The following is a 110353-nucleotide window of genomic DNA, read 5'->3' on the forward strand; positions in this document are numbered from 1 at the left end:
CTGGCGGGCGTCGTCGGCATCGTCTTCGTCGGCGTGATGGTCGTCGGTGACGCCGGCAACCCCGCGGTGTTCGGCCCGATCGGGCACGGCGGGGCCGAGCGGATGATCGTCTATCCCGTGATGCTCTGGCTGGTCGCGCTCGGCGGCTACCTCCTCGGTGACGGCGAGATACGCCCTCCGACCAGGGTGTCCGAGACGGCCGACTGAACCGCCGGTCGGCGGTCTCTCTCCGGGGTGTGTGACCCTCCTCGAACCCCGTCTACCGACGAGCCTAAGACTCGGTGTGTGGTACGTTCGCTATGGACACTGTACTGCTCGCGACGGACGGGAGTGAGTACGCGACGCGGGCGGCTCGGCGGGCCATCCGGCTCGCCCGAGCGCGTGACGCCGCGCTCCACGTCCTCTGTGTGGTCGACCGGCGGAGACTGGAGGAGCCGGCGCTCGGCTCCGGTGAACTGGCGACCATCGCGGCCGAGGACCACGGCCACGAGTGTATCGCGATGGTCCGGGAGTTGGCCGACGAGGCCGACGTCACCGTGGAGGGCGGACCTGTCACGGGGTCCCGCCGGACGAGATTCTGGCGTACGCAGACAGGATCGACGCCTCGGTCATCGTCGTCGGCGAACACGGCGAACACGCCGAGCACTTCGGCGGCGTGGGCCGCGCTGTGGCCGACCGGGCGGACCGGGAGGTCGTCGTGGTCTCGGCCGCCGAGAACGAGGCGTGAGGAGGGCTGGCCCCGCCCCGCTGGTCCCACCCAGGCCCGACGACTACGTCCGGAGTTCGGCCGGCGTGGCGTCCTCGTACTTGTCCTCGAACTCGCCGATGAGTTGGCCCATCTTCGCGTACCAGTCGTTGAGCATCCGCTGCATCTCGCTCGACACCTTCTGGGCCTCGGCCGGGTGATAGACGTAGGTACCCCCCTGGTCGTAGTTGACCTGCTCCTTCTCGATGAACCCCGCCTCCAGCAGGCGCTGGACGGCGCGGTACGCGGTCGAACGCTCGCGGTCGACGCCTTCCGCCACCTCGTCGACGGTCAGCGCCGACTCCGCCTCGACGAGCGCCTCGAAGCACTCCTGTCAGCTGTTTGAGTCCGTGGAAACACTCCAGCAGTCCCTCGCACTCCATGTCCCGCTGGAGTTGCTCGGACATCGAATCGGGCATCTGTATCACCTGTAGGTACCGTTCGGACGGGTAAAACGTTTGTGCAGTATCCGTACAATCCACACGGACGTCCCTCGTGGGGCCCGACGGCGCCGAGCCAACGGACGGCGACACCGGTGCTGGGGCCGCGAGCGGTGGTCTCTCGACCGCTCGACCGGTCGCCACCGCGGTCACCCGTCCCCTGCACACCCGCGCCGGCACCACGGCACTGACGGCGACTCGGCGGGCGGCGAACCTGACGGCGACGCGACACCCTCCCGGTCCGTAGTTACCCATAACTTACGAGCAACCACCGGTAACCTACGGGGATATAGTATTGCACCCCGGACCCACAACCGTTATTAGCGGGCACTGTTTACCCCTGACTGCGCAGAAATCCATGAATTGCACAAGACTCTACGAGGTGTCGACCGATGTTCGGGATTGAGAGTGCCTCCGGCCCGGAGGGTGCGGCCCTGATAATCGGGCTGGTACTCGTCGAGGCCCTCATCCTCTACGTCGGCTACGGCGCCCTGGAACGACTGCTCGGTCCGACCCTCACCCGCATCCTGCGGGGTGAGTAGTCGTGGAACTGTTCGGCGTCGCCGTCACACTCCTGCTCACGTTCGCCGGGTTCGGCGTCCTCATCGGGCTCCTCTTCGGCTTCTTCGGGATGGGCGGCTCGTTCCTCGTCACCCCCGCACTGCTGGTGATGGGCTACCAGACGGACGTGGCCGTCGCGTCCGGCCTCGCGTTCGTGTTCGGTACCAGCGTCATCGCCACCCTGAAACACCGTGACCTCGGGCAGGTCGACTACAAGCTCGGGGTGTTGATGATCGCCGGGACCACCGCCGGCATCGAGGTGGGGAAGATGGGCCTCCACTGGCTCCAGGACATCGGGCTCGCCGACACCGTCGTCAGCGTCGCGTACGTGGCGCTGCTGGGCGGCATCGGCGTGTTCATCACCTACACCGCGCTCAAGGGCGACGGCGGCGGTGGGGTGAGCCACGACGCCGACGGCGAGATCGACGCGGACGACATCCCCGACATCGCCAAGAAGATACAGAGCTACCGCGTCCCCCCGATGATGAAACTCCGCGGCGGCGTGCGCGTCTCGCTCTGGATGATCCTCGTCGTCGCGTTCCTGACGGGGCTGCTCTCGGGGTTCCTCGGCGTCGGTGGCGGGTTCATCCGCATGCCCGCGCTGTTCTACCTCATCGGCGTCCCCGTCCCCGTGGCGGTCGGGACCGACCTGTTCGAGATCGTCTTCTCGGGCGGTATCGGGTCGTTCCTCTACGCCATCGACGGTGCGGTCGACCTCGCCATCGTGGCACCCCTGCTGGCCGGTAGTGCCGGCGGTGCCCGCCTCGGCGCGGCCGCCACCAGCCTCGTCGACGAGGACGACATCAAGGTCTACTTCGGCGTGATGCTGCTGCTGGGCGCCATCGCCGTCGCCGTCCGGAAGATCGGCGGCGTCATCGAGATGCCCGTCCTCGACACGGTCGCACTGGCCATCATCATCGGCGCGGCGCTGCTCGTCAGTGGCGCCGTCGTCGTCAGCTCCATCCGCGAACTCCGGACCGAGCGTGCAGACACCACGGTCCAGACCGCGGACTGAACTGGACCTCGCCCTCCGGCGCCGTCGAGATTCTCGGCAGGTGATCGAGACGGCGTGCTGACGGCAGCGGACCTCTCTGCCGAACGGACGACATTCAGCGACACCGACGACGGCGGTCCACGATTCGAGGTCGTTCCACGCCGACAGCTCCACGAACACGGGCGGCGCTCCAGCGACGACGTTCTGGTCCCGTAGCGTCGGGAGCTTCGGCGCCAGGCACGGGAGGTCTCCAGCGTCTCGTCGTCGAACCGAGCTCGAAAGCGAGACGCTCCATCCGGTCGCGACCGACCCGGGTCGGACTCAGATGAGCGTGACGACGAACGTGTACGCGACTGCTCCGGCGAAGAAGGAGCGGAACCGTCCACGTTCGGCCTCGGGGAGTTCCTCCTTGATGACGTTGAGGACGATGCCGCCGGAGACGAACGCGAACAGCCCGGTGACGACGAGGGTCGAGCGAGCGTGGCCAAGCCGACGGCTGCGCCGAGGAGGGTGGCACCCGCGAGCACCCACCGCCCCACCCGGTCGTACTGTGCCCCGAGGTGGCGGCGTATCCCGTGGTCGGTGATGCTGAAGTGCAGTCCCATCGCGACGGTGTACAGCAGGAGGTTGACGACGCCTGGTACCTCCTGGTGGAACAGGAGGTAGCCGATGAGCCCGCTGTAGAGGGCGAACACGGAGATGTACCCCCAGAACACGACCGGCGGTAACTCGGACTGTTCGCCCGTGTTCTGCGCGACGAGGGCCTCCAGCCCGTAGAACACGACGAACCCGGTGAGCGCGACACCGTAGATCGCCTCTTCGGTGAGCGAGCCCTCCGAGACCCGCGGGTCCTCGACCACGAAGTGGGCTATCTCCGGGAGGAGCAGGACGAACACGTACGCGACGGCCGCTCCACCGGCGGCCGACAGCGCCGACCGCCCCGCCCCCGTCTCGCTGTCGACTCCCTCGCCGACGAGGAGGTGGACCGCCGCCAGGCCGACGGCTGACAGGGAGGCCACGAGCGGGAGTGACTCGAACGGCATCGTCGGAGCCGATGTCGCGAGCAGCATCTCTGCGGGGGGGAATCGTCGGTCTAGGAGATAGTAGTTGACACTATACTCAGCCGAGCCCCACGCTGAGTGCCCGCTCGCTACCCGAACTGACGCGGCGGGACGAGCAGGACGTTACAGCTCGCCCGGGCGGTCACCTTCTCCGAGGTGCTCCCCAGCAGGAGCCGTCTGATGCGGCTCCGCCCGCGCGACCCCATGAGGATGGACGTCGGGTCGAACTCGGCCTCGGCGGCCAGGATCTCCTCGACGGCCTCGCCCTCGCGGACGACCGTCCGCGTCTCGATGCCCATCCCCTCGAGGCGGTCGGCCAGTTCGGCCAGCCGCGCCTCGGCGTCCTCGACCACGTCCGGTTCGCTCCGTCGTTCCGGCGGGGTGACGTGCAGGAGGGTCGCCTCCTGCGTCGCCTCCTGCAGGTACCGGAACTGCTCGAACGCCCGCTCGGCGTTCTCCGAGAAGTCCGTGGCGTAGAGCACGCGCTGGAACAGGTGTTCGTTGGCGATCTCGTGCTCGTCCTCCGTCTCGACGATGCGCTGGACGAGCAGCGGCCGGACGGCGGTCCGCGCCACGTCGCGGGCCGTCCCCCCGATGAACCGCTCACGGAGCGGGCTCTTCCCGCGCGACCCGACGATGATGAGGTCCGCGCCGACCTGTTCGGCCAGGCCGTTGATGCGCCGGTGGGGCGTCCCCCGGACGACGTGTGTCTCGACGTCGAACCCCTCCTCCCGAGGAGGTCCGCCTGCCGCTCGAGTCCGCGGCGGGTCTGCCTCCCGACGTCGCTCCCCGGCATCCCGGTGGTGACGTTGGGACTGGTGACGTTGAGCAGGTGCACTTCGGTGATGCCGTACCGGCCCAGACACTCGAGACAGATGCGGGACTCGAGGGCCGTCTCGATGGCGTCGGACAGGTCGGTCGCGAATACGGCTCGCATGCTCGAGTGGTCGTGACCGACGGCTATAGTAGTGTTGGTTGTTCCCAATACTCTGGGGGTAGCCGTGGGCAGCTCGCGGCGCCGATTCGGCGCCGCGGGCCGCTCACTCCGCGTCCGGGTCTGCCGCGCCGATGCCGCGTGCCAGCGCGACGAGGTAGCTCAGCCCGCGCCGGACCTCCGGGTCGTCGCGCGACTTCAGCAACGCCATCGCCGACGCCGACTCGGGGTCGGCTCGCTGGGCGTTCCCGACGCCTTCGAGCAACCGCGCGAGGCCGTCGCGGGTGTCCGGGTCGCCGGCGGTGTCGGCCAGTTCACCGACGTTCGACCCCATCCGGGCGAGCGAGACGACCATCTCGTCGGTCATCGCGTCCTGCCCGAGCGCGACCACGTCCAGCAGTTCGTTGACCGAGTCCAGTCGCTCGACGAACGCCGCGACGGCCTCGGGGTTCTCCTCGATGGCCGCGACGAGACGTTCGTCCGCGAGCGCCTCGGTCGGCTCCGGCGTCTCGGTGGTCTCCTCCGGTCGTTCGGTCTCCATCGCCTCGTTGGTGCTTCCGTCTGTCATCTCAGATCAACCCCCGTGCCGTCAGCCAGTACGACTCGTTGTACGCCAGTTTCGCCCAGTGAAGCGACTTCGACGGCGGCTTCGGCGCCGGCGGGTTGGTGTAGTCGAACTCCACGTAGGAGGCCGAGTCCATCCCCGTCTCGACGAAGCAGACCGTCTTGCCGTCGTAGGTGGCCGTCGCCGGCCGGTCGTGGACGGCGCTCGCGACGCGCTGGGCCACGACGCCGGCCTCGTAGTGCGCGACGCTCCCCGCCTTCGGGACGCCCGTGTTCGCCGTGTCGCCGAGCGCGTAGACGTCCTCGGCGTTCGTCGCCGCCAGCGTCTCCTTGTCGACGTCGACCCAGCCACGGTTGCCGAGTCCCGCCGCCTCGATCACCTCGCTCCCCCGGTGGGGCGGGATGGCGACGAGCAGGTCGTAGTCGAGTTCCGTCCCCTCCATCGTCTCGAGCACCTTCGCATCCGGGTCGACCGTCTCCGGGTTGCAGAACGTCTCGACGTTGATGCCACGCTCCTCCATCAGCGAGTGTGCCCACTCGGCGATGTGGGGGTTCCCGTGGACCCGCTGGATGGGGTAGGTGTAGGTTATCTCCACGTCCTCGCGCAGGCCGCGCTTCCGGAACCAGTCGTCGGCCATGAAGACGAACTCGAGCGGCGCCGCGGGACACATGTGCGGCGACCCGATGACCGAGAGCACGAGGTGCCCCTCGGTGAACGAGAGCAGCTCCTCCTGCAGCGCGAGGGCGCCCTCCTCGCTGTAGAAGTCGTGGCCCCCCTCGACGAGGCCGGGGACCTCCTCGCGGTCGAGTCGCGACCCGGTCGCCAGCACGAGGTGGTCGTACCGGCGCGGGCCGTTCCCGTCGCGGTAGACGAGGCGCTTCTCGTCGGTGTCGATCTCGGTCACCCGGTCCTCGACGAGGTGGACCCGTCGGTCGAGCAGTTCGCGGAGCGGCCGCCGGCCGTCCGACGGCTCGCGGAGCCCGAACGGGACGTAGAGCCACACGGGTTTGTAGACGTGGTCGGGGCCGTCGTTGACGACGGTCACCCGTACCTCGCCCGCGTCGATCTCGGGGCCCAGTCGCTCGGCCAGGTCGTTGGCCAGGACGGCCCCGCCGGTGCCACCGCCCACGACGACGATCTCCTCGGTCATGACTTTCGCACCAGTATCCGGTAGTGGGTCCCCTCGTCGTCGGTGGCCACTACCTCGTTGCCCGACTCGGCGGCCCACTCGGGCACGTCGGTCAGCGACTGTTCCTCGTCGGTCAGGAGCGCGACGACCGCCCCGGTCTCCGCCTCACGGAACGCACCGATGAGTTCCATGAGCGGCCCGGGGCAGGCCGCACCCCGCGCGTCGACTGTCGTATCCGCTTCTGTCGTGGCCATCTTCACATCCGAACATCCGCTCCACGGAGGATAGTATTGCGCGCTAATTCCAAGATACTGGGAACTGAGTCGACCCGTCGGTTCCGGGACGTAAGCGCGGCGACTCACCGTGACGGCTCAGGCCGTCGCCGTCGCCCAGACCGCCGGGAGCCGCGTGTAGACCTCGGCGTTCCCGACGAGTGCGCGGAGCGTGGTGTACTCGTCGACGGCGTGGACGGTGTCGGTGCCCAGCGCGAACTCGACGGTCGGGACGCCGGCCTCGCGGAACTTCTTGGCGTCGCCGCCGCCGGTGGCGCTGCGACGGTAGACGCGACCCTCGGTGACGGCCTCGGCCGTCGAGGCGACGCTCTCGACCAGCGGGCTGTCGAGCGGTTCGTAGGTACCGACGGACCAGCTCGCGTCCTCGATGGCGACGTGCGGGTACTCACGCAGACACTCGCGGATGTCGGCGAGCACCGTCGGCGTCTCGACGCCCGCGTTCAGGCGGACGTCGAGCCGTGCGGTGGCCGCCGCCGGCACCGTGTTGACGCTCTCGCCGCCCTCGATGGTCCCGAGGTTGACCGTCGGGGACGAGAACAGCTCGCGCGCGGCGTCGGCCCCCATCGTCGGCCCGTAGTACGCGACGCTCTCCTCGACGATGGGTGCCATCGCCTCGGGACCAGGGAGGGGACGTGCCGGCAGGCGCTCGCGGATGGCCGAGACGGCCGCCCAGAGCCGGTCGATGGCGTTCGCACCCAGCATCGGCCGCGACCCGTGGGCCGCCTCGCCCTCGGCACGGAGCGTGAGCCAGATGCCCCCGGTCGGCGACGGTGACGGAGTGGTTCCCGCCGCTACAGGTCGTCTCCCCGACGACGCAGGCGTCGGCGTCGACGGCGCCCTGGTCGAGTATCGCCCGGACGCCCGCCGACCCGCCCGTCTCCTCGTCGCTCACGAACGCGAACGTGAGGTCGACGGGCGGGTCGGCGTCGGCCGCGACGAACGTCTCGGCGGTGTGGAGCATCGCGGCCAGCGGCCCCTTCATGTCCGTCGCGCCCCGGCCGTAGACGCGGTCACCGTCGCGTTCGCCGAGCGGGTCGTGTGTCCACTCGGCGGCGTCGAACGGCACCGTATCGAGGTGCCCGTTGTAGAGCAGGGTCCGGTCGGCCTCGCCCGGGACGGTGGCGAGGACGTTCGGCTTGGCCGGGTCGACCGCGACACGGTCGGTGTCGAGGCCGAGGTCGGCGAGGAACGACTCCACGTGGTCGGCGAGCGCGCGCACGTCTCCCGGCGGGTTCTGCGTGTCGACGGCGAGCAGGTCGAGCGCGAGGTCGGCGACCCGTTCGGCCGAGAGTCGGTCGGTGGGTGGCTCCATCGTCGTGGTGTCAGGTGGACCGCGAGAGACGTAGGTCTACGTGTCGGTACCGGCGTGGGCCGGCGATCAGTCGTCGCTCGGGACCGCGTCCGCGTCGGTGCTCCGCTGGCTGCGCCAGATGCCCTGGGCGTACGCGCCGATGAACATCCCGGCGATGGCGTACAGGATGGGCCAGTTGCCCACCCCCAGACTGGCGTAGGCCGCGCCGGGACAGATGCCGGCGAGTCCCCAGCCGACGCCGAAGACGACGCCGCCGACGAGGACGTTCCGGTCGAACGACTTCAGGCGCCGTTCGTAGGGTCGGCCCGTCAGGGGGGCGCCGTCCCGGAGCCGCGGGAGCACCCAGAACCCCAGGCCGGCGACGATAGAGCCGCCGAACATCACGAACAGCAGCCCCAGGTCCTCGAACAGGAGGAAGTCGATGACGACCTCCGGGCGCGCCATGTGGCTGTACCCCAGCCCGAAGCCGAAGATCAGCCCGCCGACGACCACGAGCGGGGCGAACAGGGGGTGGCGCTTCACAGGCCACCTCCGAGCGCGGCGATCACGTTCGCCGTGACGATCGCCACCAGGACGAAGGTCGCGACGCCGATCAGCGAGGTCCGAGAGGCGCTCCCGACCCCGCAGATTCCGTGGCCGGAGGTACACCCCTTGCCGATGCGGGTGCCGACGCCGACGAAGATGCCGCCGACGAACAGCCGCCACGGCTCGACCCCGGTCGTCCAGGCACCGCCCTGGAACAGGACGGCGTAGACGGCCGCCCCGAGGACGATGCTGACGGTGAACAGCACGCGCCAGTCACGCGACGGGCGGTACTGCTGGAACCGCGAGGCGTCCGAGACGTACGAGAGGGTCGACTCGAGGAACGTGCTCGCGCCGGCGGCGATACCGGTGCCGGCGTAGACGACCAGCGTCCCCAGGCCGACCAGCAACCCTCCGACGGCGTAGCGCTCTACCCCGTTTGGGAAGAAGCCGGCGAGTCCTTCGAGCATCGGGGCTTAGTCGCTCGTGAGCGCGTCCTGGCTGGCGGCGCAGTTGTTCGGCCCGAGCTCGAGCGTGAACGCCTCGTCGTCGTCGACGGCCTCCTGACCGAGGTTGGTGGCGATGATCTGCTCGTAGTTCGCCGGGCGCGGGGGCATGTCCGCGAGGACGAGGTCGACGAAGTCGTCCTCGTCCATCGTCAGCGCGTCCATCCGCTCGCGCAGGTCGCCGATGGGCGCGGTGTAGGTGGCGTCGTCGGCCGGGTCGGCGGCGTCGCTGAAGTGCGCCCCGCCGACGAGGACGTCGTCGTCGAGCGTCAGCACGCGCTCCTGCAGGCTCTCGTAGAGCATGCGGGCCGCGTCGGGTGCGCCGTCGTCACCCTCCTCGAGGTCCGGGCGCGCGACGCTCTCGATGAACAGCCCGTCGCCCGTCGCGAGCAGGCTGTCCCCGACGAGGTAGGAGGTCATCCCGGTGGTGTGCCCGGGCGTGAACACCGTCTCGACGGTCGCGTCGCCGACGTCGAACTCGTCGCCGTCGGCCGCCAGCGTCACGTCGTCCGTGTAGGTGACCCCGCGGCCGGCGGCGGCCTCGGGGATGACGCCCTCCACGCCCTCCTCGGCGAGCGCGCGCACGCCGGAGATGTGGTCCGCGTGGATGTGCGTGTCGATGGCGTACGTCAGGTCGACGCCCAGCTCCTCGGCGTCCGCGAGGTAGCGGTCGGTGAACGCCCTGAGCGGGTCGATGATCGCGGCCTCCTCGCCGTCGTAGACGAGGTAGCCGAGACACCCGCTAGAGGGGCGCTGGTACTGCAGGACGGTCCCCGGACCGTCGTACGCCGTGACCTCCTCGGCCTCGTAGATGGAGGCCCAGCCGTTCATCCCGTCCTCGAGGTGGTCGACGTCGTAGCCGCGCTCGACGAGCGTCGCGGCGACGTACTCGCTCGCGCCACCCTTCGCGCAGAGGACGGTGACGTGCTCGTCCTCGGGGATGCGATCGAGGACGTCCTCGGGGATCTCCTCGTCCAGGAACTCGAAGTAGGGGACGTTGATGCTCTCGACGTTCTCGCCGTCGATGCGCCACTCCTCGTAGTCGCTGGCCATCCGCGAGTCGAGGATGGTGACCGGCTCGCCGCCGTCGATACGGGCCTTGAGGTCTTCGGGCGTCGTCGATTCGACAGTCACGTCGGGCATCTCCACGCCCAACTCGTCCGGGTTCATGTGCACGCTCCACTACCGGACGGTTCGACTTAAGCGTTCGGATGGTAGTTCTAACTTTCTGCAATACTGGGGCCACCCATCCTCCGTCGAACGTCGCGTGAGAGCGCGCGAGATGTCACTACGCACCTCCTCCGTTCGGTCACGAGTGCCGATAATAGCGGCTCTGGGGCGCTGAAGCGCCCCGTTCAACCCGTGTCTGGCGTCGACATGCAGCCTCGCACAGGTATTGCGTGTATTGGGCAATAATCGATATCCTTATGTCCGCCAGTCCGTTACGCGGTGATAGCCCCCACCGAGGGGAGACAGCAACAATGAGCACCGAGACACCTACCGAGACGCTCGACGTGAAAGGACAGAACTGCCCGATGCCGGTCGTGAAGACGAAAGGCGCGTTCGACGCGCTCGCGCCGGGCGGGACCCTCGAAGTGGTCGCCACCGACTCCGGCAGTGTGAGCGACATCGCCGGCTGGGCGGAGTCCACCGAGGGCGCCGAACTGCTCGACCAGGAGGAGTCGACGGAGGGCGGCGAGGCCGTCTTCAAGCACTACATCCGCAAGGCCGAGTGAGATGAGCACGGACACCCCGACCCCCGCCGACGGCGCCCCCTCGCCAGAGGAGTTCGAGGCGATGCGCACGCGGATGGAGGAACTGGAGGAGGAGCTCGCGTCGGTCAAGGCCGACGTCTCCGACTCGCCCAAGAAGATGGTCATCGTGGCGACGAAGGGGACGCTCGACATGGCCTACCCGCCACTCATCCTCGCCTCCACCGCGGCCGCGTTCGGCTACGACGTGACCGTGTTCCACACGTTCTGGGGGCTCGAGATACTCCACGAGGAGAACTCGAAGGACCTCCAGCTCAGCGCCGTCGGCAACCCGAACATGCCGATGCCCAACGCCATCGCCGCGCTCCCCGGCATGGACCGCGTCACCACCGGCATGATGCGAAAGCGCATCGCCGAGAACGAGGTGGCCAGCATCGAGGAGCTCATCGAGATGTCGCTCGACCAGGGCGTCGACCTGCAGGCCTGTCAGATGACCATCGAACTGCTGGGCTACGACGAGGACGAGTTCTACGACGGCGTCACCACCGGTGTCGGCGCGGCCAGCGCCTTCCAGGAGATGGTCGAGGCGGACATCCAGTTGCTGGTCTGAACCGCTCGCCGCCGACCGTTCTCCGACGTTCCCCCGTCCGCGACCGTCCGTCACCCGTGAGCTTCCCATCAGATGGGTGACACCACCCCGTTATTTGTCCACACGAGTCGTACGGAGCCGTCGGTGAGAGTATGACCATCGATCGACTCACGCGGAAGGACGTCGTGACAGCCACGGGCGACGTGTCGGCGGCCGACCTCGCCAGGACGATGAAAGAGCGCGACGTCGGTAGCGTCGTCGTCGTCAGTGACGACCGGCCCATCGGAGTCGTCACCGACCGCGACCTCGTGTTGTACGTCATGGCGACCGACCGGGACCCCGAGGAGGCGACGGCGCGCGACCTCATGTCCGAGGACCTGTTCAGCGTCGAGGCCGGCGACGGGGTGTTCGCGGTGATGAGCCGGATGGCCGACGCCGGCGTCCGGCGCGTCCCCGTCACCGAGGCGGGCGAACTCGTGGGCGTCGTCGCCCTCGACGACCTGGTGGTGCTGCTGGCGAACGAACTCGGCAACCTCGCCGCGGTCATCGAGGCGGAGATGCCCCCCGTCACGGAGGTGGAGCCGTGAACTTCGACGAGTTCACCGGGCAACTCCAGCACCGACTGGGGACGCCCGGCACGGGAGAGACGGTGCGCGCGGCGCGTGCGACGCTGTCGACGCTCGGAGCGCGCATCCCCGAGGGCGCGGCCGAGGACCTCGCGGCCTCGCTCCCGATGGAGATCGACTGGTACCTCACCGGGGCGCCCCGCGAACACGGCCAGCGGTTCGACTGGCGCGAGTTCGTCCAGCGGGTCGCCGAGATCGAGGGTGCCGAACCGCAGGACGCGGCCTACCACGCCCAGCTCGTGATGGACCTCGTCGCCGAACTCGTCCCGCCCTCGGACCTCGCGGACCTCCGCGGGATGCTCCCCGAGGCCGAGGACGAGGAGAACTGGCGGAAACTGTTCGCCGTGGTGGACGCCGGTGGCTGGGTCGACTCCAGTGCCAGTGCGCCCTGAGCGGCCGGTCGGTCGGCGCCGTCACACCCACCCCGTCCCGCGACGAGGTGAGCGACGTGTTTAGCGACCGGACCGACGCGGGGCACCGACTCGGCGAGCGCCTCGTCGAACTGGGCGTCGAGACGGACGTCGTGCTCGCGGTGCCACGCGGTGGGCTGCCGGTCGGCCGGGCCGTCGCGGACGCGCTCGGCGCGCCGCTGGACGTCGTCGCCGCGCGGAAACTGGGGGCGCCGGGGAACGCGGAACTGGCCATCGGCGCCGTCGCCGCCGACGGCACCGTCTGGCTGAACGACCCGCTCGTCGCGGAACTGGGTATCGGCGAGGCGTACGTCGAGGACGCCGTCGAGCACGAACGGGGGGTCGCCGAGGGGAAACTCCAGCGCTACCGCGAGGGTCGGCCCCCGCTCGACCTGCAGGGCAGGCAGGTCGTGGTCGTGGACGACGGGGTCGCCACGGGAGCGACGACCATCGCCTGTCTCCGGCAGGTGCGCGAGGCCGGGGCCGCACGGGTCGTCCTCGCGGTCCCGGTCGGGCCGCCGGACACCGTCGCCCGCCTCGGACGGGAGGCCGACGAGGTGGTCTGTCTCGCCACCCCCGAGCGGTTCGGTGCCGTCGGACGGTTCTACGATTCGTTCACGCAGGTCAGCGACGAGGAGGCGATGGGGTACCTCGACCCGGCCTGAACGGTCCAGGTCGGTCGGGGTGGTCCGTCGGCGTCGGACCGCTACTCGATCTCGATCTTCCGTTCGTTCTCCGCCTCGGTGCGCGGGAGTGTCACCGTGAGGACACCGTTGGTCATCTTCGCGGTGACCTTCTCGGGGTCGACCTCGCCGGGGAGTCGGACGGAGCGGTCGACGGACTCGTGTCGTCGCTCGTGTCGGACGAACCGGTCGCGCTCCTCGTCGAACGCCTCCGCGTGGTCGCCGCGGATGCGGAGGGTGTGGTTCGTCACCTTGATGTCGACGTCCTCCCGCTCGAAGCCGGGCATGTCGATGGCGACGACGAACTCGTCGTCGCGCTCTATCATGTCCATCGCGACGGGCTCGTACTCGCGGAGGAAGCCGGGGACGTCCGGCTCCCAGACGTGGGCGGTCCCTCGAACTGCTCGCTCATTCGCTCGAAGAACCGTTCGAGCTCCTCGAACGGGTTGCGTGTGCTCATTGTCGTGTACCTCGGTTCCGGAGACGACGAGACGGGACGTAGTTACACGCTGCCGAACACGGTCACGGTCGCGTGACCGTCACGACGCACGAGCGTCTGCCCCCGTGGAGCCGCGTCGGCCGAACCGACGTGTGGCCCCGGTTAGACGGGGCGTAACGTCCGACGCCGTGACGCTCGCTGCCGGCGGACCGTCACGGTCGCCGAGCGTTCAGACGGCGTCGGCCTCGAGGGCGCGCCAGAGCCGCTGGGCCTTCAGCGCCCCCGACTCGGAGGCCGGTTCGGTCCGGTAGTAGAATCGTACCGCGGGGTCGTCGCTTCCCTCCTCGGGGGTCAGGATGGCCACCAGCGTCCCGTCGGGGTGCGGAACTTCATCCCCTCGTCGGTCCGGGTGGCGCTCACGTCGCCGAGCGTCTCGTGGACGCGGGCCGCGACGGTCTCCACGTCGAGGGCGAGTCGCTCGCTGGCGAAGCCCGGGTGGTCCGTCTCGCCGCCGGTCGTCGGGGTCTCGTCCGTGGGAGGCATCGAGACGCTGTATGTCGTGCGCTGGCATATCGCTAGCCTGAGCGGACGGGACACTCCCGATTCAGACGACGAGTCCGAGTACCTCGACGACGAGGAACAGCGTCGCCACGGCGCCCACCGTCGTCGCCACCACGGTGGCGCTCGCGAGGTCGCGGTCCCCGCCGAGTTCGCTGGCGTAGATGTACGTCGAGACGGCGGTGGGCATCGCGAGCATCAGCACGCCCGCCCGGAGCGTCGACGGCGACGGACCGAGCCCGAGGAACACCGCGAGCGCCAGCGCGGGCATCACGAGCAGTTTCACGCCAGCGACGGCGCCCACCGCCGGCGGGTCGACCAGCCCCGTCTCGACCGTGAGCGACGCCCCGACCGAGAGCAGGGCGATGGGGAGCGCGAGCGTCCCCACCGCGTCGAGGGCGGTGGTCGCCGTGTCGGGCACTGCGACGCCGAGCGCGGCCCCGAGCAGGCCCAGTCCGAGCGCGATCAGCACCGGGTTCCGGGCGACGCCGAGCAGCTCCGCGCGGAGGTCGGCCTCGGCGCTCGTCAGGCGGGTGAGCAGGAGCACCGTCAGGGTGACCTGCACGAGCGACCCGACGCCGAGGACGATGCTCGCCTTCGCCGCGGTCAGCCCGCCGAACGCCGCGGCGACGAACGGCACGCCGAGGAACCCCATGTTGCAGTGGTACGACTGGACGACGGCGACCCCCGCTTCGCGGGGTCCGCACGGTGCCGGTGGAGCGCGAGACTCAGGCCGGCGACGGCCAGCAGGACGACTGTCACGCCGAGCAGGAGGCGCCACGAGAGCACGTCAGAGAGCGACTGCTCGACGGTGGAGGCGAACACGAGCGCCGGGAGAGCGACGTAGAACGCGAGCGCCGTCAGCCGGTCGCGCCGCGTCGGCGTGAGGACGCCGACGGCCCGGAGCGCGGCCCCGACGGCCAGCACGCCGAGCATCAGGCCCAGTTGGTCGACGACACTCATCTGCCCGTGAGTGGCGGGTGTGCGGGGTTGTGGCTTGTGGTTCGCCCGCGGACCGCTCAGAACGGGTGGCGGTCCGCGAGGGTGAACAGGTGGTCCACGTCGGCAAGCGTGTAGTCGGTCAGGACGGCCTCCAGCGTGCTCGCGTCCGCGCCGGCGTCGAGGGCCGCGAGGTACACCTCCCCGGCAGCGGCCACGTCGGCGCTCGTGACGTACGACTCTCGCGCCCGGTCGAGGACCGTGTCCATCCCGGCCACGTCGAGCGCGTAGTCGGCCCAGTGGGTGCGCCCGACGGCGAGGTCCTGGTGCGCGCAGAGCTCCTCGAGGCTGGTGTAGTTCCCGTACGCGCTCCACGCGCTGTGTTTCAGGTCGAGGTGGTCGACCGACTCGAGCAGCGCGTCGAGCGCCGTCGTGGCGTCGGCCGCCCCGGTCCGCTCGAGCCGGCCGGCGGTCACGGGGAGGTCGAACCGGTCGCCGTTGAACGTCACCAGCGTGTCCGGGTCGGCGTCGGCGAGAGCGTCGACGAGGCGGGCGCCGAACGCCGCTTCGGCCTCGCGTGACGCCCCCTCGCGGAACAGCACCGTCGCCTCGTCTGGCGTCTCGCTCGGGCGTGTGCCGGGCCGCTGGACGGCGACGGCGGCCGCGAGCAACTCGAAATCACCGGGGTCGTCGAAGTCGGGGTACTCGTCGGCGGGGACGTCGGGCGAGACCGTCTCCAGGTCGAACGCGAGGAGGGTCCGGCCGGTGAGGGCGCTGCCGGTGAGCGTCTGCTGGGTCATACCCTCCCGCCGGGCCGGGGAGGCAAGAAACCGCCGCCTCCGACTGTCCCCCGGGCCGTGGTCAGTCGTCGAGTTCCGCGCGGTTGAACCGCGAGAGCGGCAGGCGCAGGTCGTCGAGGCCGGGTAGGTGCTTGACGTTGAAGACGATCTTCGCCTCCTGCGAGGTGGGCGCGGTGAGACAGGAGAGGCGGATGCCGCGGTCGGTCATCGACGAGGGGAGGATGTGGTTCGAGGACATCGGCATCTCGCCCTCGATGATGGCGACCGCACAGTTCGTGCAGGCGCCCCCGCGGCAGGCGTACGGCCAGACGAGGCCGTTCTCCTCGGCCGCCTCCAGCAGGGTCTGTTTCGGCTCGATGACGAACGTGCCGAACTCCTCGCTCCCCAGTCCGGCCTCGGCGGCCTTCTCGAACAGGTCCTCGTCGGTGAGTTGCCAGCCCTCCTCCTGCAGGACCTCGTAGTCGAGGTAGTGGATGCGGGTCTGGTCGGGTTCGAGCGTCCCGGCCTCCTCCTCCTCTTCGGGGACCTCCGGGTCGGCCGTCTCCTCGGCGTGGTCGGCCGCGTCGTAGCCCGCCTGGATACGCTCGTAGGCGTTCCTGACGGTCTGGAACTCGCGGACCGACCCCCCGTGGTCCGGGTGTGCCTCCTTCACCCGAGCGCGGTAGGCGTCCTCGACAGTCTCGTCGTCGGCGTCGGGGTCGATGCCGAGGACGTCGAACGGGGATGCCACACCGACCGGTAGGCGTCTCGGGGAGTAAAGTCCACCCTTCCGTGCCGGGACTGCCGGGTTCGCCGGCCAGCGCGCTGCCGGCGAACCACGCCCGCCCGCCGACCCCCGTTCACGCCGTGAACGGCCGTTCACGCCCGCTGTGGGGTTCAGAACACCGGTCGACCCCGTTGATTTATGCCAACGACTCGCAAACTCCGGGTCGTGATGTCGGACGAGAACGACGAATGGGGGGTGGACCGGCGGACGCTCCTGCTCGGGGCGACGGCCGGGACGACGGCGCTCGCGGGGTGCAGTTACCTCGCGGGCGTCTGGCCGTTGGGGGACGACGATGACGACGGTGGGGACGGGACGCCGACACCGACCGTGGGGTACGGGGGGCAACCGACCTCGACGCCGCCCGCGACGCGAACGCTCACGGCGACGGCAACGGCGACCGCCACCGCGACGCGGAGCGGAGGCGGTGGTGACGGGGGGACCGCCACGCCGAACGAAGACGGCGAGGGGTCGACGGCGACCACCACGGCGACGGACACGCCTGGCGGGACCGATTCGCCGACTGCGACCGACACGCCGACCGATTCGCCCACGCCGGGGGGGACGGACTCCCCGACGGCGACGGACACCCCGACCCCGATCCCGGCATCGGTACCCGAGGACGACTACGGGGACCAGCACTACGGCGACGACAGCTACGGGAGCGTCGACAACTGACGATTCACGACTACTATGCCCGAGACACCAAACCACGACTACAACGTCCCGAACGCGGGCGCCGAGGACTGGCACGTCCCGCTGAACGAGAACTTCGAGCAGTACGATACGGACATCGAGATACGCGACGAGGCGTCCAGACGAGGGGACTACGACCCGAAACAGGGGGCGAAGTTCCTGGAGACGGATACCGGACTCGTCTATCAGGGGGACGGCTCGGCGTGGGTTCCCGCGCTGGCGTACGGGCGGTACGTGCCAGCGGATTCGGCCGACCAGACGGGAAACATCGTCTTCGGACACCCGGCGAACAGTGTCGGCTCCGACGCTGTCGGGGCCACCATCGGCGGGGGTGGTACTGCTGCCAATCCGAACACTGTGACAGGCACTTTTGCGACCATCGGTGGCGGGCGGGTCAACACGTCGGGCGGAGCGAATTCGACAGTCGGTGGCGGGGTGATAAATAGGGCCAGTGGATCGAATTCGACGGTCGGTGGTGGGAGAGGAAATACGGGTAACGGAGAGAACTCGACAGTTGGGGGAGGAATCTCGAACGACGTGGTGGGCCGAGGAGCGACTGTCGGGGGTGGGAGTGGAAATCTTGCCCAAGAGGAGCACGCCACCATTGGAGGCGGGCTGGATAACCGTGCGCTCAAAGCTGATGCTACCGTCGGGGGCGGGAATGCAAATGTTGCAAGGGGTTTCGGTACCGTAGTGTCTGGTGGTGACACTAACCAGGCCGACGAAGCGTATTCGACGGTCGCGGGGGGTGAGGCCAACAGTACGTCTGCTCCGTATTCGACCGTCGGCGGCGGGCACATCAACGTCGCGAGTGCGGAGAAATCGACCATCTCGGGCGGGGTCCGAAACGAGGCGACCGGCGGGTACGCGACGGTCGGCGGGGGCGAGGAGAACACGGCGGAGGATTTCGGCGCGACCACCGCCGGCGGGTACCAGAACCGTGCGTCAAGCCAGGGGTCGTCCGTCGCCGGTGGCACAAAGAACGTCGCGAACGGCTCCGATGCGGCCGTCGGCGGCGGGCACCTCAACGGTGCGAGCGGCTACCGGTCGACCGTCGGCGGGGGGACCAACAGCAGCGCGTCGGGTCGTGAGTCGACCGTCGCGGGCGGGTCGAGAAACGAGGCCGACGCGGACCGTTCGGCGGTCGGGGGTGGCTACTCGAACTTCGCTAGAGGGGAGGCCTCGACCGTGCCTGGCGGCTCCGTGAACGCCGCGAACGGCGACTACGCGTTCGCCGCCGGCCGGAAGGCGAACGCCGAGGGGAACGGCACCTTCGTCTGGGGTGATTCATCCGACAACGGGGTCACCGCCACCCAGGACGACGAGTTCAAAGTACAGGCCGGCGGTGGCGCAGTCATCTTCTCGTCGAGCGACCACTCGTCCGGGGTCAATCTCCGGTCGGGATCGGGGTCGTGGTCGGCGTGGTCCACGCGGGCCAGCAAGGCGAACGTCGAGGCCGTCGACCCCGAGACGGTGCTGGACGGGGTCGAATCGCTCGACATCTCCACCTGGAACTACCGGGCACAGGGCGCCGAGACCCGACACATGGGGCCGATGGCCGAGGAGTTCGCCGAGGCGTTCGGACTCGGCGCGGACGACGAGCGCATCAGCAACGTGGACGCCGATGGAGTGGCGTTCGCCGCGATACAGGGGCTGGCCGAGCGACTGGACGAGCGAGAGGCGCGCGTCGAGGAACTGGAATCGGAGAACGAGGAACTGCGCGACCGGCTCTCGGCGCTGGAAGCGCGTGTCGAATCGATGGCGACGACCGACGGAGCGGCGAGCGACCCCGCCCTTGCGGACGACTGACGCGGAGACGGACCCACGCCCGAGACACGCACGCTGAGCACCGACCTGACCGAACCCCTGCTGGTGCAGGTGACGCCGCACGCCCGCGAGCGGGCCCTCCCGCAGGTGATCGAGCGCTCGACCCACCGTATCGTCGTCGAGGAGTTCGAGGGCGAGACCGGGAGCTACGAGGTGTCCTACACGGTGAAGGGGACCCGCGAGGGGTTCGCCGGCGAGGAGGTCGTCCGAGACCCCGCCGCGCGCTGACTCAGCCGAGCAGGTCGTTCGTGTAGAGCGTGCCGGCGTCGAGTTCGCTCGCGGGCAGGTGGTCGCCGTCCAGCGTCCGCAGTATCTCGTTCTTCGCCAGCCAGTCGACGAACGTGGCCCACCGCTCGTGGGCCATCCGGCCCCACTCGCCGTCCTCGGTCAGGAACGCGCCGGAGAGCCGACGGGCACTCTCGACGAGGAACTCGTGGTCGTCGAGGTTCGGCCCGTCCTCGCCGGAGAGCGCGTCGGCCGCTCGCTCGGGGTCGGCGGCGGCCTCGCGGTAGCCACGGGCGGTGGCGTCGAGGAACGACGCGAGCGTCCCGTCCGGGTCCGCCAGCGCGTCCGGGTGGGCCAGCAACACCGGCGTGTACCCGTAGGGCACGTCGTACTCGTCGAGGCCGAAGGTACGGAGCGCGTGGCCCGCGCGCTCGGCGAGGAGGCCCTCCCACGGCTCGAACACCCACGTCGCGTCGGCGCTCCCGTCGACGATGGTGTTCGGGATGCCGAGTTTCGGCGGAGTGACGATGTCCACGTCCCCTTCGCCCCCGTCGTTCTGGACGAGGTGTCGCACGATGTCGTCCTCGAACCGGGCGTCGTAGGAGGCGTAGGTTCGCCCGTCGAGAGCACGGGGTCGCTCGACGTCGCTCGATTCGAGCACGGCGATGGCGCTCGTGTCGCGCTGGCAGAGCGCAGCGACGGCCGTCAGCGACGGGTACGCCGGGTGCGTGTGGTAGCTGATGGCGCTCTCCGAGGGCGCCACCGCGAGGTCCGCGTCACCGGCCGCGACTCGCTTGGCGGGCGTCGTCTCGTAGTCGTCCACGGCGGGCGACAGGAACGAGGCGTCGACGCCGGCCGCCTCGTAGTGGCCGGCCTCGCGGGCGAGGTAGAACCCCACGTGGTTCGTGTTCGGCGTCCAGTCCAGGGCGACGGTCACGCTGCCGGTCATACGTTGGTGGTACTCTTCGGTGGTAGAAAACTCCTCGGGCGGAGGCCGCCGGGTCAGTCCGAGGGCTGGCGCGGGAGCGGTCGCGAGACGCCGGGGTCGAGCGCCGGCGAGACCCTCGGGTGGTCCCGCGATATCTCGATGGGGCACTCGTCGGGCGCCTCCGCGTCGTCCGCCGAGAGCATGTATTGGGGCCACTCGAGATCCGACCCGTAGTCGCCGATGTCGGCGTGAGGGCAGACGCCGTCGTAGTCGACGAGTCGGTCCTGGATTACCCCGCGGGCCTGCTGGCCGGCCTCGCTCTCGGCGGTGACCTCGAGGCGCTCGAACAGTTCGCGGGGCTGGAACGTGATCTCGAGCCCCACCGGGCAGTACCGGCTCCGGCGCTCGTCGTAGAACGGCGCGCGGCAGGTGGGGAACATCGGGTGACCGGCGAAGGAGAACTCCCAGTATGGGTCCTCGGGGTCGGTCGGGATGGCCTCGGGCCACGGCGCCGGGTCGTGGACGTGGAGGAACTGGAGGACGTGCCAGAGCGCCTCGTGGTACTCCCGCTCGCCCCACTCACCCTCGGGCGGGGCGAAGAACGTCACCAGCGACGCCCGCTCGGAGTGGGCCGGCCACACGTCGAGGTACTCGACCAGCACGTCACGGAGCGAGAGGAGGGCGTCCTTGTCGGTCATGGAGGGGACGACGGTGTAGAGCGGGTCCCCCGCCCGCACCGACTCGGCGCCGAAGAAACACGGGAACGGCGACCCCTCGTGCTCGCCGGTGAGCCCCTCGTGGAACGTCTCCCAGTGCGCACGCACCCAGTCGGGTCCCGTTCCGGATTCGACGCGCTCGGCGAACGTCGACTGGTCCATCAGGCTCTGGAGGCCGGGTTCGTTCATCGTCGATTGGTTCCCGTACGGGCCGGGCGAACCTCAGTACTGCGGTTCCGGAGCGGGCGTGCCGGGCCTCGGGGGACTCGTCCCGCGTCTCGCGTCCGGAAGACTCGATGCGAGCGGCGCCCCCGGTCGCCGGCCGGGGCTGCCCGCAGACACGCGTCTCCGGCTCGGCTTCGAGGCGTCCCGCCACCGTCTGCTCTCTCAGCAAGTGAGGATGGGGACGCACCCGTCCGGTTCCTCCGTCGGTTCTGGCGTGGGTTCTGGGGTCGGCTCCTCGGTTGGCGTCGGAGCCGGCGTCGGCGTCGGTGACGCGGTCGGTGTGCGCGTCGCCGTCGGGGACGGCGTGGGCACGGGCGTCGCCGGCGAGACGCCCCGCGGCTGCCGCGACGGGCCGCGCGGCCCGAGCCAGCAGCCGACGGGGGGCACCGGCCCCCTCCCTGAACCCGACGGCGAGGAGGGCGCCGAGGCGACCGAACACCGCGAGACACGCGACGAGACGGGCGACGACGGCGCGGGCTCCGGCCGTCGCAGCTCGCGCGAGGTAGCCCGGTCGGTCGTCGCTCGACTCCCAGTCGAACTGGTCGTCGAACGCCGCCGGCGCCGCCGCCCAGCGCACGTCCGAGGCGGGCGAGAGGCGTCGGTCGTCGGGGCCGCCCTCGTCGCCGTCGTCGCCAGTCCCGTTCGGTCTCGGGTCCATGCTCCAGGTCACCCGAACCGGGCGGACACACACCGTTCAGTCCGTCGCCGGTGATAGCCGGAGGTACATACGCTGGTGGCGGCGGGAGGTCGCCCCCGGCGTCCCGCGAGCGGTGCGTCGGTCGCTCAGGCTCCAGCGAGGGCCGCCAGCGCTCCCGCCAGCACGCGAGTCGCGTCGGCGCAGTCGTCCCAGTCGGTCCACTCCGCGGGGTTGTGCGAGACGCCGTCGCGCGACGGGGCGAACAGCATCCCGGCGTCGGTGACGCGGGCGACGTACATCGAGTCGTGGGCGGCGCCGGAGTGCATCTCGTGGGTGGCGATGCCGGTCCGCTCGCCCGCCTCGACGAGGGCGGCCCGACAGCGCTCGGCCATCGGCGTCGGTTCGACGTCGAACGCCCGGTCGAACGTCGTCTCGACGCCTCGGTGTGTCTCCACGTCCGTCAGGGCCGCCCGCGTCTCCTCGACGAGGTGCTCCATCGAGTCGCGCTCGACGCTCCGGACGTCGACGCCCATCTCGACCCGGCCGGGGACGACGTTGGTCGCGTTGGGCGAGACGCTCAGGTGCCCCACGGTGGCGACGGCCGCCGGGTCGGTGCCGGTGCGACGCTCGGCCGCGTCCTCGACGGCGAGGACCACCTCGCTCGCGGCGGCCAGCGAGTCCGTCCGCTCGTTCCGACCCATCGGCGTCGACCCAGCGTGGTTCGCCTCGCCGACGACGGTGGCGTCGCAGTGCGTGATCCCCGTCACGTCCGTGACGACGCCGACGGGGACGCCGAGGTCCTCGAGGAGCGTATGCTGTTCGACGTGGAGTTCGAGCCACGCGTCCCACCCGCCCGCGTCGAGACGGCTCTCGCCGGCGAACCCGATGTCGTCGAGGGCCTCGCCGAGCGTCCGCCCGTCGGCGTCGGTCAGCGCGAGCGCCTCGTCGACCGACCGCTCGCCGACGGCCACCGAGGAGCCGAGCAGTCCCGGCCCGAACGTGGCGCCCTCCTCCTCCGTGAACGAGACCACCTCCACGGGTCGGGCTGGCTCGACGCCGGCGTTCTGCATCGCCCGCACGGCTTCGAGTGCGGCGTAGATGCCCAGCGGGCCGTCGAAGATGCCGCCCTCGGGGACGCTGTCGAGGTGGCTCCCCGAGGCGACGGGGGCGGCGACCGGGTCGGCGCTCGCGGGTGTCCACCGGCCGACGACGTTGCCGACGCCGTCGACGCGCACGTCGAGGCCGGCGGCTTCCAGCCGGTCGACGAGGTACGCACGCGCTTCTCGGTTCGCCTCGCTCCCGGTCCGGTTCGTCCGGCCGTGGCCCGGCGCGGACGGGGCCGCGCCGCTGGCCCCGAACTCGCCGTTACGCTCGATGTCTGCCCGGAGTCTGTCGGCGTCGACCGCGTCGGCGAGGTCCATACCGGGGGGTCCGTGGTCCGTCGGCAAAAGCAGGTGGGTGCGAGGGAGCGAGCAGGCCCTACTCCAGCAGGACGGTGAACCCCCAGTCGGCCTGCGCCATCGACTCCATCGAGTCGCCGGCGCCGATGTGGGTCTCGAACCGGAACTCGCCGACAGGGAGACAGCCGTCGTAGTCGGGGAGCGCGTAGAGTTCCACGGCCGCCGCGATGGTCTCGCCGGCGGCGAGTTCCTCCGTGCGGTACTCCATAGTCGTCGCGACGGCCTCCGACAGCCGCCAGCAGTTCCCCTCGGCGACGGGGTACTCGCCCTCGGCGGGGAGCAACTGGAGGACGCGCGCGTCGTCCACGACGTACTGGAATCGCACCGCACGGCCCTCACCGACCGTGATGGGCGCGTCGCTCGTGTTCGTGAGCGTCACGCGGAGCGCGGGCGGGTGGTCAGCCGTGGCGACCGGTTCGAGGACGCTCACGCCGGGTTCGACCGGCAGGTCGGGTGCGGGGTCGGTCCCGACGAGGGTGACACCGGGACCGCCGGTGCCACGGGGGCGGGTGCCGCCGGCGTCGCCGTCACCACCGTCGCTCCCCGGCAGGGGTTCGTCGCCGGAGCCGGGGGTGGCGGTGGGCGTCGGCGTCGGGGAGTCGGTCGGGTTGGGCGACGGCGTCCCGTCCGAGCCCCCGGTGCCAGCGGCCACACAGCCGGCGAGGAGACCCATCCCGAGGAGGCCGGCGCCGGCGAGCAGGGTGCGTCGTGTCGGTTGCATGGAGACTCCCACGTCGGGTGAGAGGATAACGACGCCGTAGCCTCAAAGGCCCGCTTGAACGGTGGCGAACGAGGCGAGACCGGTGCGCCATCGTGAGGTAAGTTCATTGTGTGCGAATCACACGTGACGTCATGGCACGACGGAACTACGACTACATCGTGGTCGGCGCCGGGTCGGCGGGGTGTGTCCTCGCGGACCGCCTGACTCGCGACTCGGAGACCACCGTCCTCCTGCTGGAGGCCGGCGAACCGGACGAGAAACGCGAGATCCACATCCCGGCCGGCTTCCCCGAACTGTTCAAGAGCGAGGTGGACTGGGAGTACTACACCGAACCGCAGGAGCACGCCGCAGACCGGCGGCTCTACTGGCCCCGAGGGAAGACGCTCGGCGGGTGTTCGTCGACGAACGCGATGATCTACATCCGGGGCCACCAGTGGGACTACGACCACTGGGCCGAACTCGGCAACGAGGGCTGGGACTACGCCTCGATGCTGGAGTACTTCGAGCGGGCCGAGAACTTCGAGCCGGCCGGTTCGCCGTACCACGGCCTCGGTGGCCCGCTCAACGTGACCGAACCCACCTCGCCGCGGCCCGTCTCCCGGGCGTTCGTCCGCGCCGCCACGCAGGCCGGCTACGACCGGAACGACGACTTCAACGGTGCCGACCAGGAGGGGTTCGGGCTCTACCACCTCACCCAGAAGGACGGCAAGCGCCACTCCGCCGCCGTCGCCTACCTGCACCCCGCACTCGACCGGAAGAACCTCACCGCCGAGACGGGCGCGCAGGTCACCGAGGTGACCATCGAGGACGGCGTCGCCGCGGGCGTCGAGTACGAACAGGACGGCCGGAGGCGGTCCGCCAGCGCGAGCGAGGAGGTGATAGTCAGCGCGGGTGCGGTGAACTCCCCGCAACTGCTGATGCTCTCGGGCATCGGCGACCCCGAGCACCTCGCGGAGCACGGCATCGAGACCCAGGTCGAGTCCCCCGGCGTCGGCCGGAACCTGCAGGACCACCTGTTCGCGTTCAACGTCTACGAGACGGATGACGACGTGAGCACGATCGACGACGCGGACAAACTGCAGAACGTCGCCAAGTGGTTCGTCCTGAAGCGCGGCAAACTCACCTCCAACGTCGGCGAGAGCGGCGGGTTCGTCCGCACCAGCGACGACGAACCCGCGCCGGACCTGCAGTACCACTTCGCCCCTTCCTACTTCATGGAACACGGCCTCGCGAACCCCGAGGAGGGCCGTGGGCTCTCCATCGGCGCGACGCAGCTCCGACCGGAGAGCCGTGGCCGTATCGCACTCGCCTCGGAAGACCCGTTCGATGCCCCCCGTATCGACCCGAACTACCTGAGCGAGGAGAAGGACCTCGAAGTGCTGGTGGAGGGGCTGAAGCGGGCCCGCGAGATCGCCTCCCAGTCCGCGCTCTCGGAGTACGTCGGCCGCGAAGTGTGGCCCGGCGAGGACGCCCAGAGCGACGAGGAACTCGCCCAGCACGTCCGCGAGACGTGCCACACGGTCTACCACCCGGTCGGGACGTGCAAGATGGGCGACGACGACATGGCCGTCGTCGACGACGAACTCCGGGTCCACGGGGTCGAGGGTCTCCGGGTCGTCGACGCGAGCGTGATGCCCACCCTCGTCGGCGGGAACACGAACGCGCCGACCATCGCCATCGCCGAGAAGGCCGCGGACCTCATCCGTGAGGAGCGGACACGGGCGGAGCGAGAGCCGATCCCGGCCGACGACGACTGAGTCCGAGTCGGCCCCGACTCAGTCCACCTTGTTCACGTAGAGACCGTAGTTGTAGAGCGTCTCGCCGTCCCAGAGGAGGTTGTCGTTGTCGACGCCCGGCTCCTCGACGGAGAGGTCGAGGCGGTCGAGGAGTTCCTCGTAGGTCGCCGAGAGCGGCGTCGTCTCGCGGTACTCCTCGAGTCCTCGCGCCCGCTCGAACAGCTCGCGGACATCGCTCGAGAGGTCGTCCGGGGCGAGCTCCACGTCCACCCGGTCGGCCAGCACGATCTCGTGGAACGCCTCGCGGGAGTCGGCGACCTCGACGGCGTGGGCCGTGTAGGCCGTCTCCAGCAGCGACTCGGTCTCGGTCGTCAGGCGGTAGTTCCACGGCCCGTCCTCGGTCATCGAGACGACACGGCCGTCGAGGTCGCCGCTGGCGAACTGGCCCTCGAGTTCGGCGGGTCGACGGAGGACGTAGCCCCCACCGTCGGTCAGGAGGTCCACACCGCCGCCCTGTCCGCCGCTCTGGATGCCCGAGTGGTGTATCTTGACGACGCGAGCGTCCACCCGCGAGAGCTCGTCGACGAGCAGAGCGTCGTCGGGGACCTCCTCCTCGGGAACCTCCTCGGCGTAGACGACCTGCCGCTCCATCCGCTTCCGGCCGGTGACGAGCACGTCGGTCTGGAAGTAGCGCCCCTCGTGTTCGACGTAGTGGTCGCTCGCGAGGGGCTCGTAGCCGTAGGTGGTGTAGCGGCCGTCGGGGAGGATGGCGTCGAGCGCCTCGCTCGCGGTCCGGTCCAGCGGGTGTGTCCGCTCGTCGTCGCGGAACAGCACGTACTCGACGGGCGACTGGTCGACGTGGATGAAGCTCAGTGTGTACTCGAACCGCGGGCCGGACTGACCGAGGTCGTCGAGGGCGGCACAGCCGGCGAGACCGACCGCGAGACCGGCCGCGCCGGCGCCGAGGAACTGCCGTCTGGAGGGAGGGCTGTCGGAGACCATACGTGGCGGTCGTGTCGCCCCCTGAATAAGTCTTCAGACTCCGGGGGACCGCCACTCAGGCCCGTGTCTCGCTCGGCTCCCCGTACAGCACCGGCGGCGTCCGGCTCGGCGTCACCGCCAGTCGGTCCAGCCGCGTGTCGTCCTCGCGGAAGGCGACGGTCAGTGTGTGGTCCCCCCCGAGCGAGAAGGCGCGTGGCTCGCCGCCGTCGTCCTCCACCGCCTCCCACGCCCAGCCACGGCGGGTCCGCAACCCGTCCCAGCGAATCCACTCGCCGTCGTCCACCCGGAACCAGAAGGAGTCGGCGTCACCGGCGGGTGCCCGGACCCGGCCGAAGACGTGGTACTCGCCCTCGGGGACCGAGAACTCGTGGACGAGGTGGCCCTCGCGCGGGGGTTCGTCTGTGGACTCCACGCCGTCGGTGGTGAGGTAGGCGCCGCCCGACGCGCTCTCGCTCTCCTCTCGGACCCACGGCGACCCGTACTCACCCGCCTCGGCTTCGAGCCAGACGGTCCGCTCGGCCGACGCCTCGCTCCCCAGCCACCCCGCCGTCACCCGGTCGTCCGCGACGGCCGAGTCGGGAACGGGACGACCCTTCACCGCGAAGCCGAAGCGGTCGTAGAGCTCGCGGTTCGACAGACCGACCACGTCACTCGCGTCGGCCCCCTCGCCGACCAGTTCGTCGATGCGGCCGTGGTCGCCGAGTTCGTCGAACGCCGAGCGGTCGGGGACCGGGACGTGGTCGGGCGCCTGTTCCGCGTAGAACACCTCGCGGCCGTCGAGCACGAGGGTCTCGTCGGGGTCGAACAGTTCGCGCGGGCCGATGTCGTCGAACTCGTTCAGGCTGGCGACGAGGTGCCCGCGCGGTTCGGGCCGGCGCTCGTCCGAGTCCTCGACCGGCTCGCCCGCGGGGTCGTCCACCTCGCCGCGCTCGAAGGTCACGTCCCGGAGCCGTACCCGCCGGGTCGGGTGGTGATGGCCGTCCTCGACGACGAGGTTCCGGCGGTTGGCGAGGCGGGTCCGCTCGACGTTCGTCACGCCGCGGACCATCGCGTTGACGCCGCGTTCGAACCCCTCGACGTCGCCCCCCTCGATGGAGACGTGGAACGGGTACGGGACGTTGCGGTTGAACCCGACGCCGTCGCGGCCCCGGCCGGAGACGAGACGGGCGTCCACGACGCGGACGTTGTGGCTGTAGCGCATCGTGATGCCGGCGTTGCCGCCCCGGCGGTTGCCCCGGTCGGGGTCGACCTCCTTGCCCCAGTGGGTGACGAACGGGCCGATGTCGTGGGCGGTGAACCCCTGGATTCGAGACCACTCGCCGAGGCGGGTGTGACCCCAGCCGAACTGGTGCCGAGAGACGTCGAGGCCGCCACCCGAGGCGAACGCGGTGTTGTTCTGGAACGACTTCAGGTTCAGGTAGGCCGAGGAGACGTGGCCGTTCGTGACGTGGTCGGACTCCTTCAGCGGCTCGCGGCCCTCGACGAGCGAGACGGGGAAGTTCGGCACCGTCCCGCGCCGGTCGTCGATCTCCTCGCCGGGGCGGAGTTCCCAGTCGACGAGCGGCCGGTTCCAGTAGACGAACCCGTAGTAGCGGTGGCCGGCGGCGACGTTCCCCTCCACGGCGACGCGGGGCCCCTGGAACCAGAAACCGTGGCCGCCGTGGCCGAAGTCGTCGACCTTCCCCGGTCGCTCCTCGCCGGTCCGGAACCGCCGACTGTCGAGGAACTCGCCCGAGCCCTCGGACCGGAGCGCGAAGTTCCGGCGGAACGAGCCACGCTCGTCGCCCGCTTCGGCGACGAAGCCGCTGCCGACGACCCGGTAGCTCACGCAGTCGACGACGTCGGCGTGGCTGTGGTGGTTGACGTAGCCCCACCCGGGCGAGCCCCAGACGCAACACCCCTCCACGCGGTGCGCGGCGGCCTCGATGCCGGTGATGTGGAAGTGGAGCGCGTACCGGGCCTTGACGTTCGGGTGCTCCTCGGCGTCCTCCGGGGGGACGCCGTGGATGGGGTCGGTGAACGGGCGGGTCTTGTCGGTCCGTCCGAGGTCGTAGACGCCGGTGTAGCGGAGGGTGTTGCCCGGCGCCATGAACATCAGGTGTCCGCGGCGTTTCGTCTCGGCGGATTCGGACTCGAAGCGGACGTTCCGGTCGAGCGCCAGCGCGTAGGCGTCGAGGTCGTCGGCCGCCGGGACGTGGTCGTGTTCGAGTCGTCGGTCGAGGTGGACCGTGGTCCCGTCGACGCGCCGGACGAGTACCTCCTCGTCCTCGTTCGCCTCCGGGTTCGTCCCCGGGACGACGAGTCGGTCGCCCGGGCCCCAGTCGGTCGGGGCCTCCGGGAGCGAGAGGGTCGAGTCGCCGCGCTCGGGGTGGCTCGCCAGCCGGGTCCACGAGGTGGTCTCGGCGCCGTAGGACTCGACCACGCCCATCGCCAGCAGCCCTCGGCTCAGCCGGTTCGGGTCAGAGCCGGTGTCGAGCGGCCCGTTGTCGAGGAAGGTGACGCCCGCGGCGCGGTCCGAGCGGACGGGCCGGTTCTCCCGGCCGATACGCAGGAGACTGCCGGGCGTCGTCACCACCGTCTCGGCCCCGAGGTGGGTGTCGGCGTCCGGCGCGAACTGGAGGACCCCGTCGACCCGGACCCAGTCGAGCCGGGCCGTCTCGCGGTGGTCGAGGGTCACCGTCACGCCGTCCTCGACGACGACGCGGGCGCCGTCCTCCGGCACGTCGCCGTCCCACGTCCCGCCCGCGGCCCACCGGCCCGAACTGGTCGCGCGGTGGGTCGCCTCGGCGTCGGGGACGAGCGCCAGCACGTCCTCGTTCGGGGTGACCGGGACCGGCCGCTCCGTCGAGTCGGCCCCGCCGCCGGCCAGCGAGGTGAGCGCCCCGGCCACCTCCTCCCCCCGTGCGACACCCGCCCCCACGGCGGCCGCACCGAGCAACCCCAGCACGCGCCGCCGGTTCGTGCGCTGGCCGTCGTCGTCCGGGCGGTCACCGTCGTCTGGGGGGTGCGCGTCGGTCATGGTGGTCTGACGCGGGGGTCGCACACCCCCACGCGGTCACCCTGTTCTCACGCCGAATTCGACTTAAAAAACTGGGCGAACTCGGCTCTCGATTCTCGTGTCACGGCGCCGCTCGCCGCGGCTCGGGTGGGTGAGCGGGGCGCAGGCTTATACGAGTGTGTCACGTACTCACACGTCGATGTCGCGCTCGTCGGAGGGAGAGACACGTGGCGTCCGCTACGGCACCGTCGTCGAGGACGGCGAGGTGTACGTCCAGACGGACGACGGTCTGCTCTGGGTGGCCGGGATGGACGACGTCGTCGCCGCGGTGGGCGGCCCGGCGTGGACCATCTCGTACTCCGACTGGGAGCGCGAGCGCTACGACCTCGACACCTCCGACGAGGGACTGACGGTCTCCGTCGTCGACATGGCGGCGGCGATGGAACACGGCGGGCGGTTCGTGGAGACGCTGGCGGCGATGCCGGCGACGACGCGCGACGGCGACCTCTCGCCGCGGGCGGGGCTGTTCGTCGGGAAACTGCTGGAGAACCTCCAGTCCGGCGTGGCCTGACTCAGGCCCGGAACTCCATCCTCGCGCCACAGCCCGGACACGTCGACGCGGGCGTGTTCGTCCGTCTCAGCGGCGGCACGCTGAGTGGGAGCCGCCGTACCGCGCCACAGTTCGGACACTCGAATCGCATGGGCACCGTACACTCCCGAGGGACGGAACCACTCGCTTGGCGGAGGCTAATCCGTCGGTTCCGGCTCGGAGTCGGCCGGCGCGGTGTCGTACGCTCCCTCGCGTTCCAGTCGCATCCGCTCCCGCACGACCGACGGGGTCCGACACGTCCCCGGCAGGCCGGCGGCCTGCGGCACCACGCAGTTGTTGCAGGACTCGCAGACGGCCCGCGCGTCGCCCGTGAGGAGGCGGGCCGGCAGTCGCGGCTCGGCGTAGAACGGCCGGCCCACGCCGACGGCGTCACAGGCGTCGCCGAGCAGCGCGTCCATCTCCGCGCGTTCACGCAGGCCCCCGACGCAGAACACCGGCACGTCCACGCGGTCGCGGACCACCCGACACAGGTCGGCGTTCCACGCCGGCTCGAAGCCGTGGCGCCGGGCGCTCAACTTGGCGAGCGCACGGACCGCGCGGAACCGGACCGGCCCGCCGAACGCCCGTTCGTACCGCGACGTGAGCGAGGCGTCGGCCCACGCGCGCTCTGGCACGGCCCCCTTGATTATCGAGGCGTCCCAGAACGGCGTCGTCCGTACGGGGACGAGGGCGTCGTAGCCTGCCGCCGCGAGTCGCTCGCAGGCCGCCACGCCCTCGTCCCAGTCGACGTGCGGGAGGAACCGGGGGGCCTCGGTCTCGACCGGCACCTTCGTCACCACCGGGAGGTCGGTGTTCGCGCTGATCTCGTCGTGGACCACCTCGAAGAACCGCGCCCGGCCCGCGAGGTCGCCGCCGAACTCGTCGTCCCGGCGGTTGTACAGCGGCGACAGGAACTGGTGGAACAGGCTCGTGTTCGCGCCCGTGAGGTGGATTCCGTCGTAGCCCGCCGCCTCGGCCCACGCCGCTCGCTCGCCGAACTCGGCCGCGAGGGCGTACACCGCGTCGGTCGAGAGCACCTCGACGTCGAACGAGACGACGCCGACGGCGTCCAGCACCCGGAGGGGCCACGGCGGGCGCGAGACGGCCCGCTGGGTCAGGTCGGGGTGTGCGGCACGGTGTTCGTGGTGCCACACCTCGAACGACCGGAGGCCGCCGTGCGCCAGCTGGCAGAAGATTCGCGCGCCCCGTTCGTGGACGGCGTCGGTGAGTCGCCGCATCGAGGCCACCCGGTCCGGGTCGTCGAAGCCGGTCATCCCCGGCGCGGCACAGCCCTCGTACCCCCGGACGGGCGTCGCACCCTGCATCACGAGGCCGGCGCCACTGGCCGCCGCCGGCTCGAGTTCCGCGACGAGCCGGTCGGCCGCCTCGGGTCCGTTGCCGGCGTGTTCGAGCAACGGCGCGCGGTAGAGGCGGTTGCGGAGGCGGAGCCCACCCACCTGCAGCGGGGCGTCGAGCGTGGGGGACACGACACCCCCCGTAGCCCGCCCGCGATAATGAGTACCACGGGCGTGGTGAGAGCGACGCACGGCCGACGCCGGCGGGCCCGCGCCTACCGGAGGCCGAACGGCTTTGGCCCTGCCACCCGCCGTGTCGGTATGTCCGAGACACACGCGCTCGACCTGTTCAGGCTCGATGGCGACGTGGGCCTCGTCACCGGCGCGGCCAGCGGTATCGGCCGCGCGTTCGCCGAGGCGCTCGCGGAGGCCGGGGCCGACGTGACGCTGGCCGACGTGGACACCGAGGGCCTCGAGACGGTCGCTGGCGACCTGCGCGCCCGGACCGACGCCACCGTCCTCACCGCCGAGGCGGACGTGACCGACCCGGACGCCGTGGCCGCCGCGGTGGACGCCACCGTCGAGGAACTCGGCGGCCTGGACGTCGCGTTCGCCAACGCCGGCATCGGCCTGATGCACGGGTCGGTCGACTCCACCTCGCTCGAGGCGTGGGAGAAGGTCGTCGACGTGAACCAGAAGGGCGTCTTCCTCACGAACCGGGAGGCCGCGAAGGCGATGCGCGAGGACGGCGGCGGGAGCATCGTCAACACCGCCTCGGTCCTCGGTCTCGTGGGGAGCGAGACGCCCGGACTGGGCGCCTACGTCGCCTCGAAGGGGGCGGTCGTCCAGATGACCAAGCAGTTCGCCGCCGAACTGGGGCCCGACATCCGGGTGAACGCGGTGGCGCCGGGCTGGGTCCACACCGACATCGGCGGCGGGATGCTCCGCGAGGACGCGCCGGGGATGGAGCCGGTGCAGGAGCAGATGCGCCAGAAGACGCTGCTCGACCGCCTCGGGAAGCCGCAGGACCTCAAGGGCATCGCGGTGTTCCTCGCGAGCGAAGCGTCCTCGTACTGTACGGGGTGTGTCTACCCGGTCGACGGCGGGTGGACGGCTCTCTGAGCTGGCCCGTTACAGCAGGTGCCGCTCCAGGAAGTCCGCCTCCCTCCCTGCCACCCGCTCGAACTGCTCGCCGGTGTAGACGTCGAAGTGGTCGCCGTCGAACCACAGCCGTTCCACGTCGGCCAGTCGCTCGACCGTCTGCTCCACCGCGCTCCCCGGCACGAGCTGGTCCTCGCGCGCCGCCGCGACGAACGCCGGGCACTCCACGTCCGCGGCCGAGGAGACGGGCCGGTACAGCAGGAGCGGCAGGAGGAACCGCGCGGTCACCTTGTTCCACTCGGCCTCGTCCAGTTCGTCGGGGACCATCGAGCGGTAGCCCTCGTCGGAGCCGGGTGTGTTCATCGCCGCGAGCTCGCCCGGCTGTGCCACGGCCGGGACGTACCGCGGCTCACGGCCCAGCAGGCCCCTGACGGTGTCGTCGAGGCCGGCCTTCGTCGCCTCCAGCGCGAACCCGAGGCCACTCTGCTTCGTGATGTGGAGAAGGGTCCGCACGCCGTCGTAGAACGGCGTCTGGCCGACGTAGGCGTCCACGTCCTCGCGGGCGGCGGTGACGAGCGCGTGCCCGCCGGAGAACGAGGTGCCCCAGACGCCGAGTCGGTCGTAGCCGAGCGACCGGGCGTGGTCCACCGCCGCCTCCCAGTCGACGACGTGGCGGAACGGGTCGACGTGGTTCCGCGGTTCGCCATCGCTGTCGCCGAAGGTACGGTAGTCGAACAGCAGGACGCCCAGTCCGCGCTCGGCGAACGTCTCGGCGTAGGCGGGCAGTCGCATCCGGCGGGTCCCCGCGAACCCGTGGGCCATCACGACCACCGCGTCGTCGCCGGGGTAGTGCCACGCGGCGCACTCGGTTCCGGCGCTCTCGAACGTCGTGGGCGCTCGTTCGCTCATACCCGGCGTGTCGCTCGGGCGACGCTTAGTTCCACGGGCGGTCGACGACTCACCGGGGAGTGAGCAAAGCCTAAACAGCACGGCGTGCCTACCCACGGCAGTGAACCGCACCGTCGCGGCCGCCCTCGCCCTCCTCGCGGTGCTGTCGCTCGGGGCGGCCGCCGCCACCCTCGATACGGCCACGGCCGGCGGGAGCGGCGGGGCTGGCGGCGGCGACGCCGAGAGCGTCGGCTCCGGCGGCAGTTTCAGTTTCGGCGGCTACAACGTCTCTGACACGGACAGCGCCACCCCACCCCGCCTGCCACCCATCGTCGGCCAGTTGCTCGGGCTCGTCCTCCTGCTGTTCTTCGGCCTCGGCCTCGTCCAGTTCCTCCGCGAACACGGGGTCCGTGGCCCGCTCACCGTCGCGCTCGTCGGCGCCGTCCTGGTGGGTGGGCTGTGGCTCCTCCTGAACGGTCTCGGCGCCACCGACGGTCTGTTCCAGCAGGGACAGGGTGGGTTCGGGAGCGGTGGCTCGCCGGAACTCCCGGGTGGCGCCTCGCAGGGGCCCGAGGACGCCTCCAGCCCGGTCACGGACCCACCGACGGTCCTGTTCGCGCTGTTCGGCGTCGTGCTGGTGGGTGCCGTCGCTCTCATCGCGCGCTCGACGGGCGACGACCTCTCACAGCCCGACCCGGACGAGGAGTCGAGCGGCCCGACCGACGTGGCCGCCGTCGGCCGCGCGGCGGGCCGGGCGGCCGACCGTATCGAGGAGCGCGACGGCTTCGACAACGAGGTGTACCGCGCGTGGGACGAGATGACCCGGCACCTCGACGTGGCGAACCCCGACGCCTCGACGCCGACCGAGTTCGCCGCCGCGGCCGTCGACGCCGGGATGGCCCGCGAGGACGTCGACGCCCTGACGGACGTGTTCGAGGCGGTCAGGTACGGCGCGGCCGACGCCACCGACGCCCGCGAGCGCGAGGCCGTCGAGGCCCTGCGCCGCATCGAGCGGGCCTACGCCGAGGCCGACGCTCCGGCCGCCGACCACGGGTCGGGTGAGGCGGCGTGAACCTCGGCCGCCTGTTCCTCGCCATGGGGGCGGCGGCGGCCACCGCCGGGTTGCTGATCGCGCTCCGGCCCTCGCTGGCCGGCGGGCTCGCCCCGACGTACGTGGTGGTGACCGCGGTGGGGGTGCTGGGACTGGTCCAGGGTGTCGGCGTGGCCTACGGCCGCCTGCGTGGCGAGCGCCGGGCGGCCGACCTCCCGGCCGTCGAGCGCCCACGGGCGTTCCCGACGCCGGGCGAGGGGTTCGACGCGGGACTGCGGGACCTGCCGCGGGTCTCGAGTGTGAAGGCCGACCGCGAGCGTGCGGTCGTCCGCGAACGCCTCCGGACCGCCGCGGTGGCCGTCCTCACGCGCTACGAGGGGTACGACCGCGACGACGCCGAGCGGGCGCTGGACCGCGGAACGTGGACCGACGACCCGCGGGCGGCGGCGTTCTTCGCGCCCGAGACGGCCGACACCGCGCTGACAGCTCGCATCCGTGACGCGGTGGCGGCCGAGCGCGCGTTCGTCCGCCGAGCGGGCGCCGTCGCGGCCGTCCTCGACGCGCGGGTGACCGAGGGGCGCCCGACGCGAGGTGACCGGGCGGGAGGGAGCGAGCGACCCGTACCGACGAACGGACCGGCCGGGGTCGAGCGATGAGTGGGCCGGAGCCGACCCGGCGCGCGACGCCCGGCGAGCCCCTGGACCGCGAGACGAACCGCTGGCTGGGAGTGAACGCGCTGGCGGCCGGCAGCGTCGGCGTCCTGCTCTCGCGGCCGGCGCTCGTCCTCGCGGCGGTGCTGGGCGTGGCGTTCGGCGCCTACGCCCGCGCCGGTGGCCCTCCAGACGCGCGCGTCTCCCTCTCTCGCGAGATATCAGAGACAGTGTCTCGGCCGGGCGAGTCGGTCCGCGTGACCGTCACCGTCCGGAACGAGGGTGACTCGCTCCTCCCGGACCTCCGGGTGGTCGACGGCGTCCCCGAGGGCCTCACGGTCGTGGAGGGGTCACCGCGCCACGCCACCGCGCTCCGACCGGGGAAGGCCGCCGCGTTCACCTACGAGGTCCGGGCCGTCCGTGGCCACCACACCTTCGCGCCGGCGACGGTGCTCGTACACGGGTTCAGCGGGAGCGTCGAGCGCGAACTCGCGGTCCGTGCCGAGACACCGACGACGCTGGATTGCACCCCCGAACTCGTGGTGGGTGATTCGCTCCCGTTGCGGACCCAGACCACGCCGTTCACCGGGCGGGTCGTCACCGACACCGGCGGCCCGGGCACGGAGTTCCACTCGGTGCGGGAGTACCGTCCCGGCGACCCGCTCTCGCGCATCGACTGGCGCCGGGCCGCCCGCACCGGCGAGTACGCTACGCTCCAGTTCCGGCCCGAGCGGGCGGCCACCGTCGCGCTCGTCGTCGACACGCGCGAGGAGGCCTACCGGGCGCCGGACCCGGACTCGCCCTCTGCCGTCGAGCGGTCGGTGACCGCGGCCGGCGAGGCGTTCACCTCGCTGCTGGCGACGGGTGACCGGGTCGCCCTCGCCGCGTACGGGCCGGCGGAGTTCTGGCTCCCGCCCGGTGCGGGCGACGAACACCGCGCCAGTGCTCGCGAGGCGCTCGGCACTCACCGGGCGTTCGCACCCACCCCCGGCGACGACCCGTTCTTCCCCGGTATCCGCCTGCGGCGCCTCCGCCGGCGACTCCCCGGCGACGCGCAGGTGGTGCTGTTCACCCCACTGGCCGACGACTACGTGGTGAACGTCGCGCGTCGTCTCGACGCCTACGGCCACCTCGTCACCGTCGTCTCGCCGGACCCCACCGCGGGCCGTAGCGACGGCCAGCGCCTCGCGCGTGTCGAGCGGTCGCTCCGGGCCTCGACGCTCCGCGCGGCCGGTATCCGGGTGGTCGACTGGCCCCCGACCGGCCGCTCGCGGCCGCCGTCGCCCGTGCCCGCCGGAGGTGGTCGACGTGAGCCGAGCGGCGGGGACCGAGCGCCCCCGGTCCGAGACGGCCGACCGTGACGAGACGGCCGAGGGCGGCGCCGACGGCGGGGCGCCGCCCGCCGACGCGATGGACGCGCCGATACGGGAACTCGACGACCGGCCGACGGTGGTCGGGAGCGCGCTCGCGTTGCTCGTCGGCACCGTCGCGGTGGGCGCGACGCTCGCGGGCGGGAGCGTCGCGCTGGTGAGTCTCGCGGGGCTGGTGACGCTCGCGGCCGGCCTGCGCCGCGGGGAGCGGCGGGTGGTGACGCTCGGCGCGGCCGTGCTCTTCGGCGGCGTCCTGCTGGCGGGCGTGTTCGGGGCGCCGCCGGAGCCGACGCTGGTGGCCGCCGCCGCGACCGTCGTCGCGTGGGACGCCGGCGAGCACGCGGTCGGTCTCGGTCGGCAGGTGGGGCGACACGCCGAGACGGGCCGCGCGGAACTCGTCCACGCCGCCGGGTCGGCGCTCGTCGCCAGCACCGCCGCGGCCGCTGCGTACCTCGCGTTCCGGACGCTCGCCAGCCAGTCGGTGGTGGCGCTCGCCCTGCTCGCGCTCGGTGGGCTCCTCATCGCCGCGCTGTTGCGCGCGTAGCCGTGTTCGACCCTGGCCACTCGGGGGTCGTAGACGTCCTCGGGCCGTCGGGCCGGTGGCGACGGCCCGCCCGAACAGTTTTACTCGCCCCACCCCCTCGACGACCAGATGCATCCCGTCGTTCGACCGACACCGTGGCCGACGTCCAGGCCGGCCAGCGGACGAAACTCGTCGGGACCGTCGCGGCGGCCGAGGCAGGCACCCCCTTCGACGCCGGGTTCGCGGGCGTTCCGACGCTCGCGGCCCAGTACGTCGTCGTCGAGGTCCGGCCGGACGGCGACGGCGGCACCGAGGAACGCCAGGTTTACGACGGCACCCGCGCGGTCCCGTGTGAACTCACGGACGGTACCGGGAGCGTCCTCGTCGACCCGGACCCGGAGACGGTGGACGCGAGCGGCGATCACCACGACTCCATCCGGGTGGAGAAGGGCGAGGAACCGCCCGAACGGGTGAAGCAGTTCCTCCGGACGACGGCGGACGTCGACGGCGTGTTCGAGGGGGTCGACGTCGGTCCGTTCAACGTCGGCGGCCGGACCCGGTACTACCGTGAGTGGCGGGTCGAACCGGGCGACGAGGTGCTGGTCTACGGCACCGGTGACCGCGACCCGGACGCCGACTGGGGCGAGAGCCTCGTCGTCCGCACGGACGAGGCGGACGACGGCCTGTTCACCAACTACTCGCCCGCCGAGTACGCGAACAAGAGCCTGCTCTCCACCGCGGGGTACCTCGGGGTGGGGTCGCTGTTGCTGGTGTGGCCGTTCGCGGTGCTCGCGTACATGTTGCTGGAGATGGGCGTGTTCTGAGGGGTGAAGGAGAGAACGCTGTCGCGGTTCGGTGGCGGTGCAGTAGCGGCTAGCTCACCCACCCGCGCCGAGCGCAGCGAGGCGCGCCTTTTTGACCCATATTTCTGGAGGAGCGGTGCGCGAGTGAAGCGAGCGCACCCGACGAGAAAAATATGGTTGCTAGTAGTTCTTCGCGAAGTACGCCGTCTCCGTCGCCTCCTCCCCGCACACTCCGCACGTCTCGTGGACCGGCTCCTCGTCCTCGTCGAGCGGGAGCATCACGATCTCGGCGGCGATCTGGTCCTTGATCTCGGTCTCACACGCCTCGTCGCCACACCAGCCGGTCTTGACGTAGCCGCCGTGTCGGCCGAGCGTCCCGAGGATCTCGTTGCGGCCGTGGGCCTCGTGGATCCGTTCCTCGACGGTCTCCTCGGCCGCGGCGTACAGTTTGGCGTAGACGTCGTCGAGCGCGTCCTGCACGGCCTCGCCGATGGCGTCGCGGTCCGCGACCGTGCGCTCGCCGTCCGGGCGCTGGACGAGCGTGGCCTCGCCGTCCTCGACCTCGTTCGGGCCGATCTCGATGCGGAGCGGGACGCCCTTCAGCTCCCACTCGTTGTACTTGAAGCCGGGGTTGCGCTCGTCCCGGTCGTCGAGGTGGACGCGGAACTCGGCGTCGAGCTCCGCGGCGAGCTCGGCCGCGTAGTCGAGTACCTCGTCCTTGGTCTCGGACTGCCAGATGGGGACGACGACGACCTGTTCGGGCGCGAGCGTGGGCGGCAGCACCAGCCCCTGGTCGTCCGAGTGGGTCATGATGAGCGCGCCGAGCGCGCGCCACGAGAGCCCCCACGAGGTGGTGTGTGCGACCTGCTCGTCCTCGTCCTCGTCGGTGTAGTAGAGGTCGTAGGCCTCCGCGAACCGGGTCCCGAGGTAGTGAGAGGTGCCGGCCTGCACGGACTTGCCGTCGGGCATCAGCGCCTCGATGGTCGTCGTCACCTCGGCGCCAGGGAACTTGTCGTGGTCCGGCTTGCGGCCCGTCATCCCCGGGATCGCCAGCACCTCCTCGTAGAGCTTCTCGTACTGGCCCAGCCGGGTGGTCGTCTCCTCCCACGCGCCCGCCTCGTCGCGGTGGGCGGTGTGCCCCTCCTGCCAGAGGAACTCCTTCGTGCGGAAGAACGGCTTGGTGTCCGTGGCCTCCCACCGGATGACCGAGCACCACTGGTTCACGCGCATCGGGAGGTCCCGGTGGCTCCGGACCCACTGGCTGATGTACGGCGTGATGATGGACTCGCTCGTCGGGCGGAAGGCGAGTCGCTCCTCGAGCTCCTCGGTACCGGCGTGGGTGACCCACGCCACCTCGGGGTCGAACCCCTCGACGATCTCGGCCTCCTGCTCGAGGTACGACTCGGGGATGAGCGCCGGGAAGTAGGCGTTCTGGACGCCGTCGTCCTTGAACATCTGGTCGAGGTTCTCCTGCAGTCGCTCCCAGATGGCGTAGCCGCGCGGCCGGGTCACGATGAACCCGCCCATCGGGGCGTAGTCCGCGAGGCCGGCCTTCTGGACCACCTCGGCGTACCACTTGCCTGTCTGTCCCGCCTTGGACTCGGTGATCCCGAGTTCCTGGTCGTCGTCGGTGTCGCTCATAGTCGTTGGTGTCGGAGTGGCGTCCTAAATACGGTGCGTTCCGCTCGCGGCCGGCGTCGGTCGGGGAGGAGTGAGAAGTGGTGGCCTACCGGCCACGCGGCACGCGCGGGCGAACGAGGCGGCGACGGGAGGTGCCCATACCGGGGCGACGGGGCGACCGGACTCGTACGCTCCGGAGGTACGCCACCGACTCGGACGCCGGCGACACGCCCTTCCGTCCGGTCCGCGCACGGCGCGTATGCAGACGGTCGAACTCGGTCCCACGGACGCGGTCGAACTCGCACGGCTCTACGAGGCGTACGACTGGTGGGCCGAGCGGACGGTCCCAGAGGTGCGGGCGGCGCTCGCCGACTCCATCGCACTCGGCGTCCGTGACGACGGCGACCTGGTCGCGTCGGCCCGTGTCGTCACCGACGGCGTCTACTACGCGACGTGTTACGACGTGGTGGTCCGCGAGGACCGGCGCAGCGAGGGCGTCGGCGAGGAACTGCTGGACGCCGTCGTCTCCCATCCCGCCCTCGCGGACGTCTTCCTCTCGCTCACCTGCCGCGAGGGTCTGGTCCCGTTCTACGAACGGGCCGGGTTCGAGCCATACCCGAGTCCGGTCGAGCGACCCGACGGCCCCGCCGAGGAGATGGTCCACCTCTACCGGCCCCGCGCGGACGACTGAGAACGGGGAAGACCGAGAGGAGAGAGACTGGAGCGGGGAGACTGGACGCGGTCAGTCGGCGGAGGCGACGCCCCACGCGACGCGGTCCCAGAGTCGCTCGTAGCCGTAGTACGTCCCGGTCTTGACGAGGTTCGTGACGAGGCCGATGCTCAGCGACTGGCCGACGCTCCCGGTCACCGCGAACGCCACTCCCACCGAGACGAGGACCATGACCACCCGGTAGAGGAGCGTCTTCACCACCGCCCGCGACCGCAGCTGGTTCGGCGTCCGGGTGACGAGGCGACGTGTGAACTCCATACCGACTGCTCGTGACGGCGCTACTTGATAACCACTGATAGTTTACAACAGACAAAAGTGTAGCTAGAAACGGTTACAGCAGGAGGCCGAGGCCGACCAGCGCCACGAGTCCGACCACGATGGTTGCGAGGATGCTCTCGGTGTACCACGCGACGAGGGCGGCGACGACGGCGGCGACCAGTCGGTCGTTCCCCAGCAGCACCACCGTCTCCTCGGGGGCGAGGACGGCGGGGACGACGAGCGCCGAGAGCACCGCTGCGGGCACCATCCCGAGCGCCGTCTGCGCGCGTGAGGGGACGCCGCCGAGTCGCTCGAACAGGAAGAGGAACGACGCGCGGATGGCGTAGGTGCCGACGCCCGCGAGGACGACGGCGGCCCACACCACCGTATCGGGGGCGGTCGTCAATGGCCCACCTCCACGTCGCCCCAGCCGCGTTCGGCCAGCACGGTGCCGGCGACGACGCCCGCGACGGCCCCGACCAGCAGGCCGAGGTTGAACGGGAGTGAGACGCCCGCGGTGGCGACACCGCCACCGACGAGCGCCGCGACCAGCGTCGGTCGACTCTCGACGGCCGGCACCAGCAGGGCGAGGAAGGTGAGCGGCACCGCGAACCCGAGCGGGAGCCACGCGGGCACCTGCGTCCCGGCGAGCGCCCCCGCGACGGTGCAGATCTGCCAGACGACCCAGAGCGGCAGCGCGGTCCCGAGGTAGTACCAGCGCTTGCGCTCTACCCCCTCCAGCCCCTCGGCGTACCGCGTCACCGAGAGCGCGAAGGCCTGGTCGGTCAGCACGTACGCCAGCAGCGCCCGCCAGCGCGAGTCCTCCTCGAGGAAGTGCGGGGCCAGCGACGCCGAGTACATGAACATCCGCGCGTTGATGACCAGCGCCGTCCCGACGACGACGACGAGTGCGGCGTCCCGGCCGAGGAGTTCGATGATGGCGAGCTGGGAGGCGCCGGCGAACACGACCACGGAGAGCGCGGCGGCTTGCAGTATCGAGAGCCCGGCCCCGATGGCGGCGGCTCCCGCGACGAGTCCGAACGGCACGACACCCAGCACCACGGGCGTGGTGGCACGCACGCCCGCACGGAGGGCCTCTCGGCGACTCATTGCGCTCGGCTTCACCGCCCCGGGTGACGGGGTTTCCGGTTCGTCGCTCGGCTCCGACGCCCGCGTCGACTGCCGGCTCGGGCCTCCAGCGCAGTGAATCGGAGGGAGAACGCCGAGTAGTTCTTTAAGTCGTGAGTGTGTTGCCCGAATCGTGCTCTCACTCGACCGCCCCGCGCGGGTTCTCTACGTCGACTCCTACGACGGGGTCGACCGGGCGGCGGCGGCGTTCGACCCTGCTGACGTCGACGTGACCTACGAGACGGACCCGGACCGGGCGCTCGACCTCGTCGAGACCAACCGGTTCGAGTGTGCCGTCCTCGGCCCGGAACCGGCTGGCGGGTCGGGTATCGCGATGCTCGTCGCCACCCGCGAGGTGAGCGACGTCCCGGTCGTCCTCCTCGGGGGGGAGACGCCCGGCCCGACGACGGCGTTCGACGCCGGCGCCGACGAGTACGCTCGCCCGCCGACCGACGAGGACACGGCCGCCGCGCTGGCCGCCCGCATCGTGAACCTCGTGGGTCGGCGCCGCGCCGAGCGGACGGCAACCACCGAACGGGCGCGCTCCGCCGCCCTCGTCGCCGACGAGGGTGAGTTCCGCGACCTCGCCGAGCGCCTCGACCAGGTGGTCTGGATCCGCGACCCTGACGGCGCGTTCCGGTACGCGAACGCCGCGTTCGAGTCCACGTGGGGCGTCTCCGACGAGACGCTCCGAGACGACCCGTCACTGTTCGAGCGTCGCATCCACCCGGCCGACCGGCCGGACGCGGCGGGGTTCGAGGCCGGCGTCCACGAGTACCGCGTCCAGCAGGCCGACGGCCCGGTGCGCTGGCTCCGCGACCACGTCCGCGAGGTGGAGACGGACGAGGGATGCCGCGTCGTCGGCGTCGCCGAGGACGTCACCGCCCGCCAGCGACTCTCCCGTGACCTCGAGGCCAACGTGGAGGCGCTCGGGCGACTCTACGAGATCTCCTCGAACCCCGACCTCGAGTTCGAGGAGAAGGCACCCAGACTGCTGGCGGTCGGCTGTGACCTGCTCGACCTCTCGTTCGGCGCGCTGATGCGCATCGAGGACGGCTCCCAGCGGGTGGTGGCTGCCCACGGTACGGGTGTCGAGGCCGGGCTCGAGACGCCGCTCTCGAGGGCCTACTGCCGACGGACCATCGACTCCGACAGCCTGCTGGGCATCCGCGACGCGCCCGCGGAGGGGATGGCGGGTGACCCGGCCTACGACGAGTGGGGGTTCGCCTGCTACCTCGGCGGGAAGGTGCTCGTCGACGACGAACTCTACGGGACGGTCTGTTTCGGCTCCGAGGAACCACGGGACGAGCCGTTCACCGCGGCCGAGCGGTCCGTGGTCGAGTTGCTCGTCCAGTGGGTCTCCCACGAGCTGACCCAGCGGACGGTCCAGGAACGACTCCGGCGACGCAACGAGCGTCTCGACGACTTCGCGAGCGTCGTCAGCCACGACCTCCGCAACCCGCTGAACGTGGTCTCCGGCAGGGTCGAGATGGCACTCGACGCCAGTGAGGACCCGGCCGTGGTCGACCACCTCGAGATGGCCACCGGCGGTATCGAGCGGATGGAGGACCTCATCGCGGACCTGCTGGCGCTCGCCCGTCACGACACCTCGATCGAGCCCACCTCCGTCGCCATCGCCGACGTGGCCCGCGGGGCGTGGCAGACCGTCCCCACCGGCGACGCGACGCTCACGCTCCGCGACGGCCTCGGGCAGGTGCAGGCGGACCCGCCGCGCCTGCGCCAACTGTTCGAGAACCTCTTTCGAAACGCCGTGGAGCACGGCTCCACCGGCCCCGACCCGCAAGCTCGCCGGGACGCCGTCGAACGCAGCTCCACGAGCCCTGCCTCGCAGGCTCGGCAGGACGCGATAAACCACGCCTCGCCGCCCGACCCGGAGCCGACCGACGGCGGGAACGACCCCGGCCCGACCACGCTGACGGACGGCGGGAGTGGGCCGAGGGTGGTCGTCGGCCCGCTCGACGGCGGCGGGTTCTACGTCGAGGACGACGGGCCGGGACTCCCACGCGAGGAGTCGGTGTTCGCCTCCGGCGTCACCACGGCCGCGGACGGCACCGGCCTCGGCCTCGCCATCGTGAAGCAGGTGGCCGAGGCCCACGGCTGGTCGGTCCGGGCCGGCGAGGCCCCGACGGGCGGCGCGCGCTTCGAGTTCGCGTTCTAGCGGTGCCCATCGCGGTCAGCACTCCAGTACGTCGGCGTGGCGATCCAGTATCGTCTCGAGCGTGAGGTTCTTCTCCTCGAGTTCGTAGCGAACCCGGACGACGGGGACGTCGACGTCGAGTATCCGAGCGAGGTCGTGGGGCGTCCCCGAGACCACGACGTCCGGCGCCGCGTTCCGGATGGTCGCGGCCAGGTCCCGACGCTGTGCCTCGCTGTAGCCCATCGCCGGGAGGACCGTGTCGAGGTGGGGGTACTCCTCGAAGACGCGCTGGAGCGAACCGACGGCCGCTGGCTCGGGGTCGACGACCTCGGCGGCCCCGTACCGTCGGGCCGCGATGAGGCCAGCACCGTAGGGCGCGTCGCCGTGGGTGAGGGTAGGCCCGTCCTCGACGACGAGCACCCGCTTGCCGGCGATCTGCTCCCCGTCGGCCGTGATCTTCGAGTTCGCGTGGACGATCTCCGCGTCCGGGTTCGTCTTCCGGACGTTCGTCTCGACCTCTCGAATCGCCCCCGCGTCCGCCGTGTCCTCCTTGTTGACGACGACGTAGTCCGCGAGTCGGAGGTTGGTCTCGCCGGGGTGGTACCGGAGTTCGGCCCCGGCGCGGTGCGGGTCGGTCACGACGACGTGGACGTCGGGTACGTAGAACGGGAGTTCGTTGTTGCCGCCGTCCCAGACGACGACGTCGGCCTCCGCCTCCACGCGCTCCAGGATGGCGCCGTAGTCGACACCCGCGTAGACGACGTGCCCACGTTCGATGTGCCCCTCGTACTCCTCGCGTTCCTCGATGGTCACGTCGCTCTCGTCGAGGCGCTCGATGGAGTCGAACCGCTGTACCCGCTGGGCCACGAGGTCGCCGTACGGCATCGGCTCCCTGACGACGGCCACCTCCTTCCCCCGGTCGCGGAGCAGGTCGGCGAACTTCCGTGCGGTCTGTGACTTGCCACACCCCGTCCGGACCGCGTCGACGGCGACGACCGGAATCGACGCCCGGAGCATCATCCGGTCCGGCCCGACGAGGCGGAAGTCGGCCCCGGCGGCGAGCGCACGCGAGGCCTGGTGCATCACGTGTTCGTGCGAGACGTCGGAGTACGAGAACACGACCGTGTCGACGTCGGCCTCCTCGACGACGGTCTCCAGTTCCGATTCGGGGTAGATCGGGATGCCGTCGGGGTACCGCTCTCCCGCCAGCGCCGGCGGGTAGCGGCGGGTGGGGAGGGCGTCGAGTTCGCCGATGTTCTGCGAGGCGGTGTGGGTGAACGCGACGACCTCGACCCGTTCGTCGTCCCTGAAGACCGTGTTGAAGTCGTGGAAGTCGCGGCCCGCTGCACCCATGATCAGGATCCGCGTCTGACTCATGCTACTAACTGTCAGCGCGAACAGGGATGAGTATGGACGACGACTCTCAGCGGGCGGGAACCGAGCCGATTGTCGTGGCCCTGGGCGGGAACACGTTGCTCGGGTCGCAGGGGCACTGGACGTTCGATGAACAGCGGGAGGCCGTCGCCCGGACCGCCCGACAGCTCGCGGACGCGATTCACGCCGGCTACGACGTCGTCCTCACCCACGGGAACGGCCCGCAGGTCGGTACCCTCCTCCTGCAACAGGACAACGTCGAGGAGCCCGCACGACGCCCGCTCGACGTGCTGGTCGCCGAGACGCAGGCACAGATCGGCTACCTGGTGCAACAGGCGCTCGACAACGAACTCCCCGACTCGACGGACTCCGTCACCGTCGTGACGCAGGTGGTCGTGGACCCGGACGACCCCGCGTTCGAGACCCCCACGAAACCCGTGGGGCCGTTCTACACCGAGGCGCAAGCGGCCGAGCGAGCCTTCGAGACCCGACGGGTGCGCAGTGGTGACCGTCCCTACCGCCGTGTCGTCCCGTCCCCCGAGCCCATCGAGGTCGTCGAGGACGAGGAGATAACGAGCCTCGTGGAGCGAGGGACCCTCGTCGTCGCCGCTGGCGGCGGTGGCGTTCCCGTGGTCCGTGACGGCACGCTCCGTGGTGTCGAGGCCGTGGTCGACAAGGACAAGACCTCGCAGGTGCTCGCCGCCGAACTCGGGGCCGAGACCCTCGTCGTCCTGACGGACGTCGAGTTCGCGTACGTGGGCTACGAGACGGCCGACGAGCGACCACTCCGTCGCGTCTCACCAGCGGCGGTGCGCGGGCACCTCGAGGCGGGGGAGTTCGGTGAGGGGAGTATGCGCCCGAAGATGGAGGCCTGCTGTCGATTCGTCGAACGGGGCGGCGAGCGGGCCGTGGTGACCACGCCCGACCGGTTGCTGGAGGCGCTGGCCGGTGAGACCGGAACCCAGGTCCGAGCCTGATCCGGCGGTGAGACGGTGACGTCGGGAGGCGTGCCCCCCGGTCGGCCGAGGCTCCCGCCCGAGTGGTGGCGTTCCGGCGCCGGGTCCCGTACCCGCAGGTGAGGTCGCACTGTCTCACGCCCGAGACAGTCCCGAATCCGCCGAACGTTAACTATGCTCCGGAACGGCCTACAGTCTCGGATGCGACCCACGGTGACACGGCGTGAAGCGGTACTGCTCGGGGGCCTCGGCGTCCTGACGTCGCTGGCAGGGTGTGTGGGGGGCGGCGACGCGCCGTCGGACGGTGACGCGCCGGCCGACGGGCCGAGCGGGAGCGGGGACATCGGCGGGGACTCGAACGGTGCCGACGGGGGCGACGGCGGTGGCGAGGGCGAGACGGCTGGTGACGAGGCGGACGCGCCGGCCGTCTCCGTCCAGCAGGCCGTCGTCGGGGACCTGACGGACCTCGGGCCCGTCGCGGTCGGCGTCGTGGGCGCCGAACGGACGCCGACGGCACCGCTGCTCGGCCCCGGATCGGCCATCGGTGCCGCCGAGGGCAACGAGTACGTCGCGCTCGACGTGGGCATCCGGGGCGACGCGTACGTCGCGCTCGCGGCGGACCTGTTCGCCGTCGCCGTCGACGACACGGAGTACGCCTCGGCCGAGAACTTCGCCCAGATCGCCTCGGCCGAACTCGGGGGGTTCCCGTTCGCGCCGGGGGAACTCCGTCGGTTCCGGCTCCACTACGAGGTGCCCGAGGGGACGAGCGGCGAGTCACTCCGGGTGCTGTTGCGGGTCCGGACGCTCCCGGGTGACTCGTTCGAGGCCCTGCAGCCGCTCCAGGTCGACCTCGGCTCGACGGCCGCCTCGGCCGCCACGTTCGAGCAGGCGTTCGACGTGCCGCTCCAACCGTTCGGCGAGACGGTCTCGCACGAGGGCATCGAGGTGACCATCGGCGAGGTGCAACCGGTGGCCGAGGTCTCGGCCCGCCGGCCGCCCGCCGAGGGGACGGAGTACCTCGGGTTCACCATCGCGGCCACGAACGGGGGCGACCGGCCGAACCCCATCCTCCTCTCGCTGAGCGGGCTCGGCGGCCTCTCGCTGGTCGACGGCACGGGTGCGGACGTGGGCCGGAACGTCCAGTTCACGGGCGAGGTGCTGGGCGGGCGGCAGTTCGACCCGTCGAACGGCCTCGCGCCGGGCGAGAGCGAGTCCGGCGTCGTCGTGGGGGAGGTGCCCGCCGGCGTCTCGCCGCTCTACCTCGTCTGGTCGCCCCCGGCGCTCTACTGGCGTGGTGACGTCCACCGCTACGTCTGGCAGGTCCGCTGAGTCGCGGCCGGGCACTCGACCGGTCACTCCTCACTCCTCCGGGTCGAACCGCTCCGCCGCCGTCGAGAAGGCGGTCTCCGCCTGTTCGCGCGAGCGGCGCTCCTCGGCCGCGGCGATGGCCTCGGCGTCGGGGCCGACGTCGTCGTCCACCCGCGCCCACGAACTGTGGACCTTCGCGTGACACCAGCGACAGAGGTAGACCGTCACCTCGTGTTCCATGTCGGCCTCCGGTTCGCCGGCGTAAGAGAGGTGGTGTTCCTCCAGCAGGGGCCGGACCTCGCCCGGCACGCGGCGCTCCTCGAGGCCACAGCGTAGGCACTCCCGGTTGCGCTGGCGTGACCGGAAGTGCGGGCAGTCCGACCACGCCCACTCGCCGTGCGGGTCGGCCGCTGGGCACCGCAGGTCGTCGGCGTGTCGCTCGCGGGCGAACTCGGGGTCGTGGTCGCCCCGCTCGACCGCGAAGCGACACCGCCCGTCGTCGGTGAGGTGGTCGCACCGCTCGACGAACGCGTAGGGGTCGTCCACGCCCACGGTGGTCCCCTTCGGTGTCTTCACGCTCGGCGGTGGGCGTTCCTCGTACGTGAATCCTCGCAACGCTCTTGGCGACCGGCGGCGAGCGGCGGGTGTGCGCGTGCTCCACCGCCCGACGGACGGTCCCGAACGCCCCTCGCCACGGACGTCGAGTTCGCCGACGGCATCGTCTCGCAGGGGCTCGGCCTGATGTTCCGCCGAGCCATCGCGGACGACTACGCGCTCGTCTTCCGGTTCGGCGGGACACGAACGCGGGGACTCCACATGGTCTGTGTCCCGTTCGACATCGACGCCGTGTGGCTGGTCGACGGGGAGGTGACGGGCGTCGAGCGCCTGCGTGCGTGGTGGGGACGGGGCGGGTACCGGGCGGACACCGTCATCGAGATGCCCGCCGGTGCCGCCGACGGGGTGGCGGTTGGCGACCGGGTCGTCGTGGAGTGAGACGGGAGGTGGAAGCGGGAGGGAGTGTCGGAGCCGGCGGCGAACAGGCCGAGGACACGGTCGCGAACCAAGGACAGAGACAGCGCGGACGCTTCCAGGTCACCTGCCCCGGCCTGTTCGTCTACCACTGTGCCGTGCCGGATCTCGACTACCACATCTCCTCCGGGATGTTCGGCTGCATCCTCGTCGAACCCGAGGGAGGCCTCCCGGCGGTCGACCACGAGTTCGACTTCGACTCGATGGCGATGGAGGCGCCCACGTACGTCCTCGTCAACGGCGAGAAGTACGGCATCGGCCCGCAGGGGTACAACGACATGGTGATGGAGACGGACGAGACGGCCCGCGTCTACTACGGCGTCGGTGGCCCGAACCTGTTCAGTAGCTTCCACCCCATCGGCAGCGTCTGGGACGAAGTGTACCCACAGGGCGCCATCATGTCCGACCCCCACCGCTACGTGCAGACGACGCCCGTGCTGCCCGGCAGCGCGATGGTCGGCACGCTCACCTCGCCGGTGCCCCTGCCCATCAAGCTCGTCGACCACGCGCTCTCGCGGGTCGCCCGGAAGGGCTGTCTCGCGGTCATCGACGTACAGGGCGAGGCGGACCCGACCATCTACGACCCGAACCCGGCCTGAGGCGGTACGGTCGTGCTCGGGTCGGTCGGCCCCTCCCGAACGACGTGCGGTGGGGACCGGCCACCGGTGAAAGGACTGGACCGACTCCGGTCCGCGACGGTCGAGTGCCGACTCGTATTCGTCAGAGTATTACTTGGAATGAACTATCATGGAATTGAAAACAATTGCCTGAGGGCTAGAACGAGGCGTAGAGCGGTCGTTGAGCCCCTGAGAGGGGTCCGAGGGGCGTTCGGCAACAAAGGTTTTACCGACGTGAGTGTTAGGTTGACTGACAATGGGGGAGGGAAACACGGAGCGCCACTGGCTGCTCGGGGAGGAGTACCGCTTCGGTATCCTGCTCGGCCTCGCGGGGGTCGGCCTCGTCGTCGCCGGGTTCGCCGCGATGGTCGTCGCCGAGCGTGTCGCACCGGCAGCCCCCTACTGGCTGCTCCGGGAGGCTGCCGGCGTCAGCGGGGCGCTGGGGGCACCGGTCGCGCTACTGGGGGTGACACTCACGCTGGCGCCGCGTCGCCCGTCGGTGGTCGGTGGGGCCGGCGTCCTGATAACCACGCTCGCCACGGGGATGTTCGTCGCGGCCTACCCGTCGCGGTGGAACGTCCACCGGAGCGCCGACCTGACGGCCGAGGTGGGGGCGTTCTACCTCGCCGGACTCGGTGTGCTCGCGCTGGGGCTGGCGATGGCGGTCCGTCGAGCCCGCTACCGGATGGGCGAACAGGTCGCCGACACGGGGACCGGGGCGCGGTACGCCCCCGAGGAGTCCGGGTTCGTCTGGAGCGACGACGGCGACTGAGTGTCGGCCGTCAATCTCGCCCCGACCGCCCCGTTTATGAGCACCGGGCTGAAAGCGGGAGACGACTATGTCGCCACACGACATGGAGGATAGAGGAAGTCGCCGCGAGGCGGCTGGCCGTGAAATTCTACGGCGATGAGACACCCGTGAGTGCGCTTTTCGGTGACCATCCCCAGACCAGACCCCTCAGCGACGCGTCCGTCGAGTTCCTCGACACGACGCTGCGCGACGGTGAACAGGCACCCGGCGTCTCGCTCTCTCCCGCGGAGAAGGCCGACATCGCCCGTGGCCTCGACGCCGCTGGCGTCGACTACGTCGAGGCCGGGAGCGCGTGTACCGGACCGGGCGAGCGAGAGACCATCAAGCGCGTCGCCTCGCAGAACCTCGACGCGACGGTGACCTCGTTCGCCCGCGGCGTGCAGAACGACATCGACCTCGCACTGGAGTGCGACGTGGACGGCGTCAACCTCGTCGTGCCCGCGAGCGACCGGCACATCGAGACGAAGGTCGGCACCACCCGCGAGAGCGTCGTATCGAAGACGGCCGACCTGGTCGGGTACGCCGCGGACCACGGCCTGTGGGTCGAGGTGTTGGGCGAGGACGGCTCCCGCGCGGACCTCGACTTCCTGGTCGAACTCATGTCCGCCGCGATGGACGCGGGCGCCGACCGCGTCTGCGTGCCCGACACGGTGGGTCACGCCACGCCCGACCGGATGCTGGAGATATACGCCGCGCTGAACGACGTCGGCCCGACCAGCACCCACACCCACGACGACCTCGGACTGGCCGTGACGAACGCGCTCGTCGGCATCGCCGCGGGCGCGGACCTCGTCCACGGCACCATCAACGGCGTGGGCGAGCGGGCCGGCAACGTCGCCATCGAGGAGGTCGCCATCGCGCTCTACCACGGCTACGGCGTGGAGACGCTCGACCTCGAGTACGTCTACGACGTGGCCCAGACCATCGCGAACGCGACGGGGATCCCGCTCGCGCCGAACAAGGCCGTCGTCGGCGAGAACGCGTTCACCCACGAGTCCGGCATCCACACCGACGGCACGCTCAAGGACGACGCGATGTACGAGCCGTACCCGCCGGAGACGGTGGGCCGTGAGCGCCGTCTCGTCCTCGGGAAGCACGCCGGCCGTGCGGGGGTGAAGGCCGCGCTCGCCGAACACGACGTGGACGTGAACGACGACGAACTCTCGGCCGTCGTCACCCGCGTCAAGGAACTCGGCGACCGGGGCAAGCGCGTCACCGACGCGGACCTCCTGACCATCGCCGAGGAGGTGCAGGGCCGCGAACGCGACCGCCGCGTCGAACTGCTCGGACTCACCGCCGCCAGCGGTTCGGGCCAGCCGACCGCCTCGGTCCGTCTCCGGGTGGACGACGAGGAACGGACCGCCGCCGGCACCGGGTCGGGACCGGTCGATGCCGCCGTCGAGGCGGTGGAGGCCGCCCTCGGCAGCGCCGGACAGGCCCAGCTCGACAGCTACCACGTCGACGCCATCACGGGTGGCACGGACGCACTGGTGACCGTCGAGGTGCAGATGTCTCGGGGCGACCGGACCGTCACCACCACCGCGAGCGACGCGGACATCACCGTCGCCTCGGTGCAGGCGATGGTCGACGCGCTGGACCGGCTGCTGGCGTACGAGCCGGACCGGGTGCTGGCCGACGACTAACCACGAAACTTTTCTCGTCGGGTTCGCTCGCTGCGCTCGCGAACCGCTCCTCGAAAACTTTCGATTCAAAGGCGCAGCTCGCTTCGCTCGCGGCGGGTGGGTGTACCTGTGGAACCGCACCGCGACAGGCCAGCCACCGCGCCGCCTCCACCAGTCGTCGAGAGGTCGAGAACGCCGAATCAGTCGTCAGCGGGGACCGGTTCGCCCGTCTCTGCCTCACACTCGACGACCACCGGGTGCCGCCGAGTGGCGACCTCGCGCCGGAGCGCCTGCGCGAACGGCGGGACGGCGTTGCCCATCAGGACCACCGGCCAACCGTCCGCGAGGGCGGCGTCGAGCACCTCGGCGGCGGACTCGATCCGCTCGTCGTGGGCGACGACTGGGACCCGGAGCCGGCGGGTCAGCACGTCCCGGTGCGCGCCGACGACGCGCACCTGCTCGACCAGTCCCGCCTCCGCGAGCCAGTTCAGGTACTGGACGTACGTCGCGGTACGGCCGGGGCGGTCCGCCCGGAGGTAGACGACGGGCTGGAACACCTCCGGGGTGTCACCCTGGAGCGCCCGACGGACGAGTTCCGTGCTCTCCACGTCGTTGACGTTCGCGGCGTCGAAGACGCGTCCACCGGGGACCCGTGCCCACGCCATCTCGAACCGACCGGCGAACGCCTCGCGCTCTGCGGTCGTGAGCGGTGTGACGCCCGCGAGCACCAGCGCGGCCTCGAGGAGCGCCACCTGCTCGGCCGCCGGGTCGAGCGGCACCTCGGGGCCGACGGCCCGGACCAGCGTGGCGTCACGGCGCGCGAGTTCGCGCTCGAGGTAGGCCAGCACCTCCGGGTTCCGCTCGCCCGTGACGACCTGCACCCCGGGTGGCACCGAGCGTGCCAGCGAGCGGGCGATGCCGAGGTAGCCCTCCCCGAGCGTGTCGAGGTGGTCGCGACGGACGTTCGTCAGCACGACCAGCGTCGGTTCGACGTAGTCCTCGTTCACCAGTCGGGTGGTGTACTCCCGGATGCCCTGGTTCTCGACGACGAGGACGTCCACCGGCACGAACCGGCGGAGTTCCGCAGCCGTCTCGTAGAGTTTGACGGGTCCGGACCGCTCGATGGGGTGGAGCGTCCCGTTGTACAGCGAGTGTGGCTCCTCGCCGGTGACCTTCGCGTACGTGTCGTACCCGCGGGCCACGAACGCCTCGTGGAGCCACGTCACCATCGAGGACTTCCCACGGGTGCCCGTGACGGCGATGCGAACGTCGATATCCGCCAGCCGCCGGCGGTGGTCACGGCCACGGGTCAGCGCGCGCCGACGCGGCCGACGGTCGTCTCGACCTGGTCGTGGAATCTTCGGGTCATCGTCCAGTCACCTCCGTCGTGAACGGCGACGCGTCCAGCAGTCGCCGCTGGCTCGGTCTGAACCGTTCGAGATCGTACGCCTGCCACGCGGCGGCGGCGAGGACGACGACGCCGGCGGCGACGTGCCAGCCGGTGAGCGGCGTCCCGAGGCCGTCCGGCAGCGGCGTGACCAGCAGTCGGGCCACGGCGAACGAGACGACGAAGATGCCCGCGCTCAGGACGAGCATCGCCGCCCGTTCGCGCCGCGCGGTGGCGTGGACCGCGTAGCCGCCGACCCCACCGAGCAGGCCGACGAACACCGTCGTGAGCCCGCTGGCACCGCCGGTGAGGTCGAGGGCTACCGCCGCCGGGAGCGCCACCAGCACGCCCAGGACCGACCCCAGCGAGAGGAGCGCTCGGCCGTACAGCAGGGTCCGGCGGTGGACGACCTGCACGCCGGCGTAGACGACGGCGACGGTGCCGACGTACAGCGGGAGCACCCACCAGGTCCGGAACGCGAACAGGACCACGAGCGGGATGGCGACGACGCCGACCGACCGGAGCCCCCAGCGGAACCGGACGAACTCCGTCAGCGCCAGCCCGAGACCCACGACGACGGTGACCAGCCCGAGCGTCCCGACCGGCGGCTCGGCCAGCGTCGTCCGGAACCCGAGGATGTTCGCGACGTCCGACCCCGCGTCGAGCAGGACCGGCGTCACGTACGTCGCGGGCGGGCGCGGCAGGAGCCCACAGGTCGTGCACGGCGGCGTCGCCCAGAGGACGAGCGCCACGACGCCGACCACGACGAGGCCGAGGTAGAGCGCCGCGGTCGCGGCGGCGTCCACCAGCCGTCGGTCGGCGTCCTGTCGGTGGAAGTTGTAGGCGGCGATCCCCGGCAGGATGCTCCCGTAGAACAGGAACCCGCTGTCCGGGATGCCGCGGCCGACCGTGGCCGTCACGGCGAGCACGGCGACGACAGGGACGACGGCACCGAGCAGGACGGCCGTGAGCAGGAGACGCCGGCCGTAGAACAGCCAGCGCCGCTGGACGACCTCCAGGCCGACGTACGCGAGGGCGGTGCTCAGGAGGAACACGGGGAGTGCCCACACGCTCAGGAGGGTGTAGACCGCCAGCAGCGAGACGACGACCACTCCGCTGAGCCGGTAGCTACGCGCCGTCGCGGCCCACGCGCCGACGAGGAGCCCCAGGACGACCAGCAGCGTGACGAGTATCATCGCTGGTCACCTCCGTCCCCTCCCGCCACCACCGGAGCGGACTCCAGCGTGGCTCGTGCCCGCGGCGATACCCCGCACGCCGTCCGGTCGCTGGATTCGCTCTTTCATGAGTGACTGTACGAATCCCGTGAGCTTTCGTCCTCGCTTGGCGGAGGCTAACCTCGGGGCGGGGCGCCGAACCCGACCGAGCGGAAGAGTTTGGTCAGGTCACGTCGAACTCCTCCGGCGAGCGCCCGGCCTCCGCCAGCACGTCGTCGCTGACCTGGATGGGACAGTCCAGTCGCAGCGCGACGGCGATGGCGTCGGAGGGGCGAGCGTCGAAGGTGACGGCGCGGCGTTCGCCGTCGCGGTACTGCTCGGCGTCGATCTTCGCGAGGAACGTCCCGCCGGTCAGCGCGTCGATGCGGACGCGGTCGATGGCGGCGCCGAACTCGCCGACCATCTCCACGAGGAGGTCGTGGGTCAGGGGGCGGTCGAACGGGTCCCGGTCGAGCGCGTGCTGGATGGACTGGGCCTGGTCGGTGCTGATGAAGATGGGGACCACCCGGCCGTCGGCCTCGAGCATCACGACCGGGGCGTCGGGTCCACTCTCGGTGACGCTCATGCCCAACCCCCGAACCCTGGCCTCGTGCGTCATCGAACCGAACTCGGACGAGCGGGTATGAAAACTTTTGCCACACCTGCGCCAACCGAACGGCGTGAACGGCGAGTTGTCGGCGTTCGAGGCGGGAACCTCGGACGCCGCGGACGAACAGGACGACGGCACGGCCGACGCGGGGTCGCCCGGCTACCTCGTCGACGTGAAACGCTCGGCCCGGAAGGCCAGCGTCGAGGCCGGCGAGTGGGTCCGTGACAACGGCACCAGACAGCGGTTCGACTCGAAGCCGCAGGCCCGTTCGTGGGCGCGCGACCTGAGCGGCGACCGGACGGTGTGGGTCCAGGACGCCCACCCGAAGGACGACAGCGTCGACGGCTACGTGGTCGCGCGTCGCTGGGACCCGGAGCGGAGTCGGGCGCGCGAGCAGACGGCCGCCACCGCACAGACCTCGCTCGACGCCCACTGAGCCACGGGAGGTCACGGGGCCGCGACGTTCATTCCGTTCAACTCCGTTCAGACGCCCGAATCCGGCGTCGAACGGTCGTCGTCTGCTGAACCGACTGAACGCTCTGGCCCCCTCAAGTGGCCCCGGTCCCTCGTTCCGGGTGCAGCCATGAAGCCGACACGCATCGTGGTCGCGGCGCTCGCGGTCCTCGCGCTCACACTGGGCGTGGGGGCCGCGGCCGCGGCCCCCGACGACGCACCGTCCGAGAACGCGCCCGCCGAGGCCGGCCCCCCGAGTGACCTGCCCGGGCCGGTCCCCGAATTCGTGGGCGACATCCACGAGACGGTACGCGGGTTCCTCGACGGGACCGTCGAGAACCTCGGGCAGGCCGTCAGCGACCTGACACCGGGTGACGGCGAGACGCCCGCGTCCGAGAACGCGGGCGGTGACTGACGCCCCGAGTCCCACGACACGGTGGTCCCAACTGACGCACGCACCCTGCACGCAGTCCTCCGCCGCGGTCCGACCCGAGTCTCCCGTTCTATCCACGCCCGCCAGCGAGCCGTGCGGCCTCCGGCCGCCTTCGGAGTCGCTGCATCGCCAGCGTCCCCAGCACCGGTCCGACGACGAGCGGCGCGAACGCCCACTGCCAGCCGACGGCCCCTTGCAGCACCGGCACCAGCTGTATCGACACCGTCGTCAGCAGGAACCCGACGGCCGTCTGGAGGGTGAGCGCCGTCCCGACGTAGGCCGGGTCGGCGAGCTCGGTGACGGCCGCGGAGAACTGCGCGGAGTCGGCCACGATGGTCACGCCCCAGACGAGCAGGAAGGGGAGCAGCGCGACGAGCGGGAGGCCGAAGAACGCGCCCGCCAGCACCGACGCGGACCCGGAGACGACCATCGCGGCGCTCGTGACCCGCGTCCGGCCGAGGCGGTCGGCGTAGCGTCCCGCGGCCACGGCCCCGACGCCACCGACGGCGATGGTCCCGAACGTCAGCAGTGAGGCGAGGCCGCTCGCGCCGTCGACGGCCCGCGTCGCCACCAGGTAGGCCGGGAGCCACGTCCAGACCGCGTACAGCTCCCACATGTGCCCGAAGTAGCCGAGGTTCGCCAGCGTGGTGGCGCGGTCCGAGACGACCCGCCGGACGGCCGCGGGGTCGAACGGAGCCGCCGGGGCCTGATGCGGGCCGGGGCGGACGAGCAGTATCAGCCCCGCCGCGAGCACGGCGAGGCCGCTCGCCCCGAACAGGACGAGGCGCGGGCGTCCCACGCCGCCGAGCGCCCGCAGGAGGTGCGGGAGCGCGGACCCCACCGTCAGGGCGCCGACGACGGTGCCGATGGCGAGGCCACGCGCCTCGGTGAACCACCCCGCGGCGATCTTCATCCCGGGCGGATAGACGCCCGCCAGCGCCACGCCGGTCAGGAACCGGAGCGCGACGGCGGGGACGAGCGTGTCGACACTGGCGGCGAGGGCGGCCGTCGCGCCCGCGCCGGCGACAGCGCTCGCGGCGAACAGGTAGCGCGGCGGCACCGCGTCCGAGAGCGTGAGCGCGGCCGAGAGGAGCGCCCCCACGACGAACCCGACCTGCACGGCGCTCGTGAGGAGGCCGACCTCACCCGGGGTGAGTCCCCACGCGGCGGCGAGCTCCGGCGCGACGGCCGACGCCGAGAACCAGAGACTCATCGACAGGAGTTCGGCCGTCGCCACCAGCGCCAGCGCCCGCCACTTCGTCGGTCGCACGTCCGGTCCCGAGGTGGGGCGCCGACTTGAACGCCGGTCGTTCTCGCGCGGCGGGTGCATCGCGGCGATGGGACCGTCACCGGCCCGACCGGTCCGGCCCAACGCTTAGGCTCCCTGCCACGAACCCTCGGGTATGAGTGACAGTCGACTCGTGGAGGAGTGGGAGTACGCCCGTCTGGAGGTCGAGGGACACCGCGCGGACGTGACCATGACCCGGTCGGACAAGCGCAACGCGATGAACGAACCGCTGCTGGAGCAGTTGCGCGAGGCCATCGAGGCCGCGGACGCCCACGACGAGGTGCGCGCGCTGGTCCTGCAGGGCGACGGGCCGGTGTTCTGCGCGGGGATGGACCTCGAGATGATGCGTGACCGGAAGGAGTCGGGTGCGACGGCCGAGCGGTTCCCTCGCCTGCTCGAGACCATCGAGTCGGTGTCGGTGCCGACCGTCGCGGCCGTCAAGCGCGCGGCCCCGGCCGGCGCGTTCGAGTTGACCCTCCCGTTCGACTTCCGGGTCCTCGGCAGCGACGCTCGCTACGGGGTGCTGGAGGTCCAACTCGGGACGTTCCCGCACGGCGGGGCGACCCAGCGGCTCCCGCGGCTCGTGGGGCTCTCGAACGCGAAGCGAATCGTCCTCACCGGCGACTGGGTCGACCCCGAGGAAGCGAGGACGATGGGACTGGTCCACGACGTGGTCCCGGACAACGAGGTGGACGCCCGTGCCCGCGACCTCGCGGACGACCTCTGCGAGAACGCGCCGCTCGGGATGGCGAACGCGAAGGTGGCGCTGAACGCGGCGCTGGAGACGCCGCTCGACGAGGGGCTGGAACTGGAGCGCACGCTCGGCGCCCAGCTGGACGACACGTACGACTACCACGAGGGGTTCAGCGCACGCATCGAGGACCGCGAGCCGGAGTTCGAGGGACGCTAGTCGAGCGAGTCGAAGTCGGCCGCGGTCACGCGCGTGGCGGCCTCACGGTACTCGTCCAGCGTCCGGTCGACCCACTCGTGGACGACTGGGTCGCTCGTCTCGAGCAAGGCACAGGGGGTGTCCTCCTCGTCGTACGGGAGGACGAGTGCGGTGTCGTCGACGGTCACCAGCGAGAACGGGACCGACCCCTCGTACCGGTAGAGCCTGACAGCATCGGAATCCAGCAGTTCACGGACGGTCGCGGCCGTCTCGGGGTGCGTCCGAGTCACGTCGACGGCGGCCGCTGCGAGGGTTATCTCGTAGGTCTGTCCCCGACTCACGAGGTCACGCTGCCTCGCGACCGTCTCGGGGTAGACGTTCGCACCGAGGAACCGGACCCTCTCGGCCGTCTGGACGAGGTCGCCGACCCGCCGGAGGTGGGCCGACGGGTCCGGCGAGTGCGGCACCGTGACAGTCGCGTCCCGGAGGTGTGAGAGGTCGAACGGCAGCGCCGCCAGCGGGAGGTGCGGGGCCACCGCCCGGAGTCGCTGCGTGGTCTCGACCGTCTCCAGGAGGTCGCCGAACGCGTCGAAGAGGAGCCGACCGAGCGGGGTCAGCCGGTACTCGCGCCCCGCACGGTCGACCCACCCACGGGCCTCGGCGTCGGTGAGGACGCGCCCGAGCGTCGGCCGACTGATACCGGTCACGTCGTGGAGTTCCGGGCGGGTGGCGGACCGTTCGGCCAGCGTCTCCAGCACCCGCACCCGGTTCGCGGAGCTAGCGAGGAACTCGACGTCGTCGAGCGGCGTGACGGGCATATCGCTCTCTCAGCACGCCGACGAGCAAGAACACGCGCTCGCCGCACGCCCGGACCCGGTCCCCGAGCGGGCTACGCGAGCACCGTGACGGCCCCGCGCATCCCCATCCCGCGGTGCGGGGTGCAGTAGTACCGGTGGACGCCGGGCGTCTCGAACCGGTGTTCGAAGACGTGGCCCGGTCGGTCGGTCAGCGGGCCGCTCGTGAACGACCCGTCCAGTGCGACCACGTCGTGACTGCCACCGTGCCCGGACCACGCGAAGCGGACGGTGGTGCCGGGTGAGACCGCGACCGCCGGGGGCGCGAACTTGAAGTAGCCGAGCGACCCCTTCGACCCGACGATGACCGTGACCGTCTCACGGCCGCGCCAGTCTTCGGTGCCGGTGTAGGTGCTCACGCCGTCGAACCAGGTGCCGTAGTCCGGTTCCGAGCCGAGCGTCGGCTCGGTCGGGGACCGCGTCGGCGTGGGAGTGGGTGTCCGGCCACGCGCGCCACAGCCGGCGAGCGTCGTCGCCAGCACCAGTGCGCCCGTCCCGAGCAGGTAGTCCCGTCGGCTGATGCCGATCCTGTCCATCTCGCACCTCCTACCGCGAGCGAGCGACGAGGCGTCGCTCGTTCAGGAGCAGGTAGACCAGCATCGCGACGAGCGCGAGCTGGACCGCCTTGTCGACGACGCCGAGTGTGAAGTCGGGCATCCCCTGGAGGTACCACATCGCGACCTGACCGAGCGTGAACGGGATACCGAGCGCGTAGAGCGCGCGTCGGTAGACGTTCAGCAGGAGGCCGAGGACGGCCGCGAAGAACACGACCGCCGCGAACCCGAAGGGGAGGAACCCCTGCGTGAGGTAGAGATACGCGTGGATCCCGCCCGTCACGGCCGCGAGCCCCGCGACGACCCAGTGGGCCGTCGTCATCGTCTCGGCCCGGTAGCCGAAGCCACCGAGCGTGCGTCCACCGGTCGTCTCAGTCGCCGTCCGTACAGTCGCTGCCATACCCCCAGAGACGACCGCTCGGAGCATCACGATTCCCGGTGAAAACGTTCCACGACGTGAGCACCTGCCACGCCGCGACTCACCCGGTGAACGCCGTGGCCGTCACCGGTTCGGCCCCCTCGACGTACTCGCGGAGGGTCGTCGCCACCCACTCCCGGACGGTCGGGTCTGTGCTCTCGACGAGACCACGGGGGACGCCGCTCTCGTCGAGCGGGGCGACGAGCGCCACCTCGTCGACGAGACCGAGCATCACTGGCACCGTCCCGTCGTACCGGTAGACGTCGACGCAGCCCGACGCCAGCAGGTCCGCGGCGAGCTGGCGTAGCTCCGGGTCCGACCGGGCCCGCTCCAGCGCGGCGGCAGAGAGGACCGCCACCTGTCGCTGGCCACGCCCGGTCGAGCGCCGGTGCTGGCGTTCGAGCGACTCGTGGAACACGGACCCGGCGAGGACCCACGAGGAGTCCGCGCCGTCCAGCAGTCGCTCGACGCGCCCGACGTGGGCGAGCACGTCCGTGTCCGTCGGGAGCGTCACCGTCGCGTCGGCGAGCAGCCGCAGGTCGAACGGGAACGCGGGGAGCCACTCGGCCAGCGACTGCAGTCGCTGCATCGTCTCGACCGTCTCCAGCAGGTCGGCGAACTCGACGGCGAGGACGACCCCGAGCGGCGTCAGCTCGTAGACTCGACCACGCTTCCTGGCCCAGCGTCGCTCGACCAGGTCGTCGAGCGTCCGCGTGAGCGTCGCCTGCGCGATGCCGGTCCGGTCCCGCAGATCGCCCCGGGTCGTGGCACCCCGGTGGAGTGTCTCCAGTACGTGTACCCTGTGTGCCGAGCGAGCGAGGAACTCGACGTCGTCGAGTGGGGTGGTCATGCCGACTCGACAGGCCACCGGCGGGCAAAAGCGCGCGTTCGCCGGGTGCTCGGTGGCCCTCCGTCTCAGTCGACGTACCGGTCGAACACCGTGGCCGCCCGCTCGTAGGTCGACGGCTCGCGCGGGTCGGCCCCCAACCGCGAGAGCATCGTCACCGAGTCCTCCGTGGCGCCGGTCCGGAGGAAGGTCCGGTAGTCGGCCGGTGTGAGGTCGCCCGCGCGCAGTCCGTCGAAGACGGCGGTCGAACCGGCGGCGCCGAGGACGTACTGGTAGTGGTGGTAGGGCTCGCGGCGGTAGCTCCCGGCCAGCCAGCGGCGGTCCGTTTCCGGCGGCTCGACGGCCGGCTGGAACTCCGCGACGAGGTCGGTGTGCCACCCGGCGAGGCGCTCGCGGCCGAGGTCGCCACCGTCCTCGACGTGGCGGTGGGCCCGGTGGCCGAGGGTGGCGTTCCGGGCCGTGCGGAAGAGGTTGCCGCCGAGGAACTCCAGCAGGCGGTCGCGGGCGAACGGGGCGAGGTCGGGCCGCTCGTCGAACAGGTGGTCGGCCAGCAGGAGTTCGTGGAGGAGGCTCGGCACCTCCTCGACGGGCCGGGGCATCGTCGCGTCCAGCGGGTCGCGGGCCTCCCGGAGGTGTTCGGCGGCCACGGCGTGGCCGAGTTCGTGCGCGAGGATGGAGGCGGCCTTCACCGTCCCGTCGTAGGTGACGAACAGGTACGGGCCGGGGTCGTACCCCCACGGGCCGAACCCCAGCAGGTCCTCGCGGTCGGCGTGGGGCAGCGCGTCGACGCGGCGCTCCGCCAGCAGTCCCGCGAGCGTCTCGCGGTACGCCTCGCCGAGCGGTGCCACGGCGTCGAGGAGGAGGTTGGTGGCCTCGTCGACGGACACCTCGGGGTCCGCGTCCGCCACGTCGTCCCGATGTGTGGCCAGCGGTACCCGGAGGTCCCACGGCCGTAACTGGTCGACGCCGAGCGTCTCGCGTCGGCGCTCGTGGGCGCGGTGCCACGGGTCGAGGGCCTCGTGGACGGTCCCGGTCAGCGTGTCGTGGACCGACTCGGGAAGGGCGAGTCGCCGACCGGTCGAGGGGTAGGTCTCCTTCCGCAGCGCCATCTCCCGCACGGAGTCGTAGTCCCGGGCGTCGGCGCGGGCGACGTGCGAGGCGACCACGTCGGCGATGGCCCGCGTGGCAGTGCCCTCGACACGCCCGAGGCGCTCGTAGTAGGCCTCGAACGCACGACGACGGAACTCGCGGTCGGGGTGTCGGAGTGCGGTCTGGAGACGGAGCCACGTCACCTCGACGGCGTCGCCGCCGCCCGGTCCCGCGACGGTTGGCGCGTCGAAGTCCTCGTTCGTGACGGTCCAGTAGGTCCGCTTCGGCGAGTCGAGTGCGTCCGAGACGGCCGCGAGGACCCGTTCGCCCTCCGGGCCGAGGGTGTGCTCGCGCTCGCGGAGGACGTCTTCGAGCAACCCGGCGAAGCGGTCGCCGACGCCGTCGCGGTGGCGCTCGACGGCGTCGGGGTGGGCCGCGAGGTGGCGGAACAGCGCCCGTCTGGCCTCCTCGAGTGCGGCGCTCGTCTTGCGGGCGCGGGTCGCCCGCTCGGTCCGGGTTTCGTCGCTGGTGTCGGTCTTCTCGCGGAGGCTGGCGTAGAGCGAGACCCGCTGGTCGAGACAGACGGCCCGCTCGTAGGTGTCGAGGGCGTCTTGCAGCGCCGTCGCGGAGTCGGTCGCGCTCTCGGCGCGGGTGTGGAGGTCGTTGATGCGGTCGGTCAGGTCGGCGTGGGCGGCCTCCCAGGCGTCGGCGTCGGCGAAGACGCGAGAGAGGTCCCAGCGGTGCCGTTCTGGGACGGCGGAGCGTGGTCGTGATGACATCTGTCGAAGGGTGTGGCGCGTGTGTCGGACACGCGAGCCGTGGCCACAGAGCGATACCGGCGTCAGAGACGAGTCGTGCTGGGCATCCTTCGACCTCTACCGACCAGAGCCGGCCACCCCACAAGAGCGTTTGGCCGGTGCGAGAGGGAGTCACGTCGTCGCGCAACGACGCGCTCGGTGCCGTCGGCGGTGGGTGACCCGAGACGCGATGTTTTTGTCGGCCGCGCCCCGAGGGTGGGTATGGAGGAGTTCCGGCTGAGCCGCAAACAGGCGTTCCTGGCGATGCTCCCGTTCCTCGGGCTCGGCATCGCCGACGTCGTACTGCTGTTGCTCTGGGGGCTGGACCCGCTCTGGGGGTTCATGATACTCCCGCCCATCCTCGCGGTGAGCGTGCTGGCGTGGGTGGCGTTCCGGGGTGGGCTCGCCCGCGACCGGACCGGCGAACCGGACCAGACCGGGTTCGACCGCGGCTACTGAGCGTCTGACGCTCGTCTGCTGGGTGCTGAAGTGGCCGGCGCGACGAGCCTCGTCCGTGCCCGTCGAACCAGTGATGTGTCCGACCTGTGGGTGGACCGGCACCGAGAGTGACCTCGACGACGACGCCTGTCCGGCCTGTCGCACCGTGGTCGGTGCGACGGTCTGAACTCCACTTCTTCGCCCCGCAGCGCGGTCCCGACGCACGACCAGTTTCACTTCCACCACGGTCGGCCGGCGGACGTTGATACGCCGTCCGCCGGCCCTCCAGTCGTGGACGAACGCGTCAGCAGACACGCCGAGGTACTGGTCGAGCACTGCACCGGGGTCGAGCGCGGCGACGAGGTGCTGATCCGCGCGCCCTCGGTCGCCGAGGACCTCGTGGTCGCGCTCTACGAACGCGTCGGCGAGCGGGGTGCGAACGCGACGACGTGGCTCCGGAGCCCTCGCGCCGGCCGAGCGAGAGCGCGGGCGATGGACGCCGACGACTTCTCGACGAGCGAGCACCGCCTCGCCGCGATGGAGGCCACGGACGTCGTGATACTCGTGCAGGGCGCCCGGAACCGCGCCGCTCAGTGCGACGTCGACCCGGCCAAGGGGTCACCGGCGAGCCGCGCACGCCAGCCCGTCCTCGAAGCCCGACTGGACACCCGGTGGGTCATCACCCAGCATCCGACGGCGGCGGACGCGCAGGCGGCCGAGCGGAGCACCGAGGCGTGGCGCGACACCGTCTACGACGCGGTCGACCGCGACTGGGCAGCGCTGCGCGAGCGCCAGCAGCGCATCGCCGACCGACTCGACGCGACCGACGAGGTCCGGGTCAGCGCGGACGGGGTCGACCTCACCCTCGACGTCTCGGGGATGGACGCGGCCGACGACCACGCCACCCACAACCTCCCCGGCGGCGAGGTGTTCACCGTCCCACGACTCGACGGCGTGGACGGCGAGGCCACCTTCGACGTGCCGGTGCGCCGTCACGGCCGTGAGGTCCGGAACGCTCGCCTCGTCTTCGAGGACGGCCGCGTGGTAGCGCACGACGCCGAGACCGGTCGTGCGGTGCTGGACGAACTGCTGGCGACCGACGAGGGCGCGAGCCGGGTCGGCGAACTCGGCTTCGGGACCAACCGCGGCATCACCGAGGCGACGGGCCGGACGCTGTTCGACGAGAAGATGGGTGACACGGTCCACGTGGCGCTGGGCGACGCGCTTCCGGAGTGCGTGCCGGAGGGGGTGGACACGAACGAGAGTGCGGTGCACGTGGACCTGATCACCGACGTGGGGTCGGGCGAGGTCCGGTTCGACGGCGAGGTGGTGCAGGCGGGTGGCGCGTGGTGGTTCGAGCGCGAGGCGTGAGCGTAGCGAACGCCTCGAGGTGGCGATCGACACGCGAGCCGTTCGTCCTCGGCGTCGCCGATCCGGGCCCGCCGCTCCACGTGAAGACCGACTTCTTCGAGCGGCGCCGCCTGCCGCCATCGACCGGCGGGCGGGGAAGGCACCCACCCGACTGCAGACCGTCGCCGACCGCGACGACGCCGTCTCGCTCGTCCAGGCCGGCGTCCCGACCCGCGAGGTCCTCGTCCCGTCGCTGACCGTCGACGGCACCGGCTACCAACCACACGAGGCCGACTCCCCCGCGACGTACCCGGTCCCGCTCTGCTCGTGGGGCGACCCGGACCCCCGCGAGGCGGCGTTCGTGGCACTGGTGCGGAGCGAGCACGGGCAGTCCAGGTACGTCGAGAACGACCGGGACCTGCTCGTGGTGGGGGAAGTGAACGGGAGACGCGCCGGGGCTCGCGCCCTCGCTACGCTCGGCACGCTCACGAGTCGAGAACGACAGAAGCGCCGAGGGTGAGATTTGAACTCACGTGTCCGTGAGGACAGCAGATTTCGAATCTGCCGCCTTGGCCGGGCTAGGCTACCTCGGCTCGTCACACACTGGGACGCTTTCGAGTTTAGTGATTTCGGTCTCGCCCCGACACGCCTAACACCCACGCGGTCGCCCACCACCCATGGACGTACCCGACGCCGCCGACGCCTGCACCGCGGTCCTCGACGCGGTGAGCGAGGCGGTCATCGCGGACCGGCAGTTCCTCGAAACCGTCCTCACCGGCGTGGTCTCGAAGGGCCACGTCCTGCTGGAGGACGTCCCCGGCACCGGCAAGACCCTCACCGCCCGCTCCGTCGCCACCGCGCTCGGCCTCTCGTTCTCCCGCGTCCAGTTCACGCCCGACCTGCTCCCGACGGACGTGACGGGGTCGAACGTCTACAACGAGCGCGACCGGACCTTCGAGTTCCGGGAGGGCCCCATCTTCGCGAACGTCGTCCTCGCCGACGAGATCAACCGGGCGCCGCCGAAGACGCAGTCGGCACTCCTCGAAGCGATGGAGGAGGAACAGGTGACCGTCGACGGCGAGACGCACGCTCTCCCGGACCCGTTCTTCGTCATCGCGACGCAGAACCCGGTGGAGCAGGAGGGGACCTTCCCGTTGCCGGAGGCGCAGGTCGACCGCTTCGCCGTCAAGACGGCCGTCGGCTACCCCGACGAGGAGGGGGAGGTCGAACTCCTCCGGCGGCGGGCGGGTCGCTCGACCCGGTCGCCGGACGTGGAGTCCGTGCTGTCCCCCGAGGAGGTGGCGGCACTCCGCGAGACGCCCGAGTCCGTCCGGGTCGACGAGGACCTGCTGCAGTACATGGCTCGGGTCGCACGGGCGACCCGGACCGACCGCCGGGTCGAGGTCGGCGTCTCGCCGCGCGGCACGCAGCGCCTGTTCGAAGCGGCCCGTGCCCACGCCGTCCTCGCCGGTCGGGAATACGTCACGCCGGACGACGTCAAGCGGATGGGGCTGCCCGTCCTCGCCCATCGGCTCGTCCTCACCCCGGACGCGAAGGTGGAGGACGTGGACAAGCGGGACGTCGTCGAGGCCATCCTCGGACAGGTCCCGGTCCCGACCGTCTGACCGAAAGCCGGTGTCGTCCGGTGATTCTTGTCACCGGACTGGGGTTCCAGTGGCATTAAATGACCTTAGTTGTGGTTAATCTACCATTAGTCCTTGAGGGGAACCCTCTTATTGGTCTCTCCGACACTCACGCGTATGAAGGAACGAAAGGACACGTTCGCGAGTGGCGCCGGGCTCGCGGACCCTGAGGACTACCGGGGCTCCTGCGGTGTCGGTGTGGTCTTCGACCTAGACGGCGGTGCCGGGCACGACGTGGTAGCGGACGGCCTCGAACTGCTCGAGAACCTCGAACACCGCGGCACGACGGGGGCCGAGGAGAACACCGGGGACGGCGCGGGCATCATGCTCCAGATTCCCCACGCGTTCTTCGAGGTCGAGGTGGAGGCCGACCTCCCACCGGCCCGAGAGTACGCCGTCGGGTCGCTCTTCCTCCCGAAGGACGAGGACGCCTCGGCACACCTCGTCGACCTGTTCGAGTCGGAACTGGCCGAGCGTGGCCTTGAGGTGCTCGAGTGGCGCGACGTGCCCACCGACGCCGCGGGCGCCGACCTCGGTGACACCGCACGGGAGTCCGAACCCCGCGTCGCGCAGGCGTTCGTCGTCCCCGAGGGGACACTCGACGCGAAGGCGTTCGACCGAGCGCTCTACGTGGCCCGTCGCGCCGTCGAGAACCGCATCGAGCGCGACCGACCCGACGGCGCCGAGCGGTTCTACGTCTGCTCGCTCGACCGCAAGACGGTCGTCTACAAGGGGCTCCTGAAGGCCGACCAGCTCACCGCGTACTTCCCCGAACTCGCGGACGAGCGCTTCGGGTCGAACTTCGCGATGGTCCACGCACGCTTCTCGACCAACACGCTCGGCGCGTGGCACCTCGCACACCCCTACCGCCGCATCATCCACAACGGCGAGTTCAACACCATCCAGGGGAACATCAACTGGATGCGGGCGCGAGAGACGGACATCGCGCACCCCGACTTCGGCGACGAGATCGAGGAGATAAAGCCCATCATCGACGACCCGGAGCAGTCGGACACCGCGAGCGTCGACAACGCGCTCGAACTGCTGATGGCCGGCGGCCGTGACCTGCCCCACGCGCTCCGGATGCTCATCCCCGAGGCGTGGCGCAAGGACGCCAACCACGTCTCCGAGGAGCGACAGGAGTGGTACGACTACCACGCCTCGCTCGTCGAACCGTGGGACGGCCCGGCGCTCGTCGCCGCCACCGACGGGGACCGCATCGGGGCGGTGCTCGACCGTAACGGCCTCCGACCCTGCCGCTACGACCTCCTGAAGGACAACACGCTCGTGATGGCCAGCGAGGCCGGCGCGCTGGACCACGACCCCGCGGACCTCGTCGAGCGGGGCCGGCTCCAGCCCGGTCAGCTCTTCCTCGCGGACCCGGAGGAGGGCCGCATCGTCCCGGACGACGAGGTGTTCGACGACCTCGTCGACGAGAAGTACGGCGAGTGGGTGGCCGACCAGCAGGTCGACCTCCGCGACCTCGACGACGGCACCGACCGCGACCCGCGCGACGCGGTGTCGAGCCTGCGTGCCCACCAGGCCGCCTACGGCTACACCTACGACGAACTCGACCACCTGCTGGAGCCGATGATGGTCGACGGGAAGGACCCCGTCGGCTCGATGGGCGACGACACGCCGCTGTCGGTCCTCTCGCAGTTCAACCGCCCGCTGTTCTCCTACTTCAAGCAGCTGTTCGCGCAGGTGACGAACCCGCCGCTCGACTACATCCGTGAGGAGTGTGTCACCTCGATGGAGACGCGGCTGGGCCACCAGCGGAACCTGCTGGACGAGACGCCGGAGCACGCCCGACAGCTCGTCTGTGACTCGCCTATCCTGACGGACGCCGAGACGGCCGCCATCAAGGACCTCGACGAAGCGGGCCTCTCGACGGCGACGCTCGACATCACCTACGACCCCGAGGAGACGGCCTCGCTGGAGGTGGCGGTCCGCGAACTCCGGATGGCCGCCACGAGCGCCGCGAAGGAGAACGAGATCCTCGTCCTCTCGGACCGGAACACCGGTCCGGACCGGGCCGCCATCCCGTCGCTCCTGGCGACCGGCGCGGTCCACCACCACCTCGTCCGCAACGGCCTGCGCAACCACGTCGGGCTCGTGCTCGAGTCGGGCGACCCGCGGGCGGTCCACCACTTCGCCACGCTGGTCGGCTACGGTGCCGGCGCGGTGAACCCATACCTCGCCTACCAGTCCATCGCTGACCTCGTGGCCGGCGAGGACGGCGCGGACCTCGGCGCGGCTGTCGACGCCTACGTCGGCGCCGTCGAGGACGGCCTGCTGAAGACGATGGCGAAGATGGGTATCTCGACCGTCGAGTCCTACCGCGGTGCCCAGATCTTCGAGGCGGTCGGGCTCTCCTCGGACTTCGTCGCCGAGTACTTCGAGGGCACGACCGCCCGCACGGAGGGCATCGACATCGACGACGTGGAGGAGGACCTGCTGAACCGCCACGAGGTGGCGTTCGGCGACGACGCCGACCTCGAACGGCAGGGCGAGTACGAGCACCGCTCGTCGGGGATGTTCCACGAGTGGAACCCGCAGTCCGTCGGCGCGCTCCAGCAGGCCGTCCGCACCGGCGACTACGAGCGCTACGGCGAGTTCGCGGAGATGATGAACGAGCAGACGGAGAACCTCCAGACGCTCCGTGGGCTGCTCGAGTTCGACTCCGACCGCGACCCGGTGGACATCGACGAGGTGGAGTCCATCGAGTCCATCGTGACGCGGTTCTCCACCGCGGCGATGAGTCTGGGGAGCCTCTCGCCCGAGGCCCACGAGAACAACTCCATCGCCATGAACCGCATCGGCGGCAAGTCGAACACCGGCGAGGGTGGCGAACCGCCGGAGCGGTTCGGCACCGAGAAAGAGTGCAACGTCAAGCAGGTCGCTTCCGGCCGGTTCGGCGTCACGTCGAACTACCTGACGAACGCCGACGAACTGCAGATCAAGATGGCGCAGGGCAGCAAGCCCGGCGAGGGTGGCCACCTGCCCGGGAAGAAGGTGAACGAGATGATCGCCTACGTCCGGCGCTCGACGCCCGGCGTGGGTCTCATCTCGCCGCCGCCGCTGCACGACATCTACTCCATCGAGGACCTGAAACAGCTCATCCACGACCTGAAGGCGGCGAACCCGGAGGCCGACATCAACGTCAAACTCGTGAGCGAGGCCGGTATCGGCACCATCGCCGCGGGTGTGGCGAAGGCCAACGCCGACGTGGTCCACATCTCGGGGCACTCCGGCGGGACCGGTGCGTCGCCCAAGACCAGCATCAAGAACGCGGGGCTGCCGTGGGAGCTCGGCCTCGCCGAGGCGAACCAGATGCTGTGTGCGACGGACCTCCGGTCGCGCATCAAGGTGACCGTCGACGGCGGGATGAAGACGGGCCGAGACGTGGCCATCGGCGCCCTGCTCGGGGCCGAGGAGTACGTCTTCGGCACGGCGGCGCTCGTCACCTCCGGCTGCGTGATGGCGCGCCAGTGCCACCAGAACACCTGTCCGGTCGGCGTCGCCACGCAGCGCGAGAACCTCCGCGAGCGGTTCCCCGGTGAACCGGAGCACGTCATCAACTACATGACGTTCATCGCGCAGGAGCTCCGCGAGATCATGGCGGAACTCGGTTTCACCACCGTCGAGGAGATGGTGGGGCAGGTGGACGTCCTGCGACAGCGGACGAACGTGAGCCAGCCGAAGGCGGCGAAGCTCGACCTGTCCTCGGTACTCGCGCCGCTCGCGGGCGAGGCCCGGACGAAGACGGACCCGCAGACCCACGAGGTGGACGAACAGCTCGACTGGGAGATACTCGAGCGGGCGGAGGGGGCCGTCGAGCGCAACGAGCCGACCCACCTCGACGTGGAGATCGGGAACGAGCACCGCGCCGTCGGGGCGACGCTCTCACACGAGATCTCGAAGGTCCACGGCGAGGCCGGCCTCGCGCCCGACACGCTCAGCATCGACTTCACGGGCGTCTCGGGCCAGTCGTTCGGTGCGTTCCTCGCTCGCGGCGTGACGATGCGGCTCGTCGGCTCCGGCAACGACTACGTCGGCAAGGGGCTCTCGGGTGGGAAACTCATCCTCGAGACGCCCGACAGCTCGACGCTCGAACCGGAGAAGAACATCGTCGCCGGCAACGTCTCGCTCTACGGTGCGACGGAGGGCGAAGCGTACATCAACGGGATGGCCGGCGAGCGCTTCGCCGTCCGCAACAGCGGCGTGAAGGCCGTCGTCGAGTCCGTCGGGGACCACGGGTGTGAGTACATGACCGGCGGCTGTGTCGCGGTGCTGGGCGAGACGGGCAAGAACTTCGCGGCCGGGATGTCCGGCGGCGTCGCCTACGTCCTCGACCGCGAGGAGGAGTTCGTCTCGAAGGTGAACCACGAGATGGTCTCCACCTCGAGGGAACTCTCCGAGAAGGACCGGCGGATGCTCCGCCGGCTGGTGGAGAACCACGTCGCCTACACCGACTCCGACCGTGGACGGTACATCCTCGACCACTGGGAGGAGGAGGTAGAGCGGTTCGTGAAGGTGATGCCCGACGCCTACGCGGGCGTCATCGAGGAGCGTCCCGAGGCGGACGTGCGCGACGACCTGCCGACGCCAGCGTACGCCGACACCGCCGCCGACGCGGAGGGGCGTGGCGTCGTGTCGAGCGACGACTGACGTTCTCGTCGTCGTGGCAGCCGGCGAGGGCTGAGGTTCCCGTCGTCGTGGCAGCCGGCGAGGGCTGAGGTTCTCGCCACCCTCTCGTTCTCGGCGGCGGGTACGTCGCCCGTTTCGACCCCTTCCTAGGCCAACACTTATCCCCGGTATCACCCAAGAACAGGTATGCTAATCCCGTTGCAGGGAGCCGCGTTCGCCCTCCCCATCGTGGCACTGGTGATACTGGCCATCGCCATCGTGGCGGTGTACCAGTCGGTCGAGATCGTCAACGCGTACGAGAAGCGCGCACTGACGGTGTTCGGCGAGTACCGCCGACTGCTGGAGCCGGGTATCAGTTTCATCCCGCCGTTCGTCTCCCGCACCTACGCGTTCGACATGCGGACCCAGACGCTCGACGTCCCCCGCCAGGAGGCCATCACGCGGGACAACTCGCCCGTCACCGCCGACGCCGTCGTCTACATCAAGGTGATGGACGCGAAGAAGGCGTTCCTCGAGGTCGACGACTACAAGCGTGCGGTCTCGAACCTCGCACAGACCACGCTCCGTGCCGTGCTGGGCGACATGGAACTCGACGACACGCTGAACAAGCGTGGCGAGATCAACGCCCGCATCCGGCGCGAGCTCGACGAACCCACCGACGAGTGGGGAGTCCGCGTCGAGAGTGTCGAGGTCCGCGAGGTCAACCCCTCGCAGGACGTCCAGCAGGCGATGGAGCAGCAGACCTCCGCCGAGCGCCGTCGCCGTGCCATGATCCTCGAGGCGCAGGGTGAGCGCCGCTCGGCCATCGAGACGGCCGAGGGTGACAAGCAGTCGAACATCATCCGCGCACAGGGTGAGAAGCAGAGTCAGATCCTCGAGGCGCAGGGTGACGCCATCTCGACCGTGCTCCGCGCGAAGTCCGCGGAGGCGATGGGCGAGCGTGCCATCATCGACAAGGGGATGGAGACGCTCGCGGACATCGGACAGTCCGAGTCGACGACGTTCGTCCTGCCGCAGGAGCTCACGTCGCTCGTCGGGCGCTACGGCAAGCACCTGACTGGGAGCGACGTCTCCACGGCCCAGGAGATGCTCGAGAGCGCCGACTTCGACGAGGAGACGCGCGAACTCATCGGCCTGGACGACATCGAGGAGATCCTCGGTCAGATCGACGAGGAGGCCGAGATCGACACGGAGGCGATGGAGAAGGAGGCGGAAGCCATCAAGTCGGGCGCGGACCCGACGAACATCAAGTCCGCCGACGAGGTCATCCAGGAGATGGACGAGGAGATCCCCGAGGCCGACATCCCGGAGGCGGACGGCGACGGCACGGTGAGCGAACCGGACGACGACGGGGCCGGAGCGGAGACGGAGAAGGAACCCGAGCCGGAGTGAGCGTCTCGGTCCGTCCCGCCGGCGGCCCGGTGGGGGTGTCGTTTCCCACGGCTACCCGGACGAAGGTGTTTTACTCCGGAGTCCCGTTCTCCAACTGATGAGCGAGGAGTCCGGGGTGGACGAGTCCAAGCGGGCCACCCTCCGTCGGTTCGCCGCCTTAGGCGCCGCGACGCCGCTCACTCGGCTCTCCGGTGACGGCGACCGGGCGAGCGCGAGCGCCGACTCGGACTCCGACGTGCCCGACGCCGTGCTGGGCTACCTCGCGGCGACGCCGGGTGCACACTTCTCGAAGCTCCGCGACGACCTCAAGCTCGGCACCGGCGAGACGCAGTACCACCTCCGGCGCCTCGAGGAGCGCGGAGCCGTCGAGGTGGCCCGCGACGGCGACTACAAGCGGTTCTTCCTCGCCGGCCGCTTCTCCGAGTTCGAGAAGCGCGCGCTCGGCTACCTGCGGCGCGACACCGCCCGTGGGATGCTGGTGGCGCTCCTGCAGGACCCCGACGTGACGGGCGCGGCGCTGGCCGAGCGCCTCGGCGTCTCGCGGCCCACGGTCTCGAAGTACGCCGCCGAGCTGGAGTCGGCCGGCCTGCTCTCGCGCGACGGGGGATACGCCGTCGAGCGCCCGGAGACGCTGTTGATGCTGGTGGTCCGGTTCGCCGACTCGTTCGACACGGCGGCGGTCGAACTGGCGTCCGTGGCTGACTCGCTGGTACGGTACGGCCACGAGTAACTCTCGGCAGAAAGGTTATTCCCGCCGATAGCCTCCCTGTGGTATGGAATCGTTCGTGACCGGCGGGACCGGGTTCATCGGGAACACGCTCACCCGCCGACTGGTCGACGCGGGCGACGACGTGACCGTCCTCGTCCGCTCGCGCGGGAAGGCCAATCGGGTACTGGGTGACCTCGACGTCCGCGTCGTCGTGGGCGACGTGACCGACGTGGCCGGGTTCGCCGGCGAACTCGACGGCGTCGACCGGGTGTTCCACACCGCGGCGTACTTCCGCGAGTACTACGGGCCGGGCGAGCACTGGGACCGCCTCCGGGCGGTGAACGTCGACGGGACCCGGGACATGCTGGCGGCGGCGGACGCGGCGGGTGTCGACGCCTTCGTCCACGTCAGCTCCAGCGGCACCATCGGGCGCGAGCCCGACCGGTCACCGGGCGACGAGTCGACGCCGCCGGCTCCCGTCTCGTGGGAGAACGCCTACTTCCGGAGCAAACTGCTGGCCGACGCGACGATCGAGGGGTACCTCGCCGGGAGCGACGGCCGGATGCGCGTCGTGACGGTGTGCCCGAGCATCGTCGTCGGGCCGGGCGATCACTCCGGGACGCCCGGTACCGAACTCGTCCGCGAGGCGCTCACCGGCGACCTGCCGGCGACGTTCGACGGCGGGAGCGACTTCGTCGACGTGCGCGACGTGGTCGACGGGATGGTCCGTGCGGCCGAACAGGGCGCCGCGGGCGACCGGTACGTCCTGAGCGCCGAGTACGTCGCCCTCCCCGAGTTCGCCGAGCGTGTGGCCGCGCTCGGGGGTCGTGAACCCCCGCGACTCCTCCCCTACCCGGCCATCTACCTCGCCGCGATAGCGGCGGAGAAGTGGGCCGAGGTGACCGGGTCGGAGACGCTACTCACCCGTCCCGGCGTCGGGTTCCTCCGAGCGCGACTGGCCGTCGACGCGACGAGGGCCCGCGAGGAACTGGGCGTCGAGTTCAGGCCGCTCTCGGAGACGCTCCGGGACACCGCCGAGTGGCTGGTGGCGGAGGGCTACGCGCCCGGCGTCGACCTCGCGCCGGCGGAGACCGGGACCAGGATCTCGATCCGTCCCTAGACCGTGACCTTCCAGGTCGTGCCGGAGGAGTAGCCCCACTTCTCCACCTCAACGTCGAAGTTCCCCTCACAGATGGCGGTCATGTTGGACCCCACCTCCTTCGCCGAGAGCCCGAGCGCCTCGCCGATGAGCCGGGACTTGAAGTACGTCTTCGTGACGCCCTTCTCGCGCAGGTAGTTCAGGATGCGCTCTTGCTTGTCGGTGAGGTCGGTGGTCGGTGCCGCCGTGGTCGCGCTCATGGATGCAGGGAGGACCTATCCGACAAAAGGGGGTTTGGTACGGTGGGCTAACGCCGCGCTGTCTTGCGATTTTCTCTCTCGAACGAGGGTCGCAGGTGCCGCGCTCGGGGGTGGGGTGGCCGGATTGGTACAGCGGGGTAACGGCGAGCATCGAGAGCGATGAGGCGGTGCGGTGGCGGTGTGGTGGCGGTGCGGTCGCGGTCACAGCAGCGTACCGCGGCGAAGCCGCGGTTTCACCCGCCACGAGGCCCGGAGGGCCGAGTGGCGCCTTTTTCACCCATGTTTTTACTCGAGCGGTTCGCCGGAGGCGAACCCGAGAGTAAAAGATGGTCAGCCGATGATACCGGTCACCGTCGCCGCCTCCATCGCCGCCTCCCGACTCAAGCCGTCGCCGAGGATCGTGTAGCGGTCACGGATGGTGTGGGCGGTCGTCGCCGCCTCCACGATGTCCTCGGGGTCGTGGCCCAGTTCCGCGGCCGTCGTCGGCGCGCCGAGGCTCTGCAGGGCGTCGCGGACCTGCTTCCACTCGCCGTCCGCGCCGGAGTGGAGGTACTCGGTCAGCACCGAGGCGACCCCGACCTGGTGGCCGTGGAGGGCGGTGCCGGGGGCGATACGGTCGAGCTGGTGGGAGATGAGGTGCTCGGCGCCGCTGGCGGGCCGCGAGGAGCCGGCGATGGACATCGCGACGCCAGAGGAGACGAGCGCCTTCACGACGATCCACGCCGACTCCTCGAGCCCCCGCTTGATCGAGCCGGCGCTCCCGACGAGCATCTCGGCGGTCATCTGGCTGAGCGCACCGGCGTACTCGCTGTACTCGACGTTCTTCAGGCGGTGGGCGAGTTGCCAGTCCTTCACCGCGGTGTAGTTGGAGATGATGTCCGCACAGCCAGCCGTGGTGAGTCGCCACGGGGCCTCCGCGAGCACCTCCGTGTCGGCGACGACGGCGACCGGCGGGTCGGCGGCGACGGAGTGTCGGGTGTCCTTCTCGGGGACCGACCCGCGCCCGGAGACGATGCCGTCGTGACTGGCGGCGGTCGGGACCGAGACGAGCGCCTGCCCGAGTTCGTCGGCGGCCATCTTCGCGAGGTCGATGGGTTTGCCGCCACCGACGCCGACGAGGAAGCCGGCGTCCTCCTCGCGTGCCCGGTCGATGACGCGCTGGACCTCTGCGAACGACGCCTCCTCCACCACGACCATCGCGGGGTCGAACCCCGCCTCGGCGAACAGGTCGGCCACCCGGTCGGCCGCGATGGCCTTCGGCGTCGGCGAGGTGACGACCAGCGGCCGGCCGTCGAGGTAGAGTCCCTCGACGGCCGCGACCGTCTCGTCGAGGACGCCGTGGCCCACGACCACGTTCCGCGGCAGCCGTATCCACGAGGACTTCTCGAACATACCCGGCAGTCGTGCAGGCGGGGCAAAAGGGTTGCCGGGCGCCGACGACCGGTCCGAGGCTACATCACCTCCAGGATCGAGAGCACGCGCTCCTCGGCCTCCCGGTCCGGGCCCTCCTCGCGCCCGGTCCGGTCCGACTCGCGGTGCTCGGCGACGGTCGCCGGGACCGACTCCTCGTGGGGGGTCGACTCCCACCCGAGCGCCCGGAGCTTCGAGAGCGAGAGCAGGTGCGGCGCCGGCCGGTAGCCGGGGAAGTCGGTGAGTTCGAGCCCGCCGGCCTCCAGTTCGCGCGGCCCAGCGTACACCGCCTCCACCTCCTCGTCGGTGGCGTCGGCGATACGCTCGACCCACTCGCCGAGGGTCGGGGCGTGCTCGTCGCCGACGTTGTAGGCCTCGCCGGGTTCACCCTCCTCTGCGACGATTCGGAGCGCGCTCGCCACGTCCTCGACGTACACCTTCTGCCAGAGGTTGGTGCCGTCACCAGGGACGACGACGCGGTCGTTGTTCAGCACCCGGTCGATCCAGTAGTCGAATCGTTCGGTGTAGTCGTGCGGCCCGTAGACCACGGGCGGGCGGACGCTCATCGCGTTCACGCCGCGCTCGGCCGCCTCGAAGATGGCGCGGTCACCCTCCGCCTTCCGGGGCCCGTAGCTCGCCGCGGAGTCCTCGGTGGCCTGCTCGGTCGTACAGTCGCAGAGGGCGGTCTCGTCCTCGCGCTTCGGAACCCGCTCGGCTCCGTAGGCCGCACCGGAGGAGACGTAGACGTAGGCGTCCACGTCGGCCTCGCCGCAGATGTCCGTGGCAGCGCGAACGTCCCGCGGGAAGTACGCGCAGGTGTCGACGACCACGTCCGGGTCGGCGCGCTCCACGGCCAGGCGGAGTTCGCCCTCGCTGGTCCGGTCACCCTCGGTGTGGCTCACCCGGTCGTCGTCGGCGAACGGGTTCGTGTGGTTCCCGCGGTTGAACAGCGTCACCTCGTAGCCGTGGTCGAGGAACTCCTCGACGGTGTGCCGGCCGATGAAGCGGGTCCCGCCGATGCAGAGCAGGTGTGACATACCCGGAGTGCGAGCGGCCCGAGCAAAAGTTGCGGTGGTCCCTACAGGGTCACCGTCTCGCCGTCCTCGGGTATCGCGACGCGCTCGGCGACGCCAGCCTCCGAGAGCGCCGCGCGCAGGTCCGCGCGGGTCTGCAGACAGTGGTTGATGGCGTCCAGGTGGTCGGCGACGACGCGTGCGTCGGTCGCCTCACAGATGGCCACCACGTCCTCGGCGGTCATCGTGATGGGTCGGCCCTCGGTGAACTGCGCGGCGCCGGCGTTCGCGACGACGACGTCCGGGTCGAACCGCTCCAGCGTCTCCGCGACGCCCTCGTACCACACCGTGTCGCCCGCGTGGTAGAGCGTCGGCTCGTCGGGCGCCTCGAGGACGAACCCCGAGACGGGAGCCATCGCTTCCGCGAGGGCACCGTGGCCGTGCCGTGCGGGCGTGCGGGTGACCGTCACGTCCCCGAGTTCGAGCGCCTCCTCGACCGGACGGACGTCCTCGAACGCCGTCTCGCGGAGTTCGTCGGCGTCCTCCGGCTGGCAGAGCGTCGGCCCGCCGTGGCCCGCCAGCCGTTCCTTCGCGGCGTCGTCGAGGTGGTCGTCGTGGAGGTGTGTCACGAGCAGCGCGTCGAACGCGAGGTCGTCCGGATCGACGTCCCCCGGCAGGTCGACCAGCGGGTTCCGCCGGTCGTTCGGTGAGTTCTGGATGGGCGGCGCCGTGCCCGCCTCGGCGAGCATCGGGTCGATTAGCAGGGTCGTGTCGGCGTACTCGACCAGCAGGGTCGCGTGTCGCAGGAGTCGAATTGCGGTCATACGCGGTCGACGGCTGGCGTCGACATGAGCGTTGGTGCCGGTCGGAAGAACCCCGTCTCTGTCCGGCAACACGGTTATCGCACTGGGACTGGGAGGTGACACGATGAGTTCGAGTGCGCTCGCCGTCGGTGAGGAGGCGCCGGCGTTCGTCGCGCCGCTCGCCCGGCCGAACGGCGAGACCGAGGTGGTCCCGTTCACGTCGTTGCTCGCCGAGCGACCGGTGTTGCTGGTGTTCTACACCAACGACTTCACCCCGAGCTGCGTCGCCGAGTGGTGTTCGTTCCGCGACTACAGCTACCTCGCGACCGAGGATCGCTACCAGGTCGTCGGTATCAGCAAGTCGTGGGCCGCCACCCACCACCGCTTCATCGACTGGCTGGACCTGCCGTTCCCACTCTACTCCGATACGAACCTCGACGTGGCCGAGGCGTTCGGGGTCGACTACCGGACGTTCGGCCTCCTGCGTCGCTCGTGGCGCTCGTGTTTCCTCGTCGACACCGACCGGACGGTCCGGTACCGCTGGCTCGCGGACCACCCCCTCGACCCGACCCGCGACGTCCCCGACGTCTGGGAGATCCACGAGGCGGTCGTCGAGGCGCTCGGCGGTGCGACACCCTCGCCCGCACGGGACACCTGAGCCGCGCTCACTCCACCCAGACCTTCCCGAACGAGTCGAAGAACTCCGCCCCGGTGTCGACCAGCTCGTGGCGCGCCCGGAGCGTGCGGACGCGCTCGGCCACGTCCTCGACGTGTCGCTCCAGTCGCTCGCGGTAGCGCTCGCGCCGCCGGGCCCCGAGGTGGGTCCGGAGCGTGCGCGGTGACTCCATGTCCTCGACGAGCGCGTCGCCGCTGACCGGCAGGTCGCGCTCGGCGGGGTCCATCACCCGCGCCAGCACGAGCTTGTTCCGCGAGAGCGCCTCCAGCCCCCGCTCGATCTCCTCGGGCGGCTCCAGACAGTCGCTGACCACGAGGACGAGCGAGCGCGACCCGATGGTGTCGGCGTACGCCTCGAGCGGGCGGGCCATATCGGCGTCCCCAGTCGGTTCGGTGGCGTTCAGTCGGTCGACGAGTCCCAGCACCTCGCCGCGGTTCGAGCGCCCACGGTCCAGGCGCTCGTAGTCGTCGGTGAACGTGGCGAACCGGAAGTCGTCGTGGGCGCGGGCGACGAGGTACGCGAACCCCAGCCCCAGTTTCGCGCCGTACTCGAACTTCGTCGACAGCCCGTCGCTGGCGAACCCCATCGACCCGGACGAGTCGAGCAGGACGTGGACCGTGAGGTTCCGCTCGGCCTCGTACTCCTTGACGTAGAACTCGTCCGTGCGGGCGAACAGTTTCCAGTCGATACGGCGGGTGTCGTCGCCGGGTGAGTAGCGCCGGAAGTCGGAGAAGGTCAGCCCCTCGCCGCGCTCGCCCGAGCGCTGCTCGCCCTGGAACTGCGAGGCGACGTTGCGCTTCTGGGCGCGGGCGTACCGTTCGAGCTCGTCGAGGAACCCCGGGTCGATGGCCATCGGTGGCGCTCAGCGCTCCTCCAGCAGCCGCTCGACGGCGTCGTCGGGGGTCGTCCCCTCCCGCTCGGCCCGGAAGTCGACGATGATGCGGTGTCTGAGGACCGGGCGGGCCATCCGCTCGACGTCGGCCTCGCTGACGTACGCACGGCCCTCGAGCAGGGCGCGGGCCTTCGCCGTCACCACGAGCGCCATGCTCGCGCGGGGCGAGGCGCCGTACTCGATGTGGTCGGCCTCGCGCGTCGCCCGGACGAGTTCGACCGCTCGCTGCCGGATGTCGTCGGCGATGGGAACCTCGCGGACCAGCTCCTGTGCGGCCCGTATCTCCTCGCGGGCGAACACCGGTTCGACCGGGATGGTCCGGTCGAGCCGACTCGTGTAGCGGTCCACCACCTCGAGTTCCTCCTCCAGCGTCGGGTAGTCGACGAGCACCTTCAGGAGGAAGCGGTCGGTCTGGGCTTCGGGGAGCGGGTACGTCCCCTCCTGTTCGATGGGATTCTGCGTCGCCATCAGGAAGAACGGTTCGGGCAGGGCGTGGGTCTCGCCCGCCGCGGTGACCTGCTTCTCCTCCATCGCCTCCAGCAGCGCGGCCTGCGTCTTCGGCGTCGCCCGGTTGATCTCGTCGGCCAGCACGACGTTCGCGAAGACGGGCCCCCGTTCGAAGACGAACTCGCGGCCTCCGGCGCCCTCGCGGATGATCTCGGTCCCCGTGATGTCCGAGGGCATCAGGTCGGGGGTGTTCTGGACGCGGGAGAACGCGAGGTCCGTGACGTTCGCGAGGGTGCGGACGGTGAGCGTCTTCGCCAGCCCCGGATTGGACTCCAGGAGCGCGTTCCCGTCACAGAGGACACAGACGAGCAGGTCGTCGAGCACGTCGCGCTGGCCGACGAGTCGCTTGCCCACCTGCTCGCGGACCTCGTCCAGTTTCCGCTGGAGGTCGTCCACGTCCATCTCCACGTCCGCGTCGGCGAGCGCCTGCTCGCCTCCGTCGGTGTCGGCACGGTTCGCCGTCGCTCGTCCGTCGCTGCCGTCGGTCGATGAGTCGTCTGTCATTGGTCGCTGTCGTCTCTGATTCGGAGATTGTACTCGCGGATGATGTCGGCGTTCTCCACGTCGTCCGAGCGGGAGAAGCCGGCCTGCTGTGCGTCGTACGAGGCGTCCGAGGAGAACCCGCCGCCGTCGTAGCCCTCGTCGAACTCGCCGGGGTCGCCCTCGCTGCCGGGCGACCCGCCGACCACCGCGTCCAGTTCGTCGTCGCCCGCGTCGGCGTCCGTCTCCTCGCCGAGGATGGCCTCACCGTCGTAGAGCCCGTCGTAGTCGTCGTCCCGGCCCTCGTCGGCGTTCCCGCCGTCCGTCGGCTCCGGAGCCGGCGTCAGGTCGATGCCCACCACGCTCGCCTGCACCGTCGCCAGCGCCAGCCCGAACACGACGAGGACGCTCACGAGGACCCGACCGGTCGAGACGAGGTCCGCGCTGGAGGCCGACTGCAACCCCTCGAGCACGTCGTCGTAGAGCCGCCGTGCCATCCGCGTCTCCTCACCGTCGAGCGCGGCGTCACGCGCGGTGCGGAGCGCCTCGCTCACGTCCGGGTTGACCGCCTCGAACTGCTCGACCGGTGGGGTCCGGAACCGGAGGGCGAACTCTCCCGCGCCGGCGAGCAGGCCCGCGCCGACCGCGATGACCTGCCGCGTGTACGACGGGCCGGGCAGGTCGACGCCGAGGACGGTCACCGCGAGGTTCACCGCCAGCACGACGAGGACGGCATCGACGACGGCGTGGATGGCGGCGGCCTTGACGGTCTCGCGTCGGACCTGTGCGATGGCGCGTCGTACCCGCTCGCGGCCCTCGCTCTCGGCGTCGCCAGCCCGAGTCGACTCGTCGGTCATCAGCACCGGCTCGGGTCCTCCTCACCATCCGGCTTCGCCACCTCGGTCCGGAGGCAGCTCGCTTCGTCCTGGAGGGCGTCGTTCTCCGTCTGGAGGTCCGTGTTCTCGGTCTGCAACTGCGCGTTCTCCGTCTGGAGGTTCGCGTTCTCCTCCTCGAGTGTCGCCACCTCCGTCTCGAGCTCCGCCGTCTCGTTCTCGAGCGCCGAGTTCTGGCGCTCCAGCTCGGCGACCCGGTCGAGGAGTGCGTCCCGCCGGTCCTCGAGGTCGGAGATCTCCTGCTCCAGTTCGGTGTTGCGCTGCTGGAGGTCCTCCCTGTCTCCCCGCAGTTCGGCGAGCTCGTCCTGGAGCTGCGAGCGCTGGGACTCGAGTTCCGTCACCCGGTCGCGGGTCGCCTCGAGCTGTTCCGTGGCGGACTCGAGGTTCTGCTCCGTCTCGTTCAGCTCCGCCCTCGTCGTGCCCAGCTCCTCGAGCGTGTTCGCCAGCTCCTGTTCCGTCTTCCGGAGTTCCTCCTCGGTCTCCCGGAGGTCCGTCGTCACCTGCTCCAGGTCGTCCTGTCGGGTGTCGATGCTCTGGTTCAGCTGCTGGAGTTCCGCTCGCGTCCGTTCGAGTTGTGCACGCGCTGCCGACAGCTCCTCGTCGAGCGCCTCGTTCCGCTGTTCGAGTCGCTCGTTGCGCTGCTGGACGTCCTCGACGGAGTCCTGGAAGTAGAGCGTCGCTCCGCCGGTCCCCGCGACCATCGCGGCCACGAGGAACACCAGCGCGACGTTGATACTTCCACCGAGTAGACCCATGGGCAGAGAGGGTACGTCCGGCGACATATCTCTTGTGCGAAACGACGCTCTCGGATTCGGGAGTGTCGAGACGTGGGCCGGTCAGTCGTCCCCGGCACTGGGGACGGCCGTCGCGTCGGACCGTCGGTACCGCGAGAGCCGCCGGGCACTCACCTCCGCGAGGAAGAGGAGGAGCGCGACGGTCAGCAGGAGCCAGTCCCACTCCTCGCGCACGTCGCGGACCCGCCGCGAGGCACGCTCGACTGTCGTGGCGATCTCGGCGGCCTGACTCGGCCGGAACACCTCGCCGCCGGTGGTCCGGACCGCGCCCTGTAGCCCCGGTGAGAGGCCGAACCCGGCGTCCTCGCGTGGGTAGTTGACCGCGAGCGTGGCGCCGCTGACGTTCAGGAACCCCATCTCGGTGGGCGTGACGGTGGTCTCGAAGCTCCGCTCGCCGACCCGACGGAACGTCGGTGGCCCGTCCGGTCGCTCCTCGCCGACGTAGCGAATCGTCACGCGCTCGCCGACGCGGGTGTCCGGGGCGCTGACGACGCCCGTCGCGCCGCGTTCGGGGTCCCCGATGGCCCAGTTGACGGACTTCGAGAGCAACAGCGAGTCGGGCCGCTCGAGCAGGCCGTCGAGGGTGCCGTCCTCGCCGTAGGCCGTGATGGAGACGACCCGTCCGAGGCCGTAGCGCCACTGGGCGAACGCGGGCTGGCCCTCGCCGCTGGCGACGAGGAAGTCGGCACCCGACTTGACGCTCACGTCGTTGGTGAGCGGCGGGTTCGACTCGGGGTCGATCCCGGCCGTGATGAACTGGTTCCGGTCGACGACGGTGAGTCGGTCGGCCGCGAAGGTGCGGGACTCGCCGCCGAACAGGAGTCGCAGGCGGTCCGTCTCGTCGGCCCGGAGGTACTGCCCCCCGGTGATGCGCGCGACGTCGGAGAGCAACGGGTCGTTGACCCGCTGGCCGACGCCGACGGAGACGACGCGGACGCCCCGGTCGGCCAGTTGCCGGGCGGAGGCACGGGCGCTCGCGCCGCCGTCCTGCCCGTCGCTGACGAGGATGACCGTCCCCGGCCCGTCCAGGAGTTCGGCCGCACCACGGAGCCCCGTCCCGAGGTCCGTGCCGCCGCCGCTGGTCAGCCGCCGCACCTTCCGCTCCAGTTCACCGCGGTTCTCCCCGAGCGTGACGATGTCGTTCACCCGGTAGGCGCGGAAGTTGAAGCCGACGAGGCCGACCTCGTTGGCGTCGCCCAGCTGGTCCAGCACGTCCAGCGAGATGGCCTTCTGGACCTGCATCCCCTCCTCGGCGGAGCCGGAGACGTCGACGAGCAGGACGATACGGGCGGTCCGGCCGCCCCCTTCACCCAGCGTCACCGGGAGCATCGACGCGAGCGAGGAGTCGGCGTAGCCGCCGTTCTCGTAGGCGTTGCGCCCGCCGGCGACGACCAGCCCGGTGCCGTCGATGACCGCCCGCTGGAGGGCCGAGACGTTCCCCGCCTCAGACGCCGGCACGTCCTGTAGCACGACGGCCTGGTACGGGGAGAGGTCGGTCGGTATCGCGGGGGCGCGGTCCACGTCGTAGAGCCGTTCGAGCAGGTCGCCGAACGGGTAGGCGTCCTTCGCCACGTAGAGCACCTTCGGCTTCGGGACGACGCGGACCGTCTTGCGGAACACGTCGTTGCGCTCGACGCCGTCGTCGCTCTCGACGCGGGCGGTCAGCCGGTGCGTGCCCACGTCGTCGAACGCGTAGGTGAACTCCGTGGCGCTCCCGTCCTCGATGCGCTCGGTGTAGACGGGCGTGCCGTCGGCACTGACGGTGACCGTGACCGGCCCGTCGCCGAGGTCGCTCCCGTCGAGCCGGAGGAGGAACGTGTTCTGGATGCCGGCGCTGGTCTTCGTGGGCCCAGCGAGTGTGACGTACCGCTCGGTGCGCGGCGAGAGCGCGACGGCGTGGACCGTCGCGCCGGCCGCGGCGGCCACCTCGGCGGCCTCGGCCAGCGAGCGCCCGCCCGTCACCTGCCCGTCCGAGAGGACGAGCACGGAGCCGTTGCGCTCGACGTTGGCGACGATGGCGTCCCCCACCCGGGAGGTGTTGTCGGACGCGACGACCGAGCGCGTGACGGGGACGCCCTCGTCCTCGATGCGGGTGACGAGGCCGTTCGCGTTCGCGTCGGTGAGCGCCATCGAGTTCGACTCGTCGACGAGCAACCTGACCTGTGGGTCGCCCGCCGTCTCGCGCTCCGTGACCGTGTACGGCCCGGCGGCGGCGGTCACCAGACACAGGACGACGACGAACCGGGTGGCGAACAGGACGAGCCGCCGGTTGCGCCCCCAGTCGCCATCGCCGTCCCGCCGGTAGGTGGCGACGCCCAGCAGGACGAGCGCGACGGGGAGCACCAGCAACACGCCCGGCACCGCGACGCCCACCTCGACGCCACGGACGGTGTAACTGGCCGCCTCGCCGAGCGGGCCGAGCCAGTCGGGGAGCGACTGCAGCACCCACATCAGAGGTCACCCCGGTAGCGCAACAGCGCCACTTCGCCGAAGACGAACGCGAGTGCACCCAGCGCCAGCGCCGGCGACAGGTCGAGCGGGCGGGGAACCTGCTCCTCGCGCGGCTGGACGACGCCGTCCGGCCCCGTCGAGAGCGCGGGGGCCGAGACGTTCGACTCCGGTTCGCTCACGAGCGAGGCCGCCAGTCGCTGGCCGCCGACCCGGTAGTGGCCCGCCGCGTCGAGCGCGACCCGGCCGGAGACGGTCTCCTGCCCGTCGTCCGGTCCGACCACCCGCGTGTCGTTGCCGACGGCGACCCGGGTGCCGGTCTGCAGGTTCGTCGCCCGCAACGGCTGGCGACCCCCCGCCTCGTATACCATGCGCTTCCAGAGGACGGGGTACTGGTAGTTGAACTGGAACTCGGAGGCCGTCGGGAGGTATCCGTAGTAGAGTAGGCGCCCCTCGCCGAGGGTCCCGCGGGCCAGCAGGGGCGAGCCGTCGGCCTGCACGAGCGTCCGGGTCCCCTCGGGCGGTTCGGCGGTCAGGTAGGCGTCCGGCGGCGGGAACCGGATGCCGGCGGTCAGGTCGTCCTCCTGCACCCGGAGCGTGGGATTCTGCTCGCTCCCGGTGGGGTCGACGGCCAGCAGTGAGCCGTACTGGACCTCCGCGAGGTCGTCCTGCGCGACGACGATGGCGCCACCCCCGTCGCGGACGAGGTCCGTGGCCCGCTCGGTGGTCGACCGGAGCAGCCGGTCGCCGTCCACCTCGCTGAACACGACCACGTCGTACTCCTCGGAGACGGAGGTGGGCGGACGCGCGACGGTCAACTCCACCTCGTCGAGCACCTCGAGCGCCGTGCGGAGGAACCGACTCTCGCCGTTGGTCACCAGCAGGACGCGGATGCGCGCCCGGTCCGGGCCGGCGAGGTGGAGGCGGTCGTCCGTCGGGAAGTCGTCGCCGGGCGAGAGCCGCACCTCGGCGTCGCCCGCTGGCACCCCGAACGTCACCGAGGCCACGTCGCCCGGTCGGAGCGTGAGTCGCTCGCGCTGGTCCCCGAGCGCGACGGTCCGCTGGACCTCGCTATCGGCGTAACTCTTGACCGAGACGGTCACGTCGGTCCGGCCGTAGGTGGCGTCGACGATGCCGACGTTGTCGACGCTCCCGCCGACCTGTCGGACGTCGACGGTGTAGCCCCGCCCGCGGGCGGTCTCGACGGCGTTGCGCCACGCGTCGTCGCCGGCGAAGTCGCTGACGACGAGGATGCGGGCGTCCTCGTCGGCGACGGCGATGGCTTGCGAGACGGCGCCCGCGAGGTCGCCCGCGGCGTCGGTCACCGTCACGTCGTCGAGCGCCGCGATGTAGTCGTCCTCGCCGGCCCGCTGGACCCGGACCTGCGGGGCCGGGGACGTGGTGACGAGCGAGGTGGTCTGGGCGCGTGCCTCGCGGGCGGCGGCCCGGGCAGCGACGAACCGCGAGCGTCCGTTCGCGTCCGTCACGGTCATCGAGGCGGAGTCGTCGAGGACGACGACCGTCTCCTCCACCTGCGTGCTCCCGAGGACAGTGACGTACGGGGAGGCGAGCGCCAGCGCCACGCTGACGAGGACGAGCGCCTGCAACAGCAGGAGGAGGTTCCGGCGGAGGCGACTGAGGGCGGGGCGGTCGGTGGCCGTCTCCTCGCTGGCCGTGAGGAACTCCAGGGTCGGCAGCCGGAGCCGGGTCGGATCCGGCCGCACGAGGTAGAGGAGCACCAGTGGGACCACGGCGAGGAGGGCGACCAGACCGAGGGGGCTGAGGAAGACGTCGGAGAGGCCGGCCATCGTCCGTGGGGAGTTCGCCGGTGCGTAAGGGCTTTTCCACGGCGCAGGCCGACCCGCCCCCGGTGGCGACCCTCGCCCGGTCCACCAGTTTCAATACCTCACCCCCCGGCGGTGGCGGTATGAGCGACCGGAGCGTCTGGCTGAAGGCCGACGACGAGGTAGGCGACTGGGAGACACGCAAGCGACGCATCACCGCCGGACTCGAGGCCGGCGTCGACTGGGTACTCGTGGACGCCGCCGACGTGGCGAAGGTGCGCGAACTCGGCCGCGTGAACGTCGCCGCCTTCTCCGGCGACGACGTGCACGTCATGGACGCCGAGGGCGAGGAACAGGCAGAGGCCGACGCCAACGTCGTCGGGAAACACGGCGAGGGCGACGGCACCATCGACCTGCCCGACGACTTCTCCGGCAGCGCCGACCTGACCACGCTCCGCCGGTCGGACGGCCGGGCCGACGGGTCGTACGTCAAGATCCGCTCGCCGGACTACGAGTCGTTCGCCGAGGCGGCCGCGCAGGACGCCGACTACACCATCGTCGTCGGCGAGGACTGGAAGATCATCCCGCTCGAGAACCTCATCGCCCGTATCGGCGAGGAGACCGACCTCGTCGCCGGCGTCCAGACGGCCGAGGAGGCCCGGACCGCGTTCGAGACGCTCGAACAGGGCGCCGACGGCGTCCTGCTGGACACGGACGACCCGGACACCATCCGACAGGTCGTCTCCATCCGCGACGAGTCAGAGCGCGAGACGCTCTCGCTGACCTACGCCACCGTCACGGCCGTCGAGGAGACCGGGAGCGCCGACCGCGTCTGCGTCGACACCGGCACGATGATGGACGACGACGAGGGGATGCTCGTCGGCTCCATGTCCCGCGGGATGTTCTTCGTCCACGCCGAGACGGCCGACTCGCCGTACGTCGCCTCCCGCCCGTTCCGCGTCAACGCCGGCGCCGTCCACGCCTACGTCCGCACGCCCGACGGCGGGACGAAGTACCTCGCGGAACTGAAGTCCGGCGACCTCGTTCAGGTCGTCGACACGCGGGGGAACACTCGCGAGGCCATCGTCGGCCGCTCGAAGATCGAGCGCCGCCCGATGTTCCGCGTCGAGGCCGAGGTCGAGACCGACGCGGGCGTCGACCGCATCGAGACGCTCCTGCAGAACGCCGAGACCATCAAGGTCGCCACGAGCGAGGGCCGCAAGGCCGTCACCGACCTCGAGGTGGGCGACGAGGTGGCCATCTACTACGAGGACACGGCGCGGCACTTCGGGGAGGCGGTGGAGGAGAGCATCATCGAAAAGTAGAATCTTTCTGCTGTCGGGTTCGCGCCGGAGGCGCGAACCGCTCCAGCAAAAAGGCGCTCCTCGCGGCTTCGCCGCTCGAAGCGGGTGAGAACGCTGGTGGCACCGCGACAGCACCGCCACCGCTCCCGAGACAGCACCGTACCGCACTACGGTGCGCCGTCCCGACCGCTACCGCTCTCTCGCCGCTCCGCCTCGCTCAGTCGTCCGCCGCCGCGTCCATGTGCTGTTCCATGTGGTCCCCGATACGGGCGAACTCCTCGCTGAACGTGTCGATGTCGTAGTTCATCCCGTGCAGGATCGCGCTGTAGCGCGCCGTGAAACTCGCGAGGTACGCCACCTCGCGGAGCTCCTCGTCGGTCGCCCCGTGGAGTTTCGCCGCACCCATGTGGAACTCCTGACAGTAGGGGCACTTCAGATTCGCCGCGACGGCCAGGCCGATGAACTCCTTGTACTTCGGTGGGATGGCCGTCTCCTCGATCGTGTGGCGCTTGAAGTTCGGCCACTCGTTGACCAGGTCCTCGTCGTTGAGTTCCCAGAACCCCGGCACGAACCCCAGCGTCTCCTCGATGTCCTCGCGGACCACGTCGACGTCTCGCGTCTCGCTCTTGCTCGCCATGCTCTCGCCCTCGGGACGGAGCCCGGTCCACGCTCGCGGGGCCGGCGCCGCCCCGAGCGCAGTCGTCGCTCCACGAGCATAGTTGTATCGAGAGTATGACACGAGTGGGAGTGTCCCGGTGGGCGTGCCGCGTGCTCAGCGGACCGACTCGGCCTCGCCGCGCGGCCGGCGCTCGGCGTCGCCCTCCCACTCGATGGGGCGGGTACACCAGTGGCAGAACTCCAGGTCGGCGTCCACCTCGTTCCCGCAGTGGGGACAGCGCGGCTCGTCGGCGGTGCGGTAGTGGTTGCGACGCGAGCAGAGCCAGTAGGCGTCGAGCGTGCTGAACACGGTGACGGAGGCGAGCGCCAGCGTCACCTCGAGTGGCTGGTCCGCCATCGCGAGCACCGTCTGCACGAGCGCGTCGAGCGTCCCCGCGCCGCCGCTCGTCGGCACCACGAGCAACACCGTCGCCACCCACAGCCCGAACCAGAGCACCGCGCGGAACCACGCACGCAGGTAGAGGTGACCCAGGCCGGGCTGGAGGAACGAGAGCAGAGCGGCCAGCAGGGGGCTCCGGGGTCGGGACACGACTTCCGTCTCCCTTGTCACTGCGGACTCATATGTCTTCCTTTGACGCGTGTCGAGCGGCGTCCGACCGTCTGACGGACGGCACCGCGACGACGCCGTCACTCGAGCGCCGCGACCAGCGAGGCCAGCGTGGCGAGGTCGTACTGCCCCGGCGCGGTGGCTCGGTCCGGGTCGACCGGCGCGTACCCGATGCGCGAGCCGTAGACGGGCGCGACCGCCCGGGTGTGTCGGCCCGCCTCGCCCATCGCCATCGTCGCCACCCGCAGCCCGTCGTCGGTGGCCGACGCCGTCGCCGACAGGAGCGCCAGCGTGTCCGCCCGGTCCGTCGCGGTGACCGCGACCTTCGCCACGTCGCCCACGTCCGCGGCCCGTTCGAGCAGGCGCGAGAGCTCCTGCTCGGGCGGCGTCGCCTCGAAGTCGTGGACGCTCACGACGACGGTGGCGCCGGCGTCGCGCGCCGCGCGCACCACCTCGCCTCCCTCGCCGTGGGCGACGGCCTCGAGTTCCACGTCGACGGCCGCGACGGCGTCGTGCTCGACGGCCGCACAGAGCGCCTCGATACGTCCCTCGTCGGGCGCCTCACCACCCTCCCACTCGGCGCGGTTCGTCACGAGGAGCGGCAGCTCGCCGTCGTAGTCGGCCAGCGCGGCGCGCGGCGCGTCGGCGAGGTCCATCCTGAACTCCACGCAGTCGGCCTCGTCGCGGGCGGCCGGCTCCTCGGAGAGGTCGGCCGTCGACGCCGCCAGCGTGAACTCGTCGAACGGGAGGTCCATGCGTGAGGGGCGTGGGCCGGCCGAAAACCGGTTTCGGTGTGGTCTGTCCCGCCCCGGTCAGACCGGCGAGTGGGTCGCCCGGTAGGTTCGGGGGTCCTCGTCGGTCCGCTCCACGCTGTCGACCGCTCGCAGGCGGACGTGCCGCTCCTGCTTCGTGACGACGCCGAACGCGTAGTGCTCGGCCTCGTAGTTGGGCGTGCCGTCCCAGTCGGCCAGGAACTGCCGGTGCGCGTCGAGTCGCTCCTCGGCGATGGCGCGGGAGCGTTCGGGCGCCTCCGTCACCCGGTCGTCGAACGCCGCCACGAGCGCCCGCTCGCGCTCGACGCCGACGGAGTCCCGACCCGCGACGAGCGCCGCCAGCGAGGTGGTCCCCGTCCCCCAGAACGGGTCCAGCACCGTCTCGCCGTACGTCGAGAACATCAGGACGAGTCGCAGGGGGACGGTGAGCGGGAACGCCCCCGAACGCTCGCGCAGGTCGTCGTCGAGGGTGTCGCCGTTCGCGTCCGTGGCCGAGAGCCGCTGGCGCGTGCCGGTGAACGCCCAGAGGTCCGAGAACCACTCGTTGCGCTCCTCCCAGAAGTACGCGGACGCGTAGCGTTCCTCGTCACCCGGCGGGTACGTGCGGGTGTCGCCGTTGCGGAAGACGAGGAGGTGCTCGTGTTCGAGCGTCGGGTAGGCGTTCGGCGGGAGCGTGCCGCTACCCATGAACTTCGCGGCGCTGTTGGTCGGCTTCCGCCAGAGCAGCCCGGGGAGAGACGAGAGGCCCGCCTCTCGCACGCGGCTCGTGACCGCGGCGGCGTTGGGGTACTGTTCGAAGGTGCCGTCCAGCCGTCGCGTGGCGTCACCGACGTTCACGACGGCGATGCCGCCCGGACGGAGGACGCGAGCGACCTCGGCCCACGCCTCGGCCAGCAGGTCGTGCATTTCATCGAAGGCGGCCGCGCCGTCGCCCCGTTCGAGCGCCGCGCCGATGGCCTCGTCCTGCGCGGCGAACGACTCGTCCCACATCTCCACCATCGGGTACGGCGGCGAGGTGACGACGAGCGACACCGAGTCGTCCGCGAGGGGGAGCGACCGGGCGTCGCCGACGTGGACCCGGTGTGTCGTCTCCATACTCGCCGGACGGCGCGGGGGTCCTAGTGCGTTGTGGTCGCGGGTCACTCGCTCGCCGGCCGGGGGTAGACCGTCGCCCCGGCGTCGCGGTAGACCGAGAGCCAGCGGTCCGTGACCGCGTCGGTGTCGTACTCGTCCATCGACTCGTCGACCGTGAGCCGGCCGTACTCGCTCGCTGCCTCCAGCGCGTCGGTGATCTCCTCGGGCGAGGTGGCGCGGAAGCCCCGTTCGCGCCGCTCGACGAGTTCGTGGGCGGCGCTGGCGGCCTGGTACTCGACGATACCCACGCAGCCGCAGGCGAGCGCCCAGCAGAGCTCGGTGGCGAACTCCTCGCGCCGGGCCGTGTGCACGAAGACGTGGGCCGCGCGGTACCGGGCGATGCGCTCCTCGCGGGAACACGACCCGACGAACTCCACCCGGTCGCCGATGCGGAGGTCCGCCGCCTGTTCCTCGTACGCCTCGCGTTCGGGGCCGTCGCCGACCACCGTCGCCTGCCAGCCCCGCTGGCGGTACTCCGCGAGGGCCAGCAGGAACGACTCGAGGTTGGCCCCCTCGTCCAGCCGCCGGGCGGCGACGATGTCGGCCTCGCCCGCCGGGTCGACCGAGCGCACGAGGTCCATCTCGACCGACTCGGGGACCACGGTCGTCGCCTCCTCGGTGGCACCGAGTTCACGCACCTCGCGACGGACGAGTTGCGAGGGCGCGACGACCCGGTCGGGGACGCGGGCCGCCCGTTCGCGGTAGCGGTCGAGCGGTTCGTCGCCGTACCAGTCGACGACGAGCGGTGCGCGGGCGATCGAGGCCCCGAGCCGGGCGCTCAGGACGGCCGCCGGCGGGTCCGGCGTGGCGTGGACCACGTCCGGCCGGTCGGCGGCGAGGAGCGCGGGAATCCGGGCGAGGAAGGAGGGCCGGGTGGGTGAGATGGTGACGGCGCGGTAGGTGACGCCGTCGTGCTCGCGGGTCTCGTCGTAGCCAGCCCACCAGCCCGTACAGTAGACGGTGACGTCGTGGCCACGCGCCGCGAGCGCGCGGGCGACGGCCTCGGTCCGGGCGACGCCGTCGCGGTCGACGTAGGGGTCGGTGAACCGGGCGACGACGCCGACCTGCATGACGTCTCAGACCGAGCGGCCGGACATGAACCCTGTGGTCGCAGTGCTCGCCCGCTCAGAGGGCGCCACGCGCGGCCGCCACCCGGACAGAGACGGGCGGTTCGAACGCGTCGTCGCCGGTCGACGCGTACTCCACGAGCGCGTGGACGGCCCGCGTCTCGCCGGAGACGCCCTGCCACGCCACCTCGACGCGGCCCGCGGGTCCGAGTTCGTACGTGTCGGCCGCGAGGCCACCGCCCTCGAGCGGCACCCGCGCGCTCGGACCGCGCTCGTCCAGCGAGACCGCGACCGGTCCCTCGCGGGTAGGGCCGCGCGGGGTCGCAACCGTGAGTTCCCATCCGGGCCCCGGTTCCGTCTCGACGGCGAGACGCGAGAGGTTCGTCCGGCCCAGCCGACCGCTCACCTGCCGGGGGCGCGCCGCGAGCCAGAGCCACACCCGACGGCGCTCGCCGACGCGGTAGACCAGTGCCGCCCCGTGGGCGAGCGCGAACGGGCGGCCACCGTGCTCCTCGGGGACGTCCAGTTGCTGGACGCGTGCACCGAGGTACTCGGTGTCCGCGCCGAGAGCGGGCGAGCGTGGCCCGTCGAGCCCCCAGACGCCGTGGTCGCCGTACTTCTGCCGGAGTTCCACCGCCTCGCTCTCGAAGCCGTCGCGGAACGCGAGCCGGTCCGCACCGAGCGGGATGGACGCGCCCGCGCTGGCGGTGTCGGTGAGGTCGGTGACACAGCCGGCGAGCGAGCCGACGGCGACGCCGGAGAGTCCGGTGAGGAGGGTGCGTCGGGAGGGCACGACCGGGGTTCGGGGACTGTCGAGTATGGGTGTTTCGTCCCCCCGGCCCGGAACGACTTTCCACGCACCCGCCGAGGAGTGGGCAATGCGCGACATCGAGCGGTACCTGAACGTCCGGGCGGCCTACGGCGGGTCGCTGTCGCCGTCCGGCCGACTCGCGTTCCTGATGGACACCACCGGCACGCCACAGGTCTGGACGCTGGACGAACCGGGCGCGTGGCCCGAACAGCGGACGTTCTACGACGAGTCCGTCTCGTTCTGCTCGTACTCCCCCGAGCGGGACCACCTCGTCTTCGGGATGGACGAGGGGGGCGACGAGAACACGCAACTCCACCGTCTCGACCCGGACGGGACGGTGACCGACCTCACCCGGCACCCCGAGGCACGCCACCACTGGGGCGGCTGGAGCGAGGACGGCGACCACTTCGCGTTCACCTCGAACCGGCGCGACCCCGCCGTCTTCGACGTCTACGTGCAGGACTGGGACGCCACGGGCACGGACGCCGAACTCGTCTTCGAGGGCGAGGGCATCGTCGGCGTCAGCGGCTTCTCCCCCGACGGCACGAAGCTCGTCACGAGCGAGGTCCACCACAACTTCGACGCGGACGTGTACGTCCTCGACGTGGCGTCCGGCGAGCGGACCCACCTCACGCCCCACGAGGGGGACGTGCGCTACGGCGGCGTCGAGTGGGGGCCCGACGGTGGGCTCTACCTGACGACCGACGAGGACGCCGACCACCTCTACCTGGCCCGCCTGACGCTGGACGGCGAACTCACTCCGGTCGTCCAGGACGAGGTGTGGAACGTCGACGGCGTCGCGGTCCACCGCGACCCCGACCGCCTCGTCTACTCGCGCAACGTCGACGGCTACACCGACCTCACCGTCGCGGACATCGACGGGCCGGGCGAACTCACGGAGACGGCCAGCCCCGACCTGCCCGAGGGCGTCGCCGGCGGCGTCTCGTGGGGACCGGACGGCGAGACGTTCGCGCTCTCGGCGAGCGGGTCGACGACGAACACGAACGCCTACGTCTTCGACGGTGAGGAGACGACGCGCTGGACCAACGCCTCCACGGCGGGGGTCGACCCCGAGACGTTCAGCGCACGCGAACTCGTCCACGTCGAGTCGTTCGACGACCGCGACGTGCCGGGCTACCTCTCGCTCCCGCAGACGGTGCCCGAGGGTGGCGCCCCGGTCATCGTCGATGTCCACGGCGGCCCGGAGAGTCAGCGACGGCCCTCGTTCTCCGCGCTGAACCAGTACTTCCTTGCCAACGGCTACGCGGTCTTCGAGCCCAACATCCGCGGGTCGACTGGCTACGGCCGGGCGTACACCCACCTCGACGACGTGGAGAAGCGGATGGACTCCATCGCCGACCTGAACGCCTGCGCGGCGTGGCTGGCCGCGCGCGACGACGTGGACGGCGACCGTATCGTCGTGAAGGGTGGCTCCTACGGCGGGTTCGCCGTCCTCGCGGCGCTGACCGAGTACCCCGACCGGTGGGCCGCCGGTGTCGACATCGTCGGCATCGCCAACTTCGTCACGTTCCTCGAGAACACCGCCGACTGGCGCCGCGAGAACCGCGAGGCTGAGTACGGCTCACTGGCCGAGGACCGCGAGTTCCTCGAGTCCATCAGCCCGGTCCACCGCGCCGACCGCATCCGGGCGCCGCTGTTCGTCGTCCACGGCGCGAACGACCCGCGGGTCCCGCTGGGGGAGGCCGAGCAGATCGCCGACGCCGCGGCCGAACACGTCCCGACCGAACTGCTCGTCTTCGACGACGAGGGCCACGGTCTCTCGAAGCGCGAGAACCGCATCGAGGCGTACACGAAGATGGTCGAGTTCCTCGACGAGCACGTCTGAGTCTCAGTCCGGACACGCCTGCACCGCCGCGTTCACCTCCCGCTCGGGGGTGACGAACACGGCCGTCGTCGCCGACCGACACGTCGGCTCGCACTCGAACGTCACCGCGTCGAACGGCGCCCGCGCGGTCACCCGGTAGCGGTCGTTCCCCAGCACCCGGATCTGGCGCAGGGAGCGGGGCGGCACCTCGTAGCTGCCCTCGCTGGTCACCTCGTTCGTCGCCGCGCGCCGCACCGTCACCGAGAGCGTCACCGGATCGTCCAGCCCGCTCTCCAGTTTCAGGAACGGGTTCGCACCACTCGAGGCCGTACAGCCGGCGAGGGTGCCGGAGCCGGCCGTCACGACGAGCGCGAGGAGGCGGCGACGGCTGGCGTTCATCGAGTCGACCAGAGGCGTCGCGGGTGCCTGAACGTTCGGATACGGCCGTGGTCGCGGTGGCTACCGAACCACCGTCACCGGGCAGGGGGCGCGCCGGACGACCTCCTCGGCGACGCTACCGAGCAGGATGCGCGAGACGCCGGTCCGGCCGTGGCTGGCGAGGACCACCTCGTCCACGTCGTGCTCGGCCGCGTACTCGACGATGCGGCGGGCGGGACGGCCGTCCACGCGTTCGGTCCGTATCTCGGCGCCCAGGTCGGCGGCGGTCGCCTCGGCGTCCGCGAGGACGGCGTCGGCGCCCGCCTCGGCGGCCTCGTACAGCTGCTCCCAGTAGCCCGGCGCGGTCACCTCCGGGTCGGCCGCGTGGATGGCGCTCACCACGTCGACGACGTGGATGGCGACGACGTCGGCGTCGGGGTACCGTTCGACGGCGTGGCGTATCGCGGCGGTGGACCGCTCGCTGTCGTCGACCGGGACCAGCACCGTCCGCGTGGACTCGCTCATACCCACCGGTCGACGGGCAGGGAGAAAAACGCCGTGCCCCACGGCGGCTGAAGATTGACAACGTCCGCGCCCCTACCGGGCGACGATGCTCCCGCCGTTCGGTGCCCTCCTCGCGCACCTCTCGCTCGCGGCCGTCTGCTACGCCGCCGCTCGCCTCGTGGCGGTGTCGGCCGGCCCCTCGCCCGTCGTGGCCCGGCGACTCCGTCGCGTCGGCGCCGGCCTCGCCCTCCTGTTCGGGGCCGGCCTCGGTGCCGTCGTCGGCTCCGACGCCCACGTCGCCGGCTGGCTCCACGCGGTGCGTCCCGGTCTCACGCCCGACGTCTACCCCACCGTGGGGACGCTCGCGCTGTTCTGCGGCCCGGTCGTGCTGACCGCGTACGCCGCCTACCGCGGGGCCGACGACGCCGCCCGCGAGGGGTCGCCGGGCGGGTTCGCCCGTGGCTACGCCGTCGCGGTCGGTCCGGCGCTCGTGCTCACGGCGCTCTCGCCGGCCATCCCGGACGGCTGGTGGCTGGCGGTCGGGGTCGCCGCCGTGGGCCTGTTCGTCGCGGCCGGGTCGCCGCTGGCGGTCCGTCGCCTCGTGGCCCACCGCCCCCTGTCGCCGACCGAGGCACGCGGCGCGGCCGTCGACCTGCCGGTGTACGTCCTGCGGACGGGCGTGGACGGGCCGGCGAACGCGCTCGCGGCGGGGCTCCTGCCCGGCCTTCGCTGCGTGTTCGTCACCGAGCGACTGGTCGCGACGCTCTCCGAGCGCGAACTCGCGGCCATCCTCACGCACGAACTCGGTCACCACCGGCGCCACCACGTCGCGCTCCGGCTGGGCGCGGTGGCGGCGTTCGTCCTGCCGTGGCTGGCCGCGACGGCGCTCGAGGTGCCGGGGGCGTTCGAGACGGGGCTCCTGCTGGCGGTCCCGGCGACGCTCGGCATCCTCAGACTGGTCCGCTGGACGGAGTACGACGCGGACGACTACGCGGCTCGACACGTCGGTGCGGGTGCCATGCGCGACGCGCTGGTCCACCTCGCGGGTGGGTATCCCCGCCCGCCCGGCGCGCTCTCGGGGCTCTCGCTGCACCCGACGCTGGCGACCCGCATCGACCGGCTGGACGCCGGTCGGGGGGAGACGCCACGGCCCGAGGGGCACGCGGGGGACTGACTCGACGGGTACCTTCGTCGTATTTATCCGGGCCGGGTGTCTAAACGAAGTAGATGGGGGAGCTGTCACGCGATCGTGTCACCGAGACACTCGAACGGTTGCAAGAGCGGTACTCGTCGTTCGACGTCCAGCAGACGTCGGTGGGGGTGCCGTCGGAGGTGTACGAGCGGGCCGTCGACGGTGGCGTCCTCGACGCTTCGGTCCGGGTCCGGAACGAGGCGGGCGAGGTACTGGTCGCGGAGTCGGAGGACCACGAGGAGACCCCGCGGGTGCGCTACGACCCGGCGTCCGACCCGGCCGCAGAACTCGAGCGGGCACTCCTCGCCGAGACGGGCGTCGGCTGCCGTATCGAGGACCTCCTCGACGTGTCCATCGTCGCGGTCCACGACGAGGACGACGAGGACCGCGACCCCGCGTACCTCCTCGAGGCGAGCTTCGAGGGTCGGTACGAGGATGGCACGCCGGGGGAGCGGCTGGCGTGGCGCGACGAGGTCGAGGAGACCAGCCTCGCGTAGAACCTTCCTGCCATCGGGGTCGCCTCCGGCGACCCGCTCTACCGAACGTTCACGACACGGGCGCGCCTCGCGCAGGCGATGCGAGCTCCGCCACGCTCCTCACCCACTCCGCTCGTGAGGACTCCGCCCGCCGCGGATGAACCCGCTCGCGGTACGTTCCGCAACTCCGCACGGCACGCAGCGGTGTCCGTGTCGTGCCGGACCTCCGCAGCGTACTCACCGGTACGCGTGCGACGCCGAACCCCCGCACGGTACGCAGCGCTACCACCGTACCGACGAAACCGACCGCAGGGACGCGGTTCCACTCGACGGGTGAGCCGCTGTCGTGCGGGGCTGTAACCGCCAGCATACCCACCCGCCGCGAGCGGAGCGGGCGGCGCCTTTTTGCTGAAGCTTTTTGCGCGAGCGGGTCGCCGAAGCCGACCCCGAGCGCAAAAAGGTTCTATTCGAGGATATCGCCCACCGCGAAGTTCGACTTCACTTCCGTGATCTCTATCTTCACGCGCTCGCCGACCTCGCCGCCGGGGACGATGATGACGTAGCCACGCTCGACGCGGGCGATGCCGTCGCCCTGCTTGCCGAGGTCCTCGATCTCGACGTATCGGATCTCGCCCGGCTCGACGGGGGGCTGTGGCTCGTCGGGGGCGGGTCCCGAGTCGTCGTTGGTGTCGGCCGACTCCGCGCGGGTGCTGATGAGGGCGACTCGGAAGGTCTCGCCGGGGGTGACGGACCCCGTGTCGATTTCCCGTTTCGGCACCTCGACCACGAAGCGGTCGCCCTCGTCCTCGACGTCCGCACTGAAAAGACAGAGCAGTTTCTCGGAGATCTCCATGAGACGTTCGTTCCGTACGACTCCCCCCTGTGGCTTAGAAGTACCGCCGCTCAGAGGGTTTCCGTGCCGGAATCGGTGCCCCACGGCCGCCCGTCGCGGTCCTTCGCCCCCTCCGAGTCGTGTACGACCACGCCACCCTCGGGGTCGGTCCGCGCGTAGTTGTCGCGGACACCGATGGCCTCCTCCAGTTCGCGGACGGCCCGCTCCTTCAGCGTCTCGGCGAGTGCCTCGGCGTCCGCACGCGAGATGTCGCGGCCCAGCCCCTCGCACTCGTGGGCGCGGACCGGACCCTCGCGGTCCACCGCGTCGCCCATCGGCTGGGTGCCGAGTTCCTCTCCGTCGAGGACGACGCTGAACGGGTAGGTCTCACAGATGAGCGGCCGGTCGTCGTGGACCGTGCAGGCGCCGGTCCCGTCCGCGGCCTCCTCGTAGAACGTGCAGTCGCCACAGGCGTCCGTCTGGAGCGCCCACTCGAACGTCTCTCCCTCCGGGCCGTCCGGGCCGTCGTGCAGGCCGTAGGGCATCGGACGGGCCACGTCGCGCCAGTCGTACGCGTGGTCGAACGCCGGCGAGTCGGCCGTCGCGGCCTGCAACGCTCGCACCTCGTCCGGGAACACCGTGGCCGTATGTGGGTCCTCGGCCTCGCTCTTGCAGCAGGCGCCACACCGCGTACACTCGAACCCGATGGTCTCGACGGCGTCGGCGAGGTCGTCGACCGAGAGGTCGCGGGCGCGTTCGAGGTCGGCTTCGAGCGAGCGGTGACTCACACACTCGCTTCGGGTCGCCCGGGCAAAAGCGACCCGCTCGCCGTGGCCGTCGCTCGTGGACCAGCGTCGAAAGAAACGGGGTGTGGTCGAACCGAGCGGTTAGCTCGAGGAGATGACGTCGTCGATACGGACGATCATCGTCGCGGCCTCGGTGGCGCTCTCGACGGCCTCGCGCTTGACCGCCGCGGGGTCGAGGACGCCGTGCTCGACGGGGTCGGCGATCTCGCCGGTCTGGCCGTAGGCGACGATGCCGGCGATGCCCTCGCTGTCGTGGCGCTGGCGCAGGTCGACGAGCGCGTCGATGGGGTCCATCCCAGTGTTCTCGGCGAGCGTGCGCGGGACGATGTCCAGCGCGTCGGCGAACGCCTCGACGGCGAGCTGCTTGCGGCCGCCGATGGAGGCCGAGGAGGCACGGATGTGGTCGGCCATGGCGATCTCGCTGGCACCGGCGCCGGGGACGACACCGCCCGCGTCGAGCGCGGCGGTGACGACGTCGAGGGCGTCCATCAGCGCGCGCTCCAGCTCGTCCGCGACGTGCTCCGTGCCGCCGCGGGCGAAGACGGTGACGGCCTCGGCGGCCGCGCCCCCCTCGATGAACGTGAGTTCGTCGTCGCCGAACCGCTCGACGCGGATGGTGTCGGCGCTGCCGAAGTCGCTCTCCTCGAGGTCCTTCAGCGAGCCGACGGTCTTGGCGCCCGTCGCGCGAGCGATGGACTTGGCGTCGTCGTCGCCGACGGAGTCGAACGCGAGGACGCCGTGCTTGGCGAGGTAGGAGGCGACGCGGTCCTCGATGTCGCCGGTGACGAACGCGACGTCGACGCCGGCGTTCGCGATGGAGTCGGCGTACTCGCGCAGCTCACCCTCCTCGGCCTCGATGGCGGCCTCGAGCTGGTCGACGCTCGTGATGTCGTACTCGGCGTCGATGTTGGCCTCGCGGACCTCGAGGTCGAGGTCGAGGACGGCGATGGTGGCGTCCTCGACGGTGCGAGGCATGTCGTCGTGGGCGGGCTCCTCGTCGAGGATGACGCCCTGGACGAGCTCCGTGGCCGACGAGGAGGCGCCGGTCTGCGTGCGGATGGTGATGGAGTCGCGGTCCACACCGTCGTCGCCGGTCACCTGCTGGACGGCGGCGACGACCGTCTCGGCCAGCGCGGCGGCCTCGATGTCGCCCGTGCCCTTGCCGGTCATGGAGGACTCGGCGACGGACTCGAGGAGGTCGGTGTCGAGCTCCTCGTCGAGCGTCATCTCCTCGATGGCCTCGAGTGCGAGGCTGGCGGCCTCGTGGTAGCCCTCGACGATGGTCGTCGGGTGGACGTCGTCCTCCAGCAGGTCCTCGGCCTGCGCGAGGAGCTGGCCCGCGAGCACGGACGCCGTGGTCGTCCCGTCGCCGACCTCGTCCTCCTGTGACTCGGCGACCTCGACGATCATCTGGGCGGCGGGGTGCTCGATGTCCATCCGGTTCAGGATGGTCGCCCCGTCGTTCGTGATGGTGACGTCGCCGGAGTCCGAGACGAGCATCTTGTCCATCCCGCGCGGGCCGAGCGTGGTGCGTACGGCCTCGCTCACGGCCTTCCCGGCCTGGATGTTCGAGGACTGTGCGTCCTTGCCACGTGTGCGCTGGGTGTCCTCCGCGAGAATGAACATCGGCTGGCCACCCATGCGGCCCTGACCTCGTTGTGCCATAATCACCTGAAATGTCGTTTGCGGTTCTATATAAAACTGACTGAACCGTTCCCGCAGACCGCCGTACGGAGGCGTGTGTCGAACGTTCACACGCGGCGGGTCCTGGTGGGTGTCGTTCGGCTCTCCCGCCGCGGTGCCGGGCGGGTCTCCCGCCGCCAACGCTTATACTCGGCCCCGACTCACCACCGGCCGTGCTGGAACTGGAACACGACTTCCGGGTCGTCGACGTCGGTGCGACGCTGGACCCGGACGGCGTCGACCGCCGCCGTGGACGGGAGGTGGCCCCCGAGCGACTGGAACGCGAGTTCCTGCAGGCCGGCATCGTCCGCGCCGTCGTCGCACCCGGTCCCATCCCGGCGGCGGGTCGGCCGGAGGAGGGTTACCTCGCGGCGAACAACGCCGTCGCCCGGCGGTGCGTCGAGCGGCCGTTCGTCCCGTTCGCCCGCCTCGCCGGCCCGCGAGTCCCCGACTCCGGAGCCACCTCGCGCCTGCGCAACCTCACGGCCCGCCGACTCCCCCACCACGCCGACCCCGAGGACGTCGAGTCCTACGGCTACGGCGACCGGTTCGAGGGGTTCGTCCTCGACCCGGTCGTCGACGGCCTCCCCGACGAGGAGGTGCTCCGGACGCTCGCGGACGTCGGACTTCCGGTCAGGGTCCACGCCGGGTCGGGGTTCGGCCCGCACGCCGTCGCGGACGCGCTCCTCGAGTTCGAGTTCCCGACCGTCCTCGCCTCCTTCGGCGGCTACCCGCTCGACCGCGACCGGATGGGCGCGGCCATCGACCTGCTCGACCGGTACGACCACCTCCACCTCGACACGGCCGCGGTCCGGTTCCGCGAACCGCTCGAACGGGCGCTCAAGGAGCACCCGGACCGCGTGCTGTTCGGCTCCGGGGCGCCCGACGTCCACCCCTCGGTGGCGGTGATGGAACTGCTCACCTGCTCGGTTCCGGAGGACGCGATGCGGAAGGCGTTCGACGCGAACCCCTCGCGGGTCGTGCCCGCGCTGGCGCCGTGAGCGACGAGGACGACCCCTCCATCGGGCCCGGGTCGGGCCCGACCGACCGCCTTCGGCGTGCCCTCCCCGACCCGACGACCCTGTCGACGCTCGGCCTCGTCTCGATACCGGGCTTTCTCGTCCCGTCGCTCGAACGGCTGCAGGTGTTCGCGCTCTTCTTCCTGTTCGGCTTCTGGCCGCTGCTGAGCGCGCTGTTCCCCTCGCGCGGTGCCTCCCCGGCCGACTGGGTCGCCATCGGCGACGCGGCCTACGGCCGCCGGGCAGTGCTGACGAGCATCCCCACGTTCGTCAACCCGTGGGTCCAGTGGCAGGGGCTGAAGCAGCTCCTCGGGCAGGTGGCCGTCCTCGCGCGCTACCGTGGTCGCCTCCCGTCGCCCGAGACGTACGAGCAGTCGACCGACCTGCGCCTCCCGTTCGACGGCGAGTGGACGGTCGTCAACGGGAGTCCGCGGAAGGAACACTCTCACTCGTGGGGCATCTACGCACAGCGCTACGCCGCCGACCTCGTCGTCACCGACGCCGAAGGGCGGACCCACGAGGGCGACGGGAGCCGCGCCGACCAGTACCACTGCTGGGACGAACCGGTGCTCGCGCCCGCAGCAGGCGTCGTCGCCGAGGCCAGCGACGGCCACCGAGACTACCCGAAGGCCGGGGGGCGCATCGACCCGTTCCAGCGGGACATCCGCGGGAACTACGTCGTCCTCGACCACGGCGACGGCGAGTACAGCGTGCTCGCCCACCTCCGCGAGGGGAGCGTCTCGATCCGGGAGGGCGAGCGGGTCGAACGCGGCCAGCTGGTGGGCCGGTGTGGCAACTCCGGCAACTCCACCGAGCCACACCTGCACTACCACGTGCAGGACCGCGCGAGCTTCTACACGGGGATGGGCCTGCCTGTGCAGTTCGAGGGACTCCGCCGCGACGACGGGCCGGGGACCGAGCCCGAGCGGGTCGACCGGGACTACGTCTCGCTCGGTCAGCGGGTCGCTCCTCTCCCGGCCGAGTGACTCACCCCTCCACGTACCGCGCGTAGAGCCGATCGTACGCCTCGTCGGCGAGTCGGTGGCGCGTCACCTCGTCGAACCGGCGCTCGCCCTCCTCGTGGCCCCCTTCGTCGCTCCCCTCGCCGTCCGTCTCGGCGAGGTGCGGGGGGACGGTGCCAGCACCCACGTAGCGGACGCCCACGTCGTAGGTCTCGTACTCGACGAGGCGCCGACAGAGCCGGTCGGCCTGCGCTCGACGGGCGACGGCGACCAGTCGGTCGCCCGTGCGGACCGCGAACCGCGTCGGGCCGGTGGTGACGACGAACTCGAACTCGACGGGGTCCGCGGCGAACGCGGGGCTGACCTCGAACCTGAAGACTGGCGTGCCGTCACGGGCGAACCCGGCCGAGACCGCCGTGTACGCGCTCACGACTCGCGTTCGGGGCCGACGGCCATAGCGTCTCCGGGGCAAACGATTTGTCCGGGACCGGGCAACGGGCCGTCGTGAACCGTCGTCGTCTGCTCGAGTCGGCCGCCTCGCTCGGCGCCCTCGGTGCGCTCGCCGGCTGTGCGAGCGGTCCCGGCGGCCCCTCGGGCGAGGGCACCGAGGTCGAGATAATCCCGAGCAACCAGACCGACGAGCGCCGCGAGGTGACCGTCGAGGTCGAGGCCACCGACGGGACGCTCCTGCTCAACCACACCTACGACATGGATCCAGGGACGAGCGACGAGTCTCGCGGGGTGGAAAACGACGTCGCGGCCGTGCGGGCCAGTTCGCCGGGCGTCGGGGAGGCCAGTACCGAGTACAACCCGGACGTGGACTGCGGCGGTGGCGAGGACGTCCAGATACGCGTGGCTCCCGAGGGCATCACGTTCGCGTACAGCTGTTGAACGAGGGCGGGTGGCCCACCACCCCCTCAGGCCGACGGCTGGACGTTCTGGTTCACCCGGAACAGGTTCTCGGGGTCCCAGTCGGCCTTGACCGCGGCGAGTCGCTCGTAGTTCCCCCCGTAGGCGGCTCTCACGCGCTCCGGCTCGTCACGGTCGAGGTAGTTCGCGTAGACACCTCCGGTCGCGTAGGGGGTCATCGCCTCGTGGAACTCCCGGGCCCAGGCGGTCAGTTCGGCGTCCCGGTCCGGGTCCGCCCACCCGGGCCAGATGCCGAGGGAGTAGGCGGCCTCGCGGTGCGGGAACGCCGTCGCCGTCTCGTCCACGCGGGAGATGGCACCGCCCATCGGTTCGAGGCCCACCTGCGTCAGCGGCCCCGGGAACGGGTCGGTGTGCTCGAGGACGGTGTCGATGGCCCCGTCGGGGAGGCCCGCGAGGTAGTGGGACTTCGAGTACCAGCGGTGACCCTCGGGCGAGCCGTCGTCGAAACTCCGCTGGAGCGCCGCGTACGGCATCGGCTGGACCGCATCGAGGATGGGGTCGCCGAACTCGCGGAGCGGTTCGACCGCCGTCTCGGCCTCGGCCAGCGGCCCCGCGTAGCAGACGGCGAACGCGAGCGCCGGCTCACCTCTCACCGCCTCCGGGAACGGCTCCTCCGGCGGCACCCGGGCGAAGAGCGCGTAACACGCCAGTTCGTCCGGCGCCTCGGCCGTGAACTCCCGGTAGAACCGGAGCGCCTCGCGAGCGTCCTCGTAGGGGTGGAAGACGGGGCCGGCGAGCAGTTCCGGTTCGACCGGGTGGAGGTCGAACTCGAACTCCGTGACGACGCCGACGTTGCCGCCACCACCGCGGAGCGCCCAGAACAGGTCCGGGTTCTCGGACTCGCTGGCGTGGACCACCTCGCCGTCGGCGGTGACCACCTGCGCACGGACGAGGTTGTCGCAGGTGAGGCCGTGTTTCCGGGCGAGATAACCCATCCCGCCACCGAGCGTCAGCCCCGCGACACCCGTATCGGAGACGAGCCCGCCGGTAGTGGCGAGGCCGAACGCCGTCGTCTCGTGGTCCACGTCGGCCCACGTCGCGCCCGGCCCGACCCACGCTCGCCGCGAATCCGGGTCGACCCGGACCCAGTCCATCGCCGCGCAGTCGACGAGGAGGCCGTCGTCGCAGACGCCGGTCCCCGCGAAGTTGTGGCCCCCGCCCTTCACGGCCAGCCGGAGGTCGTTCTCGCGGGCGAACGTCACCGCGGCCCGGACGTCCGCCGCGCCGGTGCACCGCGCCACGAGCGACGGGTACTTCTCCACCATCGCGTTGAACACCGTCCGTGACGCCTCGTACCCCTCGTCGCCGGGGTGCAACAGCTCGCCGTGCAGTCGCTGTCTGAGTGCCTGTACCGCGTCGTCGGGTGGGTTGGTAGTCATGGTCTCAGAGGTCGTCTCGGTTGGCCAGGCGGTCGAACGCGGCCTTCGTGCAGTCGCTCATCTCGGAGGCGGCCGTGCGCTCGTTGATGTCGTCCTCGGCGGCCTCACCGACCCGTCCGAAGTTCCGCGAGGAACCGCTGTCGGCGACGGCGTCGCCCGGGCGCCCCATCGGGACGGCCGAGCCGGCGCTGTCCGGCGTGTGGGCGGCCGCCGACTCGACGACCACCTCCTCGGTGCCGGTGCCGCCGCTCGTCACGCCGACGTAGAACGCCGCGTTCGTCGTCCCGTCCACGGAGACACCGCCGGCGCCGTCGACCTCGCCACCCTTCAGTTCGCCGAGCGTCGCCGGCGCGGCGTCCCCGGCCATGTGGAACAGCTGGAACTCCGTGTCGTCGTCGACGGTCACCGTCCCGTCTGCTGGCAGGAACGCGACCCCTTCGCCGTCCGCGCCGAACCCGGACCACGGCTCGACCGTCCCCGGGCCGTCGCTCCACGCGAAGAAGTCGCGGTCGCCGTCCACGTCGAGGTAGAGACCGACGAACAGCGTCGCACTCGACCCCCCGTTCGTCGTCAGCGTCCGTGTCTCGAGGGTGAACTCGTGGACGTTGCCCAGTGGGCCGACGTGCAGGTCGAACCCCGCGTTGCGTCCCTCGGGCAGGTTCTCGACGCGACACCGGACGCCGCCCTCGCCGGTCGGCTTCGCCAGCCACCGACACTCCCCGTCCCGACCATCGAAGGGGTTCAGCCGTCTGCCCCACGAATCGGGCCCCAGCGGGAAGTGGGCATAGTGGCCGTACTGGGGAATCATCGAGGCGAGTGGACGTTCGCCGTCACATCCGGGGTCGCCGGTGGCCTGGCCCACCAGCCCCGCAGTTCCGACCAGGCTCGCTCCCGCCATCGCCACGGTCGTTCGCAGTACCCCGCGCCGCGTCGCGCCGTCTGTCGTGTCCTCCATCGGTCTCACTCCGGTGTCGCCCGTCCAGCCACGCGCCGTGCGGCGGCCGGAGACACCGTTCGGCGCGAGACCGCGCTCCCGATTAAGTGTTTTCTGAATGATATTATTGTTCGGTGGCTGTCTCGAGCGGGGTTCAGTCAGCCGCCCGGTAGGTCCGGATGCCGGGAGTCTGGGTCGGGGAGAGAGGTAGCTTTACCTGTCCGTTCGTTGAAGGGAGAGGGGTGATGGGCGAGTCCGACACCGGCGAGACGGCCACGCTCTCGCCCGACGAGGCGTTCGCGCTGCTCGGGAACGAGACCCGGCTCGCCATCCTGCGGACGCTCGCGGCCGCCGGGGAGCCCCTCTCGTTCACCGACCTCCGCAACCGGGTCGGCATCCGGCAGGGCGGGCAGTTCAACTACCACCTCGACAAGGTGGTCGGGCACTTCGTCGACAAGCGCGAGGACGGGTACGTCCTCCGCCAGACCGGCAAGCGCGTCGTAGAAGCCGTGCTCTCGGGGACCCTCACCGAGGACCCGGTGCTCGAGCCAACGGTCGTCGAGTCGTGGCCCTGCCCGTACTGTGGGGCCCCGTGTGAGATCCGGTTCCGCGAGGAGCACGTCGCGCGTCGCTGTACGTCCTGCCCCGGACTCTACGGCCAACGCGACACCGGCGGGAGGTGGCCGGGTGACCTCGGGGCGCTCCACCTGCCGCCGGCGGGTATCGCGGGTCGAGACGCGCAGACGGTACTCGAGAGCGCGTTCACGTGGTCCTACGCCGAGTGGCTCGTGGCGGCGAAGGGGGTCTGCCCCCGCTGTTCGGCGCGGGTCGATCACACGCTCCTCGTCTGTGAGGAACACGCGGACGGCGAGGTCTGTGACGCGTGTGGCCGCCGCAAGGCCGTCGGCTTCCGGTCGGCCTGCACGAACTGCGATACGACGTTGGAGAGCGTCCTCTCGATGCACCTCGCGGCCAGTCCCGAGGTCCTCGCGTTCCTCACCACGCACGGGGTCGACCCGCTGACCGAGTCGTGGGACTGGGGGTGGGACTACGAGGAGGAGGTGCGCTCGACGGACCCGTTCGAGGGGCGGTTCACGTTCACCGTCGACGGGGACGAGCTGACGCTCACCGTCGACGAGGACCTCGAGGTGGTCTCGGCGGTCACCGAGTAGTCGTGCGCCGGTCGTGGACCGCCACCGCGCGGTCGTTGCGCGTGGACCACCCGCTCGGGTTGCGCCGGTCGCTCCGGTCGGCGAACCGGGCGGCCAGTCCGCGCGCGGCCCCCGAGACGATGCCGAGGACCACGTCGCGGCCGTTGCCGAGCCACTGGGTGGGGCGACCCTCCCCCTCCGCCACGTCGCGGGCCGCCTCGATGGCGTCGGTGGTCGCGTGCCGGGCGATGCGGTAGGCGATGGAGGGGCGCAGGCCGTAGTTCTTGACGAGTCGATAGCAGAGCGAGCGGTAGCGCCAGCGCCAGTCGCGCTCGGCCGTCCCGCCGTCGGCCTCGAGTTCGGTGGCGACGCTCATCCCCGGCGCCCACGCCACCTCGTAGCCGAGGCCCGCGAGCCTGTGGGCGGCGTCGCGTGCACCGCCGGTCTGGAGGCGCTCGTCGAAGCCGTCGATGGCCTCGAGCGCCTCGCGCCGGAAGGCGACGTTGCCGCCGCCGAAGTAGCGGACCTCGCGCCCGCGGATCTCGCGCGTCTCGGCCTTCTCGGTGGTGACGCCCGCTCGCAGCCGCCGGTGGGTCGGACCGGTGACCGCGCCGCGCTCGTCGCCGTCCTCGGGGATCGCCGCGAGCCCCTGTTTGAGCGCGTCGAGCCACCCCTCCTCGACGGTGAGGTCGTACTCGACGAGGGCGACGACGTCGCCGCTGGCGCGCTCGATGCCCGCGTTGCGCCCGACGTTGACGTTGCGCTCGTCGATCTCGACGAGCACGTCCACGTCGTCACGGTCGCGGACCATACCGCTCGTGCCGTCGGCGGAGGGGCCGTTGACGACGATGACCTCGACCTCGGGCGCGAACTCGGTGATGGCGTCCAGCGAGGCCGCTAGCTGGTCGCGGCCGTTGAGCGTCGGTATCACCACCGAGACATCCATAGTAGCGTCGAAACGCCCCTATGGACGAAAGTATTCCGGAACTGCGAGGCGTGCGAGCCGGTCGCTCGCTACGGTCGGGAACGGCTCGGTAAGACGAGCGGGGAGCGTAGCGACCCGCGGGGGTCGGTGACGACGGCCCCGTCGCTCACTGCACCCGCGCGTCCCAGTAGGAGACCGAGGACAGCGGGTCGCCGGCCGGCGTGTCGCCGAGACCGGTGTCGAACCGGCGGAACACGTCCGCGACGTTGTCCGGCAACTGTCGGTAGAGGCCGAACGGGAGCACGAAGTCGTGGTCCGCCCGCGCGAGCTGGAGACCGGCCCCCTTCAGCAGGCGTTCGACCTCGTCGTCGTCGTAGAGCCGCGACCCCATCGGGAGCATCCAGTTGTAGATGGAGCGCGTCGAGAAGCGGTTGAACGTGTCGAAGAACACCTGGTCCTTCGAGACGCGAGCCATCTCCGCGAGGAACGATGCAGGTGTGTCCGCGAGGTGGAAGAACCGCATGGCGAACACGGTGTCGAAGTGGTCGTCGGGGAACGGCAGCCGGGCGGCGTCCCCGCGCAGGAACTCGAGGTGGTCGTCGACGCCCTTCGCGCGGGCCTTCGACCGCGCCTCCTGTAGCATCGCGGCCGAGATGTCGAGCCCGACGATGTCGGCGCCCTCCTCGGCCAGCATCACGGTGAACCGGCCGGTGCCGCAGGCGATCTCCAGCACCTTCCGGTCCTCGATAGGCGCCAGTGCCGACAGCACCGCCTCCTTCTCCCGGCGGTCGATGAGGCGGCCGCCACCGGAGAACCGCTTCGACTCGTACTCGGAGGCCACCTGCTCGGCCTGGTACCACTCCTGGCCCTTCACTACCCGAGTCGGACCCGTGGCTGATTGAAAACAGTTCTGGATACGGTGACGCGCGTGCCACCTGCGGACCGGGTCGTCCCCCCGCCATCGGCGGGTCGTGACAAACGTCTGATTACCGGCGGCTCGCGGGCGTAGAATCCGACGAACGTTCGGGATGCGTACAGGTCGCCACCCGTGACAACCGTTGCCGCGACCCCCTGTTCATAAGTGTTCCCCGGTTAGACGGTCCGTGGAGGCCCCACCGCGGTTCCGGCAACATCTGTCACGCAACGGATTATAACGTGCCTTATACTCATAGTAGTATCCGTACTCCTTTGTCACCAATATAGCGAGGTTTTACCATGAGGTTCTGCCGAGTGGCAACCATGAGCACGAGGACAGAGGAACGTGCCCAGCCCGACGAATCTCCCCTGGCGGACCCGGACTTCCGCGAGCGGCTGCGCGACCTGCCGCCGAGCGCGAAGCTCGTCGCGAAGGTGCTCGAGGACGGCTCGCCACAGTCGCAGGGTCAGCTCGCGGAGGAGTCGCTCCTCCCTGACCGCACGGTCCGCTACGCCCTGAACCGCCTCGAGGAGGAGGACCTCGTCGAGTCGCGCTACTCATTCCACGACGCCCGCAAGCAGGTCTACTACCTCGTCAACTGATTCAAGGACCGGCCCGCCGTTCTGGGTCGTATGCGTCTCACCCGCGTCTCCTGCAGCGTCGCCACCCGCGCCCCCACCGGGCAGACCCACGCCTACGTGCTGGGCGACGAGGACGCCCTCCTCGTGGACCCCGCCGCCCGCGAGGCGGGACTCGACGACCTCGAGAGCGTCGCGCACGTCGCCGTGACCCACCACCACCCGGACCACGTCGGCGCCGTCGCCCACTACGCCGCCGAACACGACGCCACCGTCTGGTGCCGCGTCGGCCGCGGGGCCGCCTTCGAGGCGGCCACCGGCGTCGCCCCCGACCGCACCTTCGCCGAGGGCACGGTCGTCGAGACGGGCGACGGCCCGGTCACCGTCGTGGACACGCCGGGCCACGCGCCGGAACACGTCGGGTTCTCGTTCGCCGGCGACACCGGCCGCGAGGAACTCCTCGTCGGCGACCTCGCCGTCGCCACTGGTAGCGTCGTCGTCGGGCACCCGACCGGGGACGTCCGGACCTACCTCGCCTCACTCCGGCGGCTCTGGGCGCGTGCCCCCGCCATACTCCACCCCGCACACGGGCCGACCATCGAGGACCCGCGGGCGACCTGCGTCCGGCTCATCGACCACCGGCGCGAGCGCGAGGCGAAGGTGCTCGCCGCCGTCGAGGGGGGCGCCGAGACGGTGGCCGAGATAACCGACGCTGCCTACGAGAAGGACCTCACCGGCGTCGCGGACCTCGCCCACGCGACGGTCCGTGCCCACGTCGAGAAACTCCGCGTCGAGCGGAAGGTCCGCTGGGACGGCGAACGGGCGAGTCCGGTCTGACGTGACTGTCGTCGCGGCCGCGAGAGCGGTTATGTCGTCGCAGTGCGACACGAGACCGGGTGCCACCAGATGCCGACCGTCTCACACAGCGTGACCGTCGACGCCGCACCGGAGACGGTGTGGGCGTTCGTGAGCGACGTGGAGCGACTGCCCGAGTGGGTGGCGTTCACCGACGAGGTGCGCCACCACGACGAGGGGACGGTGCGCGAGGGGTTCGAGTACGCCGAGTACGGCGGTGTCGGCCCGTTGCGCGGCGAGAGCGAGTGGGAGGTCGTCGCGTGCGAGTCGCCGACCCGGCAGGTCCACGCCGGCGACCTCGGTGCGATGCAGGCGACCCTGACCATCGACATCGAACCCACGGACGGGGAGGGAGACGGGTCGCGCTGGACCCAGACCGTCGAGTTCGAGACGTTCTCACGGTTCAGGCCGCTCGGGCGACTGCTGGAGGTCCTGTACCTCCGCCGGGCGATGGACCGACAACTGGCGCGGACGATGGCAGCCGGCCGGGTACGGGTCGACCGGTACGCGCGGACCGAGGCCGTGCCGTCGACGACGGCCTGACGCCACGCTCGGGACGAACTTTCATACACGATAGTACCGTCCGTACTCGTATGGACGACCCAACGGACGCCGGCATCTTCGCCCGCGAGTCCCCGTACCTCGACCGGTACGTCGAACTCGGCGTGGCGAGCGGTCGGCTCCTCACCGTCCGGTTCCCCGGTTCGCCCGACCCGGAGGCCGGCGACGACCACCCGCTGCTCGACCGGGTGTTCGCCTATCTCGAGGGCGAGCGAGACACCTTCCGCGACGTCGACGTGGCGCTGTCGGCCGCCACGCCGGACCACGCAATCCTCCAGGCGGTCCGCGAACTCCCCTACGCCGAGGACAGCAGCGTCCAGCGGGTCGCCCGCCTCGCCGGGCTCGACCCGGAGGACCAGTCGGACCTCGACCGGGTCAGGCAGGCGCTGGCGGACAACCCGGCACCCATCTTCGTCCCCGACCACC

General features: G+C 71.0%; 115 protein-coding genes, 1 tRNA gene and 4 pseudogenes (1 of these 120 cut by a window edge). 53 read left to right on the forward strand and 67 right to left on the reverse strand.

Annotated features, from left to right (window positions below):
- Positions 1-299: 299 nt before the first annotated feature.
- Both N0B31_RS22570 and N0B31_RS00005 read left to right on the forward strand, forming a co-directional pair.
- A pseudogene (locus tag N0B31_RS22570) lies at positions 300-473 on the forward strand (universal stress protein); the annotation flags it as partial.
- A gap of 17 nt (positions 474-490) precedes the next feature.
- Positions 491-727, forward strand: coding sequence for a universal stress protein (locus tag N0B31_RS00005; protein ID WP_260593705.1), 237 nt, complete (start codon positions 491-493; stop codon positions 725-727).
- 43 nt (positions 728-770) lie between these two features.
- Here the strand turns inward: N0B31_RS00005 and N0B31_RS00010 are convergent.
- Positions 771-1164: pseudogene (locus tag N0B31_RS00010) on the reverse strand (helix-turn-helix domain-containing protein).
- A gap of 413 nt (positions 1165-1577) precedes the next feature.
- Here N0B31_RS00010 and N0B31_RS00015 point away from each other — a divergent pair.
- The gene (locus tag N0B31_RS00015; RefSeq protein ID WP_260593635.1) at positions 1578-1727 is read left to right on the forward strand and encodes a DUF7512 family protein; all 150 of its coding nucleotides are present in this window, start codon (positions 1578-1580) and stop codon (positions 1725-1727) included.
- 2 nt (positions 1728-1729) lie between these two features.
- On the forward strand, positions 1730-2761 hold the full coding sequence (locus N0B31_RS00020) for a sulfite exporter TauE/SafE family protein (protein WP_260593636.1): 1032 nt from the start codon (positions 1730-1732) through the stop codon (positions 2759-2761).
- A 300-nt stretch (positions 2762-3061) separates the two neighbouring features.
- Here the strand turns inward: N0B31_RS00020 and N0B31_RS00025 are convergent, their stop codons facing one another.
- The 9 genes and pseudogenes from N0B31_RS00025 to N0B31_RS00070 form a co-directional block, all read right to left on the reverse strand.
- Complete coding sequence (locus N0B31_RS00025) at positions 3062-3271, reverse strand: hypothetical protein (protein WP_260593706.1); 210 nt, start codon at positions 3269-3271, stop codon at positions 3062-3064.
- 619 nt (positions 3272-3890) lie between these two features.
- Entirely contained in the window at positions 3891-4667 is a 777-nt protein-coding gene (locus N0B31_RS00030) for a universal stress protein (protein ID WP_260593707.1), read from the reverse strand.
- 174 nt (positions 4668-4841) lie between these two features.
- Positions 4842-5303, reverse strand: a complete 462-nt coding sequence (locus tag N0B31_RS00035) for a helical membrane plugin domain-containing protein (protein ID WP_260593708.1) — start codon at positions 5301-5303, stop codon at positions 4842-4844.
- Position 5304: 1 nt separating this feature from the next.
- Positions 5305-6450, reverse strand: coding sequence for an NAD(P)/FAD-dependent oxidoreductase (locus tag N0B31_RS00040; protein WP_260593709.1), 1146 nt, complete (start codon positions 6448-6450; stop codon positions 5305-5307).
- Positions 6447-6683, reverse strand: a complete 237-nt coding sequence (locus N0B31_RS00045) for a sulfurtransferase TusA family protein (protein WP_260593640.1) — start codon at positions 6681-6683, stop codon at positions 6447-6449. Before N0B31_RS00045 ends, N0B31_RS00040 begins: the two co-directional genes overlap by 4 nt.
- 117 nt (positions 6684-6800) lie before the next feature.
- Positions 6801-8034, reverse strand: a pseudogene (locus tag N0B31_RS22575) (M20 family metallopeptidase).
- A 66-nt stretch (positions 8035-8100) separates the two neighbouring features.
- Complete coding sequence (locus N0B31_RS00060; RefSeq protein WP_260593711.1) at positions 8101-8556, reverse strand: DUF6691 family protein; 456 nt, start codon at positions 8554-8556, stop codon at positions 8101-8103.
- Complete coding sequence (locus N0B31_RS00065; protein WP_260593642.1) at positions 8553-9026, reverse strand: YeeE/YedE family protein; 474 nt, start codon at positions 9024-9026, stop codon at positions 8553-8555. The genes N0B31_RS00060 and N0B31_RS00065 overlap by 4 nt, the downstream gene beginning before the upstream one ends.
- A gap of 6 nt (positions 9027-9032) precedes the next feature.
- Positions 9033-10232, reverse strand: a complete 1200-nt coding sequence (locus tag N0B31_RS00070) for an MBL fold metallo-hydrolase (protein WP_260593712.1) — start codon at positions 10230-10232, stop codon at positions 9033-9035.
- Positions 10233-10543: 311 nt separating this feature from the next.
- On the opposite strand from N0B31_RS00070, the gene N0B31_RS00075 reads away from it, so the two are divergent.
- From N0B31_RS00075 to N0B31_RS00095, 5 genes are all read left to right on the forward strand, one after another.
- On the forward strand, positions 10544-10798 hold the full coding sequence (locus tag N0B31_RS00075; RefSeq protein ID WP_260593643.1) for a sulfurtransferase TusA family protein: 255 nt from the start codon (positions 10544-10546) through the stop codon (positions 10796-10798).
- A gap of 1 nt (position 10799) precedes the next feature.
- On the forward strand, positions 10800-11384 hold the full coding sequence (locus N0B31_RS00080; RefSeq protein ID WP_260593644.1) for a DsrE/DsrF/DrsH-like family protein: 585 nt from the start codon (positions 10800-10802) through the stop codon (positions 11382-11384).
- A 131-nt stretch (positions 11385-11515) separates the two neighbouring features.
- A complete protein-coding gene (locus N0B31_RS00085; RefSeq protein WP_260593645.1) occupies positions 11516-11950 on the forward strand; it encodes a CBS domain-containing protein in 435 nt (144 codons plus the stop codon).
- A complete protein-coding gene (locus N0B31_RS00090) occupies positions 11947-12381 on the forward strand; it encodes a DUF2267 domain-containing protein (RefSeq protein WP_260593646.1) in 435 nt (144 codons plus the stop codon). The genes N0B31_RS00085 and N0B31_RS00090 overlap by 4 nt, the downstream gene beginning before the upstream one ends.
- A 56-nt stretch (positions 12382-12437) precedes the next feature.
- Positions 12438-13064: a phosphoribosyltransferase gene (locus tag N0B31_RS00095; protein WP_260644029.1), complete on the forward strand. Its 627-nt coding sequence runs from the start codon at positions 12438-12440 to the stop codon at positions 13062-13064.
- 41 nt (positions 13065-13105) lie between these two features.
- Here N0B31_RS00095 and N0B31_RS00100 read toward each other — a convergent pair whose 3' ends face one another.
- The 7 genes from N0B31_RS00100 to fer form a co-directional block, all read right to left on the reverse strand.
- Entirely contained in the window at positions 13106-13408 is a 303-nt protein-coding gene (locus tag N0B31_RS00100; RefSeq protein WP_260593713.1) for an Hsp20/alpha crystallin family protein, read from the reverse strand.
- A gap of 342 nt (positions 13409-13750) precedes the next feature.
- Complete coding sequence (locus tag N0B31_RS00105) at positions 13751-13885, reverse strand: hypothetical protein (RefSeq protein WP_260593714.1); 135 nt, start codon at positions 13883-13885, stop codon at positions 13751-13753.
- The gene (locus N0B31_RS00110; protein ID WP_260593715.1) at positions 13873-14064 is read right to left on the reverse strand and encodes a hypothetical protein; all 192 of its coding nucleotides are present in this window, start codon (positions 14062-14064) and stop codon (positions 13873-13875) included. The genes N0B31_RS00105 and N0B31_RS00110 overlap by 13 nt, the downstream gene beginning before the upstream one ends.
- A gap of 61 nt (positions 14065-14125) precedes the next feature.
- Entirely contained in the window at positions 14126-14734 is a 609-nt protein-coding gene (locus tag N0B31_RS00115) for an AEC family transporter (RefSeq protein WP_260593716.1), read from the reverse strand.
- Positions 14686-15042: an AEC family transporter gene (locus N0B31_RS00120; RefSeq protein ID WP_260593717.1), complete on the reverse strand. Its 357-nt coding sequence runs from the start codon at positions 15040-15042 to the stop codon at positions 14686-14688. Before N0B31_RS00120 ends, N0B31_RS00115 begins: the two co-directional genes overlap by 49 nt.
- Positions 15043-15098: 56 nt before the next feature.
- Positions 15099-15818, reverse strand: coding sequence for a ribonuclease H-like domain-containing protein (locus N0B31_RS00125; RefSeq protein ID WP_260593718.1), 720 nt, complete (start codon positions 15816-15818; stop codon positions 15099-15101).
- Between the two features lie 61 nt (positions 15819-15879).
- Positions 15880-16548, reverse strand: a complete 669-nt coding sequence (gene fer, locus N0B31_RS00130) for a ferredoxin Fer (RefSeq protein WP_260593652.1) — start codon at positions 16546-16548, stop codon at positions 15880-15882.
- A gap of 204 nt (positions 16549-16752) precedes the next feature.
- Here fer and N0B31_RS00135 point away from each other — a divergent pair, with 204 nt between their 5' ends.
- The 3 genes from N0B31_RS00135 (at position 16753) to N0B31_RS00145 (ending at position 19332) form a co-directional block, all read left to right on the forward strand.
- A complete protein-coding gene (locus N0B31_RS00135; protein ID WP_260593719.1) occupies positions 16753-17259 on the forward strand; it encodes a hypothetical protein in 507 nt (168 codons plus the stop codon).
- Positions 17260-17274: 15 nt separating this feature from the next.
- Complete coding sequence (locus tag N0B31_RS00140; protein ID WP_260593720.1) at positions 17275-19086, forward strand: tail fiber domain-containing protein; 1812 nt, start codon at positions 17275-17277, stop codon at positions 19084-19086.
- A 63-nt stretch (positions 19087-19149) separates the two neighbouring features.
- On the forward strand, positions 19150-19332 hold the full coding sequence (locus N0B31_RS00145; protein ID WP_260593655.1) for a hypothetical protein: 183 nt from the start codon (positions 19150-19152) through the stop codon (positions 19330-19332).
- A 1-nt stretch (position 19333) separates the two neighbouring features.
- On the opposite strand, the gene N0B31_RS00150 is transcribed toward N0B31_RS00145, so the two are convergent.
- Complete coding sequence (locus N0B31_RS00150) at positions 19334-20278, reverse strand: ABC transporter substrate-binding protein (RefSeq protein ID WP_260593656.1); 945 nt, start codon at positions 20276-20278, stop codon at positions 19334-19336.
- Between the two features lie 53 nt (positions 20279-20331).
- Complete coding sequence (locus N0B31_RS00155) at positions 20332-21162, reverse strand: YqcI/YcgG family protein (RefSeq protein ID WP_260593721.1); 831 nt, start codon at positions 21160-21162, stop codon at positions 20332-20334.
- Positions 21163-21478: 316 nt separating this feature from the next.
- Here N0B31_RS00155 and N0B31_RS00160 point away from each other — a divergent pair, with 316 nt between their 5' ends.
- A complete protein-coding gene (locus tag N0B31_RS00160) occupies positions 21479-21910 on the forward strand; it encodes a hypothetical protein (RefSeq protein ID WP_260593722.1) in 432 nt (143 codons plus the stop codon).
- 71 nt (positions 21911-21981) lie between these two features.
- Here N0B31_RS00160 and N0B31_RS00165 read toward each other — a convergent pair whose 3' ends face one another.
- Both N0B31_RS00165 and N0B31_RS00170 read right to left on the reverse strand, forming a co-directional pair.
- Complete coding sequence (locus N0B31_RS00165) at positions 21982-23256, reverse strand: M20 family metallo-hydrolase (RefSeq protein WP_260593657.1); 1275 nt, start codon at positions 23254-23256, stop codon at positions 21982-21984.
- 58 nt (positions 23257-23314) lie between these two features.
- Positions 23315-24016: a hypothetical protein gene (locus tag N0B31_RS00170; RefSeq protein ID WP_260593658.1), complete on the reverse strand. Its 702-nt coding sequence runs from the start codon at positions 24014-24016 to the stop codon at positions 23315-23317.
- A gap of 131 nt (positions 24017-24147) precedes the next feature.
- Between N0B31_RS00170 and N0B31_RS00175 the strand changes: the two genes are divergently transcribed.
- Complete coding sequence (locus N0B31_RS00175) at positions 24148-25773, forward strand: GMC family oxidoreductase (RefSeq protein WP_260593723.1); 1626 nt, start codon at positions 24148-24150, stop codon at positions 25771-25773.
- Between the two features lie 18 nt (positions 25774-25791).
- On the opposite strand, the gene N0B31_RS00180 is transcribed toward N0B31_RS00175, so the two are convergent.
- Both N0B31_RS00180 and N0B31_RS00185 read right to left on the reverse strand, forming a co-directional pair.
- Complete coding sequence (locus N0B31_RS00180) at positions 25792-26754, reverse strand: hypothetical protein (protein WP_260593661.1); 963 nt, start codon at positions 26752-26754, stop codon at positions 25792-25794.
- A gap of 55 nt (positions 26755-26809) precedes the next feature.
- Positions 26810-29773: a G8 domain-containing protein gene (locus N0B31_RS00185; protein WP_260593662.1), complete on the reverse strand. Its 2964-nt coding sequence runs from the start codon at positions 29771-29773 to the stop codon at positions 26810-26812.
- Positions 29774-29951: 178 nt separating this feature from the next.
- On the opposite strand from N0B31_RS00185, the gene N0B31_RS00190 reads away from it, so the two are divergent.
- Positions 29952-30323 carry a hypothetical protein gene (locus tag N0B31_RS00190; RefSeq protein ID WP_260593663.1) on the forward strand — a complete coding sequence of 124 codons (372 nt, stop codon included), beginning with the start codon at positions 29952-29954 and terminating at the stop codon, positions 30321-30323.
- Between the two features lie 176 nt (positions 30324-30499).
- Here the strand turns inward: N0B31_RS00190 and N0B31_RS00195 are convergent, their stop codons facing one another.
- Positions 30500-31828, reverse strand: coding sequence for an oxidoreductase (locus N0B31_RS00195; protein ID WP_260593664.1), 1329 nt, complete (start codon positions 31826-31828; stop codon positions 30500-30502).
- Positions 31829-31957: 129 nt separating this feature from the next.
- Between N0B31_RS00195 and N0B31_RS00200 the strand changes: the two genes are divergently transcribed.
- Positions 31958-32758 carry an SDR family NAD(P)-dependent oxidoreductase gene (locus N0B31_RS00200; protein ID WP_260593724.1) on the forward strand — a complete coding sequence of 267 codons (801 nt, stop codon included), beginning with the start codon at positions 31958-31960 and terminating at the stop codon, positions 32756-32758.
- Positions 32759-32767: 9 nt separating this feature from the next.
- Here N0B31_RS00200 and N0B31_RS00205 read toward each other — a convergent pair whose 3' ends face one another.
- Positions 32768-33646, reverse strand: coding sequence for an alpha/beta hydrolase (locus tag N0B31_RS00205; protein ID WP_260593665.1), 879 nt, complete (start codon positions 33644-33646; stop codon positions 32768-32770).
- 100 nt (positions 33647-33746) lie between these two features.
- On the opposite strand from N0B31_RS00205, the gene N0B31_RS00210 reads away from it, so the two are divergent.
- The 5 genes from N0B31_RS00210 (at position 33747) to N0B31_RS00230 (ending at position 38043) form a co-directional block, all read left to right on the forward strand.
- Positions 33747-34697, forward strand: coding sequence for a DUF4129 domain-containing protein (locus N0B31_RS00210; protein WP_260593725.1), 951 nt, complete (start codon positions 33747-33749; stop codon positions 34695-34697).
- On the forward strand, positions 34694-35332 hold the full coding sequence (locus N0B31_RS00215) for a DUF7269 family protein (RefSeq protein WP_260593668.1): 639 nt from the start codon (positions 34694-34696) through the stop codon (positions 35330-35332). Before N0B31_RS00210 ends, N0B31_RS00215 begins: the two co-directional genes overlap by 4 nt.
- On the forward strand, positions 35329-36687 hold the full coding sequence (locus N0B31_RS00220) for a DUF58 domain-containing protein (RefSeq protein WP_260593726.1): 1359 nt from the start codon (positions 35329-35331) through the stop codon (positions 36685-36687). Before N0B31_RS00215 ends, N0B31_RS00220 begins: the two co-directional genes overlap by 4 nt.
- Complete coding sequence (locus tag N0B31_RS00225; protein ID WP_260593670.1) at positions 36635-37240, forward strand: DUF7519 family protein; 606 nt, start codon at positions 36635-36637, stop codon at positions 37238-37240. Before N0B31_RS00220 ends, N0B31_RS00225 begins: the two co-directional genes overlap by 53 nt.
- Positions 37241-37374: 134 nt before the next feature.
- On the forward strand, positions 37375-38043 hold the full coding sequence (locus N0B31_RS00230) for an E3 ubiquitin ligase family protein (protein WP_260593727.1): 669 nt from the start codon (positions 37375-37377) through the stop codon (positions 38041-38043).
- Positions 38044-38202: 159 nt separating this feature from the next.
- Here N0B31_RS00230 and proS read toward each other — a convergent pair whose 3' ends face one another.
- Entirely contained in the window at positions 38203-39663 is a 1461-nt protein-coding gene (gene proS, locus N0B31_RS00235) for a proline--tRNA ligase (protein ID WP_260593673.1), read from the reverse strand.
- A gap of 238 nt (positions 39664-39901) precedes the next feature.
- Between proS and N0B31_RS00240 the strand changes: the two genes are divergently transcribed.
- Positions 39902-40333: a GNAT family N-acetyltransferase gene (locus tag N0B31_RS00240; protein ID WP_260593674.1), complete on the forward strand. Its 432-nt coding sequence runs from the start codon at positions 39902-39904 to the stop codon at positions 40331-40333.
- A gap of 51 nt (positions 40334-40384) precedes the next feature.
- Here N0B31_RS00240 and N0B31_RS00245 read toward each other — a convergent pair whose 3' ends face one another.
- The 3 genes from N0B31_RS00245 to N0B31_RS00255 all read right to left on the reverse strand — a co-directional run bounded on the left by N0B31_RS00245 (position 40385) and on the right by N0B31_RS00255 (position 41740).
- Positions 40385-40630 (reverse strand): DUF2061 domain-containing protein, encoded by a 246-nt coding sequence (locus N0B31_RS00245; RefSeq protein ID WP_260593675.1) that lies wholly within the window; start codon positions 40628-40630, stop codon positions 40385-40387.
- 73 nt (positions 40631-40703) lie between these two features.
- Positions 40704-41036: an AzlD domain-containing protein gene (locus N0B31_RS00250; protein WP_260593677.1), complete on the reverse strand. Its 333-nt coding sequence runs from the start codon at positions 41034-41036 to the stop codon at positions 40704-40706.
- Positions 41033-41740: an AzlC family ABC transporter permease gene (locus N0B31_RS00255; RefSeq protein WP_260593728.1), complete on the reverse strand. Its 708-nt coding sequence runs from the start codon at positions 41738-41740 to the stop codon at positions 41033-41035. The genes N0B31_RS00250 and N0B31_RS00255 overlap by 4 nt, the downstream gene beginning before the upstream one ends.
- Positions 41741-41891: 151 nt before the next feature.
- Here N0B31_RS00255 and N0B31_RS00260 point away from each other — a divergent pair, with 151 nt between their 5' ends.
- The gene (locus N0B31_RS00260) at positions 41892-43937 is read left to right on the forward strand and encodes an ATP-binding protein (protein ID WP_260593680.1); all 2046 of its coding nucleotides are present in this window, start codon (positions 41892-41894) and stop codon (positions 43935-43937) included.
- Between the two features lie 15 nt (positions 43938-43952).
- Here the strand turns inward: N0B31_RS00260 and N0B31_RS00265 are convergent, their stop codons facing one another.
- Positions 43953-45293 carry a cyclic 2,3-diphosphoglycerate synthase gene (locus tag N0B31_RS00265; protein WP_260593729.1) on the reverse strand — a complete coding sequence of 447 codons (1341 nt, stop codon included), beginning with the start codon at positions 45291-45293 and terminating at the stop codon, positions 43953-43955.
- Positions 45294-45325: 32 nt separating this feature from the next.
- Here N0B31_RS00265 and arcC point away from each other — a divergent pair, with 32 nt between their 5' ends.
- Complete coding sequence (arcC, locus tag N0B31_RS00270) at positions 45326-46267, forward strand: carbamate kinase (protein WP_260593683.1); 942 nt, start codon at positions 45326-45328, stop codon at positions 46265-46267.
- A 180-nt stretch (positions 46268-46447) separates the two neighbouring features.
- Positions 46448-47575, forward strand: coding sequence for a DUF4352 domain-containing protein (locus N0B31_RS00275; RefSeq protein ID WP_260593684.1), 1128 nt, complete (start codon positions 46448-46450; stop codon positions 47573-47575).
- Positions 47576-47605: 30 nt separating this feature from the next.
- Here the strand turns inward: N0B31_RS00275 and N0B31_RS00280 are convergent, their stop codons facing one another.
- Positions 47606-48130: a DUF7097 family protein gene (locus tag N0B31_RS00280; RefSeq protein WP_260593686.1), complete on the reverse strand. Its 525-nt coding sequence runs from the start codon at positions 48128-48130 to the stop codon at positions 47606-47608.
- On the opposite strand from N0B31_RS00280, the gene N0B31_RS22665 reads away from it, so the two are divergent.
- The 4 genes and pseudogenes from N0B31_RS22665 (at position 48062) to N0B31_RS00300 (ending at position 51654) form a co-directional block, all read left to right on the forward strand.
- Entirely contained in the window at positions 48062-48547 is a 486-nt protein-coding gene (locus tag N0B31_RS22665) for a DUF192 domain-containing protein (RefSeq protein ID WP_380626757.1), read from the forward strand. The genes N0B31_RS00280 and N0B31_RS22665 overlap by 69 nt on opposite strands.
- A 29-nt stretch (positions 48548-48576) precedes the next feature.
- A pseudogene (locus N0B31_RS00290) lies at positions 48577-49182 on the forward strand (copper-containing nitrite reductase); the annotation flags it as partial.
- A gap of 274 nt (positions 49183-49456) precedes the next feature.
- Positions 49457-49972, forward strand: a complete 516-nt coding sequence (locus N0B31_RS00295; protein WP_260593689.1) for a cell division protein CdpA domain-containing protein — start codon at positions 49457-49459, stop codon at positions 49970-49972.
- 146 nt (positions 49973-50118) lie between these two features.
- Positions 50119-51654: a (R)-citramalate synthase gene (locus N0B31_RS00300; protein ID WP_260593730.1), complete on the forward strand. Its 1536-nt coding sequence runs from the start codon at positions 50119-50121 to the stop codon at positions 51652-51654.
- 179 nt (positions 51655-51833) lie between these two features.
- Here N0B31_RS00300 and N0B31_RS00305 read toward each other — a convergent pair whose 3' ends face one another.
- The 3 genes from N0B31_RS00305 to N0B31_RS00315 form a co-directional block, all read right to left on the reverse strand.
- The gene (locus tag N0B31_RS00305) at positions 51834-53009 is read right to left on the reverse strand and encodes a Mur ligase family protein (RefSeq protein WP_380628428.1); all 1176 of its coding nucleotides are present in this window, start codon (positions 53007-53009) and stop codon (positions 51834-51836) included.
- The gene (locus tag N0B31_RS00310) at positions 52999-54216 is read right to left on the reverse strand and encodes a poly-gamma-glutamate biosynthesis protein PgsC/CapC (protein WP_260593732.1); all 1218 of its coding nucleotides are present in this window, start codon (positions 54214-54216) and stop codon (positions 52999-53001) included. Before N0B31_RS00310 ends, N0B31_RS00305 begins: the two co-directional genes overlap by 11 nt.
- Before the next feature lie 202 nt (positions 54217-54418).
- On the reverse strand, positions 54419-54853 hold the full coding sequence (locus N0B31_RS00315; protein WP_260593733.1) for a bifunctional nuclease family protein: 435 nt from the start codon (positions 54851-54853) through the stop codon (positions 54419-54421).
- A gap of 61 nt (positions 54854-54914) precedes the next feature.
- Between N0B31_RS00315 and N0B31_RS00320 the strand changes: the two genes are divergently transcribed.
- Both N0B31_RS00320 and N0B31_RS00325 read left to right on the forward strand, forming a co-directional pair.
- On the forward strand, positions 54915-55280 hold the full coding sequence (locus tag N0B31_RS00320; RefSeq protein WP_260593695.1) for a DUF8081 domain-containing protein: 366 nt from the start codon (positions 54915-54917) through the stop codon (positions 55278-55280).
- Between the two features lie 147 nt (positions 55281-55427).
- Complete coding sequence (locus tag N0B31_RS00325) at positions 55428-55712, forward strand: hypothetical protein (protein ID WP_260593696.1); 285 nt, start codon at positions 55428-55430, stop codon at positions 55710-55712.
- 88 nt (positions 55713-55800) lie between these two features.
- On the opposite strand, the gene N0B31_RS00330 is transcribed toward N0B31_RS00325, so the two are convergent.
- Complete coding sequence (locus N0B31_RS00330; protein WP_380628429.1) at positions 55801-56943, reverse strand: MFS transporter; 1143 nt, start codon at positions 56941-56943, stop codon at positions 55801-55803.
- A gap of 190 nt (positions 56944-57133) precedes the next feature.
- On the opposite strand from N0B31_RS00330, the gene N0B31_RS00335 reads away from it, so the two are divergent.
- Positions 57134-57928 carry an enoyl-CoA hydratase/isomerase family protein gene (locus N0B31_RS00335; RefSeq protein ID WP_260593735.1) on the forward strand — a complete coding sequence of 265 codons (795 nt, stop codon included), beginning with the start codon at positions 57134-57136 and terminating at the stop codon, positions 57926-57928.
- Here N0B31_RS00335 and N0B31_RS00340 read toward each other — a convergent pair.
- The 5 genes from N0B31_RS00340 to N0B31_RS00360 all read right to left on the reverse strand — a co-directional run bounded on the left by N0B31_RS00340 (position 57925) and on the right by N0B31_RS00360 (position 62448).
- Positions 57925-58725 (reverse strand): helix-turn-helix transcriptional regulator, encoded by an 801-nt coding sequence (locus tag N0B31_RS00340; protein ID WP_260593736.1) that lies wholly within the window; start codon positions 58723-58725, stop codon positions 57925-57927. The genes N0B31_RS00335 and N0B31_RS00340 overlap by 4 nt on opposite strands.
- Positions 58726-58796: 71 nt before the next feature.
- A complete protein-coding gene (locus N0B31_RS00345; RefSeq protein WP_260593699.1) occupies positions 58797-59297 on the reverse strand; it encodes a halocyanin domain-containing protein in 501 nt (166 codons plus the stop codon).
- 10 nt (positions 59298-59307) lie between these two features.
- Entirely contained in the window at positions 59308-59715 is a 408-nt protein-coding gene (locus N0B31_RS00350) for a hypothetical protein (RefSeq protein ID WP_260593700.1), read from the reverse strand.
- Positions 59716-59794: 79 nt separating this feature from the next.
- A complete protein-coding gene (locus tag N0B31_RS00355; RefSeq protein ID WP_260593737.1) occupies positions 59795-60583 on the reverse strand; it encodes a helix-turn-helix transcriptional regulator in 789 nt (262 codons plus the stop codon).
- Between the two features lie 65 nt (positions 60584-60648).
- Positions 60649-62448, reverse strand: coding sequence for a M3 family oligoendopeptidase (locus N0B31_RS00360; RefSeq protein ID WP_260593702.1), 1800 nt, complete (start codon positions 62446-62448; stop codon positions 60649-60651).
- 240 nt (positions 62449-62688) lie between these two features.
- On the opposite strand from N0B31_RS00360, the gene N0B31_RS00365 reads away from it, so the two are divergent.
- The 3 genes from N0B31_RS00365 (at position 62689) to N0B31_RS00375 (ending at position 64774) form a co-directional block, all read left to right on the forward strand.
- Entirely contained in the window at positions 62689-62925 is a 237-nt protein-coding gene (locus N0B31_RS00365) for a DUF8142 family protein (protein WP_260593703.1), read from the forward strand.
- 270 nt (positions 62926-63195) lie between these two features.
- Positions 63196-64275 carry an aminopeptidase gene (locus N0B31_RS00370; protein ID WP_260593738.1) on the forward strand — a complete coding sequence of 360 codons (1080 nt, stop codon included), beginning with the start codon at positions 63196-63198 and terminating at the stop codon, positions 64273-64275.
- A 19-nt stretch (positions 64276-64294) separates the two neighbouring features.
- Positions 64295-64774: a hypothetical protein gene (locus N0B31_RS00375; RefSeq protein WP_260593739.1), complete on the forward strand. Its 480-nt coding sequence runs from the start codon at positions 64295-64297 to the stop codon at positions 64772-64774.
- Here the strand turns inward: N0B31_RS00375 and N0B31_RS00380 are convergent.
- Positions 64763-64847: transfer RNA gene (locus N0B31_RS00380), tRNA-Ser, on the reverse strand. The genes N0B31_RS00375 and N0B31_RS00380 overlap by 12 nt on opposite strands.
- An 84-nt stretch (positions 64848-64931) precedes the next feature.
- Between N0B31_RS00380 and N0B31_RS00385 the strand changes: the two genes are divergently transcribed.
- From N0B31_RS00385 to N0B31_RS00405, 5 genes are all read left to right on the forward strand, one after another.
- A complete protein-coding gene (locus N0B31_RS00385) occupies positions 64932-65879 on the forward strand; it encodes an AAA family ATPase (RefSeq protein ID WP_260593740.1) in 948 nt (315 codons plus the stop codon).
- A 135-nt stretch (positions 65880-66014) separates the two neighbouring features.
- Positions 66015-70568 carry a glutamate synthase large subunit gene (gene gltB / locus N0B31_RS00390; RefSeq protein ID WP_260593741.1) on the forward strand — a complete coding sequence of 1518 codons (4554 nt, stop codon included), beginning with the start codon at positions 66015-66017 and terminating at the stop codon, positions 70566-70568.
- 165 nt (positions 70569-70733) lie between these two features.
- A complete protein-coding gene (locus tag N0B31_RS00395) occupies positions 70734-71939 on the forward strand; it encodes an SPFH domain-containing protein (RefSeq protein WP_260593742.1) in 1206 nt (401 codons plus the stop codon).
- 97 nt (positions 71940-72036) lie between these two features.
- On the forward strand, positions 72037-72669 hold the full coding sequence (locus tag N0B31_RS00400) for a winged helix-turn-helix transcriptional regulator (protein WP_260593743.1): 633 nt from the start codon (positions 72037-72039) through the stop codon (positions 72667-72669).
- A gap of 43 nt (positions 72670-72712) precedes the next feature.
- The gene (locus N0B31_RS00405; RefSeq protein WP_260593744.1) at positions 72713-73768 is read left to right on the forward strand and encodes an NAD-dependent epimerase/dehydratase family protein; all 1056 of its coding nucleotides are present in this window, start codon (positions 72713-72715) and stop codon (positions 73766-73768) included.
- Here the strand turns inward: N0B31_RS00405 and N0B31_RS00410 are convergent.
- From N0B31_RS00410 to N0B31_RS00425, 4 genes are all read right to left on the reverse strand, one after another.
- Positions 73765-74007, reverse strand: a complete 243-nt coding sequence (locus N0B31_RS00410; protein ID WP_260593745.1) for a DUF7123 family protein — start codon at positions 74005-74007, stop codon at positions 73765-73767. The two genes, N0B31_RS00405 and N0B31_RS00410, sit on opposite strands and share 4 nt — an antisense overlap.
- Before the next feature lie 330 nt (positions 74008-74337).
- On the reverse strand, positions 74338-75399 hold the full coding sequence (locus tag N0B31_RS00415; RefSeq protein WP_260593746.1) for an NAD(P)-dependent glycerol-1-phosphate dehydrogenase: 1062 nt from the start codon (positions 75397-75399) through the stop codon (positions 74338-74340).
- Between the two features lie 59 nt (positions 75400-75458).
- Entirely contained in the window at positions 75459-76454 is a 996-nt protein-coding gene (locus N0B31_RS00420) for an NAD-dependent epimerase/dehydratase family protein (RefSeq protein ID WP_260593747.1), read from the reverse strand.
- A gap of 41 nt (positions 76455-76495) precedes the next feature.
- Positions 76496-77254 (reverse strand): MBL fold metallo-hydrolase, encoded by a 759-nt coding sequence (locus tag N0B31_RS00425; RefSeq protein ID WP_260593748.1) that lies wholly within the window; start codon positions 77252-77254, stop codon positions 76496-76498.
- A 103-nt stretch (positions 77255-77357) separates the two neighbouring features.
- Between N0B31_RS00425 and N0B31_RS00430 the strand changes: the two genes are divergently transcribed.
- Positions 77358-77891 carry a redoxin domain-containing protein gene (locus N0B31_RS00430; protein WP_260593749.1) on the forward strand — a complete coding sequence of 178 codons (534 nt, stop codon included), beginning with the start codon at positions 77358-77360 and terminating at the stop codon, positions 77889-77891.
- Between the two features lie 7 nt (positions 77892-77898).
- Here the strand turns inward: N0B31_RS00430 and N0B31_RS00435 are convergent, their stop codons facing one another.
- The 6 genes from N0B31_RS00435 to N0B31_RS00460 form a co-directional block, all read right to left on the reverse strand.
- Positions 77899-78762, reverse strand: coding sequence for a DUF58 domain-containing protein (locus N0B31_RS00435; RefSeq protein ID WP_260593750.1), 864 nt, complete (start codon positions 78760-78762; stop codon positions 77899-77901).
- Between the two features lie 9 nt (positions 78763-78771).
- Entirely contained in the window at positions 78772-79710 is a 939-nt protein-coding gene (locus tag N0B31_RS00440; RefSeq protein ID WP_260644031.1) for an AAA family ATPase, read from the reverse strand.
- A gap of 98 nt (positions 79711-79808) precedes the next feature.
- Complete coding sequence (locus tag N0B31_RS00445) at positions 79809-80645, reverse strand: DUF7502 family protein (RefSeq protein WP_260593751.1); 837 nt, start codon at positions 80643-80645, stop codon at positions 79809-79811.
- Entirely contained in the window at positions 80645-81436 is a 792-nt protein-coding gene (locus tag N0B31_RS00450) for a coiled-coil domain-containing protein (protein WP_260593752.1), read from the reverse strand. Before N0B31_RS00450 ends, N0B31_RS00445 begins: the two co-directional genes overlap by 1 nt.
- Before the next feature lie 81 nt (positions 81437-81517).
- The gene (locus N0B31_RS00455; protein ID WP_260593753.1) at positions 81518-83926 is read right to left on the reverse strand and encodes a vWA domain-containing protein; all 2409 of its coding nucleotides are present in this window, start codon (positions 83924-83926) and stop codon (positions 81518-81520) included.
- Positions 83926-85731, reverse strand: coding sequence for a DUF7408 domain-containing protein (locus tag N0B31_RS00460; protein WP_260593754.1), 1806 nt, complete (start codon positions 85729-85731; stop codon positions 83926-83928). The genes N0B31_RS00455 and N0B31_RS00460 overlap by 1 nt, the downstream gene beginning before the upstream one ends.
- A gap of 119 nt (positions 85732-85850) precedes the next feature.
- Here N0B31_RS00460 and N0B31_RS00465 point away from each other — a divergent pair, with 119 nt between their 5' ends.
- A complete protein-coding gene (locus N0B31_RS00465) occupies positions 85851-87032 on the forward strand; it encodes a 3-dehydroquinate synthase II (RefSeq protein ID WP_260593755.1) in 1182 nt (393 codons plus the stop codon).
- A 196-nt stretch (positions 87033-87228) separates the two neighbouring features.
- On the opposite strand, the gene N0B31_RS00470 is transcribed toward N0B31_RS00465, so the two are convergent.
- From N0B31_RS00470 to N0B31_RS00495, 6 genes are all read right to left on the reverse strand, one after another.
- Positions 87229-87648 (reverse strand): carboxymuconolactone decarboxylase family protein, encoded by a 420-nt coding sequence (locus N0B31_RS00470; RefSeq protein ID WP_260593756.1) that lies wholly within the window; start codon positions 87646-87648, stop codon positions 87229-87231.
- A 135-nt stretch (positions 87649-87783) separates the two neighbouring features.
- The gene (locus N0B31_RS00475; RefSeq protein WP_260593757.1) at positions 87784-88218 is read right to left on the reverse strand and encodes a DUF7575 domain-containing protein; all 435 of its coding nucleotides are present in this window, start codon (positions 88216-88218) and stop codon (positions 87784-87786) included.
- Between the two features lie 98 nt (positions 88219-88316).
- Entirely contained in the window at positions 88317-88991 is a 675-nt protein-coding gene (locus N0B31_RS00480) for a type I 3-dehydroquinate dehydratase (protein WP_260593758.1), read from the reverse strand.
- Positions 88992-89048: 57 nt separating this feature from the next.
- Complete coding sequence (locus tag N0B31_RS00485; RefSeq protein ID WP_260593759.1) at positions 89049-90104, reverse strand: DNA-methyltransferase; 1056 nt, start codon at positions 90102-90104, stop codon at positions 89049-89051.
- 44 nt (positions 90105-90148) lie between these two features.
- Complete coding sequence (locus N0B31_RS00490; RefSeq protein ID WP_260593760.1) at positions 90149-91213, reverse strand: glycosyltransferase family 4 protein; 1065 nt, start codon at positions 91211-91213, stop codon at positions 90149-90151.
- Positions 91214-91268: 55 nt separating this feature from the next.
- Entirely contained in the window at positions 91269-92003 is a 735-nt protein-coding gene (locus N0B31_RS00495; RefSeq protein ID WP_260593761.1) for a hypothetical protein, read from the reverse strand.
- An 85-nt stretch (positions 92004-92088) separates the two neighbouring features.
- On the opposite strand from N0B31_RS00495, the gene N0B31_RS00500 reads away from it, so the two are divergent.
- A complete protein-coding gene (locus N0B31_RS00500; protein ID WP_260593762.1) occupies positions 92089-93867 on the forward strand; it encodes a S9 family peptidase in 1779 nt (592 codons plus the stop codon).
- A gap of 3 nt (positions 93868-93870) precedes the next feature.
- Here the strand turns inward: N0B31_RS00500 and N0B31_RS00505 are convergent, their stop codons facing one another.
- Together N0B31_RS00505 and N0B31_RS00510 are read right to left on the reverse strand one after the other, a co-directional pair.
- Entirely contained in the window at positions 93871-94245 is a 375-nt protein-coding gene (locus N0B31_RS00505) for a hypothetical protein (protein ID WP_260593763.1), read from the reverse strand.
- A 60-nt stretch (positions 94246-94305) separates the two neighbouring features.
- The gene (locus N0B31_RS00510; RefSeq protein WP_260593764.1) at positions 94306-94749 is read right to left on the reverse strand and encodes a universal stress protein; all 444 of its coding nucleotides are present in this window, start codon (positions 94747-94749) and stop codon (positions 94306-94308) included.
- Between the two features lie 85 nt (positions 94750-94834).
- Between N0B31_RS00510 and N0B31_RS00515 the strand changes: the two genes are divergently transcribed.
- Both N0B31_RS00515 and N0B31_RS00520 read left to right on the forward strand, forming a co-directional pair.
- On the forward strand, positions 94835-95902 hold the full coding sequence (locus N0B31_RS00515) for a M48 family metallopeptidase (RefSeq protein ID WP_260593765.1): 1068 nt from the start codon (positions 94835-94837) through the stop codon (positions 95900-95902).
- Between the two features lie 53 nt (positions 95903-95955).
- Complete coding sequence (locus N0B31_RS00520) at positions 95956-96417, forward strand: hypothetical protein (RefSeq protein ID WP_260593766.1); 462 nt, start codon at positions 95956-95958, stop codon at positions 96415-96417.
- A 442-nt stretch (positions 96418-96859) separates the two neighbouring features.
- Here the strand turns inward: N0B31_RS00520 and N0B31_RS00525 are convergent, their stop codons facing one another.
- The 3 genes from N0B31_RS00525 to thsA form a co-directional block, all read right to left on the reverse strand.
- Positions 96860-97249 (reverse strand): TRAM domain-containing protein, encoded by a 390-nt coding sequence (locus tag N0B31_RS00525; protein WP_260593767.1) that lies wholly within the window; start codon positions 97247-97249, stop codon positions 96860-96862.
- Between the two features lie 50 nt (positions 97250-97299).
- Positions 97300-98016 carry a YkgJ family cysteine cluster protein gene (locus N0B31_RS00530; RefSeq protein ID WP_260593768.1) on the reverse strand — a complete coding sequence of 239 codons (717 nt, stop codon included), beginning with the start codon at positions 98014-98016 and terminating at the stop codon, positions 97300-97302.
- Between the two features lie 99 nt (positions 98017-98115).
- Positions 98116-99675 (reverse strand): thermosome subunit alpha, encoded by a 1560-nt coding sequence (gene thsA, locus N0B31_RS00535; protein WP_380628431.1) that lies wholly within the window; start codon positions 99673-99675, stop codon positions 98116-98118.
- Between the two features lie 215 nt (positions 99676-99890).
- Here thsA and N0B31_RS00540 point away from each other — a divergent pair, with 215 nt between their 5' ends.
- Together N0B31_RS00540 and N0B31_RS00545 are read left to right on the forward strand one after the other, a co-directional pair.
- A complete protein-coding gene (locus N0B31_RS00540) occupies positions 99891-100718 on the forward strand; it encodes an amidohydrolase family protein (protein WP_260593770.1) in 828 nt (275 codons plus the stop codon).
- Entirely contained in the window at positions 100715-101722 is a 1008-nt protein-coding gene (locus tag N0B31_RS00545; RefSeq protein WP_260593771.1) for a M23 family metallopeptidase, read from the forward strand. The genes N0B31_RS00540 and N0B31_RS00545 overlap by 4 nt, the downstream gene beginning before the upstream one ends.
- A 1-nt stretch (position 101723) precedes the next feature.
- Here N0B31_RS00545 and N0B31_RS00550 read toward each other — a convergent pair whose 3' ends face one another.
- Complete coding sequence (locus tag N0B31_RS00550) at positions 101724-102128, reverse strand: hypothetical protein (protein ID WP_260593772.1); 405 nt, start codon at positions 102126-102128, stop codon at positions 101724-101726.
- A gap of 74 nt (positions 102129-102202) precedes the next feature.
- On the opposite strand from N0B31_RS00550, the gene N0B31_RS00555 reads away from it, so the two are divergent.
- Positions 102203-102589: a twin-arginine translocation signal domain-containing protein gene (locus tag N0B31_RS00555; protein ID WP_260593773.1), complete on the forward strand. Its 387-nt coding sequence runs from the start codon at positions 102203-102205 to the stop codon at positions 102587-102589.
- A 26-nt stretch (positions 102590-102615) separates the two neighbouring features.
- On the opposite strand, the gene N0B31_RS00560 is transcribed toward N0B31_RS00555, so the two are convergent.
- Positions 102616-104007, reverse strand: a complete 1392-nt coding sequence (locus tag N0B31_RS00560; protein WP_260593774.1) for an FAD-binding oxidoreductase — start codon at positions 104005-104007, stop codon at positions 102616-102618.
- Between the two features lie 4 nt (positions 104008-104011).
- Positions 104012-104962, reverse strand: a complete 951-nt coding sequence (locus N0B31_RS00565; RefSeq protein WP_260593775.1) for a hypothetical protein — start codon at positions 104960-104962, stop codon at positions 104012-104014.
- A 224-nt stretch (positions 104963-105186) separates the two neighbouring features.
- On the opposite strand from N0B31_RS00565, the gene N0B31_RS00570 reads away from it, so the two are divergent.
- The gene (locus N0B31_RS00570; RefSeq protein ID WP_260593776.1) at positions 105187-106113 is read left to right on the forward strand and encodes a winged helix-turn-helix domain-containing protein; all 927 of its coding nucleotides are present in this window, start codon (positions 105187-105189) and stop codon (positions 106111-106113) included.
- Here the strand turns inward: N0B31_RS00570 and N0B31_RS00575 are convergent.
- Together N0B31_RS00575 and N0B31_RS00580 are read right to left on the reverse strand one after the other, a co-directional pair.
- Complete coding sequence (locus N0B31_RS00575) at positions 106103-107038, reverse strand: glycosyltransferase family 2 protein (protein WP_260593777.1); 936 nt, start codon at positions 107036-107038, stop codon at positions 106103-106105. The genes N0B31_RS00570 and N0B31_RS00575 overlap by 11 nt on opposite strands.
- 145 nt (positions 107039-107183) lie before the next feature.
- Complete coding sequence (locus N0B31_RS00580; protein ID WP_260593778.1) at positions 107184-107891, reverse strand: class I SAM-dependent methyltransferase; 708 nt, start codon at positions 107889-107891, stop codon at positions 107184-107186.
- A gap of 365 nt (positions 107892-108256) precedes the next feature.
- Between N0B31_RS00580 and N0B31_RS00585 the strand changes: the two genes are divergently transcribed.
- The 4 genes from N0B31_RS00585 to N0B31_RS00600 form a co-directional block, all read left to right on the forward strand.
- A complete protein-coding gene (locus tag N0B31_RS00585; RefSeq protein WP_260593779.1) occupies positions 108257-108535 on the forward strand; it encodes a MarR family transcriptional regulator in 279 nt (92 codons plus the stop codon).
- A gap of 30 nt (positions 108536-108565) precedes the next feature.
- Entirely contained in the window at positions 108566-109348 is a 783-nt protein-coding gene (locus N0B31_RS00590) for an MBL fold metallo-hydrolase (RefSeq protein ID WP_260593780.1), read from the forward strand.
- 69 nt (positions 109349-109417) lie between these two features.
- Positions 109418-109909 carry an SRPBCC family protein gene (locus N0B31_RS00595; protein WP_260593782.1) on the forward strand — a complete coding sequence of 164 codons (492 nt, stop codon included), beginning with the start codon at positions 109418-109420 and terminating at the stop codon, positions 109907-109909.
- 50 nt (positions 109910-109959) lie between these two features.
- Positions 109960-110353: the 5' portion of an MGMT family protein gene (locus N0B31_RS00600; protein ID WP_260593783.1), read on the forward strand. The gene runs 71 nt beyond the window's last position; only the first 394 of its 465 coding nucleotides appear in the window; its start codon is at positions 109960-109962; its stop codon lies off the right edge, out of view.

Origin of the sequence: Salinirubellus salinus (assembly GCF_025231485.1) — an archaeon.
GTDB classification, from domain to species: domain Archaea; phylum Halobacteriota; class Halobacteria; order Halobacteriales; family Haloarculaceae; genus Salinirubellus; species Salinirubellus salinus.

Excerpts from the sequence above, each read along its gene's own strand:
- N0B31_RS00015 (WP_260593635.1), top strand. The coding sequence starts at position 1,578 with ATGTTCGGGATTGAGAGTGCCTCCGGCCCGGAGGGTGCGGCCCTGATA.
- N0B31_RS00035 (WP_260593708.1), bottom strand. The coding sequence starts at position 5,303 with ATGACAGACGGAAGCACCAACGAGGCGATGGAGACCGAACGACCGGAG.
- N0B31_RS00040 (WP_260593709.1), bottom strand. The coding sequence starts at position 6,450 with ATGACCGAGGAGATCGTCGTCGTGGGCGGTGGCACCGGCGGGGCCGTC.
- N0B31_RS00045 (WP_260593640.1), bottom strand. The coding sequence starts at position 6,683 with ATGGCCACGACAGAAGCGGATACGACAGTCGACGCGCGGGGTGCGGCC.
- N0B31_RS00065 (WP_260593642.1), bottom strand. The coding sequence starts at position 9,026 with ATGCTCGAAGGACTCGCCGGCTTCTTCCCAAACGGGGTAGAGCGCTAC.
- N0B31_RS00070 (WP_260593712.1), bottom strand. The coding sequence starts at position 10,232 with ATGAACCCGGACGAGTTGGGCGTGGAGATGCCCGACGTGACTGTCGAA.
- N0B31_RS00075 (WP_260593643.1), top strand. The coding sequence starts at position 10,544 with ATGAGCACCGAGACACCTACCGAGACGCTCGACGTGAAAGGACAGAAC.
- N0B31_RS00080 (WP_260593644.1), top strand. The coding sequence starts at position 10,800 with ATGAGCACGGACACCCCGACCCCCGCCGACGGCGCCCCCTCGCCAGAG.
- N0B31_RS00085 (WP_260593645.1), top strand. The coding sequence starts at position 11,516 with ATGACCATCGATCGACTCACGCGGAAGGACGTCGTGACAGCCACGGGC.
- N0B31_RS00100 (WP_260593713.1), bottom strand. The coding sequence starts at position 13,408 with ATGATAGAGCGCGACGACGAGTTCGTCGTCGCCATCGACATGCCCGGC.
- N0B31_RS00110 (WP_260593715.1), bottom strand. The coding sequence starts at position 14,064 with ATGCCTCCCACGGACGAGACCCCGACGACCGGCGGCGAGACGGACCAC.
- N0B31_RS00115 (WP_260593716.1), bottom strand. The coding sequence starts at position 14,734 with ATGGGGTTCCTCGGCGTGCCGTTCGTCGCCGCGGCGTTCGGCGGGCTG.
- N0B31_RS00120 (WP_260593717.1), bottom strand. The coding sequence starts at position 15,042 with ATGAGTGTCGTCGACCAACTGGGCCTGATGCTCGGCGTGCTGGCCGTC.
- N0B31_RS00125 (WP_260593718.1), bottom strand. The coding sequence starts at position 15,818 with ATGACCCAGCAGACGCTCACCGGCAGCGCCCTCACCGGCCGGACCCTC.
- N0B31_RS00135 (WP_260593719.1), top strand. The coding sequence starts at position 16,753 with ATGTCGGACGAGAACGACGAATGGGGGGTGGACCGGCGGACGCTCCTG.
- N0B31_RS00140 (WP_260593720.1), top strand. The coding sequence starts at position 17,275 with ATGCCCGAGACACCAAACCACGACTACAACGTCCCGAACGCGGGCGCC.
- N0B31_RS00150 (WP_260593656.1), bottom strand. The coding sequence starts at position 20,278 with ATGACCGGCAGCGTGACCGTCGCCCTGGACTGGACGCCGAACACGAAC.
- N0B31_RS00155 (WP_260593721.1), bottom strand. The coding sequence starts at position 21,162 with ATGAACGAACCCGGCCTCCAGAGCCTGATGGACCAGTCGACGTTCGCC.
- N0B31_RS00165 (WP_260593657.1), bottom strand. The coding sequence starts at position 23,256 with ATGGACCTCGCCGACGCGGTCGACGCCGACAGACTCCGGGCAGACATC.
- N0B31_RS00170 (WP_260593658.1), bottom strand. The coding sequence starts at position 24,016 with ATGCAACCGACACGACGCACCCTGCTCGCCGGCGCCGGCCTCCTCGGG.
- N0B31_RS00175 (WP_260593723.1), top strand. The coding sequence starts at position 24,148 with ATGGCACGACGGAACTACGACTACATCGTGGTCGGCGCCGGGTCGGCG.
- N0B31_RS00180 (WP_260593661.1), bottom strand. The coding sequence starts at position 26,754 with ATGGTCTCCGACAGCCCTCCCTCCAGACGGCAGTTCCTCGGCGCCGGC.
- N0B31_RS00185 (WP_260593662.1), bottom strand. The coding sequence starts at position 29,773 with ATGACCGACGCGCACCCCCCAGACGACGGTGACCGCCCGGACGACGAC.
- N0B31_RS00190 (WP_260593663.1), top strand. The coding sequence starts at position 29,952 with ATGTCGCGCTCGTCGGAGGGAGAGACACGTGGCGTCCGCTACGGCACC.
- N0B31_RS00200 (WP_260593724.1), top strand. The coding sequence starts at position 31,958 with ATGTCCGAGACACACGCGCTCGACCTGTTCAGGCTCGATGGCGACGTG.
- N0B31_RS00205 (WP_260593665.1), bottom strand. The coding sequence starts at position 33,646 with ATGAGCGAACGAGCGCCCACGACGTTCGAGAGCGCCGGAACCGAGTGC.
- N0B31_RS00220 (WP_260593726.1), top strand. The coding sequence starts at position 35,329 with ATGAGTGGGCCGGAGCCGACCCGGCGCGCGACGCCCGGCGAGCCCCTG.
- proS (WP_260593673.1), bottom strand. The coding sequence starts at position 39,663 with ATGAGCGACACCGACGACGACCAGGAACTCGGGATCACCGAGTCCAAG.
- N0B31_RS00240 (WP_260593674.1), top strand. The coding sequence starts at position 39,902 with ATGCAGACGGTCGAACTCGGTCCCACGGACGCGGTCGAACTCGCACGG.
- N0B31_RS00245 (WP_260593675.1), bottom strand. The coding sequence starts at position 40,630 with ATGGAGTTCACACGTCGCCTCGTCACCCGGACGCCGAACCAGCTGCGG.
- N0B31_RS00255 (WP_260593728.1), bottom strand. The coding sequence starts at position 41,740 with ATGAGTCGCCGAGAGGCCCTCCGTGCGGGCGTGCGTGCCACCACGCCC.
- N0B31_RS00265 (WP_260593729.1), bottom strand. The coding sequence starts at position 45,293 with ATGAGTCAGACGCGGATCCTGATCATGGGTGCAGCGGGCCGCGACTTC.
- arcC (WP_260593683.1), top strand. The coding sequence starts at position 45,326 with ATGGACGACGACTCTCAGCGGGCGGGAACCGAGCCGATTGTCGTGGCC.
- N0B31_RS00275 (WP_260593684.1), top strand. The coding sequence starts at position 46,448 with ATGCGACCCACGGTGACACGGCGTGAAGCGGTACTGCTCGGGGGCCTC.
- N0B31_RS00295 (WP_260593689.1), top strand. The coding sequence starts at position 49,457 with ATGGGGGAGGGAAACACGGAGCGCCACTGGCTGCTCGGGGAGGAGTAC.
- N0B31_RS00310 (WP_260593732.1), bottom strand. The coding sequence starts at position 54,216 with ATGATACTCGTCACGCTGCTGGTCGTCCTGGGGCTCCTCGTCGGCGCG.
- N0B31_RS00315 (WP_260593733.1), bottom strand. The coding sequence starts at position 54,853 with ATGACGCACGAGGCCAGGGTTCGGGGGTTGGGCATGAGCGTCACCGAG.
- N0B31_RS00325 (WP_260593696.1), top strand. The coding sequence starts at position 55,428 with ATGAAGCCGACACGCATCGTGGTCGCGGCGCTCGCGGTCCTCGCGCTC.
- N0B31_RS00330 (WP_380628429.1), bottom strand. The coding sequence starts at position 56,943 with ATGAGTCTCTGGTTCTCGGCGTCGGCCGTCGCGCCGGAGCTCGCCGCC.
- N0B31_RS00335 (WP_260593735.1), top strand. The coding sequence starts at position 57,134 with ATGAGTGACAGTCGACTCGTGGAGGAGTGGGAGTACGCCCGTCTGGAG.
- N0B31_RS00340 (WP_260593736.1), bottom strand. The coding sequence starts at position 58,725 with ATGCCCGTCACGCCGCTCGACGACGTCGAGTTCCTCGCTAGCTCCGCG.
- N0B31_RS00345 (WP_260593699.1), bottom strand. The coding sequence starts at position 59,297 with ATGGACAGGATCGGCATCAGCCGACGGGACTACCTGCTCGGGACGGGC.
- N0B31_RS00350 (WP_260593700.1), bottom strand. The coding sequence starts at position 59,715 with ATGGCAGCGACTGTACGGACGGCGACTGAGACGACCGGTGGACGCACG.
- N0B31_RS00355 (WP_260593737.1), bottom strand. The coding sequence starts at position 60,583 with ATGACCACCCCACTCGACGACGTCGAGTTCCTCGCTCGCTCGGCACAC.
- N0B31_RS00360 (WP_260593702.1), bottom strand. The coding sequence starts at position 62,448 with ATGTCATCACGACCACGCTCCGCCGTCCCAGAACGGCACCGCTGGGAC.
- N0B31_RS00365 (WP_260593703.1), top strand. The coding sequence starts at position 62,689 with ATGGAGGAGTTCCGGCTGAGCCGCAAACAGGCGTTCCTGGCGATGCTC.
- N0B31_RS00385 (WP_260593740.1), top strand. The coding sequence starts at position 64,932 with ATGGACGTACCCGACGCCGCCGACGCCTGCACCGCGGTCCTCGACGCG.
- gltB (WP_260593741.1), top strand. The coding sequence starts at position 66,015 with ATGAAGGAACGAAAGGACACGTTCGCGAGTGGCGCCGGGCTCGCGGAC.
- N0B31_RS00395 (WP_260593742.1), top strand. The coding sequence starts at position 70,734 with ATGCTAATCCCGTTGCAGGGAGCCGCGTTCGCCCTCCCCATCGTGGCA.
- N0B31_RS00400 (WP_260593743.1), top strand. The coding sequence starts at position 72,037 with ATGAGCGAGGAGTCCGGGGTGGACGAGTCCAAGCGGGCCACCCTCCGT.
- N0B31_RS00405 (WP_260593744.1), top strand. The coding sequence starts at position 72,713 with ATGGAATCGTTCGTGACCGGCGGGACCGGGTTCATCGGGAACACGCTC.
- N0B31_RS00410 (WP_260593745.1), bottom strand. The coding sequence starts at position 74,007 with ATGAGCGCGACCACGGCGGCACCGACCACCGACCTCACCGACAAGCAA.
- N0B31_RS00415 (WP_260593746.1), bottom strand. The coding sequence starts at position 75,399 with ATGTTCGAGAAGTCCTCGTGGATACGGCTGCCGCGGAACGTGGTCGTG.
- N0B31_RS00420 (WP_260593747.1), bottom strand. The coding sequence starts at position 76,454 with ATGTCACACCTGCTCTGCATCGGCGGGACCCGCTTCATCGGCCGGCAC.
- N0B31_RS00425 (WP_260593748.1), bottom strand. The coding sequence starts at position 77,254 with ATGACCGCAATTCGACTCCTGCGACACGCGACCCTGCTGGTCGAGTAC.
- N0B31_RS00430 (WP_260593749.1), top strand. The coding sequence starts at position 77,358 with ATGAGTTCGAGTGCGCTCGCCGTCGGTGAGGAGGCGCCGGCGTTCGTC.
- N0B31_RS00435 (WP_260593750.1), bottom strand. The coding sequence starts at position 78,762 with ATGGCCATCGACCCGGGGTTCCTCGACGAGCTCGAACGGTACGCCCGC.
- N0B31_RS00440 (WP_260644031.1), bottom strand. The coding sequence starts at position 79,710 with ATGGACGTGGACGACCTCCAGCGGAAACTGGACGAGGTCCGCGAGCAG.
- N0B31_RS00445 (WP_260593751.1), bottom strand. The coding sequence starts at position 80,645 with ATGACCGACGAGTCGACTCGGGCTGGCGACGCCGAGAGCGAGGGCCGC.
- N0B31_RS00450 (WP_260593752.1), bottom strand. The coding sequence starts at position 81,436 with ATGGGTCTACTCGGTGGAAGTATCAACGTCGCGCTGGTGTTCCTCGTG.
- N0B31_RS00455 (WP_260593753.1), bottom strand. The coding sequence starts at position 83,926 with ATGTGGGTGCTGCAGTCGCTCCCCGACTGGCTCGGCCCGCTCGGCGAG.
- N0B31_RS00460 (WP_260593754.1), bottom strand. The coding sequence starts at position 85,731 with ATGGCCGGCCTCTCCGACGTCTTCCTCAGCCCCCTCGGTCTGGTCGCC.
- N0B31_RS00465 (WP_260593755.1), top strand. The coding sequence starts at position 85,851 with ATGAGCGACCGGAGCGTCTGGCTGAAGGCCGACGACGAGGTAGGCGAC.
- N0B31_RS00470 (WP_260593756.1), bottom strand. The coding sequence starts at position 87,648 with ATGGCGAGCAAGAGCGAGACGCGAGACGTCGACGTGGTCCGCGAGGAC.
- N0B31_RS00480 (WP_260593758.1), bottom strand. The coding sequence starts at position 88,991 with ATGGACCTCCCGTTCGACGAGTTCACGCTGGCGGCGTCGACGGCCGAC.
- N0B31_RS00485 (WP_260593759.1), bottom strand. The coding sequence starts at position 90,104 with ATGGAGACGACACACCGGGTCCACGTCGGCGACGCCCGGTCGCTCCCC.
- N0B31_RS00490 (WP_260593760.1), bottom strand. The coding sequence starts at position 91,213 with ATGCAGGTCGGCGTCGTCGCCCGGTTCACCGACCCCTACGTCGACCGC.
- N0B31_RS00500 (WP_260593762.1), top strand. The coding sequence starts at position 92,089 with ATGCGCGACATCGAGCGGTACCTGAACGTCCGGGCGGCCTACGGCGGG.
- N0B31_RS00505 (WP_260593763.1), bottom strand. The coding sequence starts at position 94,245 with ATGAACGCCAGCCGTCGCCGCCTCCTCGCGCTCGTCGTGACGGCCGGC.
- N0B31_RS00510 (WP_260593764.1), bottom strand. The coding sequence starts at position 94,749 with ATGAGCGAGTCCACGCGGACGGTGCTGGTCCCGGTCGACGACAGCGAG.
- N0B31_RS00515 (WP_260593765.1), top strand. The coding sequence starts at position 94,835 with ATGCTCCCGCCGTTCGGTGCCCTCCTCGCGCACCTCTCGCTCGCGGCC.
- N0B31_RS00520 (WP_260593766.1), top strand. The coding sequence starts at position 95,956 with ATGGGGGAGCTGTCACGCGATCGTGTCACCGAGACACTCGAACGGTTG.
- N0B31_RS00525 (WP_260593767.1), bottom strand. The coding sequence starts at position 97,249 with ATGGAGATCTCCGAGAAACTGCTCTGTCTTTTCAGTGCGGACGTCGAG.
- thsA (WP_380628431.1), bottom strand. The coding sequence starts at position 99,675 with ATGGGTGGCCAGCCGATGTTCATTCTCGCGGAGGACACCCAGCGCACA.
- N0B31_RS00560 (WP_260593774.1), bottom strand. The coding sequence starts at position 104,007 with ATGACTACCAACCCACCCGACGACGCGGTACAGGCACTCAGACAGCGA.
- N0B31_RS00565 (WP_260593775.1), bottom strand. The coding sequence starts at position 104,962 with ATGGAGGACACGACAGACGGCGCGACGCGGCGCGGGGTACTGCGAACG.
- N0B31_RS00570 (WP_260593776.1), top strand. The coding sequence starts at position 105,187 with ATGGGCGAGTCCGACACCGGCGAGACGGCCACGCTCTCGCCCGACGAG.
- N0B31_RS00575 (WP_260593777.1), bottom strand. The coding sequence starts at position 107,038 with ATGGATGTCTCGGTGGTGATACCGACGCTCAACGGCCGCGACCAGCTA.
- N0B31_RS00585 (WP_260593779.1), top strand. The coding sequence starts at position 108,257 with ATGAGCACGAGGACAGAGGAACGTGCCCAGCCCGACGAATCTCCCCTG.
- N0B31_RS00590 (WP_260593780.1), top strand. The coding sequence starts at position 108,566 with ATGCGTCTCACCCGCGTCTCCTGCAGCGTCGCCACCCGCGCCCCCACC.
- N0B31_RS00595 (WP_260593782.1), top strand. The coding sequence starts at position 109,418 with ATGCCGACCGTCTCACACAGCGTGACCGTCGACGCCGCACCGGAGACG.